The sequence below is a fragment of the Acuticoccus yangtzensis genome (genome assembly GCF_001927245.1).
GTDB lineage: Bacteria > Pseudomonadota > Alphaproteobacteria > Rhizobiales > Amorphaceae > Acuticoccus > Acuticoccus yangtzensis.
The window spans coordinates 1-114,007 of the sequence record NZ_MJUX01000009.1 but is presented as its reverse complement, the minus strand read 5'-3'; the positions used below and the strand labels follow the sequence as shown (position 1 = coordinate 114,007).

General features: G+C 69.8%; 105 protein-coding genes (1 of these 105 cut by a window edge). 54 read left to right on the top strand and 51 right to left on the bottom strand.

All coding sequences use genetic code 11. The annotated features are described in order from the left end of the window. From BIX52_RS19050 to BIX52_RS19035, 4 genes are all read right to left on the bottom strand, one after another. Positions 1-152: the 5' portion of a tripartite tricarboxylate transporter permease gene (locus BIX52_RS19050; RefSeq protein ID WP_075222694.1), read on the bottom strand. It extends 1,390 nt beyond the left edge of the window; the window shows 152 of its 1,542 coding nt (coding positions 1-152); it begins with the start codon at positions 150-152; its stop codon lies beyond the left edge, outside the window. After that, positions 149-598, bottom strand: a complete 450-nt coding sequence (locus BIX52_RS19045; protein ID WP_075222693.1) for a tripartite tricarboxylate transporter TctB family protein — start codon at positions 596-598, stop codon at positions 149-151. The genes BIX52_RS19050 and BIX52_RS19045 overlap by 4 nt, the downstream gene beginning before the upstream one ends. A 159-nt stretch (positions 599-757) precedes the next feature. Continuing rightward, positions 758-1,447, bottom strand: coding sequence for a cyclase family protein (locus BIX52_RS19040; protein ID WP_075222692.1), 690 nt, complete (start codon positions 1,445-1,447; stop codon positions 758-760). A gap of 6 nt (positions 1,448-1,453) precedes the next feature. After that, a complete protein-coding gene (locus BIX52_RS19035; protein ID WP_157956231.1) occupies positions 1,454-2,380 on the bottom strand; it encodes a Bug family tripartite tricarboxylate transporter substrate binding protein in 927 nt (308 codons plus the stop codon). Between the two features lie 316 nt (positions 2,381-2,696). Here BIX52_RS19035 and BIX52_RS19030 point away from each other — a divergent pair, with 316 nt between their 5' ends. Continuing rightward, a complete protein-coding gene (locus tag BIX52_RS19030; RefSeq protein ID WP_075222690.1) occupies positions 2,697-3,548 on the top strand; it encodes an IclR family transcriptional regulator in 852 nt (283 codons plus the stop codon). A 19-nt stretch (positions 3,549-3,567) separates the two neighbouring features. Here the strand turns inward: BIX52_RS19030 and BIX52_RS19025 are convergent, their stop codons facing one another. Beyond that, on the bottom strand, positions 3,568-4,032 hold the full coding sequence (locus BIX52_RS19025; protein WP_075222689.1) for a nuclear transport factor 2 family protein: 465 nt from the start codon (positions 4,030-4,032) through the stop codon (positions 3,568-3,570). A 13-nt stretch (positions 4,033-4,045) separates the two neighbouring features. After that, positions 4,046-5,929, bottom strand: a complete 1,884-nt coding sequence (locus BIX52_RS19020; RefSeq protein WP_083660518.1) for a sigma 54-interacting transcriptional regulator — start codon at positions 5,927-5,929, stop codon at positions 4,046-4,048. A 179-nt stretch (positions 5,930-6,108) separates the two neighbouring features. Between BIX52_RS19020 and BIX52_RS19015 the strand changes: the two genes are divergently transcribed. The 5 genes from BIX52_RS19015 (at position 6,109) to BIX52_RS18995 (ending at position 10,553) form a co-directional block, all read left to right on the top strand. Further along, a complete protein-coding gene (locus BIX52_RS19015; protein WP_075222688.1) occupies positions 6,109-7,485 on the top strand; it encodes a CmpA/NrtA family ABC transporter substrate-binding protein in 1,377 nt (458 codons plus the stop codon). A 4-nt stretch (positions 7,486-7,489) separates the two neighbouring features. Continuing rightward, a complete protein-coding gene (gene ntrB, locus BIX52_RS19010; RefSeq protein WP_075222687.1) occupies positions 7,490-8,335 on the top strand; it encodes a nitrate ABC transporter permease in 846 nt (281 codons plus the stop codon). A gap of 44 nt (positions 8,336-8,379) precedes the next feature. Then, positions 8,380-9,270: an ABC transporter ATP-binding protein gene (locus BIX52_RS19005; protein WP_075222686.1), complete on the top strand. Its 891-nt coding sequence runs from the start codon at positions 8,380-8,382 to the stop codon at positions 9,268-9,270. A gap of 21 nt (positions 9,271-9,291) precedes the next feature. Next, the gene (gene cynS, locus BIX52_RS19000) at positions 9,292-9,750 is read left to right on the top strand and encodes a cyanase (protein ID WP_075222685.1); all 459 of its coding nucleotides are present in this window, start codon (positions 9,292-9,294) and stop codon (positions 9,748-9,750) included. A 416-nt stretch (positions 9,751-10,166) separates the two neighbouring features. After that, on the top strand, positions 10,167-10,553 hold the full coding sequence (locus BIX52_RS18995) for a response regulator transcription factor (protein ID WP_075222684.1): 387 nt from the start codon (positions 10,167-10,169) through the stop codon (positions 10,551-10,553). A gap of 16 nt (positions 10,554-10,569) precedes the next feature. Here the strand turns inward: BIX52_RS18995 and BIX52_RS18990 are convergent, their stop codons facing one another. From BIX52_RS18990 to BIX52_RS18955, 8 genes are all read right to left on the bottom strand, one after another. Continuing rightward, positions 10,570-11,256, bottom strand: a complete 687-nt coding sequence (locus BIX52_RS18990; RefSeq protein WP_083660514.1) for a response regulator transcription factor — start codon at positions 11,254-11,256, stop codon at positions 10,570-10,572. 200 nt (positions 11,257-11,456) lie between these two features. Then, a complete protein-coding gene (locus tag BIX52_RS18985) occupies positions 11,457-12,317 on the bottom strand; it encodes an efflux RND transporter periplasmic adaptor subunit (protein ID WP_075222683.1) in 861 nt (286 codons plus the stop codon). Then, complete coding sequence (locus tag BIX52_RS18980; RefSeq protein ID WP_083660512.1) at positions 12,314-14,053, bottom strand: MFS transporter; 1,740 nt, start codon at positions 14,051-14,053, stop codon at positions 12,314-12,316. The genes BIX52_RS18985 and BIX52_RS18980 overlap by 4 nt, the downstream gene beginning before the upstream one ends. After that, entirely contained in the window at positions 14,050-14,484 is a 435-nt protein-coding gene (locus BIX52_RS18975; RefSeq protein ID WP_075222681.1) for a DoxX family protein, read from the bottom strand. The genes BIX52_RS18980 and BIX52_RS18975 overlap by 4 nt, the downstream gene beginning before the upstream one ends. Before the next feature lies 1 nt (position 14,485). After that, positions 14,486-16,450, bottom strand: coding sequence for an amidohydrolase family protein (locus BIX52_RS18970; protein WP_075222680.1), 1,965 nt, complete (start codon positions 16,448-16,450; stop codon positions 14,486-14,488). Beyond that, positions 16,447-16,719: a XapX domain-containing protein gene (locus BIX52_RS18965; protein WP_075222679.1), complete on the bottom strand. Its 273-nt coding sequence runs from the start codon at positions 16,717-16,719 to the stop codon at positions 16,447-16,449. The genes BIX52_RS18970 and BIX52_RS18965 overlap by 4 nt, the downstream gene beginning before the upstream one ends. A gap of 16 nt (positions 16,720-16,735) precedes the next feature. Beyond that, positions 16,736-17,401, bottom strand: a complete 666-nt coding sequence (locus BIX52_RS18960) for a hydrolase (protein ID WP_245803242.1) — start codon at positions 17,399-17,401, stop codon at positions 16,736-16,738. Positions 17,402-17,620: 219 nt separating this feature from the next. Beyond that, positions 17,621-19,228 (bottom strand): ATP-binding protein, encoded by a 1,608-nt coding sequence (locus BIX52_RS18955; protein ID WP_075222677.1) that lies wholly within the window; start codon positions 19,226-19,228, stop codon positions 17,621-17,623. A 378-nt stretch (positions 19,229-19,606) separates the two neighbouring features. On the opposite strand from BIX52_RS18955, the gene BIX52_RS23740 reads away from it, so the two are divergent. The 8 genes from BIX52_RS23740 (at position 19,607) to BIX52_RS18915 (ending at position 28,026) form a co-directional block, all read left to right on the top strand. After that, positions 19,607-20,416: a helix-turn-helix domain-containing protein gene (locus tag BIX52_RS23740; protein ID WP_075222676.1), complete on the top strand. Its 810-nt coding sequence runs from the start codon at positions 19,607-19,609 to the stop codon at positions 20,414-20,416. Between the two features lie 315 nt (positions 20,417-20,731). After that, positions 20,732-21,112 (top strand): response regulator transcription factor, encoded by a 381-nt coding sequence (locus BIX52_RS18945; protein ID WP_075222675.1) that lies wholly within the window; start codon positions 20,732-20,734, stop codon positions 21,110-21,112. A gap of 472 nt (positions 21,113-21,584) precedes the next feature. Beyond that, the gene (locus tag BIX52_RS18940) at positions 21,585-22,514 is read left to right on the top strand and encodes a hydroxymethylglutaryl-CoA lyase (protein WP_075222674.1); all 930 of its coding nucleotides are present in this window, start codon (positions 21,585-21,587) and stop codon (positions 22,512-22,514) included. A gap of 21 nt (positions 22,515-22,535) precedes the next feature. Continuing rightward, a complete protein-coding gene (locus BIX52_RS18935; RefSeq protein WP_075222763.1) occupies positions 22,536-23,720 on the top strand; it encodes an acyl-CoA dehydrogenase family protein in 1,185 nt (394 codons plus the stop codon). Between the two features lie 11 nt (positions 23,721-23,731). After that, a complete protein-coding gene (locus tag BIX52_RS18930; RefSeq protein WP_075222673.1) occupies positions 23,732-25,090 on the top strand; it encodes an MmgE/PrpD family protein in 1,359 nt (452 codons plus the stop codon). 53 nt (positions 25,091-25,143) lie between these two features. Further along, positions 25,144-26,166, top strand: coding sequence for a TRAP transporter substrate-binding protein DctP (gene dctP / locus BIX52_RS18925; RefSeq protein ID WP_075222672.1), 1,023 nt, complete (start codon positions 25,144-25,146; stop codon positions 26,164-26,166). After that, positions 26,150-26,749: a TRAP transporter small permease gene (locus BIX52_RS18920; RefSeq protein ID WP_139312816.1), complete on the top strand. Its 600-nt coding sequence runs from the start codon at positions 26,150-26,152 to the stop codon at positions 26,747-26,749. The genes dctP and BIX52_RS18920 overlap by 17 nt, the downstream gene beginning before the upstream one ends. After that, positions 26,746-28,026 carry a TRAP transporter large permease gene (locus tag BIX52_RS18915; protein ID WP_075222670.1) on the top strand — a complete coding sequence of 427 codons (1,281 nt, stop codon included), beginning with the start codon at positions 26,746-26,748 and terminating at the stop codon, positions 28,024-28,026. Before BIX52_RS18920 ends, BIX52_RS18915 begins: the two co-directional genes overlap by 4 nt. Before the next feature lie 204 nt (positions 28,027-28,230). On the opposite strand, the gene BIX52_RS18910 is transcribed toward BIX52_RS18915, so the two are convergent. After that, entirely contained in the window at positions 28,231-29,259 is a 1,029-nt protein-coding gene (locus tag BIX52_RS18910; protein WP_075222669.1) for a LacI family DNA-binding transcriptional regulator, read from the bottom strand. Between the two features lie 238 nt (positions 29,260-29,497). After that, entirely contained in the window at positions 29,498-31,054 is a 1,557-nt protein-coding gene (locus BIX52_RS18905; protein ID WP_139312815.1) for a class I adenylate-forming enzyme family protein, read from the bottom strand. 152 nt (positions 31,055-31,206) lie between these two features. Here BIX52_RS18905 and BIX52_RS18900 point away from each other — a divergent pair, with 152 nt between their 5' ends. From BIX52_RS18900 to BIX52_RS18890, 3 genes are read left to right on the top strand one after another with little or no spacing between them, the layout of a single operon-like run. Beyond that, positions 31,207-32,331 (top strand): CaiB/BaiF CoA transferase family protein, encoded by a 1,125-nt coding sequence (locus BIX52_RS18900; protein WP_075222667.1) that lies wholly within the window; start codon positions 31,207-31,209, stop codon positions 32,329-32,331. After that, complete coding sequence (locus BIX52_RS18895) at positions 32,328-33,143, top strand: enoyl-CoA hydratase/isomerase family protein (RefSeq protein WP_245803235.1); 816 nt, start codon at positions 32,328-32,330, stop codon at positions 33,141-33,143. The genes BIX52_RS18900 and BIX52_RS18895 overlap by 4 nt, the downstream gene beginning before the upstream one ends. After that, entirely contained in the window at positions 33,143-34,012 is an 870-nt protein-coding gene (locus tag BIX52_RS18890; RefSeq protein ID WP_075222666.1) for an MBL fold metallo-hydrolase, read from the top strand. The genes BIX52_RS18895 and BIX52_RS18890 overlap by 1 nt, the downstream gene beginning before the upstream one ends. A 12-nt stretch (positions 34,013-34,024) precedes the next feature. Here BIX52_RS18890 and BIX52_RS18885 read toward each other — a convergent pair whose 3' ends face one another. Next, positions 34,025-34,810 (bottom strand): SDR family NAD(P)-dependent oxidoreductase, encoded by a 786-nt coding sequence (locus BIX52_RS18885; protein WP_075222665.1) that lies wholly within the window; start codon positions 34,808-34,810, stop codon positions 34,025-34,027. A gap of 183 nt (positions 34,811-34,993) precedes the next feature. Here BIX52_RS18885 and BIX52_RS18880 point away from each other — a divergent pair, with 183 nt between their 5' ends. From BIX52_RS18880 to BIX52_RS18865, 4 genes are all read left to right on the top strand, one after another. After that, positions 34,994-36,019, top strand: coding sequence for an ABC transporter substrate-binding protein (locus tag BIX52_RS18880; protein WP_075222664.1), 1,026 nt, complete (start codon positions 34,994-34,996; stop codon positions 36,017-36,019). Between the two features lie 364 nt (positions 36,020-36,383). Then, positions 36,384-37,427, top strand: coding sequence for an ABC transporter substrate-binding protein (locus tag BIX52_RS18875; protein WP_245803234.1), 1,044 nt, complete (start codon positions 36,384-36,386; stop codon positions 37,425-37,427). Positions 37,428-38,048: 621 nt separating this feature from the next. After that, on the top strand, positions 38,049-39,080 hold the full coding sequence (locus tag BIX52_RS18870) for an ABC transporter permease (protein ID WP_342743854.1): 1,032 nt from the start codon (positions 38,049-38,051) through the stop codon (positions 39,078-39,080). A gap of 66 nt (positions 39,081-39,146) precedes the next feature. Then, entirely contained in the window at positions 39,147-40,463 is a 1,317-nt protein-coding gene (locus BIX52_RS18865) for a quaternary amine ABC transporter ATP-binding protein (RefSeq protein WP_075222662.1), read from the top strand. Between the two features lie 45 nt (positions 40,464-40,508). Here the strand turns inward: BIX52_RS18865 and BIX52_RS18860 are convergent, their stop codons facing one another. Beyond that, positions 40,509-40,940, bottom strand: a complete 432-nt coding sequence (locus BIX52_RS18860; protein WP_139312814.1) for a hypothetical protein — start codon at positions 40,938-40,940, stop codon at positions 40,509-40,511. A gap of 245 nt (positions 40,941-41,185) precedes the next feature. Here BIX52_RS18860 and BIX52_RS18855 point away from each other — a divergent pair, with 245 nt between their 5' ends. Continuing rightward, a complete protein-coding gene (locus tag BIX52_RS18855; protein WP_075222660.1) occupies positions 41,186-42,787 on the top strand; it encodes an AMP-binding protein in 1,602 nt (533 codons plus the stop codon). 47 nt (positions 42,788-42,834) lie between these two features. Here the strand turns inward: BIX52_RS18855 and phaZ are convergent, their stop codons facing one another. Further along, positions 42,835-45,540, bottom strand: coding sequence for a polyhydroxyalkanoate depolymerase (gene phaZ / locus BIX52_RS24090; protein ID WP_075222659.1), 2,706 nt, complete (start codon positions 45,538-45,540; stop codon positions 42,835-42,837). A 184-nt stretch (positions 45,541-45,724) separates the two neighbouring features. Here phaZ and BIX52_RS18845 point away from each other — a divergent pair, with 184 nt between their 5' ends. The 4 genes from BIX52_RS18845 to BIX52_RS18830 all read left to right on the top strand — a co-directional run bounded on the left by BIX52_RS18845 (position 45,725) and on the right by BIX52_RS18830 (position 49,802). Then, positions 45,725-46,987 carry an ActS/PrrB/RegB family redox-sensitive histidine kinase gene (locus BIX52_RS18845; RefSeq protein ID WP_245803233.1) on the top strand — a complete coding sequence of 421 codons (1,263 nt, stop codon included), beginning with the start codon at positions 45,725-45,727 and terminating at the stop codon, positions 46,985-46,987. Positions 46,988-47,076: 89 nt separating this feature from the next. After that, entirely contained in the window at positions 47,077-47,631 is a 555-nt protein-coding gene (locus BIX52_RS18840) for an ActR/PrrA/RegA family redox response regulator transcription factor (protein ID WP_083551428.1), read from the top strand. 443 nt (positions 47,632-48,074) lie between these two features. Continuing rightward, positions 48,075-49,238 (top strand): chromate efflux transporter, encoded by a 1,164-nt coding sequence (gene chrA / locus BIX52_RS18835; protein ID WP_075222656.1) that lies wholly within the window; start codon positions 48,075-48,077, stop codon positions 49,236-49,238. A 78-nt stretch (positions 49,239-49,316) separates the two neighbouring features. After that, positions 49,317-49,802 carry an MmcB family DNA repair protein gene (locus BIX52_RS18830; RefSeq protein ID WP_075222655.1) on the top strand — a complete coding sequence of 162 codons (486 nt, stop codon included), beginning with the start codon at positions 49,317-49,319 and terminating at the stop codon, positions 49,800-49,802. A gap of 54 nt (positions 49,803-49,856) precedes the next feature. Here BIX52_RS18830 and BIX52_RS18825 read toward each other — a convergent pair whose 3' ends face one another. Continuing rightward, positions 49,857-50,225: a DUF2934 domain-containing protein gene (locus BIX52_RS18825; RefSeq protein ID WP_075222654.1), complete on the bottom strand. Its 369-nt coding sequence runs from the start codon at positions 50,223-50,225 to the stop codon at positions 49,857-49,859. Between the two features lie 331 nt (positions 50,226-50,556). Between BIX52_RS18825 and BIX52_RS18820 the strand changes: the two genes are divergently transcribed. Together BIX52_RS18820 and BIX52_RS18815 are read left to right on the top strand one after the other, a co-directional pair. Continuing rightward, a complete protein-coding gene (locus BIX52_RS18820) occupies positions 50,557-50,940 on the top strand; it encodes a DUF2946 family protein (protein WP_075222653.1) in 384 nt (127 codons plus the stop codon). A 57-nt stretch (positions 50,941-50,997) separates the two neighbouring features. Next, positions 50,998-52,077, top strand: coding sequence for a copper chaperone PCu(A)C domain-containing protein (locus BIX52_RS18815; protein WP_108676495.1), 1,080 nt, complete (start codon positions 50,998-51,000; stop codon positions 52,075-52,077). Between the two features lie 53 nt (positions 52,078-52,130). Here BIX52_RS18815 and BIX52_RS18810 read toward each other — a convergent pair whose 3' ends face one another. The 5 genes from BIX52_RS18810 to BIX52_RS18790 are packed head-to-tail and all read right to left on the bottom strand — an operon-like array spanning position 52,131 to position 55,651. Further along, positions 52,131-52,925: an energy-coupling factor ABC transporter ATP-binding protein gene (locus BIX52_RS18810; RefSeq protein WP_075222651.1), complete on the bottom strand. Its 795-nt coding sequence runs from the start codon at positions 52,923-52,925 to the stop codon at positions 52,131-52,133. Beyond that, on the bottom strand, positions 52,922-53,665 hold the full coding sequence (gene cbiQ / locus BIX52_RS18805) for a cobalt ECF transporter T component CbiQ (protein WP_083660505.1): 744 nt from the start codon (positions 53,663-53,665) through the stop codon (positions 52,922-52,924). Before cbiQ ends, BIX52_RS18810 begins: the two co-directional genes overlap by 4 nt. Then, positions 53,641-54,276 carry a hypothetical protein gene (locus BIX52_RS18800; RefSeq protein WP_075222650.1) on the bottom strand — a complete coding sequence of 212 codons (636 nt, stop codon included), beginning with the start codon at positions 54,274-54,276 and terminating at the stop codon, positions 53,641-53,643. Before BIX52_RS18800 ends, cbiQ begins: the two co-directional genes overlap by 25 nt. Beyond that, the gene (gene cbiM, locus BIX52_RS18795; protein WP_075222759.1) at positions 54,273-54,884 is read right to left on the bottom strand and encodes a cobalt transporter CbiM; all 612 of its coding nucleotides are present in this window, start codon (positions 54,882-54,884) and stop codon (positions 54,273-54,275) included. The genes BIX52_RS18800 and cbiM overlap by 4 nt, the downstream gene beginning before the upstream one ends. After that, entirely contained in the window at positions 54,884-55,651 is a 768-nt protein-coding gene (locus BIX52_RS18790; RefSeq protein WP_075222649.1) for a DUF4198 domain-containing protein, read from the bottom strand. The genes cbiM and BIX52_RS18790 overlap by 1 nt, the downstream gene beginning before the upstream one ends. Before the next feature lie 657 nt (positions 55,652-56,308). Here BIX52_RS18790 and nikR point away from each other — a divergent pair. Beyond that, a complete protein-coding gene (nikR, locus tag BIX52_RS18780) occupies positions 56,309-56,797 on the top strand; it encodes a nickel-responsive transcriptional regulator NikR (protein WP_245803232.1) in 489 nt (162 codons plus the stop codon). Between the two features lie 590 nt (positions 56,798-57,387). Here nikR and BIX52_RS18770 read toward each other — a convergent pair. Then, positions 57,388-58,146: an SDR family NAD(P)-dependent oxidoreductase gene (locus BIX52_RS18770; RefSeq protein ID WP_075222646.1), complete on the bottom strand. Its 759-nt coding sequence runs from the start codon at positions 58,144-58,146 to the stop codon at positions 57,388-57,390. Between the two features lie 306 nt (positions 58,147-58,452). On the opposite strand from BIX52_RS18770, the gene BIX52_RS18765 reads away from it, so the two are divergent. The 6 genes from BIX52_RS18765 (at position 58,453) to BIX52_RS18740 (ending at position 66,299) form a co-directional block, all read left to right on the top strand. After that, positions 58,453-59,268 (top strand): FadR/GntR family transcriptional regulator, encoded by an 816-nt coding sequence (locus BIX52_RS18765; RefSeq protein ID WP_083660503.1) that lies wholly within the window; start codon positions 58,453-58,455, stop codon positions 59,266-59,268. Then, complete coding sequence (locus BIX52_RS18760) at positions 59,265-60,782, top strand: ABC transporter substrate-binding protein (RefSeq protein ID WP_075222645.1); 1,518 nt, start codon at positions 59,265-59,267, stop codon at positions 60,780-60,782. The genes BIX52_RS18765 and BIX52_RS18760 overlap by 4 nt, the downstream gene beginning before the upstream one ends. A gap of 62 nt (positions 60,783-60,844) precedes the next feature. After that, positions 60,845-61,792, top strand: a complete 948-nt coding sequence (locus BIX52_RS18755) for an ABC transporter permease (protein ID WP_075222644.1) — start codon at positions 60,845-60,847, stop codon at positions 61,790-61,792. Next, the gene (locus tag BIX52_RS18750) at positions 61,789-62,652 is read left to right on the top strand and encodes an ABC transporter permease (protein WP_075222643.1); all 864 of its coding nucleotides are present in this window, start codon (positions 61,789-61,791) and stop codon (positions 62,650-62,652) included. The genes BIX52_RS18755 and BIX52_RS18750 overlap by 4 nt, the downstream gene beginning before the upstream one ends. A 25-nt stretch (positions 62,653-62,677) precedes the next feature. After that, entirely contained in the window at positions 62,678-64,486 is a 1,809-nt protein-coding gene (locus tag BIX52_RS18745; RefSeq protein WP_075222642.1) for a gamma-glutamyltransferase family protein, read from the top strand. Between the two features lies 1 nt (position 64,487). Next, the gene (locus BIX52_RS18740; RefSeq protein ID WP_205647762.1) at positions 64,488-66,299 is read left to right on the top strand and encodes an ABC transporter ATP-binding protein; all 1,812 of its coding nucleotides are present in this window, start codon (positions 64,488-64,490) and stop codon (positions 66,297-66,299) included. A 129-nt stretch (positions 66,300-66,428) separates the two neighbouring features. Here the strand turns inward: BIX52_RS18740 and BIX52_RS18735 are convergent, their stop codons facing one another. Next, positions 66,429-67,319 (bottom strand): LysR family transcriptional regulator, encoded by an 891-nt coding sequence (locus tag BIX52_RS18735; protein WP_170126413.1) that lies wholly within the window; start codon positions 67,317-67,319, stop codon positions 66,429-66,431. Between the two features lie 134 nt (positions 67,320-67,453). Then, positions 67,454-68,719: a metal-dependent hydrolase family protein gene (locus BIX52_RS18730; RefSeq protein WP_083660538.1), complete on the bottom strand. Its 1,266-nt coding sequence runs from the start codon at positions 68,717-68,719 to the stop codon at positions 67,454-67,456. A 375-nt stretch (positions 68,720-69,094) separates the two neighbouring features. Between BIX52_RS18730 and BIX52_RS18720 the strand changes: the two genes are divergently transcribed. Further along, entirely contained in the window at positions 69,095-70,246 is a 1,152-nt protein-coding gene (locus tag BIX52_RS18720; protein WP_075222637.1) for a M20 aminoacylase family protein, read from the top strand. Between the two features lie 281 nt (positions 70,247-70,527). Here the strand turns inward: BIX52_RS18720 and BIX52_RS18715 are convergent, their stop codons facing one another. Both BIX52_RS18715 and BIX52_RS18710 read right to left on the bottom strand, forming a co-directional pair. Then, positions 70,528-71,418, bottom strand: a complete 891-nt coding sequence (locus tag BIX52_RS18715; protein WP_211098199.1) for a molybdate ABC transporter substrate-binding protein — start codon at positions 71,416-71,418, stop codon at positions 70,528-70,530. 225 nt (positions 71,419-71,643) lie between these two features. Then, positions 71,644-72,324: an RraA family protein gene (locus tag BIX52_RS18710; RefSeq protein WP_075222636.1), complete on the bottom strand. Its 681-nt coding sequence runs from the start codon at positions 72,322-72,324 to the stop codon at positions 71,644-71,646. A 375-nt stretch (positions 72,325-72,699) separates the two neighbouring features. Between BIX52_RS18710 and BIX52_RS18705 the strand changes: the two genes are divergently transcribed. From BIX52_RS18705 to BIX52_RS18695, 3 genes are all read left to right on the top strand, one after another. After that, a complete protein-coding gene (locus tag BIX52_RS18705; RefSeq protein ID WP_075222635.1) occupies positions 72,700-73,332 on the top strand; it encodes a YitT family protein in 633 nt (210 codons plus the stop codon). Positions 73,333-73,532: 200 nt separating this feature from the next. Then, positions 73,533-74,348 carry a COG4280 domain-containing protein gene (locus BIX52_RS18700; RefSeq protein WP_075222634.1) on the top strand — a complete coding sequence of 272 codons (816 nt, stop codon included), beginning with the start codon at positions 73,533-73,535 and terminating at the stop codon, positions 74,346-74,348. Beyond that, positions 74,345-74,575 (top strand): hypothetical protein, encoded by a 231-nt coding sequence (locus BIX52_RS18695; protein WP_075222633.1) that lies wholly within the window; start codon positions 74,345-74,347, stop codon positions 74,573-74,575. Before BIX52_RS18700 ends, BIX52_RS18695 begins: the two co-directional genes overlap by 4 nt. Here the strand turns inward: BIX52_RS18695 and BIX52_RS18690 are convergent. The 7 genes from BIX52_RS18690 to cyoA are packed head-to-tail and all read right to left on the bottom strand — an operon-like array spanning position 74,568 to position 81,546. After that, positions 74,568-75,101, bottom strand: a complete 534-nt coding sequence (locus BIX52_RS18690) for a response regulator transcription factor (RefSeq protein ID WP_075222632.1) — start codon at positions 75,099-75,101, stop codon at positions 74,568-74,570. The two genes, BIX52_RS18695 and BIX52_RS18690, sit on opposite strands and share 8 nt — an antisense overlap. Next, a complete protein-coding gene (locus tag BIX52_RS18685; protein ID WP_083660500.1) occupies positions 75,091-76,449 on the bottom strand; it encodes an ATP-binding protein in 1,359 nt (452 codons plus the stop codon). The genes BIX52_RS18690 and BIX52_RS18685 overlap by 11 nt, the downstream gene beginning before the upstream one ends. Then, positions 76,446-77,261: an SURF1 family protein gene (locus BIX52_RS18680; RefSeq protein WP_075222631.1), complete on the bottom strand. Its 816-nt coding sequence runs from the start codon at positions 77,259-77,261 to the stop codon at positions 76,446-76,448. The genes BIX52_RS18685 and BIX52_RS18680 overlap by 4 nt, the downstream gene beginning before the upstream one ends. 4 nt (positions 77,262-77,265) lie before the next feature. Continuing rightward, positions 77,266-77,685: a cytochrome o ubiquinol oxidase subunit IV gene (gene cyoD / locus BIX52_RS18675; RefSeq protein WP_075222630.1), complete on the bottom strand. Its 420-nt coding sequence runs from the start codon at positions 77,683-77,685 to the stop codon at positions 77,266-77,268. Continuing rightward, positions 77,682-78,314 carry a cytochrome o ubiquinol oxidase subunit III gene (cyoC, locus tag BIX52_RS18670; protein WP_075222629.1) on the bottom strand — a complete coding sequence of 211 codons (633 nt, stop codon included), beginning with the start codon at positions 78,312-78,314 and terminating at the stop codon, positions 77,682-77,684. The genes cyoD and cyoC overlap by 4 nt, the downstream gene beginning before the upstream one ends. Continuing rightward, on the bottom strand, positions 78,311-80,335 hold the full coding sequence (gene cyoB / locus BIX52_RS18665; RefSeq protein ID WP_075222628.1) for a cytochrome o ubiquinol oxidase subunit I: 2,025 nt from the start codon (positions 80,333-80,335) through the stop codon (positions 78,311-78,313). The genes cyoC and cyoB overlap by 4 nt, the downstream gene beginning before the upstream one ends. A 14-nt stretch (positions 80,336-80,349) precedes the next feature. Next, positions 80,350-81,546 (bottom strand): ubiquinol oxidase subunit II, encoded by a 1,197-nt coding sequence (gene cyoA, locus BIX52_RS18660; protein WP_075222627.1) that lies wholly within the window; start codon positions 81,544-81,546, stop codon positions 80,350-80,352. Positions 81,547-81,743: 197 nt separating this feature from the next. Between cyoA and BIX52_RS18655 the strand changes: the two genes are divergently transcribed. After that, the gene (locus BIX52_RS18655) at positions 81,744-83,126 is read left to right on the top strand and encodes an MFS transporter (protein WP_075222626.1); all 1,383 of its coding nucleotides are present in this window, start codon (positions 81,744-81,746) and stop codon (positions 83,124-83,126) included. A 28-nt stretch (positions 83,127-83,154) separates the two neighbouring features. Further along, positions 83,155-83,760 (top strand): SCO family protein, encoded by a 606-nt coding sequence (locus BIX52_RS18650; RefSeq protein WP_083660534.1) that lies wholly within the window; start codon positions 83,155-83,157, stop codon positions 83,758-83,760. A 106-nt stretch (positions 83,761-83,866) separates the two neighbouring features. Here the strand turns inward: BIX52_RS18650 and BIX52_RS18645 are convergent, their stop codons facing one another. Then, entirely contained in the window at positions 83,867-85,282 is a 1,416-nt protein-coding gene (locus BIX52_RS18645; RefSeq protein WP_075222624.1) for an alkaline phosphatase family protein, read from the bottom strand. Between the two features lie 4 nt (positions 85,283-85,286). Next, entirely contained in the window at positions 85,287-86,105 is an 819-nt protein-coding gene (locus tag BIX52_RS18640; RefSeq protein ID WP_075222623.1) for a sugar phosphate isomerase/epimerase family protein, read from the bottom strand. 258 nt (positions 86,106-86,363) lie between these two features. Between BIX52_RS18640 and BIX52_RS18635 the strand changes: the two genes are divergently transcribed. The 7 genes from BIX52_RS18635 to BIX52_RS18605 all read left to right on the top strand — a co-directional run bounded on the left by BIX52_RS18635 (position 86,364) and on the right by BIX52_RS18605 (position 93,589). Further along, positions 86,364-87,998 carry an ABC transporter substrate-binding protein gene (locus tag BIX52_RS18635; protein WP_075222622.1) on the top strand — a complete coding sequence of 545 codons (1,635 nt, stop codon included), beginning with the start codon at positions 86,364-86,366 and terminating at the stop codon, positions 87,996-87,998. Between the two features lie 95 nt (positions 87,999-88,093). Continuing rightward, positions 88,094-89,212 carry an ABC transporter ATP-binding protein gene (locus BIX52_RS18630; protein ID WP_083660498.1) on the top strand — a complete coding sequence of 373 codons (1,119 nt, stop codon included), beginning with the start codon at positions 88,094-88,096 and terminating at the stop codon, positions 89,210-89,212. 11 nt (positions 89,213-89,223) lie between these two features. After that, entirely contained in the window at positions 89,224-90,237 is a 1,014-nt protein-coding gene (locus BIX52_RS18625; protein ID WP_075222754.1) for an ABC transporter ATP-binding protein, read from the top strand. A 32-nt stretch (positions 90,238-90,269) separates the two neighbouring features. Further along, positions 90,270-91,196 (top strand): ABC transporter permease, encoded by a 927-nt coding sequence (locus BIX52_RS18620; protein ID WP_075222621.1) that lies wholly within the window; start codon positions 90,270-90,272, stop codon positions 91,194-91,196. 12 nt (positions 91,197-91,208) lie between these two features. Continuing rightward, the gene (locus BIX52_RS18615; protein ID WP_075222620.1) at positions 91,209-92,084 is read left to right on the top strand and encodes an ABC transporter permease; all 876 of its coding nucleotides are present in this window, start codon (positions 91,209-91,211) and stop codon (positions 92,082-92,084) included. A gap of 12 nt (positions 92,085-92,096) precedes the next feature. After that, on the top strand, positions 92,097-92,864 hold the full coding sequence (locus BIX52_RS18610; RefSeq protein ID WP_075222619.1) for a glycerophosphodiester phosphodiesterase family protein: 768 nt from the start codon (positions 92,097-92,099) through the stop codon (positions 92,862-92,864). Beyond that, positions 92,861-93,589 (top strand): HAD family hydrolase, encoded by a 729-nt coding sequence (locus BIX52_RS18605; protein WP_075222618.1) that lies wholly within the window; start codon positions 92,861-92,863, stop codon positions 93,587-93,589. Before BIX52_RS18610 ends, BIX52_RS18605 begins: the two co-directional genes overlap by 4 nt. Positions 93,590-93,674: 85 nt before the next feature. Here BIX52_RS18605 and BIX52_RS18600 read toward each other — a convergent pair whose 3' ends face one another. From BIX52_RS18600 to BIX52_RS18590, 3 genes are read right to left on the bottom strand one after another with little or no spacing between them, the layout of a single operon-like run. Further along, the gene (locus tag BIX52_RS18600) at positions 93,675-95,261 is read right to left on the bottom strand and encodes a xanthine/uracil/vitamin C permease (RefSeq protein WP_075222617.1); all 1,587 of its coding nucleotides are present in this window, start codon (positions 95,259-95,261) and stop codon (positions 93,675-93,677) included. After that, entirely contained in the window at positions 95,242-98,007 is a 2,766-nt protein-coding gene (locus BIX52_RS18595) for a molybdopterin-dependent oxidoreductase (protein ID WP_075222616.1), read from the bottom strand. The genes BIX52_RS18600 and BIX52_RS18595 overlap by 20 nt, the downstream gene beginning before the upstream one ends. Further along, complete coding sequence (locus BIX52_RS18590; protein WP_075222615.1) at positions 98,004-98,849, bottom strand: FAD binding domain-containing protein; 846 nt, start codon at positions 98,847-98,849, stop codon at positions 98,004-98,006. The genes BIX52_RS18595 and BIX52_RS18590 overlap by 4 nt, the downstream gene beginning before the upstream one ends. 206 nt (positions 98,850-99,055) lie before the next feature. On the opposite strand from BIX52_RS18590, the gene BIX52_RS18585 reads away from it, so the two are divergent. Continuing rightward, on the top strand, positions 99,056-100,078 hold the full coding sequence (locus tag BIX52_RS18585; protein ID WP_083551227.1) for a LysR family transcriptional regulator: 1,023 nt from the start codon (positions 99,056-99,058) through the stop codon (positions 100,076-100,078). 42 nt (positions 100,079-100,120) lie between these two features. On the opposite strand, the gene BIX52_RS18580 is transcribed toward BIX52_RS18585, so the two are convergent. The 7 genes from BIX52_RS18580 to BIX52_RS18550 all read right to left on the bottom strand — a co-directional run bounded on the left by BIX52_RS18580 (position 100,121) and on the right by BIX52_RS18550 (position 108,465). Further along, entirely contained in the window at positions 100,121-101,092 is a 972-nt protein-coding gene (locus BIX52_RS18580) for an ABC transporter permease (protein ID WP_075222614.1), read from the bottom strand. An 11-nt stretch (positions 101,093-101,103) separates the two neighbouring features. Then, on the bottom strand, positions 101,104-102,150 hold the full coding sequence (locus tag BIX52_RS18575; RefSeq protein WP_075222613.1) for an ABC transporter permease: 1,047 nt from the start codon (positions 102,148-102,150) through the stop codon (positions 101,104-101,106). Next, positions 102,147-103,646 (bottom strand): sugar ABC transporter ATP-binding protein, encoded by a 1,500-nt coding sequence (locus BIX52_RS18570; protein WP_075222612.1) that lies wholly within the window; start codon positions 103,644-103,646, stop codon positions 102,147-102,149. Before BIX52_RS18570 ends, BIX52_RS18575 begins: the two co-directional genes overlap by 4 nt. A 34-nt stretch (positions 103,647-103,680) precedes the next feature. Then, positions 103,681-104,811 carry a sugar ABC transporter substrate-binding protein gene (locus BIX52_RS18565; protein WP_083551223.1) on the bottom strand — a complete coding sequence of 377 codons (1,131 nt, stop codon included), beginning with the start codon at positions 104,809-104,811 and terminating at the stop codon, positions 103,681-103,683. Positions 104,812-105,074: 263 nt separating this feature from the next. Next, the gene (locus tag BIX52_RS18560; protein WP_075222611.1) at positions 105,075-106,691 is read right to left on the bottom strand and encodes a TRAP transporter large permease; all 1,617 of its coding nucleotides are present in this window, start codon (positions 106,689-106,691) and stop codon (positions 105,075-105,077) included. A gap of 3 nt (positions 106,692-106,694) precedes the next feature. Beyond that, on the bottom strand, positions 106,695-107,237 hold the full coding sequence (locus BIX52_RS18555) for a TRAP transporter small permease subunit (protein WP_075222610.1): 543 nt from the start codon (positions 107,235-107,237) through the stop codon (positions 106,695-106,697). Between the two features lie 142 nt (positions 107,238-107,379). After that, entirely contained in the window at positions 107,380-108,465 is a 1,086-nt protein-coding gene (locus BIX52_RS18550; protein WP_075222609.1) for a TRAP transporter substrate-binding protein, read from the bottom strand. Between the two features lie 175 nt (positions 108,466-108,640). Between BIX52_RS18550 and BIX52_RS18545 the strand changes: the two genes are divergently transcribed. The 4 genes from BIX52_RS18545 to BIX52_RS18530 are packed head-to-tail and all read left to right on the top strand — an operon-like array spanning position 108,641 to position 111,049. Then, on the top strand, positions 108,641-109,402 hold the full coding sequence (locus tag BIX52_RS18545) for a gamma-glutamyl-gamma-aminobutyrate hydrolase family protein (RefSeq protein WP_075222608.1): 762 nt from the start codon (positions 108,641-108,643) through the stop codon (positions 109,400-109,402). 2 nt (positions 109,403-109,404) lie between these two features. Further along, positions 109,405-110,064 carry a nitrile hydratase subunit alpha gene (nthA, locus tag BIX52_RS18540; RefSeq protein WP_075222607.1) on the top strand — a complete coding sequence of 220 codons (660 nt, stop codon included), beginning with the start codon at positions 109,405-109,407 and terminating at the stop codon, positions 110,062-110,064. Beyond that, on the top strand, positions 110,061-110,687 hold the full coding sequence (locus BIX52_RS18535) for a nitrile hydratase subunit beta (protein WP_075222606.1): 627 nt from the start codon (positions 110,061-110,063) through the stop codon (positions 110,685-110,687). The genes nthA and BIX52_RS18535 overlap by 4 nt, the downstream gene beginning before the upstream one ends. After that, positions 110,684-111,049 (top strand): nitrile hydratase accessory protein, encoded by a 366-nt coding sequence (locus BIX52_RS18530; protein WP_139312812.1) that lies wholly within the window; start codon positions 110,684-110,686, stop codon positions 111,047-111,049. The genes BIX52_RS18535 and BIX52_RS18530 overlap by 4 nt, the downstream gene beginning before the upstream one ends. Before the next feature lie 563 nt (positions 111,050-111,612). Here BIX52_RS18530 and rsmD read toward each other — a convergent pair. Continuing rightward, positions 111,613-112,194, bottom strand: coding sequence for a 16S rRNA (guanine(966)-N(2))-methyltransferase RsmD (gene rsmD, locus BIX52_RS18525; protein WP_075222604.1), 582 nt, complete (start codon positions 112,192-112,194; stop codon positions 111,613-111,615). A 759-nt stretch (positions 112,195-112,953) separates the two neighbouring features. Continuing rightward, on the bottom strand, positions 112,954-113,361 hold the full coding sequence (locus BIX52_RS23000) for a hypothetical protein (protein WP_139312811.1): 408 nt from the start codon (positions 113,359-113,361) through the stop codon (positions 112,954-112,956). 331 nt (positions 113,362-113,692) lie between these two features. Here BIX52_RS23000 and BIX52_RS18515 point away from each other — a divergent pair. Next, a partial coding sequence (locus BIX52_RS18515) for a hypothetical protein (protein WP_211098198.1) occupies positions 113,693-114,007 on the top strand: 315 nt, incomplete at its 3' end.

Here is a 114,007-nt window from a genome sequence, read left to right as displayed (position 1 = left end):
GAGATCGCGGCGAGGGCGCCGATGCCGGGGATCACGCCGACCACGGTGCCGAGGAGCACGCCGAGGAAGCAGTAGGCGAGATTGGAGAAGGACAGGGCGACGCCCAGTCCGAGGGCGAGGTTGCCGCCGAGGCCGTCGAACACGCCGCTCATGCCGGCCAGCGCAGCATGGGGACCGGCAGGCCGAGGCCGACGCCGAAGATGAGGTAGGCCGCCAGCGGGAAGGTCAGCGCCATGACGAGAAGCGCCAGCGGCCGGAACTCGCGTTCCGCCCCGGCGGTGACGACGAGCTGGGCGATGATGGCCGGGGCGAGCCCCACCGTGCGGATGGCGATGGCGAACGCGGCGATGCCGGCGAGGACGGCCGCCGCGGTGCGCCATTCCACGGCCGGGAAGTCGCTCCGCCGGAACAGCGCGGGCACGGCGATGAGGAGGCCGAACATGGCCAGGAGCCCGCCGACGCCCATCGGGAACATGCCCGGCCCCATCCGCCTGATCGTCCCCAGCGAGAGGGACGAGGCGGCGTACCAGATCATGAAGAGGCCGAGGAGAAGAAGGAGCCCTCCCCCCAAGATGTCGCGATAGTCAGGCTGTTGCATGTGGGATGCTCCGTTCTCGCCGCGCGGTGCTGGCGGAGGGCGGCCGCGCCGCACCGCGGTGGGCGCGCGAAGAGGGGCGCAATGGGCGGGGTGGCCGCCGCGGTGGTCGCCGCGGTGGTCGCCATGACGGCGGACCGCACGGCGGCCACCGGTCGGCGTCTACTCGAAGAGGGCGACGGCGCGGATGGGGCTCGCCGTCCCGCCGCGCAGCTTCAGCGGAAGGCCGATGAAGCGGAAGCGCCCGCGGCCGGCCACCGCCTCCAGGTTGGCGAGGCACTCCATGTGGGTGATGCCCCGCTCGGCGCAGGCCATATGCGCCTTGAAGTTCAACTCACCCTCCGGCGACGGGCTCACCGCCTCCACGCCGAACATGCCGATGCCCTGGTCCGCCAGCCAATGGATCGCTTCGATCGAGAGGCCGGCGAAGTCGTGCTGATAGGCCGGCTTGCCGAGGAGCTTCTCGTTCGTGCCGAGCAGGATCAGCACCGTGTCGCGGGGCTTGATGGTCTCGCCCGTGGCCTCCACGGCCGCCTTCAGCTCCTCCACCGTCACCGCGTGGCCGAGCGGCGTGTCGCGCAGGTCCACGCAGAAGGCCTCGGTGATGAAGTTCTCCAGCGGCACCTGGTCGATGGTCAGCGCATCGGGGCGCGGGTCGAAGTGGATGGGCGCATCCACGTGGGTTCCGGCGTGGTCGCTGAAGGCGATGGACATCGCTTTGCTGGAGAACACCGTGTCACCGGCGACCTTCTTCTCGGAATGGTCGTTCCACACGGTCATGATGACGGGCGGATGGGCCGGGTGCGTGGCCGTGCGATGGAAGAGCTCGCGGCTGAGATCGACGATTTCCATGGCGGGTCAGTTCACCGTGATCCCGGCACCGTCGATGACGGCGCCCCACACCGCGCGGTCCTTGGCGACGTAGTCGGCAAAGCCCTGCGCGTCGACGTCCACCGGAACCATGCCGAGTTCGCCGAGACGCGCGGCCACCTCCGGCTGGGCGATCACCTCACGCGCGGTCTCGCGCAGCGTGGTGAGCACGTCCTCGGGCACGTTCGCGGGGGCGAAGAGGCCGTAATAGCTGACCGCCTCATATCCCGGCACGCCGGCCTCGGCGACGGTGGGCAGGTCCGGAAGCTGCGGGTGCCGCTCGGGCGTGGTGACGGCGAGCGCCTTCACCGCGCCGGCCTCGATGTGCGGGCGGCCGGTGGTGATGACGTCGCACAGCATGTCCACCTCTCCGCCGAGAAGGGCGGTGGTGGCGGGTGCCGTGCCCTGGAACGGAATGTGGGTGAATTCCCCCTCGATCATCGACTGCAAGAGCTCGATGCAAAGGTGCGAGCCGCCGCCGTAGCCGGCCGAACCGTAGGCGATCCCGCCCGGATCGGACTTGGCGCTTTCCACGAGGTCGGCGATCGAGTCGACCGGCACGTCCTTGTTCACGTAGATGACGTAGCCGACGGCGCCGGCGATGGCGACAGGGGCCGTGTCGACCGCCGGGTCGTAGCCGAGATTGTCGTAGAGCTCGGGATTGATGGAGTGGGTGGCCTGGCTGCCCATCAGCAGCGTGTAGCCGTCCGGCTCGGCGCGCACCACCGCGTCGGTGCCGATGCGCCCACCGCCGCCGGCGCGGTTCTCGACGATCACCGTCTGGCCGAGCGCTTCGCCCAGCGGGTCCGACAGCATGCGCGAGATCACGTCCGCCGCGCCGCCGGGAGGAAAGGGGGCGACCAGGGTGATCGTGTGGTCCGGGAACGACGATTGCGCCGCGGCTGCGGAAGTCATTCCGGCCAGCACGACCGCAGATGCCGCTGCGCGCAGCAGGCTGTTGGGCGCTGAACCACGAGTGTTTGATGCGCCGCACCGAGCGGGAGTCCGTTTCATGATCGTACCTTGAGGTTTGTTGTTGCAGCGCCTCCCCGTTGCTGTGCGCGGTGGGTCGCGACTTTGTTTTTGTTATGCGGCGAGGGTACAAAAGCGTCGGCGCGATGGAAGCGCAAAATCGCCGGAATTCCGCTGAGTGGAACTTCTCGGGGGTGAGGGGCGCCGGTGTCCGGGGCGGCGCCATCCTTGCATTCCCGGCGCGGGAGGAAGGACGTTTATGGACATGCACACTCTGGCCGCCACGCCCGCCACCGCCACCGCCACCGCCACGCCCGCCAGCGCGCCGCCCGAGAAGAAGTCAGCGACCCGCGGGACGCGCCGGGCGATCTCGCTCCTGAAGGAACTTGCCTATTGCCGGGAGGGGACGGCGACGCTGACGCAGCTCGCCCATGCCACGCATCTGCCCAAACCCACTGTTCACCGGCTGCTCGATCTCTTGACCGAGGAAGGGTTGATCGAGCGGGTGCCGGGCGAGCGGGGCGTCCGCCTCGGCCGGCTCGTCTACGAGCTGGGAATTGCGGCGGCGCCCGAGGTGGACACGCGCGCCGTGTGCGCCCCGTTCCTGCAAAGGGTCGTCGACCAGATCGGCGACTGCACCTATCTGCACAGCCGCAGCGGCGACGACGGCCTGTGCCTCGACCGGCGGGAGGGGCGCGACGGCTTTCAGGCGATCCCGACCCAGGTGGGCCATCGCCGGCCGCTCGGGCTGGGCGCCAGCTCGTTGTCGATCATGGCCGCGCTTCCGCAGGAGACGGCCGAGGCCGTCGCGGCGCGCAACGCCGAGCGCTATGTGCGCCATCGCCTGACACCGCAGCGGGTGCTGGAGCTCATCGCCGCCGCGCGGGGGCGAGGCTATGCGATGAGCGTCGGCTGCGTAATCCCGGGGTTTCGCGGCATCTCGGTGGCCATCGCCGGCCACCCCATGTCGATGACCGTGATCGCCATTTCCGACAAGCTGCCGCCGTCTCGGATCGACAAGATCCTGCCGGTGCTCGAGGACGAGGCGCGCAGGATGGGCGAGGCCCTGCACCAGGCCGCACGCCCGGCGATGGCGGCACGGCCGCTCTGACGACGGGCCGCCGCCGCCGCTACAGGCCGAGGTCGGAGAGGCCCGGATGATCGTCGGGCCGCCGGCCGAGCGGCCAGTGGAAGAGGCGGTCGGCGGCGGCGATCGGCAGATCGTTGATGGAGGCGATGCGGCGGCGCATCAGCCCGGCGCCGTCGAACTCCCAGTTCTCGTTGCCGTAGGAGCGGAACCAGGACCCGGAATCGTCGTGCCACTCGTAGGCGAAGCGCACGGCGATGCGGTTCTCGTTAAAGGCCCACACCTCCTTGATCAGCCGGTAGTCCAGCTCTTTCGCCCACTTGCGGGTGAGGAAGGCGACGATGGCGTCGCGGCCGGCGAACATCTCCGCCCGGTTGCGCCATGCGCAGTCCTCGGTATAGGCGCCGGCCACGCGCTCCGGATCGCGCGAGTTCCAGGCGTCCTCGGCCATGCGGGCCTTCTGCGCGGCGGCGGCGGCGTCGAAGGGGGGCAGCGGCGGTCGGCTCATCGGGCGGTTCCTTTCATTTATAATCGCTCGCCTCGATGCCGAGGCGCTTCAGGCGCGAATAGAGGGTGGTGGGTTTCAGGCCGAGCAGCGTCGCCGCGCCCTTCGGGCCGGACACGCGGCCGCGGCAGCGGGCCAGCGCCGTGGTGATCGCCTCGCGTTCGATCTGCCGCAGCTCGTCGGCGGTGGGGACGCCGGCGACCGTGCGGCGCGGCTCCACCTCGCCGGCCGGCCCCTCGCCGAGGTCGAGATGCAGCCGCTCGTCCCGCGCGACGATCACCGCGCGTTCCACCACCGTTTCCAGCTCGCGCACATTACCGGGCCAGCCGTAGGCCTCCAGCGCGGCGAGGTTGGCGACGGACAGGCGCGGCGCGGGCTTGCCGAGCCGCGCGGCGACGGTGGTGATGACGTGCTGGGCGAGGGCGCGCACGTCCTCCCGCCGTTCGCGCAGGGCGGGGACGGCGATGGGGAAGGTCGCGAGGCGCCAATAGAGGCGGTCGTAGAAGTTGCCGTCTTCCACGCGCGCGGCGAGGTCACCCTCCGCCGAGGCGACGAGGCGGACGCTGGCGGCGATCGGCCGGTCGTCGCCCGTGCGCTCGAAGCGGCCTTCCTCGATGGCGCGGGCGAGGCGCACCTGCAGCGGGAAGGGAAGCGCGGCGACGTCCTGCAGGAACAACGTGCCGCCATCGGCCAGCTCGTAGCGGCCGACCCGCGCGTGGGCGCCCGCGGCGGCGGCGTGGCCGAACAGCTCGTCCTCGAGCCCCGTTTCGGCGGCGCAGTGGACGCGCACGAAGGGCCGCTGGCGCCGCGCACTGGCGTCGTGGATCGCGCGGGCCACGAGCTCGCGCCCCGAGCCCGGCTCGCCGGTGACGAGAACGGCGGCGTCGCTGGCGGCCACCGCGTCGATCTGCCGGGAGAGGTGCTCGACGGCGGCGCTGCTGCCGACCAGCCGGTGGTGATTGTGGCGGGCGCCGATCTCGTCGGTCAGGTAGGCGTTTTCCAGCTCCAGCCGGTGGCGCAGGCGCTCCACCTCGGCCAGCGCCGACGTGATGCGCCGCTCCTGCGCCAGCCGTTCCGACACGTCGCGGAACAGCACCACGGCGCCGACGAGGCGGGCGTCGTCGTAAATCGGCGTCGACGTGTAGTCGACCGGGAAGGACGTCCCGTCCCGGCGCCAGAACACCTCGCCCTCGACGCGGTGGACCGTGCCGTCACGGAAGGCGGCGTAGATCGGGCAGTCGTGCACCGCGTAGGACGAGCCGTCCTCGTGGCTGTGGTGGAAGACCGAGTGGGCGAGGGCGCCGATCAGGTCCTCCGCCTTCCAGCCCAGCATCGCCTCGGCGGCGGGGTTCACGAAGGTCGTCTCGCCGCGCGCGTTGACGCCGTAGATGCCGTCGCCCGCCGCGTCGAGGATCAGCCGGTTGCCGCGCTCGATCTCGCGGAAGATCGTGTCGAATCCGCCGCCGGTGAGCTGGTCCAGCCGGTAGAGCCGCTCGAACTCGCGCTTGGCGTGGCGGCGGCGCTGGCGGCGCGCGTCCAGCATCAGGAGCGTGACCGTGGTCCGCTCCATCCGCGCGGCGAGTGAGGCGAACACCTCCACCTCCACCTGCGGCTCGGCACGGGGCTGCACCATCAACGACGGGTGCCAGGCGTGGCCGAGCGCCATGCACTCCTCGGTGAGGGCCAAGAGGGCGGGGAGGACGGCGCGGAAGAGTTCGCTCGGCCGCTGCCCGCGGAGCTGCGCGCCCGGATGGCCGAGCATGGTGGCGGCGGTGGCGTTGGCGGCGGCGATGCGGTCGCCGATCGGGTCGAGGGCGAGGATGCCGGCTTCGGACCGTTCCAGGAGGTCGGCGACGGGGTCGAGCGCGACGGGGCGCCGGAGGAGGGAATCAGGGGTCATTCGGCCGCGTGCGTTCGATCACGCCCCCACCGTATTACGACTTTTCGTAATTATCCAGCGCCGCCCGCGCGCAATTTCGACGAGATTGGCGAATTTTCATTGCCGGGTTCGCGGGCGCCTCATTAGCGTCGCCGTCAGACAACGCTGCGACCCGCCGCACACATCATGGGGACCTGAGCATGGCTGCGACCTCTGATCCGTTCGATCCCGACGCCACACTGTGGACCGGCTGCCCTTGCGGCAAACACGCGTCCCAAGCCGAGCACGACGCGGCGCACACGAGCGTCATCGACGGCACCGACGAGGACGCGCTCCTGTCGCGCACCGTCGAGTCGGCGGTGCTGAAGGGCCTGTTCGGCTCCGACGCCAACCGGCGCGCCTTCCTGCGCGGCGTCGGCGGGGCCACCGCGCTGGCCGCCATCTCCCAGTTCATCCCGCTCGACAAGGTGAAAGCCGCCATCGCCGACGCCAACGGCCCGCTGGAGAAGACCAAGCTCAATGTCGGCTTCGTGCCGATCACCTGCGCGACGCCGATCATCATGGCCTCGCCGCTCGGCTTCTACGAAAAGTACGGGCTAGACGTCGACGTCATCAAGACCGCGGGCTGGGCCGTCAGCCGCGACAAGTCCCTCGCCGGCGAATACGACGCGGCGCACATGCTGACGCCGATGCCGCTCGCCATCACCGTCGGCGCCGGGTCCACCGCCACGCCATGGACCATGCCCGCCGTCGAAAACATCAACGGCCAGGCGATCACGCTCGCCATGAAGCACCGCGACAAGGACGACCCGTCCATGTGGAAGGGCTTCACCTTCGGCGTGCCGTTCGAATATTCGATGCACAACTTCCTGCTACGCTACTACGTGGCGGAAGCGGGGCTGGACCCCGACCAGGACATTCAGATCCGCGTCGTGCCGCCGCCGGAGATGGTCGCCAACCTGTCCGCCGGCAACCTCGACGGCTACCTGTCGCCGGACCCGTTCAACCAGCGCGCGGTGTATGACGGTGTGGGCTACATCCACCTTCTGACGAAGGAGATCTGGGACGGCCACCCGTGCTGCGCCTTCGCCGCCAGCCAGGCTTTCATCGAGGAAAATCCGAACACCTTCCTGGCGCTCTACAAGTCCATCCTCGACGCGACGGCCTATTCCAACAACCCGGACAACCGTAAGGAAATCGCCGCCGCGATCTCCCCGCGCAACTACCTCAACCAGCCGGTGACGGTGGTGGAGCAGGTGCTGACCGGCACCTTCGCGGACGGCAAGGGCAACGTGCGCCAGGTGCCGGACCGCATCGGCTTCGACCCCTTCCCCTACCACTCCTTCGCGGTCTGGATCCTCACCCAGATGAAGCGCTGGGGCTATATCGAAGGCGACATCGACTACAAGGCCGTCGCCGAGCAGGTCTACCTCGCCACCGACGCCGCGGCGGTGATGAAGGAGATGGGCTTCACCCCGCCCGAGGTCACCTACAAGTCGCACACGATCATGGGCAAGACCTTCGACCCGGCCGAGCCCGAGGCCTACGCGACGTCCTTCGCGATCGGACGGGCCTGAGGCGATGAGCGTCCCCTTCGGACTGCGCGCCGGGATCCTGTCGATCGTCATCCTCGGCCTGTTCCTCGTGACCTGGCACCTTCTCGTGGTGGCGCAGCAGGGCGACGCGGCCGAAGGGCTCGACCCCGCCTATGCCGCGCTCCTCGGCAAACAGGCGACGGAGGGGGCCTCGGCCCTCCCCAAGCCGCTGGAGGTCGGCGCGGCGCTGTGGGAGCACATCCGCGACCCGTTCTATGATGCCGGACCCAACGACAAGGGCATCGGCATCCAGCTGGCCTATTCGCTGTTCCGCGTCCTGACCGGGTTCGGGCTGGCGGCGCTGGTGGCGATCCCTGTCGGCTTCCTCATCGGCATGTCGGAACTGGCGAGCCGGGCGTTCAACCCGTTCATCCAGCTCCTGAAACCGGTGTCGCCGCTCGCCTGGATGCCGCTCGCCCTCTACACCATCAAGGACTCGTCCCTGTCGGCGATCTTCGTGATCTTCATCTGCTCGATCTGGCCGATGCTGATCAACACCGCCTTCGGCGTCGCCGGCGTCCGGCGCGAGTGGCTGAACGTCGCGCGCACGCTGGAGGTGTCCCGCCTGCGCACCGCCTTCGCGGTCATCCTCCCCGCCGCGGCGCCGACGATCCTCACCGGCATGCGCATCTCCATCGGCATCGCCTGGCTCGTCATCGTCGCGGCGGAGATGCTCGTGGGCGGCACCGGCATCGGCTACTTCGTCTGGAACGAGTGGAACAACCTGTCGATCACCGGGGTGATCTCCGCGATCGTCTTCATCGGCGTCGTCGGGATGCTCCTGGACCTTGCCCTCGCCCGCGCGGCGCGCCTCGTCGCCTACACGGAGTGAGCGCCATGCAGCAACGCGTACCCGTGCCCACCCAAGGAGTCCCGATGGCCGAACCCGCGACCGCCCCGGCGCGCAAGGCGATCCGCGTCGAGGGCCTCAAGAAGTGCTTCCCCACGCCGGACGGCAAAGGCACCACCGAGGTGTTCGGCGATGTCTGGTTCGATGTCGCGGAGGGTGAATTCGTCTGCCTCATCGGCCACTCGGGCTGCGGCAAGACCACCCTCCTCAACATCCTCGCCGGGCTGGACAAGCCGACCGAAGGCCACGTCATCGTCGCCGACAAGGAGATCGACGGGCCGTCCCTGGACCGCGCGGTGGTCTTCCAGGGCCACGCCTTGATGCCGTGGATGAGCGCGCTCGCCAACATCGCCTTCGCGGTCAAATCGCGCTGGCCGTCATGGGACAAGGCGAAGATCCGCGCCCACTGCCAGAAATATATCGACATGGTCCACCTGACCGGATCGGAGGACAAGCGCCCCTCGATGCTGTCGGGCGGCATGAAGCAGCGCGTCGGCATCGCCCGCGCCTTCTCCATCGAGCCCAAGATCCTCCTGATGGACGAGCCCTTCTCCGCTCTCGACGCCCTCACCCGCGGGGCGCTGCAGGACGAACTCGTGTCGATCTGCCGGCAGACCAACCAGACCTCGTTCATGATCACCCACGACATCGACGAGGCGATCCTGCTCGCCGACCGCATCGTGCTGATGACCAACGGGCCTGAGGCGCGGGTGTGCGAGATCGTCAAGAACACGCTGCCGAAGTCCCGCACCCGGCAGAACATGCACACCGACCCGAACTACTACCCGATGCGCAACCACCTCATCGAGTTCCTGGTCAACCGCTCGAAGACCTTCCGCGCCGAGGTCACGGCGTCGACCTACGATCCCCGCCATCCCCCCGTCGTGGAGCCCGCCGCGAAAGGGCGGGCCGCCTGACAATCAAGAAGCGATAGAACCATGCTGAACGCAAAACGTGCCGAACTGACCGAGAAGATCGTCGCCCACAAGACCTTCACGGGGAAGAAGTGGAGCGAGATCGCTGATGCGGTGGGCATGTCGAAGGAGTGGACCACGGCGGCGCTGATGGGCCAGATCTCGCTCACCAAGGAGCAGGCGGAGAAGGCCGGCAACTCGCTCGGCCTCAACTTCTCCGACGAGGAGATCGCGCTCCTGATGATGGTGCCCTACCGCGGCTCGCTGCCGACCGCGGTGCCGACCGACCCTCTGATCTACCGCCTCTACGAGATCGTGTCGGTCTACGGCACGACGATGAAGGCGCTGATCGAGGAGGAATTCGGCGACGGCATCATGTCGGCGATCGACTTCGACATGGACATCACCCGCGTGCCGCACGAGAAGGGCGACCGCGTGAAGGTCACGATGTCCGGCAAGTTCCTGCCCTACAAGAGTTACTGACCGCACACCGGCGGGCAGGAGGTCGGCGCCCGCCCCGCACCGGGGGCGGACGGCGGCCGCCGCGCGGCGCTCCCATGACCCTACGCCCCGGCCGGGACAACGCGGTCGGGGGCTATATCCCAATGTATATGCTGGGGGAGCGCCGCGCGGGAGTACCGTACGACCGAGGATATTCGAGCGAGGTCGGGCGGAGGTGCACTCTTTCGAGCAGTATAGTCTTCGCAAATCGGCGCGGGACGACGGGACCTGCCTTCATCGCGCTGCGCGCCGCAACGGTGACGGCGCGTCGATCGAAACGCCCGCCGCGCGGGCGGCGCTCGGCAACGGCGCGGCCCGTGGCGGACCGCGCGACCTAGCGCCGCGCGTAACCGCCGTACGGGGTGCGCTGTTCATCGTCACCATGCCCGCGTGCGTCCATGGCGGATGAGGACGGCCCGGCCGTCTTCCTGGTCGACGATGACGACGATGTGCGGATCGCGCTCGATGCGCTGCTGCGGTCCTGCGGTTTTCGCGTCGAGGCCTTCGCCTCGGTCGCGGCGTTCAAAGCCAGCGGCAGCTTTCCCGCGCCCGGCTGCCTCCTGTTGGACGTGCGGCTTCCCGGCCAGAGCGGGATCAGCTTTCAGGCCGAACTGGCCGAGCAGGGGATCGAGCTTCCGGTCATCCTCATGAGCGGCCATGCCGATGCGGCCTCGGCGAGCCGGGCGCTGGAGCTGGGCGCCATCGCCTTCCTGATCAAGCCGGTCCCGCCGGAGGAGCTGATCGACGCCGTGCGCACGGGGTTGGCGCGGTTCGGCCGCGAATGAGGCACGCGCGTCCGGCTCAGTTGAGCGGCGCGGCGGGATTGAGGAGCTCGGCGATCCGCACCAGTTCGGGCAGCGACCGGGCGTTCATCTTGCGCATCACGTGGCCGCGATGGACCTTCACGGTGATCTCGCTGAGCCCGAGCTCGTAGGCGATCTGCTTGTTCATCAGCCCGGCGACGACGTGGGCCATCACCTCCTGCTCGCGCGGTGTCAGCGCCTGGTGCAGCGCGCGGACCTTGGCGAGCGCCCGGCCGGCCTCGAACCGCGCCTGGTCGCGGTGCAGCGCGATGTGCACCGCGTCGAGCAATTCCTGGTCGCGGAAGGGCTTCGTCAGAAAATCGACGGCGCCGGCCTTCATGGCGTGGACGGACATCGGCACGTCCGCAAAGCCGCTCATAAAGATCACGGGGATCTCGAGCCCCGACCGGTTGATCTTGGCTTGCAGCTCTAGGCCGCTGAGGCCGGGCATCCGGACATCGAGCACGAGGCAGCGTATACCGTCGGCGAAGACGCCGTCGTCGAGCGCGGCGGCCGAGGCGAAGGGCAGGCAGGTCAGGCCGACGGAGCGGAACAGGCTGGACAGGCCGTCGCGCAGTGCCTCGTCATCGTCGACCACGATCACGGTGGGGGCCGAGTCGCCGGGTCGCCACGGTCGGTCCGTGCCATGCGCGGCGACGGGGTCGATCAGCGTCAGGCTCTCCATGCGGCGTCCTCAAGTTGCGCCGGTTCAGGGCATCGCGGCCATGAACCGGCCTTCCGGTGCGAGGGCGACGGCGTGCCGTCTTGGTCGGCATGCCTCACGGTGAGACTAGCGGATCGCGCCCTCGTTGACGTGAAGAAAATGCGAGGGGCGTTGCACAATATGTCCTGCACCTCCGGCCCAGGCCGCGTCTGCCTCCCACGCTAATCGGAGACGTCGGGGGCCGGCACGACCCACGACTGTACCGTCACGCGAAGTCCCGGCACCAGCGTGCCGTCCGGGTTCGGCACCTCGCCCCACGAGGTGAGGAGGCCGGTCGCGGGGTCCATGGCGCCGCTCTCGAACCGGGGCCGGCCGTCATGGGGATAGGTCGAACCGTCCGGCAGGACGAGGCGGATGCGCAACCGCTCGAACATCGAATGGCTGCCGGTCGCGCCGGTGGCGGCCATCGCCCGCTGGCGCACGGTATAGGGAACGCCATAGGCCACGCGCACCGGGTCCAGCGTCATGATCTCGCCGATCGCGGCACCGGCCTCGGCCTCCACGAACGCGCCCGGCGCCACCTGCGGCGGGCCGATCGTCCCGGCGATGGGGGCGGTGATCGTCATATGGGAGAGGGCGAGTTCGGCGCCGGCGAGCGCGGCACGGGCCCCGACGAGGGCGGCGGCGGCGATCTGCCTTGCGCCCTCCGTGCTGTCGGCGTCGACCCGGGATCCCGTTCCGCGGGCGGCGAGTGCGGCGGCGCGGGACGCCGCCCCCTCGGCGAGGTTCAGGCGCGCGGCCGCCTCCTCCACCGCGGCACGTGCGGCGTCGACGGCGATCCTGGCGGCGGCGGCGTCCATGGTGGCGAGCACGCTGCCAGCCTCCACCCGCTCGCCGCCCTGAAAGGCGATGCTCTCGATCACCCCCGTTTCCCGGTTGGCGACGGTGACGGAGGCGAAGGGCTGGATGACGCCCTGGAACTCGAAGTCGATCCCCGCCGGCGGCGCATCCTGGGCCGAGACGGGGGCCGCGAAGCAGGCGCAAACCACTGCGGCGCGGGCGAGTGTGGTGCGGTCGGTCATCGCCCGCCCCGGCGGTGGTGCCGCGCCGCGTTGGCACGGCGGCGGCTACCCGTGCTCAGCGCCAGAAGGTGGACGACGGTTGGCGGTTCGGCGCCGCGGTGGAAGGCCTGAAGGCGCGCCTGGATCTCCGCGTCCGCCTGCGACACGCGCTTGTGCTGGCGCAGATGCTCGGCCCAGGACGGCACGACGAAGGTCTCGACCAGAACGCTCGGATCGGCGGTGTCCTCGGCGATGCTCCAGGACGATGCGCCGCCCGCCCGGCGCGTTTCGGCGAGCGCCGCCGCTGCGTCCAGAAAGGCATCCCGGTCTCCCGGGTCGACGCGGTAGGTGACCATGATCGAGACCGGGCCGCGGTCGTGCTCGACCCGGTCGCTGATGGCAGGCTCCGGCCAGTGGCCGGACGGCGTGAGGTCCGCCTCGCCCTGCGGCAGCTTGGCGCGGAAGGTGAGCGGACCCAGCGCGACGAGGCACAGCGCGGCGGCGAGCAGCGTCATGTCGATGCCGAAAACCTCGGCGACGACGCCCCACGTGAGCGCGCCCGCCGCCATCGCCCCGTTGAACACGGTGAGGTAGACGGCGAGGCCGCGCCCGCGCACCCAATTGGGCAGGATTGCCTGTGTGGCCGCGTTTAGGGTGACGACGACGGCGATCCACGCCCCGCCGAGGAGGAAGGTGGCGGCGAGCGCCAGCGCCTCTACGCGGGCGAGCCCGAGCACGGCGGCGGCGAGGCCGGCGAGCACGGTGGCGGCGAGCACGAGCCCGTCCTGGCCGAGCCTGGCGCGTAGGCGCGGCATCACCACCGCACCGGCGATGGCACCGGCGCCGAGGCTCCCCAGCATGACGCCGTAAAAGCCCGGCCCGCCGCCGAGCTGCACCCGCGCGACCAGCGGCAGCAGTGCCCACACCGCGCTGCCGAACGCGAAGAACAGTGCCGCGCGCCACAGGACGCGGTGCATCGCGCGGCTGGCGAGGGCGTAGCGCAGGCCCGCCCGCATCGCCCCGCCGAAGTGCTCGCCGAGATCGTCCGCCTCCTTCGCCGGACGCCGCCACCACAAGAGCGCGGCGATGACGATGAGGTAGGTGACGACGTCCGCCCCGTAGGTCGCGGCGGCGCCTGCAACGGAGAGGATGAGCCCGCCCATCGCCGGGCCGATGGCGCGCGAGATGTTGAAGCCGAGCGAGTTCAGCGCCACCGCGCTCTTCAGCTCCGCGCGCGGGACGAGCTCGGGCACGATCGCCTGCCACGTCGGCATGACGAGCGCGGCGCCGATGCCGCCGAGGAAGGTGAGGAGGACGAGGTTGGAGACGGTCATCGCGCCGAGCCCCGCCAGCGTCGCCAAGGACAGGCTGACGAGGGCGAGGCCGGCCTGCACGGCGATGAGGAAGCGGCGCCGGTCGAGGATGTCGGAGAGGACGCCCGCGGGGATGGCGAGGAGGAAGATGGGCAGCGTTCCTGCGGCCTGGATCATCGCCACCGCGGCCGGCGACGGGGTGAGCCCGGAGACGATCCACTGGCTCGCCACGTCGCGCATGAAGGTGCCGACGGTGCCGAACACGGTCGCCGCCCACAGGACGGCGAACACGGTGTGGCGGAACGGAGCGAGCGCGCCCGCCGGAGCTGGCGGAACGGGGCCGGACGGCGCCGTGCCAGACCGGGCCGGGCCAGTCGGCGCCAAGTCAGATGACCCCGGGCCGGTCGATGCGGGCTCGGATGGGCCGCGGGTGGTGGCGGTCATGTGGCGGCTCCGGTGTGATGCGGCCGGGCCGGTGCCCCGATGCCGCGCGTTCCGGCGACGCGCGCCCCGCCAAGGGCGACGAGGCCGAAGCCGCCGACGATGGCGACGTGTTCCAGAAAGGTCATCGCCTGCGGCACACGCACGGTCGCGTCCATCGCCCAGAAGGGGTGCGCGAGCAGCGTCGCCGCCACGGTGAAGCCCGCGAGGACGACGGCACCGGCCCGCTGGAAGCGGCCCGACAGAAGCAGCGCCGAACCGCCGAGCTGGGCGACGACGACCGCGGCGGCGAACAGCTCCGGCGGGGAAAGGCCGAGGGCCGCGACCTCGGCCCGCGCCGCGCCGAAATCGGTGAGCTTCAGCAGTCCGCTGACGAGGAAGGGTGCGGCGAGGGCGAGCCGCAGGACGACGCTGGCCGCGGTATGGAGCGCCACCTCAGAAGGCCCAGCAGGAGCAGCCGAGCGCGCCCCAGAAGGAGCCGCGATCCCCCGCCGGGACCGGCGCGCCCCAGGCCTCCGCATGGGCATGGCCGTGAACGCCGCACGCGCTGGCGCAGCCGCACGCGGTGGCCGCCACAGTGGCCGGCAGCGTGGCCGCCGCGGCCCGCTGGTGATAGCCGCCGAACGTCTTCACCGGGGACCAGTCCGGCATCGCGGGCGGCAGGTCCGGCGCTTCGCCCGCAAAGTCGCCGCTGCCGTGGACGATCCGCCCGCCGAGCATGGTGAGGACCGCGGTGATCCCGGCGATGTCACCCTCGGGCACGGTGAAATAGTCGTCCGACAGCACCACCAGATCGGCGAGCATGCCGGGCGCGAGGCGGCCCTTCTTGCCCGTCTCGGCGGAGAACCATGTATTCGCGTCGGTCCACAGGCGCAGCGCCTCGTGCCGGTCCAGCCGGTTGGCGGCGGGGTAGAGCGCGGTGCCGCCCACCGTGCGCCCCGTCACCAGCCACGACAGCGACACCCACGGATTGTACGAAGCGACCCGCGTCGCGTCCGTACCCGCGCCGACGGGGACGCCCGCGGCCAGCATGCGGCCGATCGGCGGGGTGCGCTCGGCCGCCCGCTCGCCATAACGGGCGATGAAATCCTCGCCCTGATAGGCCATGCGGTGCTGCACGGCGATGCCGCCGCCCAGCGCCGCGATCCGGTCGATGTTGCGGTCGGAGACGGTCTCGGCATGGTCGAAGAACCAGTTGAGGCCGGTCAGCGGCACGTCGGCGTTGACCTTCTCGAACACGTCGAGCGCGCGGCCGATGGTCTCGTCGTAGGTCGCATGGAGCCGCCAGGGCCAGCGGTTTTCCGCCAGCAGGCGCACGACGGGTTCAAGGTCGGCCTCCATGGAGGGCGGCATATCCGGCCGCTCCACGCGGAAATCCTCGAAGTCGGCGGCGGTGTAGACCAGCATCTCGCCCGCGCCGTTGTGGCGGTAGAGGTCGTCGCCCCGGCCGGGGCTCACCGTTTTCACCCATCCGGCGAAGTCGGCCAGCTCCTCCTTCGGCTTCTGGGTGAAGAGGTTGTAGGCGATGCGGACCGTCAATTCGCCGTCCCGGTGCAGCTCCTCGATGATCTCGTAATCGTCGGGATAGTTCTGGAAACCGCCCCCCGCGTCGATCACGCTGGTGATGCCGAGCCGGTTCAATTCGCGCATGAAATGGCGGGTCGAGTTCTTCTGGTAATCCGGCGGCAGCTTCGGCCCCTTGGCCAGCGTCGCATAGAGGATCGTGGCGTTGGGGCTGGCGATCAAAAGGCCGGTCGGGTTGCCCGCCGCATCACGGGCGATGATGCCGCCGGGCGGATCGGGCGTGTCCTTCGTGTAGCCGACGGCCCTGAGCGCGGCGGCGTTGAGGAGGGCGCGGTCGTAGAGGTGGAGGATGAAGACCGGCGTATCGGGTGCGGCGGCGTTGATCTCGTCAAGCGTCGGCAGCCGCTTCTCGGCGAACTGGTGCGCGGTGAAGCCGCCGACGACGCGCACCCATTGGGGCGGCGGGGTCGATGCGGCCTGGCGCTTCAGCATGGCCATGGCGTCGGCCAGCGTCGGCACGCCGTCCCACCGCAGCTCCATGTTGTAGTTCAGCCCGCCGCGGATGAGGTGCAGGTGGCTGTCGATGAGGCCCGGGATGACCCGCCGCCCGCCGAGGTCGACGACGCGCACACCCGGCGCGGCTGCGGCACGAACCGCCCCTTCGGCACCCACGGCGGCGATGCGCCCGTCCCGCACCAGCACGGCGTCGGCGGCGGGAGTGGCGCGGTCCAGCGTCGTCACCTTGGCGTTGACGAGTAGAAGCTCGGTTGGCTGGTTGGGAGTCATCGTCATAGGATCGGTACTCCGTGCGAACGCGGGCGCTGCGGCGAGCGAGGCGGACCCCGCCAGCACCGCGCGCCGGGTGAGGGCGGTCATGCGCGGCGGTCCTCGTGGTGCGGGTGCGGGGCCGGTTCGTGATGCGTCGGAAGGCGCCCGAAGATGTGCCGGGCGGAGCCGCTGAGGCCCTGCGCGGCGGGCCGGTCGCCCAACAGATGCCGCGCGACGGGCAGCATTTGCTCGCCCACCAAAATGCCGAGCAGGCCGACGAGGGCGATCACCGGTGGCGCAGGCGAGCGCACGCCGAACAGGCTGTAGACGACGCCGACGACGAGCCCGGCGCCGAGGGACAGGAGATAGGGCTTCATCGCCGCCGCTCCGGGTCTATTCGGCGGCGGCGCTGTGGCCTTCGCTCGCCCCGAACATCGTCTTGGCGTAGATGATGCCGAGGCCATAGGCGCCCGCGCTCTCCTTGGCGATGCCGGTGGTCATGTCGTAGGTCGCGGTGCGGGCCCAGTCGCGCTGCAGCTCCAGCAGATATTGCACCGACGTCATCGGCCGCGCCCCGGCCTGAACCATGCGCTCCATCGCCCGCTCGTGCGCCTCGGTGCTCACGTCGCCGCAAGCGTCGGCGATCACGTAGACCTCGAACCCCTGGTCGAGCGCCGACAAGGCCGGGCCGACGATGCAGACCGACGTCCACAGGCCGGCCAGCACGATCCGCGTCTTGCCGATGGCGTTGACGGCGTCGATGACGGCGGCATCCTCCCACGTGTTCATCGACGTTCTGTCGAGGAGGCTGAGGCCGGGGAAGGGCGCGGTGACCTCGGCGAACATCGGCCCGGAGAAGCTCTTCTCGGCCACCGTGGTGAGGACGGTCGACACGCCGAAGCCCGCCGCGGCCTTGGCGACGAGGCCGGCATTGTTGCGCAGAATCGTGGCGTCGATCGAATGCGTCGCGAACGCCATCTGCGACTGGAAGTCGATCATGATGAGGGTGTGGTCGGCCGGGGTCAGGAGACCTTTGCCGGGGGTCGCGGTTGCCGTGATGCTCATGAGCGTGTCCACCGTGTTGACTGCGTGACGCAAAAGGATGGCCGTCCCGCGCGGCGGGGGGCCACGCGGATGCGCCGGTGTCAGGCGAAGGGCGAAAGAACCGTTTCAGCGGGCCGTTGCTGCGCGGCCGTGAGCGGCGTTGGCCTTAGTTGACCCGCCGCAAGGGTTGGCAGCAACTATACCTCGGTATCGCGCCCGGACGGGTGCGGCGGCTCAGCCCGCGTCGGCCCCGTCGTGCGTGGCGGCCCCGTCGTGCGCCGTGGCGGGCGCCGGCGGCAGCGTGAAGCGGATCGACGTGCCGCGCGGGGTGACGTCCTCGGCGGCGATCTGCCCGCCGCTCGTCTCGACGATCGACCGGCAGATCATGAGTCCCATCCCCATGCCGCCCGGCTTCGTGGTCACGAATGGGTCGAAGATCCGCGCGCGTACGGCGGCGTCGATCCCAGGGCCGGAGTCGGTGACCGACACGTCCGCATCGCCCGCCTTGTTGCGCCGCGTGGTGACGGTGACGGACTGCTGCGGCCCGCCCTGCGCGGCCGCGGCATCGAGCCCGTTGGTCAGGAGATTGTCGATGACGATCTCCATCTGCAGGCGCCCGGCGCCGACCATCGGCGCGTCGCCGAGGTAAAGGCCGAGCGTGACGCCGCGGCGGCGGGCCTCATCGCGGCGCGCGGCGGCAACGGCGAGAATGACGTCATTGAGGTCGAGCGGCGCGTGCTCGGCCATGTCGCTGCGGATGAGGGCGCGGATGTCGTGCACCAGCCGGCTGGTGCGGTGGCCGTCCCTGGCGATGCGCTGAAGGGCGGCCTCCGCCTCGCCGAGATCGGGTGCGCCGCGCCGCAGCCAGCGCAGCGCCGCATCGGCGTTGGTGACGATGCCGGCGAGCGGCTGGTTCACCTCGTGAGCGATGGCGGCGGTGAGGGCACGCATCTCGATGAGGCGGTTGGCACGGGTCTGCCGCTCGTCGAGGAGGGTGCGGGCGAGGCGGGCATAAAGCGCGGTGGTGGAGGAGATGAGGACGAAAAGGACGATACTGGCGGAGATCAATCCGCAGATGCGCCCTGTCCACCATCCGCCGCTGAGCCGCACGCCGCCGCTGACATAGGACAGGATCACGAGTTCGGCGGCGAGCGTGGCCACCACCACCATCAGCCAACAGTCGAGGATGCTGCGCGGCCCGCGCCACAGGGCGGCGATGGCCGCGCCATAGAGGGCGAGCGCCATGGGCGGCACCACATGCCAGAGCACCGTGACGTTGCGCGTGTCGCGCATCAGCGAGGGCAGCTCGGTCTTGGCGTCGACGATGAGTGCGGTGAGGAAGGCCACCAAGACGGCGACGAGGACGACCGCGATGACGACGGCCCGCTCCACGCCGTGCGGTGCAGGAGGGCGGCGGCGCAGCAATGCGTAGGCGAGGACGAAGCAGGGGAAGCCGATGCGCGTCGTCGCGGCGATGACGGCGGTGCCCTGAAGCCCCGCGTCCAGGCCGATGAGCGGGAAGGCGCCGGGGAAGGACAGCACCCAAGGGATGGTGGCGAGGCTGCCGAAGAGATAGCCGGTCGCCAAAATGACCACGGCGCGGGACCGCTCGACCAGCGCGATCGCCGACAGCAGCGTGAAGGTGATGAGCTCGTTGATGAAGAGGGCCGCGGCGTAGGCCGGCAGCAGCGCCTCGCTTCCCTCCAGAGCGGCAGGGGGCATTGCGAGCGAGACGGCGAGGGCGACGGCGAGGCCGGTGCCGACGACGGCGGCAAGGCGCCGGTCTGCCGGGCGTGACGGCACGCTGATGAGTGAGATGGATCCCCGGCCCGCGTCGTCCAAGCGCGTCCCCCTCCGGCAATCGTCTTGTGCCTCGCCTCAAGGGATAGGGGGTGGAGGCCCGCCGCAGCAAGTGGGGCGGGTGAGGCGGCGGCCCGCGTCGCCGTCCGCTCGCGGTGCTGCGGTGGCGCCGTCCGGGTCCGGGGGGCGGGGGAGGAGGCCGCGCGTCCCTGCGCTGCTTGTCCTGCGCCGCCTGCCAAGCGCCCTGTCCGTGCGCGTTAGTCCTTGCGCGGTGGATCCGGGCGGCGGTGGGGCCTCCAGCGGGCTGTATAGGTCGGGCGCGCCCATCAGATGCCGGACGAAAACCTTCGTATAAGTGCCCATCGGCGAGGCGATCCGTAGACTTTTCCGCGGTCCGAAACATTGATCAGGAACGTCACGATGTCCGACACCGCCGGGTTCGATCTCACCCATGACCAGATGGCATCGATCATGGGGCGTGCGGTGGCCGCGAGCCGGTCCGCAGCGGGCCCCGCGGCCTTGACGCTGGTGCTGCGCGCCCTCGACCTCACGGCCTCCGTGGCGATGGCCGAGGACACCGAGGCCGACGAGATGCAATCCACCATGCTGACGGTCGCGAAGGGGCGCACCTCACCGGCGCAGGCGAGCGTTCTGGTGACCTCTGCGGACGGGGCGCCGGCGGCCGACACGGCGGTCGGCCGTGAGCGCTCAGCCGGGCCTAAGGCGTCGTCCGCGGTCGACCCGGTGATCGCGGAGCTGGCCGGTGCGCTCGATGCCATCGCGGTGATGGACGGGGCGCATGTGCCAGTGTGTCGCGACGCCCTCTGCCTGGCGATGGTGTCGCGGTTGGCGGCGCTGAAGCTGCCCGCCCCTGAGGCCAGTGAGCCGCGTGGAGGGCTGCTGAAGTGGCGGCTCGAGAAAGTGCGGCGATATGTCGACGCCAACCTCGGCGAAACCATCGGCCTGGCCGACATGGCGGCCGCGGCGGGGCTCAGCCGCATGCACTTCGCGGCGCAGTTCCGGGCCGCGACGGGGGTGCGTCCGCACGAATACCTGGTCGACAGGCGGATCGACCGCGCGTGCGAGCTCTTGTCGGCGACCGACATGCCGATCGCCGAAGTGGCGTTCAGCGTGGGATTTCAGACTCAGTCTCACTTCACCACGGTCTTCAAGCGCCGCGTGCGGGAGACGCCCTTTCGCTGGCGCCGGTCGCGGATGCAACGTCACTGACCCGGCCGCCATCCGGGCGGGTATGGCGCCGAGTGACGGGCGGCGGCGGCCGTCGGCGCCGTCGCTCACCCGTCGGCCCACCGCGCGATTGCCTTTGAGCTAGACGGGACCGCGATCACCCGAGCCCCGCGCGGCCGCCAGTCGATGGGCAAGGTGGGGCCAGCCTGCCTACCTCATTGATCCGAAAGGCGGCTGCGGCGAAGGGCTGTCCCATGTTTGCGCCTCCGCCGACCTATACATGAATATCAATTGGGCTGGAGGGGACCGGCTGGCACATCCTGAGCGGTGTTCCTTCTGCCGAAAAGGCCTCGATTGATGTCAGCTCCCCCGCTTGTCGCCATCGTCGACGACGACGCATCCATGCGCGAGGCGTTGCGGGATCTCGTCGGCTCGCTGGGCTACCGCGCCGCGGTCTTCGCGACGGCGGACGACTATCTCGGCGCGTCCGACCTCGGCGGTCTCGCCTGCCTCATCCTGGATGTTCAGATGCCCGGCATGAACGGGCTCGATCTGCAACGCCGCCTCGCTTGTGAGAAGAGTGCACCGCCGATCATCTTCGTCACCTCGTACGGGGACGAGCAGGTGCGTCGCCGGGCATTGCGAGGCGGGGCTTTGTGCGTGTTGGAGAAGCCGGTGCAGGACCGGGCTATCATCGCCTGTCTCGAGACCGCCTTGGGCCGCGCACCGACGCATTGAGATCGGCGCCGTCCTGCCCTCCTCGCCCCGCGCGCATTCAGCGCCGTCAAAGGCCGCGCCGGGCGGCCCGGAGCGGCCGCAGGAGGCCGAAGTCCTCTGGGGCAACGCGACGCACGGAGGCGAGTGGCTGAGCGGATCGCACCCTTTGTCCAGGTGTCTCGGCACCTATTTGCGCTTTCCCCGTCCTTTCAATCACTTAAATCTACGCGATGCCTGCAGCGTGTTCGAATCGTGCCATAGGAGCGCGATATGAAACGTTTTATTGACACGGCGCGGCCCGGGACCTACCGTCGAGGAAAGAAGATCAAGACGCTGCACGTTCGCGAGTGCGCCCCGGCCAACTCCCCGCTGTGACCAACAACAGCGGAGTTCGCCGGAATTTCCCGTTCGGGGAACATCACCGAAAGGCCACGGCGGCCTGTCGACGGTGGGGCGCTTCCAAATCCCGTGTCGTGCAGCGATAGGAGAGGGCATGGAAAACGTTATCTTGCGCGATGTCGGCCTGCGCGATGGTTTGCAGCTGGTCAAATCCATCGTGCCGACCGAGCAGAAGATCGAGTGGTGCCGCCGCGTCGTCGCCGCGGGCGTGCCGGAGGTGGAGATCACCTCCCTCGTCCCCGCCAAGATCGCGCCCCAGTTCGCCGACGCCGAGGCGGTCACCGCAGGAACCCTGTCGATCCCCGGCTATCTTCCGTCGGCGCTGATCCCCAACGGCCGCGGCGCCGAGCGCGGATTCGACCTCGGCATCCCGAAGATGAACTACGTCCTCTCGGCGAGCGAGGAGCACAACCTCGCCAACATCCGCCGCTCCACTCAGGCCTCGATCGACGATTTCGGCCGCATCGTGGAGCTGCGCAACGAGAAGGCGCCCAAGACGATCCTCGCCGCCGGCATCGCCACGGCCTTCGGCTGCACCATCCAGGGTGAGGTTCCCGAAGCGCGCGTGTTCGAGATCGCCGGCGAGCTCGTCGGCCTCGGCGCGGACGAGATCATCGTGGCCGACACCGTGGGCTACGCCAATCCGGCTCAGATGAAGCGCATCTTGACCGGCGTCATGAAGGAAGTGGGGGACATCCCGGTGCTGCTGCACCTGCATGACACCCGCGGGCTCGGCCTTGCCAACATGGCGGCCGCGCTGGAGGTGGGCGTGCGCAGGTTCGATGCGTCCATCGGCGGCCTCGGCGGCTGCCCCTTCGCGCCCGGCGCATCGGGCAACATCAACCTGGAAGACGCCGCATTCCTCGCCGAGGCGATGGGATTTGCCACCGGCATCGACATCGAGGCGCTGGTCGAGCTGCAGCACACCGTCGCGGGGTGGTTGCCGGACGAGCGGGTGACGGGTCAGATCGCCCAGTCGGGCCTGCCGAAGACCTTCGCCACCCACCACCGCCAGGCCGCCTGAGGAGAGCCCGCCATGAACATGATGCCCACCGACCTGTCGGAAGTGACGGTCGCCCTCGGCGAGGACTTCGGCGATCTGCGCGAAGCCGTCCGCCGCATCTGCGAGGACTTCCCGCCCGCCTACTGGCGCAAGCTCGAAGAGACCTCGTCCTACCCGTCCGAGTTCGTGAAGGCGCTGACCGAGGGCGGCTTCCTTGGCGCGCTGATCCCGGAAGAATACGGCGGCTCGGGCCTGCCGCTGCGCGCCGCCGCGGTGATCCTCGAAGAGATCAACGCCTCCGGCTGCACCGCGAGCCCGGCGCACGCGCAGATGTACATCATGGGCACCCTGCTGCGTCACGGCAGCGAGGAGCAGAAGCAGCGCTATCTTCCCGGCATCGCCTCGGGCGAGCTGCGGTTGCAGGCCTTCGGCGTGACCGAGCCGACCACCGGCTCCGACACCACGCAGCTCAAGACCCGCGCCGAGCGCAAGGGCGATAAATACATCGTCAACGGCCAGAAGGTCTGGACCTCGCGCGCTCTGTATTCCGACCTGATGCTGCTGCTGGCCCGCACGACGCCCGCCGCCGAGTGCCAGAAGCGCACGGACGGGCTGTCCGTCTTCCTCGTCGACCTGCGCGAGGCGAAGGGCAACGGCTGCGAGATCAAGCCGATCGACGCGCTGATCAACCACAACACCACCGAGGTGTTCTTCGACAATCTCGAGGTGCCCGCCGAAAACCTCATCGGCGAAGAGGGCAAGGGCTTCAAGTACATCCTCGACGGGATGAACGCGGAGCGCATCCTCGTGGCGCAGGAGTGCATCGGCGACGGCAAGTGGCTCCTCAACAAGGGTGTCTCCTACGCCAACGAGCGCAACGTGTTCGGCCGTGCCATCGGCCAGAACCAGGGCGTGCAGTTCCCGCTCGCCCGCGCCTACGCCTCGCTCGAGGCGGCCGAGATGATGTCCCGCCGCGCCGCCGCTCTGTTCGAGGCCGGCCAGCCCTGCGGTGCGGACGCCAACATGGCGAAGCTCCTCGCCTCCGAGGCCACCTGGCAGGCGGCCGAAGCGGCGCTGATGGTCCACGGCGGCTTCGGCTTCGCCAAGGAATACGACGTCGAGCGCAAATGGCGTGAGGCCCGGCTCTACCAGACCGCGCCCATTTCCTCGAACATGATCCTCGCGTTCCTGAGCACCAAAGTGCTCGGCCTGCCGCGCTCCTACTGAGAGGTTTCGCCATGGACGGATTGACCCGCCAAACGGCCGCCTTCGCGGCCAACTATCCGCTGACCGACGTGCCGGACGCCGCGCTCGATGCGGCGATCATCGGCATCGCCGATTGCGTCGGCGTCATGATCGCAGGCTCCAACGAGCCGTGCGCGCAGATCGCCGCGCGTCTCGTCGAGACGTCGACCGCCAACACCGGCGCGCCGCAGATCCCGTCGGGCCGCAATCTCAGCGCGCAGGACGCCGCCTTCGTCAACGGCGTCGCCGGCCACGCGCTCGACTATGACGACGTGGCGATGGACGGCCACACGTCCGTGGTGCTCGCCCCGGCGATCCTCGCCGAAGGCTGGGCGCTCGGCTCGTCCGGCCGCGATGCGCTGAACGCCTACGTGATCGGTTACGAGATCTGGGCGCTTCTGAAGGAGCTCGAGCCCGGCCAGTTGCACGAGCGCGGCTTCCACCCGACCGCGGCCTGGGGCGCCATCGCCACCGCCGCCGCCTGCGCCCACCTCAACAAGCTCAGCGCCGAGCAGACGGCCAACGCCATCGCCATCGGCGCATCGCTGGCGTCCGGCCTCGTCGCCAACTTCGGCACGATGACGAAGCCGCTGCACGCCGGCCGCGCGGCGCAGGCGGGCGTGATCGCCGCCCGTCTCGCCAAGGACGGCTTCACCGGCTCGCCCGACGCGCTGGAGCACCAGACCGGCTTCATGCGCGCGCACTCCCCCTCCGGCACGCCCGACCTTGCCGAGAAGGACCACGCCCTCGGCGAAAAGTGGCGGCTGCCGGACCTCGGCGTCAACGTGAAGCGCTACCCGGTGTGCTACTTCGCCCACCGCGCGATCGACGCCATGCTCGAAATCGTCGAGACGAACGGCCTGACGCCGGACGATATCGACGAGGTGCAGGTGAAGGCGGGCAACACCGCGCTCGTCACCCTGCGCAATCACCAGCCCAAGACCGGGCTGGAGGCGAAATTCTCGATGGAATTCGCCATGGCGTCCGCGCTGGTCGCCCGCCGCGTCGGCCTGTCGGAACTGACGGACGAGTTCGTCAACCGGCCCGAGGTGATGGCGGCGATGGAGAAGGTCGTCTGCTCCGTCGGCGACAAGGAAGCCCCCGGCACCGCCTTCGCCCCCACCGATTCGGTCACCGTGATGGCCGGCGGCAAGCGGTTCGAGGTCGACCCGGTGGCCCACGCGAAGGGAAGCTGGGAGCGCCGCCTGACCGAGACGGAGCTGCGCGCGAAGTTCATGGACTGCGCCACGCGCCGCATGTCGGCCGCCGAAGCGGAGACGCTGTGCACGACGCTCCTCAACATCGCCGACCTTGCGTCCCTGCGCGACCTGCCGCTGGCGACGCCCCACTGACACCGAGATACCTGCCCACAGAGGCAGGGGAACGATAAACCGGAGGAAATTCCATGACGTTACCGATTGTCCGCATCACCGCGGCCTTTGCCCTCGGGCTTGGCCTCGCCGGACCCGCCGCCGCGCAGCAGACGATGCGGATCTCGCTCGACACGAACCCCAGCCACGTGCGCAACAAGGCGGTGGAGATCTTCGCCGAGAAGCTGCGCGAGAAGGCCGGCGACAAGCTCACCGTCGAGGTCTACCCGTCGGCTCAGCTCTACCGCGACCGTGACGTGGCGCGCGCGCTGCGCCAGGGCGCTGTCGAGATGGCCATTCCCGGCACCTGGGTGCTCGACGGCACCGTTCCGAGCTTCGGCCTCTCCTCCCTGCCGATGTTCTACGGCCTTCCCGAAGAGGTCACTCTGGAGCTGATGGACGGCGAGGTCGGCGCGAAGATCAACGCCACCGCCGAAGAGCGTCTGCGGGTCCACATCCCCGGTCCGTGGTTCAACCTCGGCTTCTCGAACTACTACTCCACTGGTGCGCCGATCGAGACGCACGCCGACATGCAGAACCTCAAGGTCCGCATCTCCGGCGGCACGGCCAATGCCACGCGCGTCGAAGGCTTCGGCGGCGTTCCGAACATGATCGCATGGCCGGACGTGCCGCTGGCGCTGTCGTCCAACGTGGTCGACGCGGTGTCCTCCACGCACGAAAGCATCGTCAGCGCGCAGCTGTGGGATTCCGGCCTGACCCACGCCTTCGAAGACAAGCAGTGGTTCAGCCAATATGTGCCGATGATCTCCTCGCGCTTCTGGGACGATCTCGACCCCGAGGTGCAGGCGGCGATCACCGAGGCGTGGGCCGAGACGGTGCCGGAAGAGCGCAAGATGGCCGCCGACGCGCAGCTTCGCGCGCGTGAGAAGCTGGTGTCCGAAGGCATGGGCATGACGACGCCGACCGACGAGGCGCTCGCCGAGGCACGGCGCAAGCTGATGCCGCTGCAGGACGGCCTGGTCAGCGAGATGGAGATTGATCCCGAGCTGGTCGCCTTCACCATGGAAGAGCTGAAAGAGCGTGGCCTCATCGACTGAGGCGGCCTCAGGGCCTGGCGCTGCCGCCGCGCGTGAACGCGGCGGCAGCGCATCACCGCTCGTGCGCGCCGCGCGGGCCTTTGCCACCTTCTGGACCGGACTTGAAGTCTGGGTCACGGGGCTGATGGTCGGCGGCGCGCTGGCCTTGGTGCTCTACACCGTCGTCCTGCGCTGGTTCGCGCCCGAATATGCACCGCACATCACCGAAGAATTGACGGTCTATATCGTCATGTGGGCGGTGCTGTTGGCGGTCGGCCGCGTGACGCGCGAGCGGCGCCATATCCGTGCCGACCTCGTCGTCACGCTTCTGCCGCGCGTGGTGCAGACGGGCCTTGAGATTCTCGCCAACGTCATCGGCGTGGCCTTCGCCGTCTTCCTGGCGCGCTACGGCTATGCCGTCGCCTTCGAGGCGTGGGACTTCGGGGACGTGTCGGCCACGGCACTGCGCTTCCCCTTGTGGATCTATTATGCGGCGCTCCCCGTATCGGCGGCGCTGATCGCCATCGGCCACGTGGCGGCGGTCGTCGGCATCCTGGCCGGCTGGAAAGCCCCCAACGACATGGCCGAGGAGGACCCGGTATGAATGCCGCACTCGTAGCCGGAGGCGGCGGCCTCCTCATCTTGGGCCTGCCCATCTACCTCGTCCTCGGCGTCACGGCCGCGGTGCTGCTGTTCGTCGCCGACACGCCGATGATCGCGGTCACGCAAAAGATCGTCGACGAGCTGAACTCGCAGACCTTGATCGCGGTGCCCTTCTTCGTCGTCGCGGCGACGTTCATGGAACGCGGCGGCGTCGCGAAGGCGCTGATCGACGCGGCGCTGTCCTGGGTCGGCCAGGTGCGCGGCGGGCTCGGCATCGTCTGCGTCATCGCCTGCACCATCTTCGCGGCGATGTGCGGCTCCAGCGTCGCCACGGCGCTCGCCATGGGCACCATCCTCGTGCCGGCGATGCTGCGTGAGGGTTATGAGCGCAAGTTCGCGGCCGGCATCGTCGGATCCTCGGGCACGCTCGGCATCCTCATCCCGCCCAGCCTCGCCATGGTGGTCTACGGGGTGCTGGCGGACGAATCGGTGCCGCGCCTGTTCCTCGCCGGTGTCATCCCCGGCATCCTGCAGGCACTGCTGATCTCGGGCTGGATCATCTTCTACGCCCGCCGCAAGGGGTATCGCTTCAACGCCGGGCAGTCCGTGTCGCGCGGGGACTTCGTCGCGACCAACCTGCGGGCCCTTCCGGCGCTGTCCATTCCGGTGATCGTGCTCGGCGGCATCTATGGCGGCATCGCCACGGTGACCGAGGCGGCGGCGCTATCGGCGGTCGCGGCCATCCTCGTCAGCATCATCTGCTACCGGACGGTGTCGATCGCCGGGGTGGTGCCGTTGATCGCGCTCGCCACGCGCAACGCGGCGACGATCATGATCATCATCGTCACGGCGCTGATCTTCGGCCACTGGGTGACGGAGAGCGGGGCCACCGCGGCCATCGTCGACTTCGCCCGCGCGCAGGAGCTGAACGCGGCGACCTTCCTGGTCTTCGTGACGCTGCTCTTCTTCGTCCTCGGCATGTTCCTGGAGGTCTTCTCGGTCCTCCTCATCGCGCTGCCGGTCTTGATCCCGCTGCTGCCGGAATTCGGGATCAACCCGATCCAGTTCGGCGTGATCGTGACGATCAACATGGAGCTGGCGCTGTTGACGCCGCCGGTGGGACTGAACCTGTTCGTCCTGTCCTCCATCACCAAAGCCCCGCTGGCCGAGGTGATCGCCGGGATCTGGCCCTTCGTCGTGCTGATCGCCCTGCTCTTGCTGGCGGTGATGGTCATGCCGGGCCTGTCCCTGTGGCTCCCGACGCTGGTTCTGGGCTGAGCTTCCCCCTGCCGGGCCGGTGCGCCGGCCCGGCTCACTTCGTCCCCTGCGCCGTCATGGCGCCGGGGACGCTTTATGTTGTGCGTCAGCGGTGCGCTCGGCTCTCCGCAAAAGCAGGACCGCGATGGACTGGGCGCGACGCCGTCCGCTCCGGTGTCAGCGGCGCAAAGTTCCGGATTTTGGTGGACGGGTTGTCCCGTCTCCTCAGCCTGCCGAGGGCGGGCCGATGGACCCGCGTTCGACGAACTCGGCCGGCAGGAGCACGTGTTCCGGCGGGCTGGTGCGGTCGCCGGATATGCGCCGCAGCAGCAGATGAGCGGCGGTCTGGCCGATTTCCGCCTGATCCCAGCGCTGAATGCTGACCGGCGGGCTGTGCAGCTCCGCCAGCTCCGATTCGCCTGACCCGATGACGGAGACGTCGTGCGGGATCCGCAGGCCTCGCACCCGGACCGCGCGCAGGACACCGGCCAGCATGTCGATGCCGCCGGCGATGATCGCCGTCGGGGGAACGGCCGAGCCGAGCATGGACGAGGTGTGCCGGAACCCCTCGTTGGCGAGGAAGCCGGTGGTGCGCACGTAGGTCTCGTCCACCGGCAGCCCCGCCCGCTCGAAGGCGCGGCGATAGCCCCGAACGCGCTCGCGCGCCGGGTAGAGCCCGGTTTGACCCGTGAGGATGCAGATGCGGCGGTGGCCGAGGTTCAACAGCCGGGTGGTGGCGGCCTCGATCGAGCCGGCGTGGTCGGCCATCACGGCATCGCACCAGGCCGGCGTGTCGCGGTCGACGAGAACGATCGGGCTGCCGAAGTCGCGCAGCACCTTCTCGAACTCACCGTCGACCGCGCTGTAGGGGCCGAGGATCACCCCGTCCGTCTGTTGGCGCCCCAGCCGGTCGATCAGCTCGATCTCGCGCTCGCGGATCCCCTCCGAATTGGAGATGACGAGGGAGTAGCCGGCCTGATCTAGCACGTCGTGGGTGGCGCGCACGAAGGCGGCCAGCGACGGAATGTTGATCTCGCGGATGATGCAGCCGATGAGCTGCGTGGAATTGCGGCGCATCGACTGGGCGACGGCGTTCGGGCGATAGTTCAACTTGTCGATGGCCGACAGAACGGCGGTGCGGATCTCGGGCCGCACCGTCGCCTTCTTGTTGATGACGCGCGAGGCGGTGCCGATGGAGACGCCTGCCGCTTCGGCGACGTCCTTGATGGTGGGTCCACCGCGCCGTTTATTCATCCGGTCCTGCTCTCCCGCCTGCAGCCTTTACCCCGCCTGTGCGCCCCCTGCTGATGGACGGCCGGACAGGGCCGCACCCGGACGTGCAGGTTTCATGCAGGCTCGGTCGACAGAGGGGGTGACATAGCAGGGCGGAACGCCGCACGCTTCCTCCCGTTCCGCCGGGCCTTGCGTTGGTCCCGAGGGAGACGCTGGCCCGAACTTGTATAACGTTTCATTAGAAAGAGTGCCGACGTGCTCAAGCACTGTCAACATCCGCCGGCTCGCTTGCAAGGGTCAGCGCCGGGTAGCGCCCGTCGACGAAAGTATAGTGTTCCAGCACCGCATCGCGCGTGCGGCGGCGGACGATCTTGCCGAGCCCGTTGCGCGGGATCGCGTCGAGTTCGGCGAAGAGGCGCGGGCGCTTGTGCTTCGTCATCGCCTCCAGCGCGGGGCTGAGCGCGTCCTGCCAGCCGGCAGGTGCACCGGCCGCCACCGCGGTGATCACCTCGCCCCAATCGCGCGAAGGCAATGAAATGATGACGAGTTCGCCGCCCGGCATGGCGGGACGCAGAAGCGCCTCGATCTCGTCCGGGGTCACGCGGTACCCGCCGGTCTTGATCACGTCCGCCTCGCGCCCCGAGAGGTGCAGACGGCCCGCCTCGTCCATGAAGCCGAGGTCGCCGGTGCGGTGGAATTCGCCGGGCGCGAGATATTTCGTGCCGCCCGGCCCGATTTCGGCGGCGAGCATGTGTTGTGCGCGCAACAGGATCGGGCGCGGTGCGTCCGGTCCGGCGCTCGCCGCGGCGTCGCCCTCGTCGGCCTCGCCGAACGCCACCTCGACCCCGCTCGCCGGCCAGCCGACGCAGTTGGACGGCGCCGCCGCGGGCGAGGTGTAGAAGGCGTCGGTTTCCTCCGGCGTCAGCACGGTGATCGGATTGACTACCTCGGTCTTGCCGTAGGTGAGGCGCACGACCGGCCCGAAGATCGCCTTGACCTCATGATAAAGCTCGGACGACAGCGGCGCGGTCCCCGTGTAGATCGCGCGGATGTGATCGAACCTGCGGCCGGCGAACTCATCCACGAAGCGCGTCAGCACGGTGGGCGAGGCGAAGATCTGGTCGAGCGTGCGTTGCTCCAACGCTTCGGTGATTCGCGGCAGGTCGATGCCGGGAAGCAGTGTCACCGTCGCCCCGCCGTCGAGGAAGGCCTGGGTGACGAGGCTGGCGCCATGCGAATAGGGCGTCATCAGCAGCACGTTGCGGCCCGGAACCGGCGCGACCTGCAGCGAGGCGCGCTGCAGGATGTTGGCGAGCCAGCGCCCGCCATGGGTATGAACGATGCCCTTCGGCATCCCCGTGGTGCCGGAGGTGAAGATGATCCGCCCCGGCGCATCCGCCGCGACAGGGACGGGGGCGAGGGCCGAGAGCGGCATCGAGGCCAGCCCCCGCGGGTCGACCACCGGCACGGCGCCGCGGACCTTGGCGGCCACCTCGGGGACGGTCAAAACCCGCGCTGCTCCGGCCAGATTGATGCAGTGAATGATCTCGTCGGACGACAGTGCGGGATTGATCGCCGCTTCCGTCAGCCCTGCGAGGGCGACGCCGTAGCCTGCGGCGACCGCGTGCCGGCTGTTCGGCATCAAGGTGGCGACGACGCTGCCTGCGGGCAGATCACCGAGGGCGTTTGCGATCCCGGCGGCGGCGGCGAAGATGTCACGATAGGTGGTCGCGCCTTCCATATCGACGACGGCCGCATGGTCGGCGAACCGCGCGGCGGCGGGCGCCCATTCGTTTTGCCATGCAATCGGGTTCACGAGGCGATCTCCCTTGTTCGGGCGCAGCGTCAAGCGCTGCCCCGGTGTTATTTCACCGAACAGGTCGGGACGGCGATTTTCTCATGAAACGTTATATTGACCCGGCGCCGGACGCCACCCTAGTGTGCGGCCAACCAGAAACGAGGTTTGGGATGGACGCCACAAAGCCGCTCGACGGCGTGACAGTTATCGAGCTCGGTCACAGCGTCGCAGCGCCGTACGCGGGAATGATTCTCGCCGATCTCGGCGCGCGCGTTATCAAAGTCGAAAACCCCGGCAAGGGGGACTATGCACGCGGCTGGGGGCCGCCGTTCTGGCACGATACGGCGTCCGCCTTCGCCGCTCTCAACCGCGGCAAGGAAGGGATCACCATCGACCTGGGCGACCCGGCCGACGCGGCACACCTGCGCCGCCTCATGACCGAGGAAGCCGACGCCGTCATCCAGAACCTGCGTCCGGGCATCCTCGACAAGTTCGGTTTCGATCCCGACGAGATCCGCCGCCAGCGGCCGCGCCTCATCTGGTGCGACCTCGGCGCGTTCGGTGCCGCCGGCCCGCTCGCCGCCAAGCCGGGCTACGACCCGCTGGCGCAGGCGACGTCCGGCATCATGAGCGTGACCGGCGAAGGCAACCGCCCGCCGGTGCGCGTCGGCGTGTCGCTGGTCGACATGGGCTCCGGCATGTGGAGCGTCATCGGCATGCTGGCGGCGCTGTTCGCGCGGGAGAAGTCGGGCGAGGGCGCGCGCATCACCACCTCGCTGTTCGAGACCGGCCTCGCCTGGATGACCGTGCCCCTCGCCGGGTACGAGGCCGACGGCCAGGTGCGTAAGCCCTACGGTTCGGGCGTCGCCGAGATCTGCCCCTACCAGGCCTTCCAGACCAAAGACGGCTGGATGATGATCGCCGCCGGCAACGACAATCTCTTCGCCAAGCTCTGCCGCGTGCTCGGGCTCGGCCTGGCCGATGACCCGGACTACGCGACCAATGCCGGCCGTGTGACCCATCGCGAACGGCTCATTCCCATCATCGCCGATGCCGTCGCCGCGCGCGGGTTCGACGAACTCGCCGCCGCGCTCGACGAGGTGGGCGTGCCGAACTCGCCGCTCCTGTCGGTGGACGCCGTGTCGCGCCATCCGCAGACCGAGGCGCTGAAAATGAGCGTCGAAGCGGACGGCCTCACCTTGATGGGCGTGCCGCTGACGATGGATGGTCAACGGCCGCGCGCCACGATTCCCGCACCCGCACTCGGCCAACACGATCAAAGGATCAAGGCATGACGCTCCCGATGCCCCCGGCGCTGCCGGACTTCACGACCCTGACGCTGGAGCACCCGGCCGAGCATGTCCTCATGGTCGTGCTCGACCGGCCGGACGCCCGCAACGCCATGAACACGCAGATGGGCCTCGACCTGATGGCCCTGTTCGAGCGCTTCCAGGTGACGACCGACGGCGCGCGCGCCATCGTCATCACCGGCCGCGGCGACAAGGCCTTCTGTGCGGGCGGCGACCTCAAAGAGCGCCGCGGCATGTCTGACGAGACGTGGCAGACCCAGCACGCGATCTTCGAGCGGACCGTGCGCGCGCTGGTTGGCTGCCCGATCCCGGTGATCGGCGCGGTCAACGGCGCGGCCTATGGCGGCGGCTGCGAGATCGCCGCGGCCTGCGACTTCATCTACGCCGCCGACACCGCCAAGTTCGCGTTGACCGAAGTGACGCTCGGCATCATGCCCGGCGCAGGCGGAACGCAGAACCTCGCCCGCGCGGTCGGTTCGCGCCGCGCCAAGGAGATCACGCTCACGGGCCTGCCCTTCACCGCGGCCGAGGGCGAGGCGTGGGGCTTCGTCAACAAGGTCTGCACGCTGGACGAGCTGGTGCCGGCGGCCATCGCCACGGCCACGCGCATTGCCGAGAACGCGCCGATCTCGGTGCGGCAGATCAAGCAGTCGATCGGGCGCGGCCTCGACATGAGCCTGTCGGACGGGCTCGCCTTCGAGATCGAGGCCTATAACCGCATGGTGCCGACCGAAGACCGGCACGAGGGTGTGAACGCCTTCAACGAGAAGCGCAAAGCCAACTTCAAGGGTCGGTGATGCTGCCGTCGGAGCAGGTGCCGGGTGTCTATCATCACCGGGTGGGTGACGCCCTCGTCACCACGTTGTCGGATGGATATCTCGACTCCGGCCTCGACATCTTCCACGCCGTGTCGGCGGACGAGGCGGCAGCACTTCTTACGAAGGGCTGTCAGCCGGTCCCGCCGCGCCTGGCGGTGAACGTCTTCATGGTGCGCAGCGGCGGGCGGACGGCGTTGATCGACGCCGGCTCGTCCGACCGGATGGGGCCGACATGCGGATGGCTGCCCGCCTCGCTCGCTGCGGCCGGGGTGGCGCCCGAGGAGGTCGACACCGTCCTCCTCACCCACATGCATCCGGACCATTCGGCGGGGCTTCTGACGCCGTCCGGCGCGGCGCAGTTCCCCAACGCCGAGGTGGTGGTGGGCGAGGCGGACTACCGTCTGTGGCACGACGACGTGGCGATGGCGGCGACCGACGCGCGCCGCCGCCTGCGCTATTTCGAATGGGGCCGGGCTCAGGTGGCGCCCTACAAGGACCGCCTGCGCTGGGCCGCGGGCGAGGTCTTTCCGGGCGTGACCGCGGTGCCGATCCCCGGCCACACGCCCGGCCACACCGGCTACCTCGTCGACGGAGGTGCGGACAGCCTGCTCGTCTGGGGCGACACGGTGCACATTCCGGGTGTTCAGGTGCCGCGGCCGGACGCGGCGATGGTCTTCGACTGGGAGCCGGAGCGCGGCGTCGAAAGCCGCCGCCGCACGTTCGACATGGTCATCGCCGATCGGCTGTTGGTCGGCGGCATGCATGTCCACTTCCCCGGCTTCGCCCGCATGACGCGGGGCGGCGAGGGCTACCGGCTGATCCAGGAGCCCTGGGCCTTCACGCTCTAGGGGCGGGCGGGCTCAGCGCACCGCGAGCCCCGCGGTCAGCGCGCCGTCGATCCTGTGGTCCGACCCGCTGATGAAGGCGGCCTTGTCGGAGGCGAGGAAGGCGACGAGGTCGGCCACCTCCTCCGGCTCGCCGATGCGCCCCAGCGGGTGGGCCGCACCGAAGCGCTGGAACACGGCGTCGATGTCGGCGTCCTCGCCGTCGAAGGTGCGGGCGGCGAGCTCCAGGATCGGCGTGCGGATGGAGCCGGGGCTGACCGAGACGACCCGGATGCCGTCCGCCGCATGGTCGATGGCGAGCGCGCGCGTGAGGGCGTGGATGGCGCCCTTCGAGGCGACATAAGCCGCCACGCCCGCCTGGCAGTTGTGGCCCTGCACGCTTGCGAGGTTGACGATCACCCCGCCGCCGCGCCGCTGCATGTGCGGCACCGCATGCTTGGCCGTCAGCAGGATGGAGCCGACATTGACCTGCATTGCGGTTGTGAAGGTGTCGAACTCGGTCGTCACCGCGTCACCGTAGGGATGCACGGCGGCCGCGTTGACGACGATGTCGACCCCGCCGTGCTCCTCGGCGACCTCGGCGACGCCGGCGGCCACCGCGTCGGGCGCGGCGACATCGACGGTCGCGGCCGACAGGGTGAGACCTTCGGCCGCGGCGAGCGCGTTGAGCGCGTCGATGCTGGGCGCGTCGATGCCGAAGGCGGCGACGGCGGCCCCGGCGCGGGCGAAACGCAGGGCGCAGCTTCGGCCGATCCCCGTGGTTCCGGTGACGATGACGACGCGCCCGCTGAATTCGGCCATGGCGACCTCCCTAATCTCGTTGTTCGCTGCGTCGCCCTTGGCACGAGATCGGCGCCAGTGGAATCCCGGCATGGGGCTCGCCTCACCGGACCCGTGCCCGCGATCGACCCTTTCGGAGGGTTGTCAGGGCGCCCTCACCTCTTGTTAGGGTGAACGGGATCGTTTCAGAAGGGCGACCCTCATATGACACTGCGTGCCACCTTGACCCTGACGGGCGCCGCCGTGGCGCTGGCCGTCGTCGCAGCGGCGCCCGCATCCGCTCAGGACGAAACCTGCGGCGGGCTCGACCGCCCCGTCGTCTTCGGCGGCCTCGACTACGACTCCGCCGCCTTCCACACGGCTGTCGCCAAGACCATCCTCGAAGCCGGTTATGGCTGCGAAACCGAGGTCGTGCCCGGCACCACGCTGGTGCTCAACACCGGCATGGGCCGCGGCGACGTCGATGTCCTGATGGAGGTTTGGACCGCGAACACGGCGCAGGCCTTCCTCGACGCGGAGGCCGAAGGCGCCGTCGAGCGGCTCGGCGCCACCTTCCCCGACGCGACCGAGGGCTGGTTCGTGCCGCGCTATCTCGTCGAAGGGGAGGGGGCCGCCGCGCCGGACCTCAAGTCCGTTGCCGACCTCGCCGCCCATGCGGACCTGTTCGCCGATCCGGAAGAGCCGGGGAAGGGGCGCTTTCTCAACTGCGTCATCGGCTGGCAGTGCGAGGTGGTGAACACCAAGAAGCTGACCGCCTACGGGCTCGACGAGATCTACAACAACGTGCGTCCGGGCGCCGGGGCGGCGCTGGCGGCGACGGTGGAGTCGGCCGTTCTGCGTGAGGATCCGGTCCTCTTCTACCATTGGGCGCCCACCTGGCTCCTCGGCAAGTACGACTTCGTGAAGCTGGAGGAGCCGCCCTTCGATCAAGCAGTGTGGGATGAGATGATGGAAGCGGAGACGCCGACGCAGGCGACCGCCTATCCCGAGACGCGCGTCGTCATCGGCGCCAATACGGAGTTCACCGCGGCGGCTCCGGCTCTGCGCGAGTTTTTCATGGCCTACGGCACCACGGCCGCCGAGACGAGCGCGGCCCTCGCCTACATGCGCAACGAGGATGCCACGCCCGACGAGGCCGCGGCGGTGTTCTTGAAAAACCATGGCGACATCTGGAAGAGCTGGGTTTCCGCGGACGTTGCTGAAAAGGTCTCCAAATCCATCACCGAGTAACTGAAGTATTTCTCGCTGCTGTGCTGGTGAAGCCGGGGCGCGAACCAATAACAACGGGGGCGGTTTTGCCGTCCTCCTGCATGTGCTGCGAGATAATTCCGGGGCGCCCGGCATTTTAGCCAGCGTGGCCAGGGCAGGACGGCCGCATGGCAAATGTTATGGCCGTACACGACTTTACATAGGGCCTCAGCGCTCTATAGTCTTCCTCAAATGAACTTTGGCGCGCCCTTCGGCATCCCTGCCGCGGGGCCATGGTTCGTGATGACAGTCCGTGGTCCGGATGGTTTGGGCGCTGGTATGATTGCCGGTGGGTTCGCGTGAGCCGGCCTCTCCGGGTGATGGGCCCCTAATGAGGAGACACGGTTTGAAAAAGATCCTGCTCGCCGCCGGCCTGATGGCCGCGCCGGCCATGACGATGGCAACCTCCAGCGCTGCACTCGCCCAGGACGATTGCGATGGTCTTGGCCGGCCGGTCGTCTTCGCCGGACTCGACTGGGACTCCAACTCCTTCAACAACGGCATCGCCGCCTTCATCCTCGAGAACGGCTACGGTTGCGACACCGAGTCGATCCCCGGCTCCACCATCCCGCTGCTGAACGGCATGATCCGCGGTGACATCGACATCACCATGGAAATGTGGATCCCCAACGTGAAGGACGCTTGGGACGCGGCCGAGGCCGACGGCACGGTGCGCGAAGTCGGCACCTCCTATCCCGATGCGACGCAGGCCTGGTACGTCCCCAAATACCTCGTCGAGGGTGACGATGCGCCCGCCGCCGGTCTCACCTCCGTGTCCGAGCTGCCGGACTATGCCGGCGTGTTCGAAGACCCCGAGGAGCCCGGCAAAGGCCGCTTCTACAACTGCATCCTCGGCTGGGGCTGCGAGGTCATCAACACCAAGAAGCTCCGCGCCTACGGCCTGACCGAGAGCTACACGAACTTCCGCCCCGGTACGGGCGGCGCGCTCGCCTCGGCGATCGAGGCGGCCATTCTGCGCGAAGAGCCCATCCTCTTCTACTACTGGGGCCCGACCTGGGTGCTCGGCAAGATCGGCGATCAGGTGACCCCGCTGGAAGAGCCGGCCTATGACGAAACCGCCTGGACCGCGCTCGACTCCATGGCCGTCGAAGACGTGACCGCCGACACCGAGGCGACCGCCTATCCGACCATCTCGGTCTCGATCGCCGTCAACTCCGAGTTCGGCGACGCCGCGCCGACGATCACCGAGTTCCTCGGCAAGTACGCGCTCGACGCTCAAACCATCTCGACCGGTCTCGCCTACATGCAGGACGAGTCCGCCTCCGCCGACGAAGCGGCCGAGTGGTGGATGCAGAACAACGTCGAGACCTGGACGGGCTGGCTTCCGGCCGAGGTCGCCGAAAAGGTCAAGGCCGCGCTCCAGTCCTGAGCCGGCCCCGATGCACGGGCGCCCGGCACGCAAACCCACATGGCGTGACGGCGCGCCCGTCCGGCCGAACGGCCTTGGCTCATGGGTAGCGCCAAGGGCCGCCTCGCCGTCGGTTCAGGCGGCGGCTCTTGCGCCCGCCCGAACTGACGTGGCGCGCGGATACTCCTCGTCCATGCCCGGGACGCTGCGGCATCCCACCGGCGGGCGAGGAAGTGGACACAGCCGGCACGCGCAGCGAGCGCCATATGGGGCCGCCTCGCATGCGCTGCATGCGTTTGTGCGGCCCCGCGCCGCGCCGGACGGACGCAGAGGCCACGCTTCCGCACGACGGCGTGCCGAAGCGCCCCGCGCATATGCCGAGAGAGGGCGGCCCGGCCCGCCCTCTCGCACCGGCCTCGCCACGACGGGCGGGCCTGCCGCGAACGCCCGGTTCACGAGGGCGCCCACCATCGGCCCGCACGCCCACCGGCACGCGCACCCATTGTCGGAGTGTGCGGTTCGGCCCTCGCGCCCTATCTAACGGCGCACATCGATCACCGGCTCAACCCGACGACCGCGGGGCGGATCGCCCATCGACCCGCCCGCCCTTCACCCTGACCGACCACAACGCGACGAGAGCGCATGTCTGATCTCTGGCTTGGCTGGCCGACCCAACTCACCATTTTCGCCGTCGCCCTCGCCGTCGGCATCATGGTCGACCGCAGCACCTCCAACCGCGCCAGCGCCGTCGCCTCGGCCCTCGGCGTCCTCGTGCTCACCCAGGCCCTCGCCTTCGTCCCGCTCGACACGCTGTTCTTCGACGGTGACCTCGGCCGCACCATCCGCGGCGCCACCAACGACTTCGTCCGCTTCCTCGTCGTCAACTATGGCGACTTCTTCGACGCCATTTCCGAGCCGGTCCTGCGCACCCTGGTGACGCTGGAACGCACCCTGCGCGACGCGCCGGTCCCGCTGGTCCTCTTCGCGGTCGGCGCGCTCGCCTACCTCGCCTCGCGCCGCCTCGCCATGGCCGCCGGCATGGTCGTCGCGCTCTACTTCATCGGCACGCTCGGCCTCTGGGAACAGGCGATGCAGACTGTGTCGATCATGCTCGTCTCGGTCGGCATCTCCATCATCCTCGGCATTCCCGTCGGCGTCCTCAACGCCCGCTCCAACACCGCCCGCAAGATCATCAACCCGGTGCTGGACCTGATGCAGACGATCCCCAGCTTCGTCTACCTCATCCCGGCCCTGATGCTGTTCGGCCTCGGCAACGTGTCGGCCGTCCTCGCCACCGTCATCTACGCCACCCCGCCGCTCATCCGCCTCACCGACCTCGGCATCCGCTATGTCGACGCCGAAGTGGTGGAAGCCTCCCGCGCCTTCGGGGCGACGCGGCGGCAGATGCTGACCGGCGTGCAGATCCCGCTGGCGCTCCCGTCCATCATGCAAGGCATCAACCAGACGGTCATGATGGCGCTGGCCATGGTCGTCATCGGCTCCATGATCGGCGCGCGCGGCGTCGGCCAGACCGTCCTCATCGGCCTGCAGCGCAACGATGCGGGGCAGGGCCTCATCGGCGGCATCGCCATCGTCATGCTCGCCATCGTCTTCGACCGGATCAGCCAGGCCGCGGGCGCCCGCGCGCAGAAGCACAGGCAGGTGGCGCATTGATCCCGCGCGCCGCCGCCCCCCGCTGTTTCGCGCCGCCCGTCCGCCCCGCCAGGAGCCGCTGAGTCTATGTCCCTCATCGAAGTCAAGAACGTCACCAAGATCTTCGGCCCCAACCCGAAGGCCGCCCTGCAGCGCTATCGCGACGGTCTGTCGAAAGAGGAGCTGCTGGCCGAGACCGGCCACACGCTCGGCCTCGCGGACGTGTCCTTGTCCATCGGCAAGGGGCAGATCTTCGTTATCATGGGGCTGTCGGGCTCCGGCAAGTCGACCCTCATCCGCCACTTCAACCGGCTGATCGACCCGACCGACGGGCAGATCCTCGTCGACGGCGACGACGTCATCAAAATGTCGATCCGCCAGCTCGAACGGTTCCGGCGCACCAAGATGTCGATGGTGTTCCAGCGCTTTGGCCTGATGCCCCACCGCACCGTGCTGCAGAACGTCGCCTACGGGCTCAAAGTGCGCGGCGTCGGCCGGGCCGAGCGCGAGGCGAAGGCGATGGAGTGGATCGAGCGCGTCGGCCTGTCGGGCTATGACGGGCAATATCCGACGCAGCTTTCCGGCGGTATGCAGCAGCGCGTCGGCCTCGCCCGCGCCCTGGCGACGGACGCCGAGATCCTGCTCATGGACGAAGCCTTCTCGGCACTCGACCCGCTGATCCGCAGCCAGATGCAGGACCAGCTCATCGAGCTCCAGTCCGAGCTCGGCAAGACGATCGTCTTCATCACCCACGATCTGGACGAGGCGCTCAGGATCGGCGACCAGATCGCCATCCTGAAGGACGGGCGCCTGTCGCAGGTCGGCACCCCGCCCGAAATCCTGCTGAACCCGGCCGACGACTACGTCACCGAGTTCGTGCGCGACGTGAACCGCGCGCGTGTGCTGACGGTCGAGACGGTGATGCGTCCGCCCAAGACACGCCTCACCGGGGCGGACATCGACAAGGCGCTGGGCGAGATGCGCCGCACCAACGCCGACTGGGGCTATGTGGTGGAGGACGGCCGCTACCTCGGCGTCGCCACGCAGGAGAGCCTTGCCGCCGCCGTGTCCGCCAACGACGGGCGCAACCTCTACGAGGTCGCCGAGGACGGGCCGACCGTGTCCGCCGCCGATGCGCTGGAAGCCGCGCTGCCCGCCGCCCTCGAAACCGACTACCCGCTCCCGGTGGTGGACAAGGAAGGCCTCTTGATGGGCGTCGTCTCCGGGCGCGAGATGTCGTCCGCGCTCACGCCGCCCAAGGTGGCGTCGGCCGCCGCCGCGGAGCCGGGCGGCAGCGCCGGCCGGGCAGGCGGCGCCGCTCCGGCGTCCACGGCCGGCAAGACTGCGGCAACGGCCGAAAGCCCCGCGGCCGCCCACCGCGAAACGGCCAAGCTCGACGGCTGAGGCTGCGCCACCCGCCGCCGGTGTGCCCTGTCGACCCGGCGGCGTTCAGTCGAAGATCAGCTCGTCGCTTCGATAGCCGGTCACGCGGCAATCGGCGCCGCGAACCGGAGCGTCGCCGTGCAGCTCGATCCGTGCGTGCATGGCGCCGCTGACGGCATAGCCCGCGGGCGCGCACCCGGCCTTGAACACGTAGGCCGTGCCCGCCAGCGGCGAGACCTCGTCCGCTGCCGTGTCGCCCGTGACATCCTGCGGCACGAAGCGCCCGGCGAACAGGACCGTCCCCGGCACGACGCCATGCCGGGCCAGCCCCCGCCGCGGCACGCGATAGCGGATCGTGACATCGGCGCGGCACACGGTGACGTCCATCGCGGAACCGTTGTGGTCATAGGTTTCGGTTTGGCAGTCATCCTGGGCCGACGCCGTCGCGATGGTCCAGGGCCAAATCAATATCGCTGCAATTATAGCTAAGCGGAACATTGCGCCTCTCGCAGAACTCGGCGCATCTCCAGCCGATCGCACCCAGCCTACGGGCATTTCTCCGCGCTGGCGACCAAGCCCCGTCACACGATCTGATGAGATCCTGCGAAATCCTACGTTGCCTCACAATTCGAGCATGTTATCCAGGCAGCTAAGAGATTTGTGTAACTGCGTATCATGGCCCGCGACGACCCCGCGGGCCGGCCGCCGCCGATGCCTGCCGCGCGGCCATTGAGGAGAGTGCCGTGACGGCCGATCTTTCCCGGTTCGACACCTATGCCGCCGCCAGAGCCGGATTCGTCTGGCCGCAGCCGGCCCGCTACAACATCGCCACCGCCGCGTGCGACGCCTGGGCCGACACCGCGCCGGACCGCACCGCGCTGGTGTTCGCCGATGCGAATGGCGCGCCCTACGAGGTCAGTTACGGCGCGCTGCAGAAGCTGGTGAACCGCACCGCCAACGCCTTCGCCGCGCTCGGCGTCGGGCGCGGCGACCGCATCGCCATCAAGCTCGGCCAGCGGCTGGAAACGGTGGCGGTGCATCTCGCCGCCTACAAGCTCGGCGCCATCGCCGTGCCGATGGCGATGCTCTTCGGCACCGAGGCGATGGCCTACCGCCTCACCGCCTCCGGGGCGCGCCTTCTCGTCACCACCGCCGAAGGGGCGGCCACCGCGCCGGACTGCGAGGCGACGCTCGTCACCGTGGACGGCGGGCCCGGCGTCGACCTGACCGCCCTCACCGCCGCCGCCAGCGACCGGCGCGATGTGGCGGACACGGGGCCAGACGATCCGGCGCTCATCATCTTCACCTCGGGCACCACCGGGCCGCCGAAGGGCGCCGTCCACGGCCACCGTGTGCTCTATGGCCACATGCCGGGCGTGCAGATGTATCAGGACCGTCTGCCCGCGCCGGGCGACCGCTTTTGGACGCCGGCCGACTGGGCGTGGGCGGGCGGGCTCCTCAACGTGCTCCTGCCGTCGCTGGCCATGGGCGTGCCCGTCGTCGCCCAGCGCGCCGCCCGCTTCGACCCCGACGAGGCGCTCGACTGGGCGGCCGCGGCGGGCGTGCGCAACGCCTTCATTCCGCCGACCGCGCTGCGCATGATGCGCGACACGCGGCCCCGCCTGGCGCTGCGCTCGGCCGGCTCCGCGGGCGAGCCTCTCGGCGCCGAAACCTTCGAGTGGGCGCGCCGCCATCTCGGCGTCACCATCAACGAGGCCTACGGGCAGACCGAGGTGAACCTCGTTCTGGCGAGCTGCTCCGGCTGGGGTGTGGCCGCGCCCGGCATCATCGGCCGCGCCGTTCCGGGGCACGAGGTCGCGATCGTCGACGACGCCGGCAGGCCGCTGCCGGACGGCACGCAAGGGACAATCGCGGTGGCCGCGCCGGACCCGGTGATGTTCCTCGGCTACTGGAACGATCCCGCGGCGACGGCGGCGAAGTTCCGCGGGCGCTGGATGCTGACCGGCGACCAGGGCATCGCGGGGCCGGGCGGCGTCCGCTTCGTCGGGCGCGACGACGATCTCATCAACTCGGCCGGCTACCGCATCGGCCCCGGCGAGATCGAGGATTGTCTCGCCGGTCACCCCGACGTGGAGCTGGCGGCGGTGGTCGGCCGTCCCGATGCGCTGCGCGGCGAGGTGGTCGTGGCGTTCGTGAAGCAGCGGCCCGGCGCGCCTGCGGGCGACGAGCAGCGCAAGGCGTTGAAGACCTTCGTGCGCGGGCGGCTGTCGGCGCACTTCTACCCGCGCGAGATCGTCTTCGTGTCGGAGATCCCGCTGACGACCTCGGGCAAGGTCATCCGCCGCGCGTTCCGCGAAGTGGCGCTGGAAGACACCGCCGCCTGAGACCGCGGCGGCGGGCCGGGCTTAAGGCGTCCCGGCCCTCCGCCCCGTCAGGCTTTCGGCTTGCGCGGAGAGCGGGAGAGGCGCGGCGTGCCGGGCTTGCGCCGGGCGCGCGGCTTGCGGGGGGCGGGCGTCTTCGCGGCTGCCGTCTCCTCCACCGCCGTCTCCTCCACGGTCTGCACGTCCGCCGCCGGTGCGGTCGGCGCATCCGCCGCCGTCTCCGCAGGGAGAGCGTCCGGTTCTGCCCCATCCATCTCGGTCGGCGCCGCGGCGAACGGGGCCGCCTCCTCGGCAGCGTGTTCCACCGGCGTGCTGACCGCATCCGGATCGTCGATCACCGACGCCAATGTTTCCTCGGCGACGGGCTCCGCGGTTTCCATCACGGGTTCCGTCGCGGCGACGGGCTCCGCCGCCTCGACGAAGGTTTCCGTCTCCTCGGCCACGGCATCCGCCTCGTCGGCGGCGGTCTCCGCTGCCTCGGCGACCAATTCGGAGGGCGCCACATCGGCCCCGCGGCTTTCGGCCGCCGCCCGGTCCAGCATGAACTCGGCTTGGGCCGGCGCGCTCGAGGCGACCTCGATCGCTGCATCGGCCGATTCCGGCAGGGCCTCCGCGGCCTCTTCCACAGTGTCGGACACGTCGCTCGTGACGTCCTCGGCCACGTCGGCTTCGGCCTCGGTGACGACCGCTGCGGCCTTCGCGGTGTCTTCGGTCACGGAGATCGCCGCATCGGTGATGGCCTCGGCGCTCTGCGTGACCGCCTCGGCCGCCGCGACCGAGGCATCGGCCGCCGCGTCCGTTGCGGCGCCCGCCACCGCGGCGGTCTCATCGATCACGGTGCCGGCCGTCTCCGTGGCCGCCGCGCCGATGTCATCGCCGGCGGTGAGCGCGGTGTCGGCCAACGCGGCCCCCGCCTCCACCGGCGCCTCGGCCGCTTCAACCTCGGCCGCTTCAACCTCGGGAGCGTCGCCCACTGGCGCCTCGGCGATCGCGTCCGGCGCGGGCTCTACCTCGGATTCGGCGACCGCCGCGGCCTCGACCGCGATCTTGGTCGGGATGGTCAGGTCCATCCGCGCCAAGCGGCCGAGCTCGTAGGTGGAATCGGCCAATCTCTCCGCCGTCTTCGTCAGCGCGCCGGCCAGACTGTCGGACATTCCACTGGTGATGCCGGCCGCCTGGCCGCCCGCATCCACCGCCGATCCCAGCACCGCGGACAGGCTGGAGATCGACGCCGACACGGCGGCCGCCATCGCCTCCGCGGTCTCGGCCGCCGCACCCGCCGTCACCGTGAAAGGACGGTGCAGCATCCGCGCCGCGCTCTCCACCGTCGCCGGAATGTGCGTGAGGTCGGGCTGCAACTCCATCCGGTCCGACGCGGCTCCGAAGGTCTGCGCGATCGCCTCCGCGCCGACGTGGGTCAGCGGGAGCCAGCCGCGCATACCGTGCGACGCGGGAGGCGTGTCGACCGCCGCTTCGGCCACCATCGCATCCACCTGGGCGCTGCTGATCGGCGTGTCCGCCGACGTGCTGCCGCCGTCGTACCGGTACGCGAATTCGACGATGCGCGGCGCGATCTCCTTGCGGAAGCGCGACCCGTTGAACACCCCGTAGTGCCCCACGGAGGGCTGCTCGTAGTGCTGGTGCATCTCGGCGGCGAGGTTCGGCGTCATCCGGTGTGCGGCCTTCGTCTGGCCGATGCCGGAGATGTCGTCCTTCTCGCCCTCCACGGTGAAGATCGGCGTCTTCGTGATGGCCGCCGGGTCGACCGCCTCGCCCTTGTGCATCATCTCCCCCTTCGGCAGGAGCTGGCGCAAGAAGACGTAGTCCACCGTCTCCAGATAGAACTCGGCGGTGAGATCCATCACGGACAGATATTCGTCGTAGAAGTCGCGGTGTTTCTCGGCGCTGTCGCCGTCACCTTCCACCAGATGGTCGAAGTAGTCGTAGTGGGCGGCCATGTGCCGGTCCAGGTTCATCGTCATGAACCCGGTGAGCTGCAGGAAGCCGGGGTAGACCGGCCGCATGAACCCCGGATGCGGCAGCGGCACGGACATGACGACGTTGCGGCGGAACCAGTCGAGATCGTGCTTGGCGGCGTAGTCGTTCACCTCGGTCGGATTCTCGCGCGTGTCGAGCGGGCCGCCCATCATGGTGACCGACTTCGGCGTCACGTCGCCGTTCTGCTCCAGCACCGCCATCGCGACGAACACCGGCACCGTCGGCTGGCACACCGCGACGATATGGCAATCGCCGCCGAAATGGCGCGTGATGTCGGCGACATATTCGACATAATCGCCGAAATCGAAGCTCCCTTTGGAGAGCGGCACCATGCGCGCGTCCACCCAGTCGGTGATATGCACGTTGAAGTGCGGCAGCATGGTCTCCACCGTCCCGCGCAGCAGCGTGGCATAGTGGCCGGACATCGGCGCGACGATGACGAGGTTGGGCTGCGGTGCGGCCCCGGCGGGGAATGCGCGGTTGAAGCGCAGGAGCTTGCAGAAGGGCCGCTCCCATACGACCTCTTCGGTCACCGGGACGGTCACGCCGTTCACCGTCGTCTCGGTCAGGCCGAAGCTCGGCTTGCCGTAGCGGCGGGTCACGCGCTCGAACACATCGGTCGCCGCGGCGACCTGACGGCCGAACTGAGTATAGGTTAAGGGATTGAGCGGGTTCTTATAATACAGTCTGACGGCATCATTGAGAGCGCGTGCCGGGCTCAAGAATGCGTGGTTCAGCTCATAAAGATGATAGTACATAGAACCTCGGACCGTGGTTGTGGGGGCCGCTCCCGGCCGCCGCGCTCATGCTCATGCTGCACCGCAACATATCACCCCGGCAGCGCGTTTTGGCAAGTTTGCCTAGAAACACCGACTCGATGATCAGGATGTGTGTGGAAGAGTGACGGACGAAACACGCAGTTTCACCCTCCGGGATCGCGTTGTGCGGGTGCGCACGCTGCTGCTTCTGAGGTGGCTCGCCATATTGGGCCAGTTGACCGCCATCCTCTTCGTCGGCGTCGTCCTCGAATTCGACATGCCGTTGGCCGCCTGCCTCGGTCTCGTCGCCCTCGCCGCGTGGACCAACGTCTTCCTGCGGATCAAGTTCGCGGACAACCGACGCATGCCGGAGGGCTGGACCACCGCGGTCATGGCCTTCGACATCGCTCAACTGACACTACAGCTCGGCTTGACCGGCGGGCTCACCAACCCTTTCGCGCTGTTGTTGATCGCGCCCGTCATGGTGTCGGCCACCACCTTGTCGGCGGGGCGCACGTTGACGCTCGGCGTGCTGGTGCTGCTGGCGGCGACCGTCCTCGTCATCGCCCACGCGCCGCTGCCCTGGTATTCGGGCGAGCATTATAGCCCGCCTTTCCTGTTCATCGGCGGAATATGGCTCTCTCTGGTGTGCAGCCTCATCTTCATGGGAAGCTATGCCTTCCGCGTGTCGGAGGAAAATCGCCTTCTCGCGGATGCGCTCGGCGCCACCGAGATCGTTCTCAGCCGCGAGCAGAACCTCCACGCGCTGGACGGGCTCGCCGCCGCCGCTGCGCATGAACTCGGCACGCCGCTCGGCACGATCCTCATGGTCGCGCGCGAGATGGAGCGCGAGCTCGACCCCGGAAGCGCGCTCTACGACGACGTCACCCTGCTGCGCTCGCAGGCCGAGCGGTGCCGGGAGATCCTGGGACAGTTGAAGAGCCTGGGTGAAGACGGCGACAGCCCCCTGGTGCGCCTCAACGTTCATACGCTGCTGGAGGAGGTGGCCGGCCCGCACCGCGGCGTCGGCATCGAGATCGACATCCTGTTGGCGGGCGACACCGGCGAGCAGCCGATCGTCCCGCGCAATCCAGCCATCCTCTATGGCCTCGGCAACCTCGTTGAGAACGCAGTCGATTTCGCATCCACTCTGGTGCGCGTTTCGGCGGAATGGACGGAGGAGGACCTCACCATCGTCATCGCCGACGACGGCCCGGGCTTCACCGACGACGTGCTCGACCGGCTCGGCGATCCGTATATTTCCCGTCGTGCCTCGGACAAATCGTCCGACCAGCGCGGCGGCGGGCTGGGTCTCGGCATCTTCATCGCCAAAACGCTGCTGGAGCGGACCGGCGCGACCGTCACCTTCGAGAAGCGCGCCGGTGCGACGGTGACTGTCGCATGGCCGCGACGGATCCTGCGATCGATGCTTCCCGAGCGGAATTAAATTCTCGTCATGAAGGGGCAGGGCGCGGCAGTCGGACCTAAATAGTCACACAAGACCGAAAAAATCGAAGGGACCTTTGCATGGATGCCATGCCGCAAGTTGCCCCCGCGCGCACCGTAGATGGAAGCCGGCTTCTGATCGTCGACGACGATGCCGCGTTCGGCCAGCGCTTGGCCCGTGCGATGGAGAAGCGCGGTTTCGTGACCGAGGTTGCCGAGAGCGCGCAGGACGCCAGCGCGATGAGCGAGCGCAACCCGCCCGATTTCGCCGTGGTCGACATGCGGCTGGGCGACGGCAACGGTCTGGAAGTCGTCGAACGGATCCGCCGCCGCAAGCCCGACGCTCGTGCGGTGATCCTCACCGGCTACGGCAATATCGCCACCGCGGTCACGGCGGTGAAGCTCGGCGCGGTGGATTATCTCGCCAAGCCTGCCGATGCGGACGAAGTGTTCAGCGCGCTGACCCGCGAAGGCGCCGAGCGGCCGGAGCTTCCCGAAAATCCGATGTCGGCCGACCGGGTGCGCTGGGAACACATCCAGCGCGTTTACGAGATGTGCGACCGCAACGTGTCGGAGACCGCGCGCCGCCTCAACATGCACCGCCGCACGCTGCAGCGCATCCTCGCCAAACGCGCCCCGCGCTGAGCGCGGGAAGCGCGCCGCGTGCTGAGTGCGCGGCCTCGGCGCTGGGACGCACCACACCCAGGCCGGGTGACGCGCTCCCGCGCCGCGGAGGCGCGACGCGCGGCCGCTGAGTTCAAGACGGCGCAGAGCCCGCTCTCGCGCCGTTTTCGTTTGGTGCCCCGCCACGCGGCCGTCATCCTGCTGTCATGAAGAGCCGCGATGCGGGGCGGGCCGATGTGTCCGCCGAGGCGGCGTGCGGCACCGATCGACCGGGCGAGGACCAGGCCGCCGTGACACAGACCGACCCCCGCACCCCTTCAACGCCGGACGTCGCCGCCACATCGCCCGGCCGGCGAGCCGCCGCAACATCGCCCGGCCCGCAGGGCAGCGCCTCACCTGCAGCGCCCGGCACAGGGGAGAGCGGGGCACCGGATGCGCCCGCCCCGCGGGGCAGCGCCGCAGAAGTGTTCGCCGCCTTTCTGCCGCTCGGGCTCACCTCCTTCGGCGGGCCGGTCGCCCATCTCGGCTTCTTCCGCACCGCCTTCGTCGAGCGGCGCTCTTGGATGAGCGACGCCGCCTACGCCGACCTCGTCGCACTGTGCCAGTTCCTCCCCGGCCCCGCCTCCAGCCAGGTTGGGATGGCGATCGGCCTGCAGCGGGCCGGGTTCCTCGGCCTCGCCGCGGCATGGACCGCATTCACCTTGCCCTCGGCCGTCGCGCTGGCGCTGTTCGGCCTCGTCGTCGCATCGGTCGACATCGGCCCGCACGCGGGCTGGTTGCTGGGGCTGAAAGCCGCCGCCGCAGCGGTCGTCGCCAACGCGCTCATGGGCATGGCCGCCAGCCTCGCCGCAACGCGCGGGCGCGCCGCCATCGCTGCCGCGGCCGCCGTCGCCATGCTGCTCGCCCCGGTCCCGGCTCTGGTGCAGATCGGCGTCATCCTGGCGGGGGGACTGTGCGGCTTCCTCCTCGGCGCCCCGCCCGCGCCCGGCGCGCAGGCGTCTGATCGAAGCGCCGCGCCCGCTGCGGCCGTGCACAACCGCACGCTCGGCGCCGTCGCCCTCGTCCTCTTCGCGGCGGGGCTCGTCCTGCTGCCGCTGGCCGCACAATGGGGTCCGGCGGCGGACCTGTTCGACCGCACCTATCGCGCCGGGGCGCTCGTGTTCGGCGGCGGTCACGTGGTGTTGCCGCTGCTGGAGGGCGAGCTCGCCGGCCTCGTCGCACCGGACGCCTTCCTGGCCGGCTATGGCGCCGCGCAGGCCGTACCGGGGCCGCTCTTCACCTTCGCCGCCTTCCTCGGTGCGGTGGCGACCCCCTTCGGCGGGATCGCAGGCGCGGCCGTGGCGCTCGCGGGGATCTTCCTGCCGTCGGTGCTTCTCGTCGTCGGCGTCATGCCCTTCTGGGACGCGCTGCGGCGCCGCGCGTGGGCCCGCCGCGCTCTCGCAGGGGTCAACGCCGCCGTCGTCGGTCTCCTCGGCGCCGCCTTTTGGGACCCCGTCATCACCGGCGGCATCACCTCGAACGCGGCCCTCGCGGTCGCCGTTGCCGCCTTCGTGGCGCTGCGGCACTTCGGCGCGCCGCCATGGGCCGTGGTGGTGGCGGCAGGTCTCGCCGGGGCCGCGCTGCTCTGAGCCGGCCCTATGCTGCAGGAGGCTTGCACCCGCCCCGCCGCTGAGTCTTGATGGACCGGCAGCATAAAGGTCAGTGCTATGCCGCTCCTCTCCGTGTTCGACGTCGCCCCGATGGTCGACGGCCGCCAATCCGCGAACGCCATCAAGATCCGCCGCGGCGCCGCCCGCCTGCTGCGCGACCTCGGCTATGCGGTCGTGCCGGAGCTGGTGCTGGCCGACGGGCGCCGGGCGGATCTCCTCGCCGTCGGGACCGGCGGCGACATCGTCATCGTCGAAATCAAATCCTCGCTGGCGGACTTTCGTGCCGACCTGAAGTGGCCCGCCTACAAGCGCGCCTGCGACCGCTTTTATTTCGCCTCGGTGCCGGAGGTGGGCGACATCTTCCCGGCCGAGGAAGGGCTCATCTTCACCGACGGTTACGACGCCGCCTTCATCCGCGAGGCGGTGACGCAGCGCCTTTCCGCCCCCGCGCGCCGGGCCATTCACCTCAGGGTGGCGCAGACCGCCGCGCGCCGCCTGCACGAGCTGGAGGACCCCCAGCCTCAGGTATCCGCCGCCCTGTGAGCGGACATGAAAAAGGGCCGCGACGGCGGCCCTTTGCGTTTCTGCGGCCCGGCCTCAGTTGAGCGTGGCGGGCGCTTGATCGGCGGCGGGCCGGGGCCGGCGTTTGCGCTTCGGCGCGGTGTCGGCGGCGGCCGCTTTCGGTGCCTTGGCCGCCTTGGCGGGCGCCGCCTTTTGCTTCGCGGCGGCGGCAGGCTTCGCGGCGGCAGACTTGGCCGCTTTCGGGGCCGCTTTCGGGGCCGCGCGCGTGCGGGCGGGCGCCGCTTCGGCGGCCGGGGCGGCGGCCAGCGTGATCAGATACTCGGTCCGAAGCTCGCTCTCGGCCCGGTACCAATGCTCCAGTGCATCCCCGCCGGGGCAGCCGGATTGTTCCCAAATCGCGTAGGCGCGCTCGCTGATGCGCGCATGGTCAATGCTCTCGATCATCGTCGATCATCCCTGAATAGCGCGCCCACTGCAGGCCCGTCACGCCGTGCCCGGATCCGTGGGCCGATGGAACACGTTGACGCTGAAAAGGAAAACAAAAGTTTACCTTGGGGGGACCCCACGGCGATCGCCCATCCACACGAAATGCGTGATGCGACGCGGCCACACCCTGCGCCGTTGCACCGGCATCACGCAGGCGGCAGGCGGGTGGACAGGGCGCCTCCCAGCCGCAATAAGACGAACACATCCAGCAGCGCGCGTCGCCGAGGCGGGCGGTGCAGGCGCGGGCCTTGTCAGCCGATCGAGGGTCATCATCGGAACGCAGCCACCCTTGCCGCGTGAGGTCACGGTCCGCCGCCCCGAAGGGCGAGGCGGGCTCGCCGTCCTGCGCGCGTTGAGGGGGCCGCTGGCGGCGCTGGGGATCGTCCTCGCGCTGTTCAACCTCTTCGTCCCCTCCATGGCGATGGCCGAGGCCGATCAAGGCGTCATCTGCTGGGGCGCCGCACCCGCTCCCGCGCCGGACGACAAGGCCCGCACCGCGATCGACGCGGCCTCCTGCTGCCTCTGTTATGCGGTGGCCATCGCGCCGGAGCTGCCCGATGTCGCCCCTCCGGACGAGCAGCCTCTGGCCGCGCGTCTGCCGGGGCTCACCGTCCGCATCGCCGGCCATGACTGGGCCGGGCGCCCGCGCATCAGAGCCCCGCCGCTGTCCTGAAACGGAACCGCATCCGCCTTTACCGGGCGGCCCTCAACCGACATTCAGGACAGATCGATGCCTCATATGACCCGCGCGTTGCGCGGCGCGACGGCGCTCGCGCTCACCCTTCCTCTATTCGTCGCCGGCACGGCGCTCGTCGGCGCAACGGGCGCCAGCGCGCACGTCTCTTTCGTGGTCGCGCAGGCGCCCGCCGGTGCCACCTTCAAGGCCGTCCTGCGCGTGCCCCATGGCTGCGACGGCCAGCCCACCACCGCCGTCGCCGTGACGGTGCCGGAGGGCTTCGCCGCCGTGAAGCCGATGCCCAAGCCAGGCTGGACGCTGGACGTCTCGACTGCGGACGACGCCGCGCCTGATGCGTCGCGCGGCGAGAGCGTCGCCTCCGGCGTGACCGAAATCCGCTGGAGCGGCGGCAATCTGCCGGACGCTTCGTCCGACGAGTTCGCCTTTCAGGGACACGTGACCGGGGTGGAACCGGGCACCGTGCTGCCGTTCAAGGTGGTGCAGACCTGTGCGGACGGCGCCATCTCGTGGTCCGATGTCGCCGCGCCCGGGCAGGATCCGCATGACCTTGCCCACCCTGCACCGGTGCTGACCGTCGTCGATGCGTCGCAGGTGGCGCAGGCGGCCGACGCTGCGCACCACGGCACGTCGCACGAACCGGCCCCGCAAGCGGCCGCCTCGACCATGGCGGTCGACACGGCTTGGATGCGCCAGCCGCCCCCCGGCGCGTCGGTCGGCGGCGGCTACATGACGCTGACGAACACCGGTTCCGAGCCCGACAGGCTCGTCGCCGTCAGCGCCGACTTCGCCGGCCGGGCCGAGGTGCATCAGATGGCCGTCACCAACGGGATGATGATGATGCAGCCGATCGAAGGCGGGCTGGAAATCCCCGCCGGCGGCTCGGTCACCCTGGCGCCGGGCGGCTATCACATCATGTTCATGGATCTCGCCCGTTCACCCGCGGCCGGTGACACCTTGGACGTGACGTTGACGTTCGAGCACGCCGGCACGCTGACGGTGCCGCTGGCGGTGGCGCCGATCGGCGCCGGTGCGGCGCCCGCCCACGCGCATGGGCACGGCGCCGGAGGGGCGGGCTCACATGGCGGTGGCCACGGCCACGGCGCCGCGCAGTAGACGGCGCCATGCGTCAGGGGAGGGCGCCGCCCTCTCCTGACGGTGCGGCAACCTCAGGCGCGGCGATCGGTCGGCGACCCGCCCGCGTTCCTTGCGGCTTCGGAGGCGGTTTGTCCGTCCGCCGCGCCTGCCGCCTGGTGGGCGTGGCTCGCATCGCCCGGATGCACGTGCGCATGCGGGTGGGCGTGGGTGTGGATCGTCGCCGGCCGCAACCGGCCGTGCTCCAGCGCCAGGGCGCGTGTCGCAAGGCCCGCCACGAACGCCGCGTCGTGCGAAACGATCAGCATCGCCCCCGGAAAGGCGGCCAGCGCCGCCCGCAGCCGGGCGCCGTTGGCGGTGTCGACACCGTTGGTCGGCTCGTCGAGAAGCAGGACGTCGGGCGTCATCGCCAGAAGTCCGGCGAGGCAAACGAGGCGCTTCTCGCCGCCGGACAGGCGGTGCGTCAGCCGCTCACCGAGATGGGCGATGCCGAGATGGCCGAGAGTTGCGCGCGCGGCGGCTTCGGCAGCGGCCGGACTGGCGCCTGCGTTCAGCGGACCGAAGGCGACGTCCTCCACCACGCTGGGGCAGAAGAGCTGGTCGTCGCTGTCCTGGAACAGGACGCCGATGCGCGGGCGAAGCGGCCGGAAGTCGCGCTCCTCGCGGCACACCGTGCCGAACAGCGTCACCCGCCCGGACGTGGCGGGGGTGAGCCCGACGATGGTGCGCATCAGCGTCGTCTTGCCCGCGCCGTTGGGGCCGACGATGGCGACCCGCTCACCCGGGTCCAGGACGAGGCTCGCCCCTTCCAGCACGGTGCGCCCGTCACGCGCGACCGTCACCTCGTCGAGCCGCAGGAGCGCGCTCACAGCCGGTCGACCATCAGCAGCGCCGCCGCGGAGGCGACGATGAGCCCGGCGGCGGCGATCTCGCGCGCGGCCGGGCGCGGCGCGGCGAGGCGCGGGATGCGGCCGGTATAGCCGCGGCAGCGCATCGCCTCTTCCACGCGCTCGGCCCGTTCCAGCGCGCGCACCAGCAGCATGCCGATCAGCCAGCCGTAGGTGCGCAGGGTGTGCCGATCGGTGCGCGGGGTGAAGCCGCGGGCGTGCATCGCCTCGCCCAGGCGCCGCGCCTCGTCGCCGATGAGGACGCGGTAGCGCGCAGTGGCGACGAACAGGCGCACCAGCGTTTCGGGCACGCGCAGCGCGGCGAGGGCGGCGCCGAGCCGGGCCGGTTCCAGCCCGCCCAGAAGCAGCGTGAGGACGAGCACCGAGGCCGACACCTTGGCGCCGAGCGTGGCCGCCAGCAGCAGCCCCTCGGCGGACACGGTGAGGGGGCCCAGCGAGGCGACCGGCGCGCCCGGCACGGTGAAGGGCAGCGACACGAAGAGGAGGATGAGGAAGCCTTCCAGATGGACGAGGCGGCGCCAGCCCGGCCGCTGCGGCTGGGCGAGCGTCAAAGCGGCGGCGGCGGCGAGCGCCGACAGCGCCGTCACGAGCCCGCCGATCTGCGACACGAGCAGCACCGCGCCGAAGGCGGTGAGGAGGCGCAGGCGCGGATCCTGCGGCAGCATCATCGACGGCGTCATCGGCGGCGGCCGAGCGCCCACAGCCCCATTCCGGCGAGGCCGAGGATGAGAAAGAGGCCGGACAGGATGTCGGTGAACTTCAGCCGCGCGTCGAGCGCCACGATGCGCTCTTCCAGCGGGGCGACGGCATGCGCCACGGCCCGCTCCACCATGCCCGCGAGAGCCTCCGGCGACGGGCCGGCCTCCGGTGAGAGGCCGGCGGGTGCTGGCGATGGCTCCATGGGCGCTTCGTCCGACGCTGCGTCCGTTGTCGGCGCTGCCGCCGGTGAGGACGCCGCACCCGCCCCGTCGCCCCGTGCCGCGGCGGGTGCGGCGGCGGCGAAGCGCTGCGGCGCCAGGGTGGAGGTGGCGCGGTGCCCCTCGCGGGTGTCGATCGTCACCGCCACGGCACCCGTGACCTCGGCCGGTGCGGCGAAGGCGAAGCGGCCGTCCGCATCGGTCTCGCCGCTCGCCAGGGGCGTGCCCTCCATCGTCGCCGTCCACGCCGCGCCATGCGGGCGCCCGCCGCCGATGAAGAAGCCGTATCCCGACACCGTCGCCCCCTCGACCCTGGCGAAGACGCGCAGCGCATGCGCCTCGGCGGCGGCGGTCCCGGCGAGGAGGCCCGCGAGGAGAACGAGCGCGCGGATCATGTCAGTTGCGGGCTCAGCGCGTCCGGCTTCACCCGCGCCAGAAACCCGGCGGCGAAGGCGGTGATCGCGCCCTCGACCAGCACGAGCGGCAGATAGGTGGCGACGACGACGCTGGCGACCGGCGCATAGTCGGGCGAGGAGAGCCGCAGCGTCAGCGCCACGAGGACGCCGTTGCCGACGACGGATCCCGCCCCGGCGACGGCCGCGAGGGCGGCGGCGCCGGGCGGGGAGGCGCGCCTGATCATCGGCCCCAGCAGGCCGCCCAGCAGCGCGCCGGGCAGCGCGATGTTGAACGTGTTCACGCCCAGCGTCGTCAGCCCGCCGAAGCCGAAGAGCACCGCCTGCAGCACCAGTGCCACCAGCACCGCCGGGAAGATGCCGAGCCCCAGCATCACCCCCATCAGCCCGCCGAAGACGAGATGCACGCTGGACGGCCCCACCGGCACGGCGATCAACGATCCGGCGAAGAATACCGCGGCGAGGATGGCGACGCGCGGAATGGCGCGCTCGTCGATCCGCCTCAGCGCCAGGCCGACCCCGGCCGCCGCGGCCACTGCGCCGCCCACAAGCACCGGGGCCGAAAGGATACCGTCCGGGATGTGCATGATTATCCGCCGGCCGCCGTCGCCTTCACCCAGATGAGGCCGCCCTCTTCCACCGGGACGCTGTCGCCCTCCGGCGAAGTCATCGGCGCGTCGGCCTCCACAAGTGCGGCGAAGCCCCACCAGGCGGGGAAGGGCATGGCGTAGGTGAATGTGCCGTTCGCGTCGGCCTTGATGACCTGGGTGATGAAGGCGTCGTTGGGCGGGGTGACGGCGCCGTCGTTGACGAATTCCACCTCCACCTCGGCGAAGGGCACCGGCGCGCCGTTCTTCGTCACAATTCCGGTGAAGACGTTGCCCGCCCACACGCCGGTCGGCCGGGTCAGCGGCATGATCTCGACCGGCAGGCCCACGAGTTCGTCCCACCCCTCGCCGGACGCGTAGGCATCGACGATTACCTTGGCGTAGTGGACGATGAACTTGCCCTCGGCCGGCTCCCAATAAGGCTGCGGGGTGACGTGGAAGACGGCCGCGCCTGGCTCCTCCAGCGTGTGGGTGATGCGCCAGGCGGCGGCGCCGTCCCGCGGGGCCTCCTCCAGCGCACCGGAGAGGTCGGTGTCGACCCCGCCCGCGAGGACGCCGACCGCCGCGGGCCGCTCCATCGTCATCACCGGCCCACCTTCGACCGGGTGCGTGAAGACGAGGTCGAGCGTTACCTCGCCGCCTTCGGTGAGGACGTCCGCGCTGGGGATGATCTCCTGGAAATGCGCTGCGGCGGGGAGCGCGGCGAACGGGCTCGCAAGAAGGAGGGCGAGGCAGCGGGGGGCGATCATCGGGCCGTCCAGGAAGGTATGATATTTTGTTTGAATTATCATACTGACCCCGTTGCGCAATGCCCCGCGCCGGGTTTTCTGCCGCCGACCGCCGACCGCCGACCGCCGACCGCCGACCGCCGACCGCCGACCGCCGACCGCCGACCGCCGACCGCCGACCGCCGACCGCCGACCGCCGACCGCCGACCGCCGACCGCCGACCGCCGACCGCCGACCGCCGACCGCCGACCGCCGACCGCCGACCGCCGACCGCCGACCGCCGACCGCCGACCGCCGACCGCCGACCGCCGACCGCCGACCGCCGACCGCCGACCGCCGACCGCCGACCGCCGACCGCCGACCGCCGACCGCCGACCGCCGACCGCCGACCGCCGACCGCCGACCGCCGACCGCCGACCGCCGACCGCCTGCCGCCGACCGCACCCTCGAACGGTCATGGCGTGGCCGGCCCGCCCCGCGGTCGGTCCCCGTCGCGACTATTCTGCGCCCGCCCACCACAGTCCGTGGCCGCCGCGCCCGTGGCCGGCCGCCCCCACGGCCAGCTCACCGAAGGCCGGTGCAGTCGCCGGCCGTGCACCCTCTCAACCGGCGGAGCGGGAGGCCGATGGGCCGTGCCAAGCTGATGCCTCACGCGCCGGGCCGGGTTAGGATGGCGGCATGAAAGCGGAGGCCTCCATGCAGCGCGTGACGATCACCCTCGACCCCGACCTCGCTGCGATGGTGGACGCATTTCGCGGCGCCCAAGGCGGGCAGAACCGCTCGGAGGCGGTGCGCGACCTGCTCCGTAGGGGGCTGGCCGCAAGCGCGGTGGCGCCCGCGGAGGCCGCGTGCCTCGGCGTCGTCAGTTGCGCGGTGGATCTGTCGGTGCGCGGTCTCGCCGCGCGTGTGCCGCAGAGCCGGCTCGACAGGCACGACCAGACCGTGGCGGCCCTGTCCGTGCCGATCGACCACTCCACCTCGCTGGAGGTGGCCGTTCTGCGCGGGCCGGTCGGCGATGTGTCGGGCTATGCCGAGGCGCTCTTCGTGGAGCGGGGAACCACCCATGGCGCGCTCGCCCTGGTGCCTGTGGCCGAGGGAGACGCCCCGCACGTGCACGCCGACGAGAGCCGCCCGCACACCCACATGAAGGTCCGCTCCGGCTTCTGACGATCCGCCCGGCCGGGGACCTGGCGACACCGCAACCGTTAAACCTCCCCAACCCTGCCCCGCCGTACGCAGACCCGGCCAAGCTTCTCGCAGACACGCTGAATGCCACCGATGGGGCCGGTCAAGCCGCCGCCGCGCCGGACGAGCTGCCCGCCGCGCCGGACGAGCTGCCTGCCGCGCCGGACAAGCCGCGAGCTGAGCTGGACAAGCCGCCAGCCGAGTCGGACGATCCGCCCGCCGTGCCGGCCAAGCCGCCGCCGTCCCGGCCGAGCCGCCCACCGCGCCGGGCAAGCCGCCGCCGTCCCGGCCGAGCCGCCCACCGCGCCGGGCAAGCCGCCCGCCGCACCGGGCAAGCCGCCCGCCGTGCCGGCCAAGCCATCCGCCGTGCCGGCCACGCCGCCTGCCGCGCCGGCCAAGCCGCGGACCGGGCCGGTCAGGCCGAGCGTCGAGCGCAAGCTAAGGGGCCAGCCCCGCAACACTATGCTAAGGACCGGCGCCGAGGCGTCCGACGGGGCCGGGCGTCGGCGCGGCCGGGCGTCGGCGCGGCCGGCGTCTGTGCTCGCGCGGCGCCAGCGGCGCGGGAGCGCCCGTCAGCCCGGCGGGGAGGCGGCGGCGCGCAGGGACAGGCCGCCGTCGAGCTGGAGATCCTGGCCGGTGATCCAGCCGCCGTTCGGACCGGCCAGATAGGCCACCATCGCACCCACGTCCTCGGCCGTGCCCAGCCGCCCGATCGGATGACGCCCTTCGCGCTCGGTGAGCGTGCGCTCAGGATCGGCGCTCGCTGCGATCGCCCCGCGTGACATGTCCGTCAGCACCAGGCTCGGACTCACCGCGTTGACCCGGATGCGCCGCGGCGCAAGGTCCAGCGCCATCTGCTTGGCCATGCCGATCACCGCCGCCTTGGACGAGCCATAGGCGACCCGCTCCGCATGCGGCACCGTCCCGGCGATCGACGCCACCAGAATGACCGCCCCGCCGTCCGTCATGTGCGGCACCACCGCGCGCGTGAACAGGAACGACGGCAGGATGTTCGTGTCCAGCACGCGGCGCACATCGGCCAGCTTGGCGTCCACCACCGAGCCGACCGCCGTGATGCCGGACGACACCACCAGCGTGTCGATCCCGCCCAAGGCCGCCGCCGCCGCGTCCACCACCTTGGCGACGTCCTCCTCGTTGGTGGCGTCGCCCGTCATCGTGCCGGCGCAGGCGGAGCCCAAGGTCGCCGCGGCCTCGTCCAGCGGGCCGGCGCGCCGCCCGGTGAGGAATACCCGGCCCCCGGCCGCCGCGAGGGCCACCGCGCTGCCGAGGCCCAGCCCCGTGCCGCCGCCGACGATCAGCGCCCGCGTCATGGCCGGCCTCGCTTGCCCGCGATCGTCTCCTGAGAGTGTCGTCCGTTCACGTCATCCATCCGCGTCATTGGTCGAAAGTGTCGCCGGGAGCATGGGCGATCCCGCTGCCGCCAGCAACTCGGCCAAGGCCCCTCTCGGGCAGACACCGGGGAAATCTGCCCGAAACCACGACATCTCTTGCCCAAGGATTGGATTTGCGCGCCAAATATTCGACAATCAGACGGAAATCTTTACGGCCCGTCCAGCGGACCATTTGCGAACCAATCAGGCAATGCTAAGTAATTCGCAGTCTTGCTGGGTTGTCCTATGTCCGAAAGCGATGCAGCTTGCACGCTCTCCTTGCCCGACGATCAGCCCGCCCTCCCAGGCGGCAACTCCGCCTTTACGCTCGACCGTATTCGCCAGTACATCACCCGCGAGGCGTTGAAAGAAGGCAGCCGCCTGCCGACGGAGCGCCAATTCTCCGCCATGTTCGGCGTCGGGCGCCGCGCCGTGCGCCGCGCGCTGGAGGCGCTGGAGGCCGAAGGCGTCGTCTGGCGCAAGCAGGGCGCCGGAACCTTCCTCACCACGCCCGAAGGTCCGGCCGACCCCCACGCCGCCATCATCGAGCGGACCGATTTCGCCGAGATCATGGAGGTCCGCCTCAGGATCGAACCACCGCTCGCCCACCTCGCCGCCCAGCGCGCCCGCCCCGCGGACATCGAGCGCATGCGCCTCCTCAGCGAACGCATCCGCACCTCTCGCGATGCCGACGCGCGCGAATTGTGGGACGGCATGCTCCACCGGCTCATCGCCATGGCCGCCGGCAACTCGCTCTTCCTCACCCTGTTCGACACCGTCAACCGCATCCGCCAGGACGGGTGCTGGCAGGACATCCGCGAGCGCGCCCGCGCCAACACCGACGCGCAGATGCAGTCCTGCCGCCATCACGACGAAATCATCGACTGCATCGCCCGCAAGGACGCCGCGGCCGCGGGCGCTGCGATGCGCCGCCATCTCCTCATGCTGCAGGATCTCCTGCTGCGCCAGACGTCCCACGCCATGGGCCAAAACCCCCCGCTCGCGCCTATGGCACCGTCGATCAACCGCGATCCCGACCCACATGGAGACAACCAACGATGAAGCGCTTCCCTTCGTCCCGCGTGGCGCTCACCGCGCTGCTTCTGGTCGCAACGGGCCTTCCGGCCATGGCCAACGAATTGAGGATCGGCCTTCAAGACGACCCCGACGTGCTGGACCCCGACCAGTCGCGCACCTTCGCGGGGCGCATCGTCTACACCGCCGTCTGCGACAAGCTGGTCGACCTCTCCCCCGACGTCGAGATCATCCCGCAGCTCGCCACCGATTGGGAATATTCCGACGACGCCACGTCGCTCGTCCTCAACCTGCGCGATGACGTCGTCTTCCACGACGGCACCCCCTTCAACGCCGAGGCGGTGATCTACAACATCAACCGCTCGCTGACGCTGCCGGAGTCGCGCCGCAAGTCCGAGCTCGCCTCCGTCGACACCGTGACGGCGACCGGCCCCTATCAGGTCACCATCGCGCTGAAATCGCCCGATGCCTCGCTGCTCGCCCAGTTCGCCGACCGCGCGGGCATGATGGTCTCCCCCGCCGCCGCGGAAGAAGCGGGCGCCGATCTCGGCAACAACCTCGTCTGCTCCGGCCCCTTCACCTTCGTGGAACGCATCCAGCAGGACCGCATCGTCGTCGAGAAGTTCGCCGACTACTGGAACGCCGACGCCATCAAGATCGACCGCGTCGTCTACCTGCCGATCCCCGACTCCACCGTGCGCCTCGCCAACCTGCAGTCGGGCGAGTTGGACCTCGCCTCGCGCCTCGCCCCGACCGACATTCCGGCGATCCGCGCGGACGCCGACCTCACAGAGCACGTCGTTACCGGCCTCGGCTACGGCGCGCTCTACATGAACGTCGCGAACGGGCCGCGCTCGGAGACGCCGATCGGCCAGGACAAGCGCGTGCGCCAGGCCTTCTCGAAGGCGATCGACCGTGCCGCGCTGAGCCAGATCATCTACGAAGGCACGGCGAGCCCCGGCAACCAGGCCTTCCCGCCCAACAGCCCCTGGTACAACAAGAACTTCCCCGTCGAGGAGCGCGACGTCGAGGGCGCCAAGGCGCTGCTCGCCGAAGCCGGCATCGACCGCCTGGAGGTGCAGCTTCAGCACCCCAACACACCCATCATGTCGCAGATGATGCAGGTGGTTCAGGCGATGGTCGCCGAAGCCGGGTTCGACGTCCGCCTCCAGGCGCTGGAGTTCGCCACCCAGCTCGCCGAGCAGTCCGCCGGCAACTACGAGGTCAGCCGCACCAACTGGTCCGGCCGCGCCGATCCCGACGGCTCCATCCATCAGTTCGTCACCTGCGAAGGCGGCATCAACGACACCGGCTATTGCAACGAGGAGGTGGATAATCTCCTCAACGCCGCGCGCACCCTCGGCAACCCCGCCAAGCGCAAGGAGCTCTACGACCAGGCGACGGCCATCCTGATCGACGAGCTGCCGGTCATCTACCTCGTCCACGAGTCCTACATCACCGCCCACGACGCGGGCGTCACCGGCTTCGTGCCCTATCCGGACGGCATGATCCGCCTGGAAAACGTCACCGACGCCGACTGACGTAACCGATCCGGGCGGCGGCCACGGTGCCGCCGCCCCCTTCCGTCCTTGTCGGAGAGCCCATGCTCCGTTTCGTGCTGAAACGCATCCTCATCGCCCTGCCGACGCTGCTGATCGTCTCGATCCTCGTCTTCGGGCTGCAAAAGCTGCTTCCGGGCGACCCGGTGCTGGCGCTCGCCGGCGAGGAGCGCGATCCCGAAACGCTGGCCCGCCTGCGCGAGCTCTACCGCCTCAACGACCCGATCTGGATGCAATATCTCCACTGGCTGGGCGACGTCCTGAAAGGCGACCTCGGCATGTCGCTGCGCACCAACCAGCCGGTTCTGGTGCTGATCGCGGAAAAGCTCCCGGTCACACTGCAACTCGCCACCATGTCGATGATCTTCGCCATGGTGATCGGCATCCCCGCCGGCATCCTCGCCGCCACGCGCAAGAACTCGTGGATCGACTGGATCTGCAACGTCGTCGCCCTCTCCGGCCTGTCGATCCCGAACTTCTGGCTCGGCATCATGCTCATCCTGCTCGTCTCGGTGAACCTCGGCTGGCTCCCTGCGTCGGGCTACGAATCCTTCTTCGTCGACCCCGTGCGCTCGTTGCAGACGATGCTGATGCCGTCCTTCGTCCTCGGCACCGCACTCGCCGCCACGCTGATGCGCCACACCCGGTCCGCCATGCTTGGCGTTCTGTCGTCCGACTATATCCGCACCGCGCGGGCGAAGGGGCTGCCCGGCCGCGTCGTCGTCCTCGGCCACGCCTTCCGCAACGCCGTGCTGCCGGTCATCACGCTGAGTGCGCTCCTGTTCGGCGAACTCATCGGCGGGGCGGTGCTGACGGAGCAGATCTTCACCATTCCGGGCTTCGGCAAGCTCACCGTCGACGCCGTGTTCAACCGCGACTATGCCGTGGTGCAAGGCATCGTCCTGTGCATCGCCGCGGGCTTTCTCGTCATGAACCTCATCGCCGACATCCTCTACGCCGTCTTCAACCCGCGCCTGAGGACCGAGCTTTGAGCGTCGCCGCAGAGGGTCTCGCCCCGCGCGCCAGGAGCCGCGCCTGGGGCAAATTCCGCCGCTCGCCCGCCGCGTTGGTGGGCCTCGCCATCGTCGGCTTCTTCGGCCTCCTCGCGCTCGCGGCGCCCCTCCTTCCCATCGCCGACCCGCTGGCGACGAGCTGGACCGCCATCCGCCAGGCGCCCTCGGCGGCCCACTGGCTCGGCACCGACGAGCTCGGCCGCGACATCCTCTCGCGCATGGTGTGGGGCGCGCGCGCCTCGCTGGCGGCGGGCGTCGTCTCCGTCGCCATCGCTCTCGCCACGGGCGTTCCCATCGGCCTCCTCGCCGGCTACTTCGGCGGCTTCACCGACATGGCCATCTCGCGCTTCACCGACGCGCTTCTCGCCATGCCCTTCCTCATCACCGCCATCGCGCTCGCCGCCTTCCTCGGCCCCAGCCTGATGAACGCGATGATCGCCATCGGCCTCTCCGCCATGCCGATCTTCATCCGCCTCACCCGCGGCCAGGTGATGGCGGTGAAGAAGGAAGACTATATCGAAGGCGCCCGCGCGATCGGCCTCGGCCACGTCGCCATCATGACGCGCTATGTGCTGCCCAACATCGTCCCGCCGCTCATCGTCCAGGCGACGCTGACGGTGGCGACCTCCATCATCGCCGAGGCGAGCCTGTCCTTCCTCGGCCTCGGCCAGCAGGCGCCCGCGCCGAGCTGGGGCTCCATGCTCAACGTGGCGAAAAACTTCCTGTCGCAGGCGCCTTGGATGGCATTGTGGCCGGGCCTTGCCATCTTCTTCGTGGTGATGGGCTTCAACATCCTCGGCGACGGCCTGCGCGACGCGCTCGACCCCCGCGAACACTGACCCGACCTTCTTCCGGACACCGACCATGACACCATTCACCACCCGCCCCGAACTCCTCGGCACCTTCGGCGTCGTCACCTCCACCCACTGGATCGCCACCGCGGCTGGCATGAAGATGCTGGAGGCCGGCGGCAACGCGTTCGATGCGGCGGTGGCGACGGGCCTCGTGCTGCAGGTGGTGGAGCCGCATCTGAACGGGCCGGGCGGCGACATGCCGGCGATCCTCTACTGTGCCGCCAAGGATGAGGTCGAGGTCCTCTGCGCCCAGGGGACGGTTCCGGCGGGCGCCACCATCCCCCATTACCGGGCCGAAGGGCTCGACCTCATCCCCGGCAACGGCCTGCTCGCCACCGTCATCCCCGGCTCCTTCGGCGGCTGGATGACGATGCTGCGCGACTACGGCTCCCTGCCGGTCGGGACCGTGATGGAGCCGGCGATCTACTATGCCGAGCACGGCCACCCGATGCTGGCCCGCGTCGCCGACGCCATCGCCGGGATGGACGACTTCTTCGCCGCCGAGTGGCCGGACTCGCACGCCACGTGGCTACCGGGCGGGCAGCGCCCCAAGGCGGGCGCCCTCTTCCGCAACCCGGTGCTTGCCGAAACGTGGAAGCGGATCGTCAAGGAATCGGAGGCCGTCCCGGGCCGTGAGGCGGGCGTGGAGGCCGCGCGGCGCGCCTTCTACCAAGGCTTCGTCGCCGAGGAGATCGACGCCTACATGCGCACCGCCGAGCTGATGGACGGCTCGGGCAACCGCCACAAGGGCGTCCTCACGGGCGAGGACATGGCCGGCTGGACCGCCACCATCGAGGCCCCGACCACCGCCGATTATCATGGCTGGACCGTCGCCAAGACCGGCCCATGGGGACAGGGCCCCGTGCTCCTCCAATCGCTGAAGATCCTGGAGGGCCTGCCGGTCGCCGAGATGGACCCCGGCGGGGCCGACTTCGTGCACACGGTCGTGGAGGCGATGAAGCTCGCTTACGCCGACCGCGAGGCCTACTACGGCGACCCGGCCTTCGTGGACGTCCCGCTCGGCCACCTCCTGTCCGAGCCCTACAACGCCGCCCGCCGCGCCCTCGTCGGCCCCACCGCCTCGCGCGAGCTGACGCCCGGCATCGTGCCCGGCTTCGAGGACCAGGTGGCGCGCGGGATGGCGCTTCTCGCCGGCCTCGGCAAGGGCGCGGTCTATGAGCCGACCATGGCCCACCTTGCCACGCCGCCCGCCGGTCTCGCCCAGAAGGCGGAGGGCGACACCTGCCACATCGACGTGATCGACCGCTGGGGCAACATCGTGTCCATCACCCCCTCCGGCGGCTGGCTGCAGGATTCGCCGATCATCCCGTCGCTGGGCTTCGGCCTCAACACGCGCGCGCAGATGTTCTGGCTCACCGAAGGGCTGCCGTCCTCGCTCGCCCCCGGCAAGCGCCCGCGCACCACCTTGACCCCCTCGCTGGCGCTCTACGAAGGACGGCCGACGCTCGCCTTCGGCACCCCCGGCGGCGACCAGCAGGACCAGTGGCAGCTTTCCTTCTTCCTGCGCTACGTCCACCAGGCTGGGCTGAACCTCCAGGCGGCGATCGACATGCCGCTGTTCCACACCACCCATTTCCCCGGCTCCTTCTACCCGCGCACCAGCCAGCCGGGGGCGATGACGATCGAGGCGCGCATCGGCGCGGACGTCGTGAAGGAGCTCCGCCGCCGCGGCCACGACGTCACCGTCGCGGGTGATTGGGACATCGGCCGCCTCACCGCGGCGCGGCGCGATGCGGACGGCCTGTTGCGCGCCGCCGCCACGCCGCGGCTGATGCAGGCCTATGCGGCCGGACGGTGACATGACGGCGCCGCTCCTCTCGGTGCGCGATCTCACCACCGCTTTCCGCACCCCGGAAGGCTGGCGCGAGGTCGTGAAGGGCGTCTCGTTTAACGTCGCGCCCGGCGAAACCGTCGCCATCGTCGGCGAGAGCGGCTCCGGCAAGAGCGTCACGTCGATGTCCATCATGCGCCTGCTGGACCCGGTGAACGCGCGCATTGGCGGCGCGGTCACCCTGGAAGGCCGCGACCTCCTTTCGCTGCCCGAGGAGGACATGCGCCATATCCGCGGCAAGGATATCGCGATGATCTTCCAGGAGCCGATGACCTCGCTGAACCCGGCCTACACGGTCGGCCGGCAGATCGGCGAGGTGCTGCGCCACCACGACGGCGCCGGCCGGGCCGAGGCGCGCGCCGCCACCGCCGCCCTGATGGAGCGCGTGCGCATCCCCAACGCGGCCGCGCGGCTGGACGATTATCCGCACCAGTTCTCCGGCGGCATGCGCCAGCGGGTGATGATCGCCATGGCGCTGGCGGCGCGGCCCAAGCTCCTCATCGCCGACGAACCGACCACCGCGCTCGACGTCACCATCCAGGGCGAGATCCTGGAGCTTCTGAAGGAGCTTCAGGAGGAGAGCGGCATGGGCATGCTCTTCATCACCCACGACATGGGCGTCGTCGCCGAGATCGCCGACCGCACGGTGGTGATGTACCGCGGCGACTGCGTGGAGACCGGCACCACCCGGAAGATCTTCTCCCGCGGCGACCATCCCTACACGCGCGCGCTCCTGGCGGCGATGCCGCGCATCGGCTCCATGGCGGGCGAGGCCTGGCCGCTGCGGTTCGACCGGGTGGACACCGCCACCGGCAGCATCGAGCCGCAGGGGCCGGTGGCGGACACCGTCGACCGTAGCGCAACGCCGGTGCTGTCGGTGAAGAACCTCGTCACCCGCTTCAACGTCGGGTCCGATCTCTTCGGCCGCTCCACCGGCGCGGTGCACGCGGTGGAGAACGTCTCGTTCGACCTCCACCAGGGCGAGACTCTCAGCCTCGTCGGCGAATCGGGCTGCGGCAAGTCCACCACCGGCCGGTCCATCCTGCGGCTGATCGAGGCGACGAGCGGCGACATCCAGCTCGACGGGTTCGACGTGCGCGCTCTCGGCCCCGGCGACCTGATGCGCATGCGGCGCACGGCGCAGATGATCTTCCAGGACCCCTATTCGAGCCTCAACCCGCGCATGACGGTGGGCCAGACGGTGGCCGAGCCGATGATCCGCCACCGCCTGGCCGGGCGGGGCGAGGCGCGGCGGCGGGCGGCGGCGCTGCTGGAGCGCGTCGGCCTCAGCCCGGCGATGCTGGACCGCTACCCGCACGAGTTCTCCGGCGGGCAGCGCCAGCGCGTCGCCATCGCGCGGGTGCTGGGGCTGAACCCGAAGGTGATCGTCGCCGACGAGTCGGTCTCCGCGCTCGACGTGTCGATCAAGGCGCAGGTGGTGAACCTTCTGATGGACCTGCAGGAGGAGCGGAAGATCGCCTTCCTGTTCATCAGCCACGACATGGCCGTGGTGGAGCGCATCAGCCACCGCGTCGCCGTCATGTATCTTGGCGAAATCGTCGAGATCGGCCCGCGCGCCGCCGTCTTCGGTGCGCCGCAGCACCCTTACACGAAGCGCCTTCTGGAGGCGGTGCCGGTGCCCGACCCCGCGCGCCGCCACCACCGCCTCACCGTCGCCCCGGAGGAGCTGAAGAGCCCCGTGCGCCCGCGCGGCTTCACCCCGCCGCCCCGCCACTACCGCGAGGCCGCCGCCGGCCATCTCGTGATGGAGACGCACTGACGCAGCCTCGCTGCTCCGCCACCACCCGCAAGGCACTCACGCACTTCGGGTCCGCGCTGCCTGATCGCTGGTGAGGTCCGAGCCCGCGGGAGGCCTCGGCCTCGCACCCACGCGATGGTGCCTCCGGTTCTACGACCCGGTGCGGGCCGCCGCAAACTCGTAGGCGCACGCCAGAAAGCGCGAGGTCAGCGGGTTGTCCCCGGCCAGCGGCACCGCGAAGGCGCTGGTGAAGGTCAGCCCTTCGTCGCCCTCGCGCAGAGGGCGATAGACGACGTTCTTCATCGGCACTGCGGTGAACGATTCGGGAACCAGCGCCACGCCCGCACCCATCGCCGCGAGCATGATCTTCGTCATCATCTGCGAGACTTCGTGGGTGATGCGGGGCGAGAAGCCGGCCCGGCCGCAGGCGGCGCGGAAGACGCTTTCGAACCCCGGCCCCGCGGCGAAGGGGAAGGTGATGAAGTCCTCGTCGGCCAGCTCCTCGATCTGCACCACCGTGCGCTTGGCGAGGGGGTGAGAGGCGGGGAGCACCAGGTGCATCGTCTCGGTCAGGAAGGGTTGCAGATCCAGCCCGCTGCGGTCTGAGAGGGGCGGGACCACCAGTGCAAGGTCCGAGCGGCCTTGGCGCAGCGCCTCGAGCTGGCGCCCGGTGCTGTCGCTGTCATAGTGCATGACCACATGGGGATGGCGCTGGCGGAAGAGCCGCATGAGCGCCGGAAGCTCGCCCAGCGCGGCGCTGGCGACGAAGGAGAGGCGCAGGCTGCCGAGCAACGCGCCGTCGCTCTGCCCGGCGAGGCGCACCGCGTGTTCGGCCTGGGCGATGGTGCGGCGGGCCTCGCGCAGGAAAACCTCGCCCGCCGACGTCAGACGCACGTGCCGGCTCGTGCGATCCAGAAGGCGGGCGCCCAGCTGGTCCTCGAGGCGTTTGATGGCGGTGCTCAGCGGCGGCTGCGACATGTGAAGGTGCTGCGCCGCCTTGCGGAAGCTCGCCGCCTCGGCCACGGCCACGAATTGACGCATCTGCCGCAGCTCGACCATGTTCGTCTGGCCCTCGGGGTTGTTGCCATCTCAGGCACACGGGTCACGCAAAAGCGGGGTCACTCAAAGACTGGTTCACGCAAATTCCGGCCGCCGCCGGTCAGAGGAACGGACGGTCAGCCCACCGGCAGCATGTTCTTCACGACCGCGCCCGCCTTCACGATCACGCCGATGCGGCCCGGATCGGCCAGAAGCGCCACGTCCTCGGCCGGATTGCCGTCGACGACGAGGAGGTTCGCCCGCGCGCCCTCGAACACGTTGCCGATCTCGTGGGCGCGCTTCACCAGCTTCGCGCCGACGATGGTGGCCGAGCGCAGCACGTCGGCCGAGCTTTCACCGCGCAGGCGGTAGAGGAACTCGCGCGACTGATGGGCGTGGACGCTGGCGTGGGTGAGGTCGGTGCCGTAGGCCATGGCGACCCCCGCCGCCTTCAGCACGGCGAGGCCCCTGTCGATCTCGTCCAGCAGGCGCGCCGCCTTGTCCGCCTCCTCGGGCGTGGCGCCGGGCCGGTTGCGCCGCAGCTCCACGACGGCGAGCGTCGGCACAGCGGTCACGCCCTTCTCCGCCATCATGTCCGCCGTCCTCGGCGAAACGAAGAAGCAATGCTCGATCGATTTGACGCCGAGGCGCACGCAGCGCTCCACCGCCTTGTCGGTATAGGCGTGGGCGGCGACATAGGTGTCCGCGTCGCCCGCCTCTTCGACGATGGCGGCGATCTCCTCCTCCGAGAAGGCGAGGTGGGAGAGCGGCGTTCCGTGCGCGGCAAGCCCGCCATTGGCGATGATCTTGATGAATTGGGCACCCGCGCGCAGCTCCTCGCGGGCGGCGTGGCGCACTTCCGGTACGCCGTCGCACAGGCGGGCCTTGGCGCCCAGGCGGCCGCGCAGGAACGCGGGGTCCTGCCAGTCCCACTTCAGGCGAACGTCCTGGTGGCCGCCGGTCTGGCACAGCATCTTGCCGCAGATCATCAGGTCCGGGCCGACGATGGTGCCCTCGTCGACGGCGCGGATATAGCCGGTGTCGGCGCCGCCCATGTCGCGCACGGTGGTGAAGCCGCGCATCAGCATGGCGTTCATGGTGCCGACGGCGCGGGCGGCCACCAGCGAGTTGGGCAGCACCACATTTTCCAGCGTCGTATATTCGGTCGTGTTGATGTGGACGTGGGCATCGATCAGGCCCGGCATCAGCGTGCGGCCGCCGCAATCGATCACCGCCGCTTCGCCGTCACCGTCCGAAGGGGCGCCGCCGGGACCGTCATCGTCCGGCCCGTCACTGCCGATGCGCGCGATGCGGCCGCCGCGCACGACCACCGTCTGCCCGCGGGTCAGGCGGCACGTCTCGGTGTCGAGCACGGCCGCATTCTTGAAGATGGTCGTGCTCACACCGGCAGTCCTGTCGTCCACGTGCGGGGGAAGCCGCGGCATGACGATGGGCCCGCCGCAGCATTCGGTCCAATATCATTAACGGAAGCGTCGATATCTGAAAGCTATCGCTGCGCCGATGCTTCTTCGGCGGATGCGCTGAACGGCGGCCCCGCGCCGTCCCAAACGCCGCCGCCTCGCCCGGCCTTGCGCGTGGCCTTCCGCGCGGTCTTCCGCTCCCCGGCCGGTGCATCCGGCACCGACCCGGCATCCGGCGGGGTCACCTCCCGTCGCCGCGCGCCGAGCGGGCGCGGCTGGACCAACCGGCGCCGCACCGGCACAAGGGGCAGTGCGCCGGACCGCCGGCGCGCCCGCCACGCCAGCGCCAGAGGACCCATGTCCATCATCGACACCATCCGCACCTATCACGACGACCTCATTGCGATCCGGCGCGACCTGCACGCCCACCCCGAACTCGGCCTTCAGGAGCACCGCACCGCCGAGATCGTCGCCAAAACGCTGGAATCGTGGGGCATCGAAGTGCACCGCGGCGTCGGCAAGACGGGCGTCGTCGGCGTGCTGCGCGGGCGGGACGGCAACCGCGCCATCGGCCTGCGCGCCGACATGGACGCGCTCCCCATCCACGAGATCGGCGACGCGCCCTACCGCAGCACCGTCCCCGGCACCATGCACGCCTGCGGCCACGACGGGCACACCACCATGCTCCTCGGCGCCGCCCGCTACCTCGCCGCCACCAGGAATTTCGACGGCACGGTGCACTTCATCTTCCAGCCCGGCGAGGAGGGCTGCGGCGGCGCCCTCGCCATGCTGGAGGACGACCTGTTCGGCCGCTTCCCGTGCGACGCCATCTACGGCATGCACAACCGCCCCGGCATGCCGATCGGCGATTACGCCATCTCCGACGGTCCCGCCATGGCCGGCGGCGCCTTCTTCGATGTGACGGTGACCGGCCGCGGGGCGCACGGCGCGCAGCCCCAGTCCGGTATCGACCCCGTGGCCGCCGCGTGCCAGATCGTCACCGCGCTGCAGACGGTGGTGGCGCGCAACGTCCACCCGGCCGACCCCTCGGTGCTGTCGATCACCCGCCTTTCCGGGGGCGACGCCTACAACGTCATCCCCGAGACGGCGACCTTCGGCGGCACCGCCCGCTTCTTCCGGCGCGAGGTGGGCGACCTCATCGAGGACGCGGTGCGGCGCGTGATCGGCGGTGTGGCGGCCGGTCTCGGCTGCACGGCTGCGATCGACTGGCGGCTGATCTTCGCCCCCACGGTGAACGACAAGGACGCCACCGACGCGGCCTTCGCGGCGATGAACGACCTCGCCGCCACCGCCAACATCGTGCGCGGCCACCCCGCCTCGATGGGCTCGGAGGACTTTTCGTTCATGATGGAGAAGGTGCCCGGCGCCTACATGCTTGTCGGCAACGGCGACAGCGCCGCCCTGCACAACCCGAACTACATGTTCAACGACGACGCCATTCCTTACGGCTCCGCCCTCTACGCCCGCCTTGCCGAACGGGGCGCCTGAGGCCACGGCCCCGCACGGCCTAAGCGCTGCGAGACGTGGCTGGGCCTGCGTGAAACCGGCACGCCTTCCCCTCGACCTTTCCGGTCCGACCCTGCCTCGGCGCATCCGGCGAGCGTCGCCTGCGCTGTTGCGCAGTCGCGCATCATGGATGCTGGACGTCGGCAACACCGGCGTCCAGAGGAGAGCGACGAGGGAACCACGCGGCCGCACCGCGCGCGGCCAGCGTGAGGGATGTGACCGATGGGGCGAGGCGGCACCAGGCGCCGGTGGACGTGGCCGCGCTAGTCCGTCGCCGGAAGGCCGGGCGCGGCGAACCCGTAGGAGGCGAGGCGCGCCTGCCCCTCCGGCGACAGGATGAAGGCGGCGAGATGCCAGGCCGCCTCGGGCGCACCGTTCATCACCGTCAACCCATAGTCGGCGCCGACGGCGAGCGGCTCCGGCAGCGCCACGATCTTCAGCCCCGGCGTGTCGCGCGCGGCGAGCACGGCGTTGGTGCAGTAGGTGAGGAAGACGTCGGCGCGGTCCTTGCTCATCACCCAGCCATAGGGGTTGCGGCCCTCGGGCGGCGCGGCGCTGTCCGGCCCGCCGGTCAATTGCAGCGCCTTGGTGCGGAGGGTTTCCGCGGCGCCGGCCTGGAGCGCCTCGGCCTTGGCGAAGACCTCGAAGGCGTAGTCGCCGGACGGATCGGCGCCTGGCGTGGAGGTGCCGACGCGCACGTCCTCGTCCAAGAGCACGGCGAGCAGCGAGGCGCTGTCGACGGCAACGCGCGGCTGAGCGAGGGCGCAGAGACGGTTGCGGGCGAACAGCACCACGGGGGTGGATTTGTCGGCGGCGGCGAGGGCGGCGGGGTGGGTCATGTTGGCGGAGGCGAACACCTCGGCGGCCTCTCCGCCCTCGATGCGCTCGCGCAGCAGGCCGGAGGGGCCGAAGGTCCGCGCGACGGTGAGGGGACGGGTGGCCTCGAAGGCGTCCGCGATCTCGGTCATCGCGGCCTTGAGGCTCCCGGCGGCGTGGAGGCGCACGAGGTCCGCCGGCTCCAGCGCGGTGGGCGCCGCGCTCGACGTCTGGGCCGCGGCGGTTCCGGTCGCCAGCGTCCCGGCTGTCAGCGTCACCGCGGCCAGCGTCACCACGGCGCGCGCGCCTGCCGTGAGTGTCGCGGCGGCTCGGCGCAACGCTTGGCCTCCATCGGTCTCAGCACCCGTCCATCCGCTGCATCTCCATCCCATCTCGGTCCGTCCCCCAAAGCCTGCGGAGCGTGGCGCTCGCTGATTATTTCGGGGAAATAACAAGAAACGACAGAAAATGCACTCGAGATGGCGCGGACTGCGGAAGCGGCCGGTCCGCCGTTCGCGGAGAGGGTGTGGGCGCGCAGCAGGACGCAGCGTCTGCCGCCGGTGTCAGGCCTCCATCACGCAGCCGCGGGCCTTCAGCGCATCGTCCACCCACGCGCGGTCGGCACGGCCGGAGCGGATCCGCACCATTTCGGCGTCCTCCGTGGCCTTCTTCGCGCGGGTCGCCTCCAGCACCTCCGCGGCGACGTCGAACGGAACGCACAGGAACCCGTCTCCGTCGCCGATGACGAGGTCGCCCGGCTCGATCACCATGCCGTCGATGGCGACGGGGACGTTGATCTCGCCCGGCCCGTCCTTGTAGGGGCCGCGATGGGACACCCCCGCAGCGTAGACCGCCATACCGCTGTCGTGGATCTCGTCCGCGTCGCGGATCGCGCCGTTGATGACGAAGCCGTTGATGGACCGGGTGAGGGCGAGCGTCGTCATCAGGTCGCCGATGAGGGCGTTGGTGAGGTCGCCCCCCGCGTCCACGACGATGACGTCGCCCGGCACCGCCATCTCGATCGCCTTGTGGACGAGGAGGTTGTCGCCGGGCCGCGTCTTCACGGTCAGCGCGGGGCCGGCCATGCGCACGCCTTTGCGGTGGCGCGCGGTGAGGCGGGCGCCCCCCGCCGTCATGCGCCACATCGAGTCGCTGGCGTTGGCGACCGGCAGGTCGGCGAATGCGGCGACGATGTCGGAGGAGACCGCGCGCTGGCGTTGCAGCACTCTGAATCCGATACCCATGCGAGTCCTCTTGCTTTTTGTTGAGCGCGCGGCCGCCGGTTTGGGTCCGGCGGCGGTGTGCCGTGTCTTTCGGTCCGTCGCCCCCCGCGCGACCTGCGGCACTGCGGCGAGCGGTTCGGTCTGCCGGACCCATGCGGCCGGCGCTGAATTTATGGCCGCCCGCCGGCCGACGCGGAAGGCATGCGCAACAGCAGCGCACAGGCGAGTGTTTCGCGTGCGAAACGCTAGGTTGAGATCGGGCGCGGGCGGTTTTCCGTCCCTTCCTAGTGTGCGCAGGCCGCCCCCGGCTCGCGGCGGCCTCGCGTCACCGCGCGTTTCACCTGTGGCGGGAAGCCTGCATGATGCGGTGAGGATCGACGGTGCGCAGGAGGCCCCATGACGAAGTCCCCCATCTCCTTCTACGACGTGCAGGGGATCGTGTTCGGCATTCTGATGACCAGCCTCGGCGTCACCTTCTTGAAGGCGGCCGGGCTCTTCACCGGGCAGACGGCGGGGGCGGCGCTGCTGCTGTCCTACATGGTCGGGCTCGACTTCGGCGTCGTCTTCCTCCTGGTGAGCTTGCCCTTTTTCTGGCTCTCGTGGGTGAAGCGGGGGCGAGCCTTCACCCTTCGCACGGTGGTGGCGGTGGTCGGCATCTCGGTCCTGGTGCCGCTGCTGAGCGCGTGGATGAGGTTCGAGGCGCTGCCGCCCTTCCTCGCGGCGCTTCTTGCCGGCGCGTCGTCGGGGATCGGGCTCATCGCGCTCTTTCGGCACAATGCGTCTGCGGGCGGGCTGGGCATCCTGGCCCTGATCGTCGAGCAGAAGACCGGCTTCAAGACCGGCTGGTTCCAGATGGCGTTCGACGCTCTGGTGTTCTTCGCGGCGGTGTTCGTTCTGCCGTTGGAGGCGATCGTCGCGTCGTTCTTCGGCGCGGTCGTGCTGAATGCGGTGATCGCGTGGAACTTCCGCATCCACCAGAGCGGCGCAGACCCGCGGCAGCCGCCCGTTCCGCCCACGCCGCCGGCATAGCGGCGCCTCGCGGGTCCCTTCCGCATGGTTGCCGGTCGCAACGCCGGGCCTGCGGAGGCCGGTGGATGGCCAATTGGCACGGCGGGCGCACGGGTTAACGATTTGTAGGCCGACAACGGTGCGGGGCGGCGCTAGATTTGTCGGGCGGCGTAGAGCGGCGGGACGGCGATAGGCGCGCGTTCGGCAAAGGCAGGTGGCGAATGATCGAGTGGAGCACGGCGACGCCGGCCATCGGCTCGGCTTTTCTCGCCTCGCTGGTGGAGGTGGTGGAGGCGTTCACCATCATCCTGGCGGTGGCGACCTTGCGCGGCTGGCGCCCGGCCCTTGCCGGCACGTTCGCCGCACTGGCGGTGCTGGGCGCCCTGGTGCTGACGTTGGGGCCGCTGATGGGGCGGGTGCCGCTTCATGTGCTGCAGCTCGTCATCGGCGTCCTGTTGCTGCTGTTCGGCATGGGCTGGCTGCGCAAGGCGGCGCTGCGGGCGGCCGGGCTGATCCCGCTGCACGACGAGGTGGCGATTTTCGCACGCGAATCGGCGGCCCTGTCGGCCGAGGGGCACACCGCAGCGGGGGCGGACCCATCGGCGACGGGCGCGCGTTCCGACGCGGCGGCGCGGAGCACGGCGTCGCAGGATTGGATCGCCGGGATCGCCGCCTTCAAGGCCGTGCTGCTCGAGGGGCTGGAGGTGGTGTTCATCGTCATCGCCGTGGGGGCGGGACGGGGGCTTTTGCTGCCGGCGAGCCTGGGTGCGCTCGGCGCCTGCGCGGCGGTTCTGGCGGTGGGAGCGGCCGTGCGCAAGCCGCTGGCGCGGGTGCCGGAGAATACGCTGAAGTTCGGCGTCGGCGTCATGCTGTGCGCGTTCGGCGTGTTCTGGACCGGCGAGGGGATCGGCCTCGAATGGCCGGGGGGCGACCTCGTCCTCTTCCTTCTGGCCGGCTTGTTCCTCGCGGCGGGGCTGCTGGCGGCGGGGCTCGCGCGGCAGGTCGCCTCGGGCGCCCCCGCGGAGGTGGCGCGGTGAGCCTGTTGCGCACGGTGTTGGCCGAACTCGTCGGCATGTTCGTGGCCGATGCGGCGATGGCGGTGGCCATCCTTGCGCTGGTGGCCGTCGCCGGTGCGCTCGCGGCGATGACGGCGCCGCCCCACATCGCGGCGATGGCGGTGCTCACGGCGGGGGCTCTTGCGGTGCCGGTGGTGTTCGCCGTGGCCTATGCGCAGCGAACGAAGCGGGCGCGGCGGCTCAGGTGACGCGGCTCTTGCCGAGCTTGCGGGCCAGGGTTCGGCGGTGCATGCCGAGCCGCCGCGCGGCTTCGGAGATGTTGAAGTCCACCTCGGCCAGCACCTCGTGGATGCGCTCCCACTCCAGCGTCTTGATGGAGGTGGACCGGGAGGTGAGGGGGATCGCCGTGTCGCCCTCCGCGCGGGCGAATGCGGCCTCGATATCGTCGGTGTTGGACGGCTTGGTGAGGTAGTGGCAGGCGCCGAGCTTGATCGCCTCCACGGCGGTGGCGATGCTGGCATAGCCGGTGAGGACGACGATCTTCATGTCGCGGTCGTGCTGGTGCAGCGCCTTGATGCATTCGAGGCCGGAGCCGTCGGCCAGCTTCAGGTCCACCACCGCGTAGTCCGGCGTTTCGGTCTGCAGCGCCCCTTGCATCTCGGCGACACCCGAGGCGACGGAGACGTTGTAGTGCCGGCGCTCGAACGACTTGCGCAGGGTGCGGGAGAATACGGCGTCATCCTCGATGATGAGGAGGGTCGGGTTAGCGTCCATCCGTTGCGGGCTCCGGTGCGGACAGCCGATCGAGCGGCAGGGAGAGGGACACCGACGCGCCCCCTTCCTTCAAATTGTGCGCCGACACGCGTCCGCCAAGCTTCCGCACGACGTTCACGACGAGATAAAGGCCGAGGCCGCCGCCGGGGCGCCCCTTGCTGGAGCGGTAGGGGGTGCCGAAGTCGGCGAGGATCGCGGGGTCGAAACCGGGCCCGCGGTCGGTGACGGTGACGACGAGGGCCCCGTCCTTGCGGGCCGAGGCGATGCCGATCCAGCCCGGCGATGCTTCCAGCGCGTTGTCGAACAGGCTGGCGATGACCTGCTTCAAGGCGGGATCGGAGAGGATCGGCTCGTCGGGGACGAAATCGTTGTCGAACTGCACGTGGGACGGGGAGCGCACGGCCTGCCATTCCTCCACCACTTCGCGCAGGAATTGGACGACGGTGGTGGCGACGACCCTTTCCCCGCGCGCCTCGCCGGACGACATGAGGATCCCCGAGACGATGGCTTTGCAGCGGTCGAGCTGGGTCTGCATGTCGTCCATGTCCTGCATCATGGCGGGATTCGCGGCGAGTTCGGGCATGTGGCGCCAGTCCCCCAGGATGACGGAGACGGTGGCGAGCGGGGTGCCGAGTTCGTGGGCGGCGCCGGAGGCGAGGAGGCCCATGCGCACGATGTGCTCTTCCTCCACGGCCTGGCGCTTGAGGTCGGCCAGGCGCTGATCGCGCAGGCGCAGGTTCGTGTTGATCTTTTCGATGAAGAAGACGAGCAGCCCCGCGGTGAGTACGAAGCAGACGAGGCCGCCGAGCAGCTTGAGCGAATCGAGCTGGTGCAGCGACCCGTGCGGCAGCTCAAGCGGCATGGAGACGCCGATGAGCACCATGAAGCAGGCGCTGGCGATCCCCGCGAGGGCCCAGGCGGACCACGCTTCCAAGAGCACCGCGGAGAGGATGATCTGCAGCAGGTAGAGCATGATGAACGGGTTCTGCGCGCCGCCGCTGAGATAGAGCTGAGCGGTGAGCAGGCCGACATCGAGGAAGAGCTGGTAGAAGAGTTCGCGGTTGGTGACCGGGCGCGGGCGGCCGAGGCGCCACAAGGTGGCGAGGTTGAGGCCGAGGAGGAGCGCGATCACCACCGCGAGCGGCACCAGAGGCAAGGCGATGCCCAGCAGCGAGGTGACGAGGAAGATCGTCATGACCTGGCCGATGGCGGCCACCCATCTCAGTTGCGTGAGGAGGGTGAGGTTCTGCCGGTTGGCCGATTCGCCGATGGGGGTGCCGGCCGTGTCGGCGCCGCGGCGCGTGCTGCCGGCGGCCGTGCTTCCGGCCGCGAGGGTCGGGCGGATCATGGGCGCGGCGAGGGGGCCGGGCGGCGCGCGGTGCTGCGGCCGCGTCGGAGGACGAGGACGAGGGCGACGAGCGACAGCGCGGCGAGCGTGAACCACGTCAGCGCGTAGACGAGGTGGCTGTTGCGAAAGGTGAGGACGGTGAGCCCGCCGACGGGAGCGCCGTCCGGAGCGTCCGGAGTTGCGGCGGCGTCGACGAAGTAGGGTGCGGCGTCGGCGAGGTCGAGGGTTTCGGAGATCGCCGCCACATCGCGCGAGAACCAGCGCCCGGCGCCCGGCTGGTTGGAGCGCAGGAAGCCGCCGCCGGGCTCGCTGAGGCGCAGGAGACCGACCACGGTCTCGCCCACCGGCACCGGCGCGGCGTCGTCCCCGCCGGTTGCACCGGGCGCGGGCGCATCGGGCGCGGGCGCCGCATTCGGGGTGGCGGGATCGGTGACGAAGCCGCGATTGACGAGGACGGTGAAGCCGCGCGTGTCGGTGAACGGCGCGACGAGCCAGAAGCCGGAGCCGAGCGCGGTGACGGCCTTGACCGGCACGCCCGGCCCGTCGAACCGGCCGGTGAGGGTGACCGGGCGATATTCGTAGGCGCGGTCCCATCCGGGGGTGCCGGCGCCGGCCCATTCGGCGGGACCGGGCGCGGGGGTGGGGGCAGCGGCGAGGCGGGCTTCCACCCGGTCGATCAGGTCGAGCTTCCAGGCCCGGCGCTCGACCTGCCACACGCCGAGGGCGGTGAAACCCGCCCCCGCGATCAGGATGAGGACGATGGCGGCGATGCGCGCCCGTCGCGACGGGCCTCGTCCGGTGGTGGCGGTCACGGTCTTATAGAACGCCCATGTCGTGGGCGGGCATCATGTTGGCGTTGAGGTGGTACATGACCCACAGCGTGCCGCTGATGGCGATGACCACGAGGATCAGCGTGAACACCAGCGCGGTCATGATCCACCCGCCCTCGGACCGCGGGTCCATGTGCAGGAAGAAGACCATGTGGACGACGATCTGCACCACCGCCAGGCCGACGACGATGAAGCCGGTGGTCTGCGCGTCCGGCAGAGGCATGTCCATGACGAGCCAGAAGGGGATCGCCGTGAGGATCACCGACAGGATGAACCCGGTCAGGTAGCCGGCGAGGGTGCCGTGGGCGGCACCGCCGTGGCCGTGCCCGTCGTGGTGGCCGTGCTCCTCGCCCTCGTGTTCGACGACGTGGGGGCGGCCGTAGCGGTCGTGGTGGGCAATGCTCATTGCAGCATCCCGAGCAGGTAGACGAAGGTGAAGACGCCGATCCAGATGACGTCGAGGAAGTGCCAGAACAGCGAGAGGCACATCAGCCGCCGCTGGTTGGCTTCGATGAGGCCGAAGCGGTGCACCTGCACCATCAGCGTGACGAGCCAGACGAGGCCGAAGGTGACGTGCAGGCCGTGCGTGCCGACGAGCGTGAAGAAGGCCGACAGGAAGGCCGAGCGCTGCGGTCCGGCACCGATGTGGATGAGGTGCTGGAACTCGTAGATCTCGATGCAGAGGAAGGCGAGGCCGAAGAGGCCGGTGACGCCGAGCCAGACGAGCGTCGTCGTCTTGCGGCCCTTCACCATCTCCAGCATGGCGAAGCCGTAGGTGATGGAGGAGAGGAGCAGCATCGCCGTGTTGACGGCAACGAGCTCCAGCTCGAACAGGTCCTTAGGGCCGGGCCCGGCGGCGTAGTTGCCGCCCAGAACGCCGAACGAGGCGAACAGGATCGCGAAGATGAGACAATCGCTCATCAGGTAGATCCAGAAGCCCAGCATCGTGGAGGAGCCCTCCGGGTGATGCGGCTCCGTCTCCGGATGGAAGCGGACCTCGCCGGCGGCTGCGGCGGGTGTCGATGCGGCGCTCATTCGGCGGCTCCGGGTGCGAGGCGCGCGGAGATCTGGGCCGTGCGCGCGTCCTCGGTGCGCGTCACCACATCAGCGGGGATGTGATAGTCGCGGTGATAGTCGAAGGTGTGGAAGATCGCGTAGCCGATCAGGCCGACGAAGCCGACGATCGCGAGCCACCAGATGTACCAGATGAGCGCCAGGGCGATCACCGTGGAGAGGCCGGCGAGGATCACGCCCGCCCCGGTGCTGGACGGCATGTGGATCGCCGCGAAGCCCTTCAGCGGGCGCTGATAATTACGCGCCTTCATGTCGGCCCACGCATCGGTGGCGTGGACCAGCGGGGTGAAGGCGAAGTTGTAGGCCGGCGGCGGCGAGGACGTGGCCCATTCGAGGGTCCGCCCGTTCCACGGGTCGCCGGTGGTCTCCGCATACTCCTTCCGCTTCCAGATCGACACGCCGATCTGAATGAGGAAGGTGGCGATGCCGGTGGCGATCAGCGCCGCGCCGAAGCCGGCGATGATGAACCAGATCTGCAGGTCCGGATCGTCGAACACGCGCATGCGGCGGGTGACGCCCATGAGGCCGAGAATATAGACCGGCGCGAACGCGACCCAGAAGCCGACCACCCAGCACCAGAAGGAGACGAGACCCCAGGAGTGGTTCAGCTTGAAGCCGAACGCTTTGGGCCACCAATAATTGATCGCCGCGAACATGCCGAACAGCACGCCGCCGATGATGACGTTGTGGAAGTGCGCCACCAGGAAGAGCGAGTTGTGGAGCACGAAGTCGGCCGGCGGAACGGCGAGGAGCACGCCCGTCATACCGCCGATGACGAAGGTCAGCATGAAGGCGACGGTCCACATCATCGGCAGCTCGAAGTGGATCCGGCCGCGGTACATCGTGAACAGCCAGTTGAAGATCTTCGCCCCGGTCGGGATCGAGATGATCATCGTCGTGATGCCGAAGAAGGAGTTCACGCTGGCGCCCGACCCCATCGTGAAGAAGTGGTGCAGCCACACGAGGTAGGACAGGATGGTGATGCAGACGGTGGCGTAGACCATCGACGTGTAGCCGAAGAGGCGCTTGCCGGAGAAGGTGGACACGACCTCGGAGAACACACCGAACATCGGCAGGATGAGGATGTAGACCTCGGGGTGGCCCCAGATCCAGATGAGGTTCACGTACATCATGGCGTTGCCGCCGAAGTCGTTCGTGAAGAAGTTCATGCCGACGTACCGGTCGAGCGACAGGAGCACGAGCACCGCCGTCAGCACCGGGAAGGAGGCGACGATGAGCACGTTGGTGCACAGCGCCGTCCAGGTGAAGACGGGCATCTTCATCAGCGACATGCCGGGCGCACGCATCTTGATGATCGTCACCAGGAGGTTGATGCCCGACAGCGTGGTGCCGACACCGGCGACCTGAAGGCCCCAGATATAATAGTCGACGCCGACATAGGGACTGGCATCGAGCCCCGAGAGCGGCGGGAAGGCGAGCCAGCCGGTCTGCGCGAACTCGCCGACGAAGAGCGAGGCCATGACGATGACCGCGCCGCCCGTCGTCATCCAGAACGAGAAGTTGTTCAGGAAGGGGAAGGAGACGTCCCGCGCGCCGATCTGCAGCGGCACCAGGTAGTTCATCAGGCCCGTGACAACCGGCATCGCCACGAAGAAGATCATGATGACGCCGTGGGCGGTGAAGATCTGGTCGTAGTGGTGCGCGGGCAGGTAGCCCTCGGACCCGCCGAAGGCGATGGCCTGCTGCAAGCGCATCATCACCGCATCGGCAAAGCCGCGCAGCAGCATGACGATGCCGAGCACCATGTACATGATGCCGATCTTCTTGTGGTCGACGCTGGTGAACCATTCCCGCCAGAGGTAGCCCCAGAGGCGGAAATAGGTGAGGGCGCCGAGGAGCGCGGCCGCGCCGAGCGCCACGACCGCGAAGGTCACGACGAGGATCGGCTCATGGATCGGCAGCGCCTCGAGCGTCAGGCGCCCGAAGATCGGGCTGACGGGAACAGGGGTTGTTACGGCCATCGGTTCAATGCGGTTCAGAGGTTGTCATGCGGAGCGGCGGCGGCGCGGCTCGGCAGGGGTGTCATGTTGGGCGCCGTCGCGGGCGTGATCTCCGGCGGCTGGGCGGCGGCGAGAAGACCGAAGCCGGAGAGCGAGGCGAAGCGGTCGCGCAGCTCGGCATCGTTCGCCGCGTCGTAGCCGGCGATCGCCTCGTCCTCGGTGCAGATGGCGGCGACATAGCTGGGCGCCGCGCCGAACACCGGCTGCGCCTTGCGGTCCGAGAGCGCGGCGGTCAGCGGCAGCGTGTTGTGGATGCCGGCGAGGCCCAGCCCGCCCTGGCGGTCGATCGCGGCCATCTCGCTCATGCACATCATCCCCGGTTGGACGCACATGTTGACGATGAGCGGGAAGAGGTCGGCGTCGGCCTGGCTGTAGAGCTGCACCGGGTTGCCCTCGCTGGGACGCTCCAAAGCGAGGTAGGTCTCGCGGTCGAGAACGGCCTCGCTGGAGCGGGCCTTCTCGATCCATGCGTCGAAGCCCGCCTCGTCGGTGCCGTGGAAGGCGAAACGCATCTTGGAGAAGCCGGCGCCCGAATAGTTGGCGGAGAATCCCTCGTATTCGCCGGGCTTGTTGATCACCCCGTGCAGCGTCGTCTCCATACCGGGCATGGTGTAGATCATGCCCGCCATCGCCGGGATGTAGAAGGCGTTCATCACCGAGGTGGAGGTGAGCTTGAAGGTGATCGGCCGGTCCACCGGGGCGGCGAGCTCGTTGACCGAGGCGACGCCGTATTCAGGCAGAATGAACAGCCACTTCCAGTCGAGCGCGACGACCTGGACCTCGAGCGGCTCGTGCTCTTCGGCGATCGGCGTTTGGTGGTCGATGCGGCCGAGCGGGCGGTAGGGGTCGAGGAGGTGAGTGCCGGCCCAGGTGAAGGCGCCTAGCGCGATGATGATGAGGAGAGGCACCGCCCAGACGGCAAGCTCGATCTGAGTCGAATGGTCCCACTCGGGGTCGTAGGGCGCCTCGGTGTTGCTGGCGCGGTAGCGGAAGGCGAAGAGCACCGTCATCACCATCACCGGGATGATGACGACGAGCATGAGGCCGGTGGCGATGAGGATGAGGTCGCGCTGCTGCGCGGCCACGTCGCCGGAGGGGTTCATCACGACCATGTTGCAGCCGCCGAGCAGGCCGGTGACCAGGAGAAGGGGGAGCAAGCGTAACTTCGGCATGGGCCTACTGGGGCAGGGAGGGTCTGAGAATGATGCTGACTTGCCCGATCGCCGCCGCGGCAGCGATTGGACAATTTGCCCAATCCCTCCTTTGCCGCAGATCAAGGCAAAAGGCGCGATGAGGCTGGCGCGTGTGCCGGTCTCACCCCGCGCTTTGCCGCGCAGCCCTTCGACGCCCACCCGCAGGACGACCATTGATGACTGCCGAAACCACGGCTGAACGCGACGCCCGCATCGTCAACACCCGCCACGCCGACGTGAATCCCAACGACATCGCCGTGGGGGTGATCATCGGCCGCGCGTCGGAGTTCTTCGACTTCTTCGTGTTCGCGATCGCCTGCGTGATCGTGTTTCCGACGCGGGTCTTCTCCTACGCGGATCCGCTGACGGCGACGCTCTACTGTTTCGCGATCTTCAGCCTGGCCTTCGTCGCCAGGCCGCTCGGCACCGTGCTCTTCACCGCGATCGACCGCGCCTACGGCAAGGCGATGAAGCTGACGATCGCGCTGTTCATGCTGGGCACGGCGACGGTGGCGCTCGGATTCCTGCCGACCTACGATTCGATCGGCCATTGGGCGGCGGTGGTGCTGATCATCCTGCGCATCATGCAGGGGCTGGCGCTGGGCGGCTCGTGGGACGGTCTCGCCTCGCTTCTGGCGCTGAACGCTCCGGCCCACAAGCGCGGCTTCTACGCGATGATCCCGCAGTTCGGCGCCGCCGTCGGGCTGCTGGTCGCCACGGTGCTCTTCGCCTATTTCGTCGCCATCCTGGCGCCGACGGACTTCTACGATTGGGGTTGGCGCTACCCGTTCTTCGTCGCCTTCGCGATCAACGTGGTGGCGCTGTTCGCGCGGCTGCGCATCGTGGTGACGCCGGAATATACCCGCCTGTTCGACGCGCGCGAGCTGCGCCCCGAGCCCATCCTGCGCACGCTGCGCCACGAGGGGCGCACGATCGTTCTGGGCGCCTTCGCACCGCTCGCGACCTTCGCCCTCTTCCACATGGTGACGGTGTTCCCGCTGTCGTGGATCTTCCTCTACACGGACGAGGCGACGTGGCGCTTCCTCACCATCGAGGCGATCGGCGCGGTGGTGTTCATGATCGCCATCGTCGTGTCGGGTCTGTTGTCCGACCGCTATGGACGGCGCCGCGTGTTGTGGACCTGCGCGCTTTTGACCGCGGCGTTCAGCGGTTTCGCGCCGCACCTTCTGAGCGCCGGCATCATCGGTGAGGTGTGGTTCATGGTGTCGGGCTTCGCGCTGCTCGGCGTCTCCTTCGGCCAGTCTTCGGGCGTGGTGGCGGAGGGGTTCACGCAGCGCTTCCGCTATACCGGCTCGGCGATCACGTCGGACCTCGCGTGGCTGTTCGGGGCGGGGTTCGCGCCGCTGGTGGCGCTGTTCCTGTCGGCGGAGATCGGCCTCATCGCAGCGGGCGCCTATCTGCTGTCGGGCGCGCTGTGCACGCTGCTGGCGCTGCGGCTGACCTACCGGTGGGAGATCATCCCGTCCTCCGCCGACACGGATGCGGCCGAAGCCGATCCTGCGGCCACCGTCGCGGACAAGAGCGCGACGAAGGCATGACCGGCGGGGCTGCTTGCGGGTGGCGGGCATGATCCGCCGCATCCTCGTCCTCGCCGCCGCGGTGGCCGTGGTGCTGGCCGTGGCCGGGTCGCTGCTGATCGGCTTCGTCGCGCAGCAGGCCGACGGCGCGCCCGCCGCGTCGACGGTGAAAGGCGGGGTCGGCGGGCCCTTCACGCTCGCCACGCACACCGGCGGAACGTTGTCCGACACGGATCTGAAGGGGACGCCCTTCGCGGTCTTCTTCGGCTTCACCCATTGTCCGGAGATCTGCCCGACCACGCTGTGGGAGATGTCGACGGCGCTCGGCGAACTCGGCGCGGACGGGGACCGGCTGAAGGTGCTGTTCGTCACCGTGGACCCGGAGCGGGATACGGCGGCGTTTCTGTCAGACTATCTCGGTGTGTTCGATCCGCGCATCGTCGGCCTGATCGGCGATGACGAGGACCTCGAGGCCCTGCGGCGCGACTACCGCGTGTTTTGGGAAAAGGTGCCGCTGGAGGGCGGCGGCTACACGATGAACCACTCCGCCGCCGTCTATCTGATGGATGCGCAGGGCGATTTCGCAGGGACGATCGCCTACGGGGAAACGGCCGAGGCGCGCCTCACCAAGCTGAGGGCGCTCATCGACGGGTGAGCGTCCGCCGCGATGCGCCCGGCCCGCCGCGGTGACGTGCGCGCGGCCGGGGCATGTGGCGGCGGTTCTTCGTACGGGGTCGCCGCCGGGGCTGTTGCGCTGCGGATCAGCCCCAGGCGCCGGTGCCCTCGGTCCATCCCTCGTCGACGATGCCGCGGCCGCCGACCTCCCACCGCGCCAGATGCTGCACGAAGCCGCGATGCTCCACCGTGTGCACAGTGTGTGTGACGGTGGGGGGCGCTTCGCCGAACGCCTCGGTCAGCGCCCGGCCGCGCATGCCGTGGGCGGGAAGGCCGAGAAGGTGCAGGATCGTGGGGGCGATGTCGGGCAGCCAGCAGGGCGTGTCGCTGACGGTGGCGGCCTGGAAGCGCGGTCCGGCCCCGGCGAGCACGGTGGAGAGCTCGCCCCGGTTCAGCCCGCCGTGGATGCCGCCGCCGACCGCGATGTAGTCGGCGAAGTAGCGGCTCTGCTCGGCCGCGTCGCGCCCGTGGTCGGGCCCGGTGGAGCGCAGCGTGAAGGCGATGTCCGGCGCCAGGGCGTGGCCTTGCGCGGTGAGGCCCATGGGCAGCGTACCCACGGCGGCATCGGCCCCGCGCCCGGTGAAGACGAGGCCGCACCAGGGCATTTCGGTCAGCCGGTCCACCATGCGTGCGACGGCGGCGGGGGAAGGATCGTCCAGCCACAGGCCGTTGAAGACGCCGGGCGACAGGCGGCCTTCCCATCCGCCGGCGAGGTCGGCCGCGGGCGAGGCGAGAGCGGACCCGGTGATCTGGCCGTGGTCCGACATCACGATGAGATTTTCCGGCCCCTTCCCGCGGCGCCACCAGGCGAGGATGTCGCCGAACACGGCGTCGGTGTGCCGCTGCGCCGCCTCGGTCTCGGGCGCCGTCACCCCGAAGGCGTGCTCGGTCAGGTCCGGGTCGTTCAGCCACAGGACGCACAGGTCGGGGTCGCGGCTCGGCCAGACGATCTCGGTGACGACGCGCCCGGCGTGGGTGATGCGCGCGTCGTTCGGCGTCGTCATCGGCGGGACGGGGCCGAGGAGGGCGCGTGCGTCGCGGTCGATGGCGGCGTCACGGTCGTTGGTCTGGTGGCAGGAGAAGACCTCGTGGCCGTTGGCGGCGGCGTGGGGGTTCATCAGATGCGTGGACCCGGTCGACGCGGTGCTGACCACCACCATCGACTTGCCCGCCGCCGCCAGCCGGTCACCGAGCGGCACGGCGTGCAGCAGCGGCCCCGCGGCGGTGACGTGCATCAGGTCGTCCACCTGACCGGTGTTGACCGGGCGCCCCGCCAGCGCCGGGTGGTGGAAGGTGTTGGCGACGAGGCCGTGGTCGGCCGGCGCGCAGCCGGTGAAGGTGCTCGTCACGCACACCCGCGTTTCGCTGGGGAACATGCTGCGCGCGTTGATGAAGTCCGTCCCCGCGGCCATGAAGGCGGCGAGGTTCGGCATCAGATCGGCGGTCGCCCGGTCGCGGCGCAGGCCGTCGAAGGTGACGAGGAGGGTGCTGCCCGGTTTCATCGCTTCAGCGTGCCAGACCGGCGGCGTTCAGCCACGCCGCGGAGGGCAGGATGCCGGACTTGTCGCGCAGCTCCATGATGAGGCGCGGGCGCGACGACAACGTTCCGAGCGCGGCGAAGACGGCCGGCCAGTTCACCGTGCCGTTGCCGATGCGCCAATGGCGGTCGGCATAACCGTCGGCGTCCTGCAGGTGGATGTGCTGCAGCCGGTCGCCGGCCGCGCGCACATAGTAGTCGACCGGCGGCGCGCCAGTGGAACCGTGCGCATAGTGGGCGTGGCCGGTGTCGATGGAGACGGCGACGGCGGGGCTGGCGAAGCTGTCCGCCAGAACGCAGCGCGCGGCGGGGTCTTTGTCTTCGATATTTTCCAGCACCATCGTCACCCCTGCGGCCTCGGCCTGGGAAATCACCGGGTCCAGCGTCAGGTGGACGCGTTCGGCGAGCGCCTCGCGCTGGCCGGGCAGATTGTCGAGGTTGTTGGCGTCCCAGGTGGTGACGGGGCTGTGGATCACCATCTGCGTCGCGCCGAGCGCCTCGCAGACGGCGAGGCCTTGGCGCATGCGCTTCGTCACCACCGCGCGGATCTCGGGATCGTGGCTCGCGATCGTCAGCCCCCAGAAGGGCCCGTGGATACCGAGCCGCCCGGCATAACCGTCCAGCAGCTTTCGCGCGCGGTCCACCTTGGGCTGCCAATCACCGTCCAGCACCTCGGCGAAGATGAAGTCCTGAAGCTCCAGGTCGCGCCCCTCGTCGACGATGAAGTCGCGCAGGGTTTCGAGCACATCGAGCGGCATTGCCGCGCCGAGGAGGGGCAGGTCGGTCATGGGGAGGCATCCAATCGGGGGAGAGGTCACGCCCCCGGCTAGGCCCGGCCGATGACGCTGCGACGACGCTGGCGTGACGGTCCGATGACGAAGCCCCTTGCGCGCGGCGGCGCGGCAATCCGCCATGCGGCTGTAACAAAAGCGTTTTGAAAGTGTCGTCAGAGCGTCAAGCGCGCTCGGTAGGCGGCGGGGATCGGGCCGCATCGTCGCGGCCGCCCTTGTCCCCGGCGCCGCTGCGCCAGACGACTGGAGTGACACATGCTCATCCTCAATCGCCGCCATGCGCTCGGCCTCATGGGCGCGGCCGCCGGCACGCTGGCGCTGCCGGGTTATCTGCGCGCCCAGGGTGCGCGCCCGTCGCTCACCATCGCGGTGCAGAAGATCTCCAACAACAACACGTTGGACCCGTATCACGAGCAGTCGAACGTCGGTGAGCGCGTCTTCTTCCCGAACCTGTGGGAAGGCCTCATCCTGCGTGACTGGATGGGCAACCAGGGTCCGGTCCCCGGCCTCGCCACCGAGTGGACGCGGCTCGACGATCAGACCATCGAGCTGAAGCTGCGCGAGGGCGTGCGCTTCCACAACGGCGACGAGATGACGGCCGAGGACGTGGCCTTCTCCTTCTCGCCCGAGCGCGTGTTCGCCGACACCGAGCCCGCGGGCGGCAAGACGATCTACGCCGAGGACTACCGCCCGCAGACCGGTAAGGATCTGCCGGCCGCGGTGCCGGGCATCGGCCGCCGCCTGTGGCCTGCGCTGGCCGGCATCGAGGTCGTCGACAAGTACACGGTGCGCCTGCACAACGCGACGCCGGACGTGACGCTGGAGGGCCGCCTTTACGCCTATGGCAGCCAGATCCTGAGCCGCCGCGGCTGGGACGAGGCGGCAACCTACGCCGACTGGGCCAAGAAGCCCGTCACCACCGGCCCCTACATGGTCGAAGAGTACCGCCCGGACGTGTCGCTGACCTTGGTCGCGTTCGACGATTATTGGGGCGGCCGTCCGCCGCTGGAGCGCATCACCTTCGTCGAGGTGCCGGAGGTTGCGAGCCGCGTGAACGGGCTTTTGTCGGGCGAATACGACTTCGCCTGCGACCTGCCGCCGGACCAGATCGCCAGCGTGCAGAACGCGGCCGGGTTCGAGGTGCAGTCCTCCACCATCTGGAACCACCGCATCTCGACCTTCAACACCGAGAACGAGATCCTGGCCGATCCGCTGGTGCGCCGCGCGATGACGCACTCGATCGACCGCCGCGCCATCGTCGACTCCCTGTGGGGCGGCATGACGGTGATACCGGCCGGCCTGCAGTTCGAGAGCTTCCGCGCGTCGGACATGTTCATCGAAGGTTGGACGGTGCCGGAATATAACCCGGAGCTCGCCCGCGACCTCTTGCGCCAGGCGAACTACAAGGGCGACGCGATCCCCTATCGCCTCCTCAACAACTACTACATCAACCAGACGCCCAATGGGCAGATCATGGTGGAGATGTGGCGCCAGGTCGGTCTCAACGTCGAGATCCAGATGGTGGAGAACTGGGGCCAGATCCACGCCCACGAAGGCGTGAAGGGTGTGCGCGACTGGTCGGCGTCGAACAACATCAACGACCCGATCACGCCGATCGTCGTCCAGTTCGGCCCGAACAGCCAGATCCAGCAGATGCGCGACTGGTCGAACGACGAGATGAACCAGCTTTGCGTGCTGATGGAGACCTCCACGGATCACGACAAGCGCAAGGCCGCGGCCAAGCGGATGCTGGAAATCTGCGAGCGTGAGGACCCGGCCTACCAGGTGCTGCACCAGAACGCGGTGTTCACCGGCATGCGCTCCGACCTCAACTGGCGTGCGGCTCCGGCCTTCGCCATGGACTTCCGCGCCGGCAACTGGGCCGACTGAGCGCCTTCACCGCGTCGTTTCACCCCGGCGGCCTCGTGCCGCCGGGGTTTTGCGTTTGCCGGATTGCCGGCACGAAACCCAACGGGGGGCCGCTGATGTCTCGTTCCCATCTGGTTCAAATCCGCGATCTTTCGGTCGCCTTCGACGGCGTGCCGGTGCTGCACGGGATCGACCTCGACGTGGCGCCGGGCGAGGCGGTGGGCCTCGTCGGCGAATCCGGCTGCGGAAAGTCGGTGACGTGGCTGGCGGCGCTGGGCCTCTTGCCGGCGAAGGCGCGCGTGTCGGGTCAGGTGCGGCTCGGCGCGGTGGATCTCGTCGGCGCGCAGCGCGCGACGCTGGAGGGGGTGCGCGGCGCCAAGGTGGCGATGATCTTCCAGGACCCGTCGAGCGCGCTGAACCCTGTGATCCGCGCCGGGCGGCAGATCACCGAGGCGCTGGGGATCCACCGCGGCCTGAAGGGCAAGGCGGCGCGGCGCGAGGCGGTGCGGCTGATGGAGCTCGTCGGCATCCCCGATCCGGCGCGCCGTTTCGACCTCTACCCGCACGAATTCTCCGGCGGGCAGTGTCAGCGGCTGATGATCGCCATGGCGCTGGCGGGCGAGCCGGACCTTTTGGTGGCCGACGAGCCGACCACGGCGCTGGACGCGACGATCCAGGCGCAGATCCTCGATCTACTCGCGACGTTGCGCGAGGAGATGGGCATGGCGGTGGTGTTCATCAGCCACGACCTCGGCGCGGTGGCGCAGGTGTGCGAGCGCATCTGCGTGATGTATGCGGGGCGCATCGTGGAATCCGGGCCGGTGGGGCGGGTGTTCGACGCGCCGCGCCATCCCTATACGCGCGGCCTGTTCGATGCGTTGCCGTCGCTGACCGGGCCGCGGACGCGCCTTTCGCCGATCCCCGGCACGGTGCCGGACCCGCGTGCGCTGCCGCAGGGCTGTGCCTTCGCGCCGCGGTGCGCGCGTGCGGTGGCCGTTTGCAGCCTGCAGCGCCCGCGGCTCGAGCCGGATGCGGACGGGCGTGCGCTCGCCTGTTTCGACCCCGTTCCGGCCGACGCGCGCACCCCTGCGGAGGCGCAGCACCCGGCGGCGCGAGCCTCGGCGGCGGTGCGTGCGGTGGATGAGGCGGCGCCGCCCTTCATGCCGGGGCCGCACGGGGCGGGGCCGGCCGGTTCCGGGCCGGACCGCGGCCGCTGGCAGGAGGCCGCGCAGTGACGCTGGATGTGATGCCGGACGTAACCCGAGACACGCCACGAAAGGCGGCGCCGCTGCTGGAGGCGGACGGCCTCGTTCGCATTTACGAGACGCGCAAGGGCTTGTTCGGGCAGCCGGTTCCGGTGCGTGCGGTCAACGGCGTCAGCCTGAAGGTGGCGCAGGGGGAGACGCTCGGCATCGTCGGCGAGAGCGGGTCCGGCAAGTCCACGTTGGGGCGGATGCTGCTCGGCGTCGACCCGTCGCAGGAGGGTGTGGTTCGCTTCGCGGGCGCGCCGCTGCCCGCCGCCGGCACACCGGCATGGCGCGCGCTGAGGGCGCACATGCAGATGGTGCATCAGGACCCGCTCGCCGCGCTCGACAAGCGCCTGACCATCGCCGACCAGATCCGCGAGCCGCTGGACATCCACGCCCGCGGCAACCGGGCCGAGCGGCGCGCCCGCGTCGCCGAGCTGATGCAGGCGGTGGGGCTGCGGCCGGACCAGGCGGGGCGCTATCCGCACGAACTGTCCGGCGGGCAGCGTCAGCGTGTCGTCATCGCCCGCGCGCTCGCCTGCGGCCCGTCGCTTCTGGTGTGCGACGAGCCGGTGTCCGCGCTCGACGTCTCCATTCAGGCGCAGGTGGTGAACCTTCTGGCCGACATGCAGGCGGCGAACGGCCTCGCCATGGTGTTCATCAGCCACGACCTGAAGGTGGTGCGCAATCTCGCCGACAGGGTGGCGGTGATGTACCTCGGCGAGATCGTCGAGGAGGGGCCGGTGGAGGCCGTCTTCGCCGCGCCGCAGCACCCTTATACGCAGGCGCTGGTGTCGTCCGTTCCGGCGCCCGGAAAGCGGCTGGACGGGCGGATGATCCTGAAGGGCGAGCCGCCCAACCCCGCGGCGCGCCCGGCCGGATGCGCCTTCCACCCGCGCTGCCCGCACGCCGTCGCCTCCTGCCGCGCCGAGGCGCCGGCGCTCGTTCCCACCGCCGCCGGTCGCCGCGCCGCGTGTCACCTCGTCGGCGGCGCAGATCGCCTCGCCGCCTGACGCCCGTCCGCCCGCCCGCCTGAGAGTCCGTCATGTTCCGTTTCGTCCTGATCCGTTTCGGCCGCGCCTTCGTCACCATCATCGCGGTGATGACCTTCGCCTTCGTTGTGCTGCGCCTGTCCGGCGACCCGGCCGCCGTCATCATGGGGCCGGATGCGCCGATCGAGGCGGTCAACGCCTTCCGCGCCGCATGGGGCCTCGATCAGCCGGTGTGGGTGCAATATGTCGCCTACATCCAGGCGATCTTCACCGGCGATTTCGGGGTCTCCATGCGCGGCCAGTCGCCTGCGCTGGACCTCGTCGTCGAGCGCATCCCGGCGACGTTGGAGCTGACGCTTCCGGCGCTGCTGCTGCAACTCGCCATCGGCATTCCGGCCGGGATCTATGCCGCGCTGCACCGCGATAGCGCCATCGACCGCGGGGTGATCCTCGGCGCGGTGATGGGCTTCACCATCCCGTCCTTCGTCATGGGGCTGGTGCTGGTGCTGGTCTTCGCGGTCACGCTGGGATGGTTGCCGTCGGGCGGCGATGCGACTTGGCAGCACGCCATCCTCCCCGTCATCGCGATGAGCGTCGGCGGCATCGGCATCCTCGCCCGCTTTTCGCGCTCGGCGATGATCGAGGTGATGGGGCAGCCTTATATCCGCACCGCGTCGGCCAAGGGGGTGACCTGGGGCAGCGTGGTGCGCGGCCATGCGCTGCCCAACGCGGCGGTGCCGATCGTGACCATCGTCGGTTTCATGGTGGGCTCGCTGCTGGCGGGCGCGGTGGTGGTGGAGACGATCTTCAGCTGGCCCGGCATCGGCCGCCTGCTCATCGTCTCGGTCACCAACCGCGACCTGGCGGTGGTGCAGTGCATCCTTCTCCTCGTGGCGGCGGTGATGGTGGTGTCGAACCTCGTCGTCGACCTTTTGTACGGCTGGCTGGACCCGCGTTTGCGCGGCCACGCGGCCCACTGAGCGGAGGCAACCATGGCCCTCACCGACATCGCCGCCGCCCCCGCCGTGCGCCGCCCCGGACTGACGACGCGCCTGCGCCGTCTGGTTCCGTGGAGCGTCGCCTTCGGCATGGTCTGGCTGGGCGCGACGCTTTTCGTCGCCGTCTTCGCCGATTGGCTGCGGCCCTATTCGATCACGCAGATGGACCTGATGGCGCGCCTCGTTCCGCCGCTGACGCCGGGGCACCTCCTCGGCACCGACGAGTTGGGGCGCGACGTGCTTTCGCGGCTCATCCAGTCGGTGCAGGTGTCGTTCGTCATCGCCTTCGGGGCGACGATCCTGTCGGCCGTGTTCGGCACGACGCTCGGCTTTTTGGCGGCGCGGTTCCGGGGGCTGGCGGAACACATCGTCATCATGCTGGCGGACTTTCAGGCGGCGCTGCCCTTCCTCATCATGTCATTGGCGGTGCTGGCCTTCTTCGGCTCCTCCATGGTGCTGCTGGTGGCGCTGATGGGGTTTTACGGGTGGGAGCGCTATGCGCGCATCGCCCGCGGCCTCGCCATCTCGGCCGGGGCGCAGGGCTATGCCGCGGCGGTGGTGCAGCTCGGCGGCACACCGGCGCGGGTGTACCTGAAGCACATCCTGCCCAACGTGGCGTCGACGCTGATCGTGTCGATGACGCTGACCTTTCCCGAAATCATCCTGATGGAATCGGGGCTCTCGTTTCTCGGCCTCGGCGTGCAGCCGCCGGAGACGTCGCTGGGCAACATGATCGGCTTCGGGCGCGAGTATCTCACCACGGCGCCGTGGATCATGCTGGCGCCCGCTGTGGTCATCTCGTTGACCACGCTGTCCATTTCGCTGGTCGGCGACTGGCTGCGCGACAAGCTCGACCCCACCATCCGCTGACGGAGACGTTTCATGACCGCCATCATCGGCCATCGCGGTGCCCGCAATCTGTGGGCCGAGAATTCCGCCACCGGCTTCCGCAACGCCGTGGCGCTGGCGTGCGACGCGATCGAGTTCGACGTTCACCTGACGGACGCGGGTGAGGTCGTGGTGATCCACGATGCCACTCTGGACCGCACCACCGACGCCGCCGGACCGGTCGCGGCGCTGACGCCGGACGCGCGGCGTGCGGTGCGGTTGACCGATAGCGAGGACGGGTTGCCGGCCTTGGGTGACGTCTTGGACATCCTCGCCCCCGCCGAGGGGCTGGGGCTGCATGTTGAGCTGAAGCTCGGCGTGGATGGGCGGCCTTATGAGGGCCTGGCCGCGAAGGTGGCCGAGGCGGTTACGGCGCGCGGGCTGGGGCCGCGCTGCCATCTAACGTCCTTCTCGGTCGACGTGCTGGAGGCGTGCCGTGACGCTGCGCCAGGGATCCGCCGCCTGGTGTCGGCGGACGAGGCGTGGATCACGCGGCAGGGCGGGCTGGCCGCGTTCATCGGCCGCGTTCACGGCCTTGCCGACGTGATGGCGCTGCGCCACGATTTCCTCGAACCCGAGTGGGATGCCGTGGCGGCGTCCTGGGACGTGGAGCGAGTGTGCGTGTGGACCGTGAACGACGAGGCGACGATGCGTGAATTTCTGGCGCGCGGCGTCGGCAACATGACGACAGACCGGCCGGACCTGGCGCTGACCTGCCGGGACGGCGCGTTCGGCGAGAGCCGCTACCGGGATTATGCATGACCGGCGCGGCGTCCTTGCCGCAGGGCGCGGTGATCTTCGACTGTGACGGGGTTCTGATCGACAGCGAGATGATGTCGGCGCGGATCCTGGCCGAGGCGCTGACCGAGGCGGGCCATCCGATGACCGGCGAGACGGTGCACTTGCGCTTCACCGGCCTCGCCAAGACGACGATGGTGGAGCTGATGCGCGCTGAGGACGGCATCGCCGATCCGCTGGCGATTCTGGACGGGACGCGGCCGCGCATTCTGGAGGCTTTCGCGCGGGAGCTGACGGCGATCGAGGGGATCGAGGCGCTGGTTCGGGCGGTGGGCGCGTCGGGCAGGCCGATGTGCGTCGCCTCCAACAGCGAGGTGGACCGGCTGAACAATTCGCTCGGGCGGCTTCCGGTGCGCGAGCCGTTCGGGGCGCACGTCTATTCGGCGCAGATGGTGGCGCGGCCGAAGCCTGCGCCGGACCTCGTGGCGCTGTGCCTGGAGCGGCTCGGCGCGGACGCGGCGGACGCGGTGATGATCGACGACAACCCGCCCGGCATCGCAGCGGCCTTGGGGGCGGGGGTGACGCCGATCGGCTTCGTGACGCCGGGCGATCCGCGCCCGAACCGCGTCGCCATCCTGCGCGAGGCGGGGGCGGTGGCGGTCGCGACCTCGGCGGATGAACTGGCGGCGCTGCTGGGCGTGACGGTTGCCGCAGTGGCGGCCCCCGCGATGGAGATGCCCGCCGCCTGAAACGACGACGCCGCGGACACCCCGCGCGACGAGGGCGTCCGCGGCGCCGAGGCGGCCCGCCGGACGGGTCCGGCGGGTGCGCTTCTTATTCCGCCGGGGCGGGCGGGGCGATGCCGTCCGGCCCCGCCTCGACACGGTCGGCGGCCTTGTCGCCCAGGACGAGCGGGTAGATGAGGAAGAAGGCGGCGGCGAGGAGATAGCCGCCGGTCGGCCCGGCCAGCGTCGGCATGTGCAGGCTGGCGCCGTGGATGATGCCGACCGAGGCCATCGCCGCGCCCGCCAGGGTGAAGCCGCCCGCGACCTTGAACTCACCGTCGATCAGCGAGGCGACGATGGCGCCCCAGATGAGGCCGGTGAGGATCGCGCCCTGGGACAGCGCCAGGTGGCCGGTATAGTGCGCGCCCTGCTGCAGCATGGCGGCGGTGAGGGCCGGGTCGCCGAGCTGCGGCAGACCCTCGACACCGGCGGCGCTGAGCGCCCCCATCAGCGAGCCCCATTTGACGATGAGGAAGTCCGACACGTGGGGCAGGATGGCGAAGGCGACGGCGGCCATGTGCTCCGGCCGCACCGAGCCCGCCGTGTTGGTGACCAGCGACAGGGCGACGAAGACGAGGACGGGCGCGGCGGCGGCCACCGGCATCAGGTCGCCGAGGAAGGCGAGCAGGCCGAAGAAGGCCGCCAGCGGGATGACCGTGCCGACGGCGATCACGTAGCCCGCGTGGGCGCCCATCTTCTTGTAGGCCGGGTGGCCGATATAGGCGGTGGTCGGGAAGGGCGAGCCGAACAGCGCGCCGACCATGGTGCCCGCACCGTCCGTCACCTGGCAGACGGCGACGGGATAGTGATCGCCCGCGGCCTCGGCGCTCTCCACGTTGTTCATCGTTTCGATGAAGTTGTAGATCTGCACCGGGATGAGCACGAGGAAGAGCTCGGGATTGGCCCACAGGTGCTGAATGCCGAGCACCAGGTCGCCGAAATAGGGGAGCGGCGGGTAGAAGCCGAGCCCGTCGACGCTGAGGGTGGATTCGCCCAGGATGATGGCGATGACGACGCCGACCACCAGCGCGGCGAGGCCCGCGGGCGCGTTGAACGGCAGCTTGAAGCGGCCGACCAGACCCCACAGGATGATGGCGAGCGAGGCGAAGCCGATCAGCGGCTTCTCGAAGATCTCGGCCAGCGGCACGGAGCCGATGAAGACGAGCGCGATGCCGCACAGGGTGCCGAGCATGCCCGCGCGCGGGGTGACGGCCTTCAGCATCGGGCCGACGATGGCACCGAGGGCGGCCACGATGCCGCCGATGAAGCCGGCGCCGATGCCCACCTGCCAGGCCAGCATCGGGTCGTTGGTGGCCCAATAGATCGGCCCGATGACACCGAACAGGTAGACGAACATCACCGGCGTCGAGATGCCGTAGGGGAGCGCGGTGACGTCGCGCCCGGCCTTGGCGGCGGCGCGCTTGGCGAGATAAGCGTAGACGGCGACGCCGAACATGATGGCGATGGCCGCGCCCGGCAGGATGCGCCCGAAGACGATCTCCGTGGGCATGCCGAAGACGAAGCGGCAGATGCCCGACAGCACCAGGAGATTGATCAAATTGTCCGTAAAGAGTGCCCAGAAGGCGCTGTAGTCGCTTTTGTTGAAGAGCTTGTATTCATACGGCGATGACGTCACGGAAAGTCTCCTCGGTCGGGGAAATGGCGGCGGCGCTCCGGGCGGCACCGAGCCGTCCGTGGAGCTGGTCGGCAAGGAAGGGGGTCGCGGTGAGGTGGACGCCGGTCGCGTCGTGGATGGCGGCGGCGAGGGCCGCGGCGACCGGGTTGTAGGGGCTTTCCGACATCGACTTGGCGCCGAGCGGGCCGATGCTGTCATAGGTGTCGGCGAAGTGCACCTCGGTGACCGGGAGGTCACCCATGGCGGGGATGTGGTAGCCGCGGAAGGCGGCGTTGGTCACGCGGCCTTCGCCGTCGATCATCACCCGTTCCCAGAGCGCGGCGCCGAGCGCCTGGGCCACGCCGCCCTCGATCTGACCGCGGCACTGGCGTGGGTTGATCACGGTTCCGGCGTCCGCGGCGTGGACGCTGCGCAGGATGCGGATGGTGCCGTAGCGCCGGTGCACCGCGACCTCGAAGGCCTGGACGTTGAAGGCGACCGATCGGGGTGTGCCGCGGGTTCGCCCGTCCGCCGACAGCCCTGCGAAGGTGCTGAGCGGAAGGGTGCGTCCTGCTCCCGTGGCGCCGTCCGGGCCGAGGGTGACGGCGTCCACCGCGATGCCGAGGCGGTCGGCGGCGGCCTGGCGGATGAGGCCGGCGAGCTTCTCGGCGGCGATCAAGGTGGCGGCCCCGGCGACGACGGTGCCCGTGGACCCGAAGGCGCCCGAATCGTGGCCGCTGACGTCCGTGTCGGACTGCTTCAGGCGGATGCGGGAGGGGGTGGTGCCGAGGGCGTCCGCCGCCATCTGGGCGTGCACGGTGCTGGTGCCGTTGCCGAACTCGGCGGTGCCCGTGCCGAGCTCGTAGCCCCTCTCGGACACGCGGATCCAGCATTCGGCGATATGGCCGCGGGGCGGGATCGTGTCGATCATGCCGGCCGCCATGCCGCGGCCGATCAGCCAGTCGGCCGGGTCGCCCATCTCGTCACGCGCGCCGGTGCCGGTGGCCGCAGCGCTCGTCTCCGCATAGGCGGGTGGTGTCTCGCTCATCGCCCGTTCCACGAGGTCGAGGCACTGGTCGAGCCCGTAGCTGCCATATTCGACGTCGTGCGGACCTGCGTCCAGCGACACCATCGGGTCGCCGGGCATCACCATGTTCTTGCGGCGGAACGCATAAGGGTCGATGCCGAGGCGGGCGGCGAGCGCGTTCATGGCGCTTTCGACGGCGAAGTTGGTCTGGCTGAGGCCGTAGCCGCGGAAGGCGCCGGACGGCATCTGATTGGTGTAGACCGCGACCCCGTCCACCTTCTTGTTGGGGCAGCGATAGAGTGCGATCGACTCGCCCGAGCCGTGGAACAGCACGCCCGGCCCGTGGTTGCCGTAGGCGCCGGTGTTGGACAGCATGTGCATCTGCATGGCGGTCAGCGTGCCGTCCTTGCGCGCGCCGACCTTCACGGTGATGCGCATCGGGTGGCGCGTGGTCGTCATGGTGAACTGCTCGGCGCGGGTGAGTTCCAGCTTCACCGGGCGGCGCGTCTTCAACACGGCGAGGGCGACGATGTCCTCGGTCAACATCTCCTGCTTGCCGCCGAAGCCGCCGCCGATCCGTTCGCAGAACACGCGCACCTTGCCGCGCGGCAGGCCGTAGAGGGTGGCGAGGGCGTCGCGCGTCAGGAACGGCGTCTGGCTGGAGGTGCGGACGGTGAGGCGGTCTTCCGCGTCGAGCCAGCCGATGGCGCCGTGGGTTTCGAGCTGGGCGTGGTGGACGCGCTGCGTCTCGTAGGTCGCCTCGTGCACCGCGTCGGCGGCGGCGAAACCGGCCTCGACGTCACCCGTGCCGCCGGAGAGCTCGGCGACGATGTTGCGCGCCGGGTTCGCGATGCGGGACGAGAGCGGCTTGTCGTGGACGATGTGCGCCCCCGGCAAGAGCGCCTCGACGGGATCGAGCACGGCGGGCAGAAGCTCGTAGTCCACGGCGATGAGATCGCGTGCCTTCTCCGCCGCGGCTTCCGTTTCGGCGACGACGGCGGCGACGCGCTGCCCGGCAAAGCGCACGACGTCGTCGAGCACGCGGGTGTCGTCGACATCGTCGAGCGGGTTCTCGTGACGGGCGGTGGAGAAGCAGCGGGCCGGCGCATCGGCATGGGTGAGGACGGCGACGACACCGGGGACGGCCATGGCGGCGGTGGTGTCGATCGCGAGGATGCGGGCCGAGGCGTGGGGGCTTTGCAGGATCTTGAGATGCAGGATGCCGGCGGGGGCGACATCCATCGTGAAGCGGGCGCGGCCGGTGACGACGGCGAGGCCGGCGGGGGCGGGAGCATCGCGAGGGCCGGGCGGGACGGGCTGGCCGCGGACCGCTTCACGGATGGGGCGGTAGCCGGTGCAGCGGCAGAGGTTGCCTTTGAAGAGGCGGTCCGGGTCGGTGCGCTGGCCTTGGTCGAGTGCGGCGGTGGTCATCACCATGCCGGCGGTGCAGAAGCCGCACTGGAAGCCCTGGGCGTCGAGGAAGTGCTGCTGGGCGGGGTGGAGGACGTGGCCCTCGGCGAGGCCTTCGATGGTGGTGACCGCGCGGCCCTCGGCGCGGACGGCGGGCATCAGACAGGAGTGGACGGGTTTACCGTCGACGTGGACGGTGCAGGCGCCGCAGTCGCCGGTATCGCACCCCTTTTTGACCCCGAACCACCCTTGATCGCGCAGAAATGTGCGCAGGCATTGGCCGGGGCGGGGTTCTGCGTCCGTCTCTTGGCCGTTGACGGTGAAAGTCATTGCCGCATCCTGGCCGCAGCGCCCAGCTCCTCGCTGATTTCCCCGGCGAACTCCTTCACCATGGCGCGCCGCCACTCGGGGCTGCCGTGGACGTCGTCGTACCATCCGCCCACCGGGATGGCCGCGTCCACGGCACGGGCGGCGGATGTGGCGTCGGGCACCGTGTGGAAGGCGATCCGCACCGGGCGCGGCGTGGCGCCGGTGATCGTGATGTCGATGCCGCCCGAGGGGGCGAGTGTGCCGATGACGAGCGCCCCGGTGCGGCCCATCGGCGACAGGGCGATACGCCGGAAGGCCGCCGGCCGGCGCAGCCTGTCGACCGGGATGCGGATCGACCGCAACAGCTCACCCGGCCGCAAAACGGTTTGCTGCGGGCCGACCACGAAGTCGAGGGCGGGGACCTCCCACTCGGACCCGTCGCGGCCGAAGATCCGGCAGGCGCCGTCGAGCGAGGCGGTGAGGGAGATCATTGGCCCCGCCGGAAGGCCCATGCACAGGTTGCCGCCGACTGTGGCGACGTTCCAGATTTTGAAGGAGGCGAGGAAGGCGCGGCTGCAGGCGCCGATGAGGTGAGCGGCGCGCCAATCCTCGGGGGTGCGCAGCGCGTCGAGTTCGGCGACGGTGCAGGTGGCGGCGATTTCGAGGCCGCACGTGTTGATGGTCAGCGGCGCCCAGCCCGCGCCGGTGATGTCGACCAGTTTGGACACCCTGGGCTGCGGTTCGGAAAAGAGCCAGGTTCCGCCTGCCAGCCACGCTTCACTGTCGTTCAACCGGCCTGCGCGGGCTGCCACCGCCGCGCCGCCTTTTGGCCGGTCCAGTTCCTCCACAGTGTTCAGATCCATCCGCCTACGCCTTTATTGGGCCGGCGCAGTGGCGAAAGGGCCGCTGCGCCGGCTCATCCATCGTTGGGATAATCGGCTGCGGCGCCGCCGGCACGCTTTGAGACGTGCCGGCAGTCCGCAAACACAGCCTACGCGATTGGCATGATGTTGAAATAATCAATAAGAGAGCGCTATGCTGCCAATACGGCAACACATGGAGCGGCAGTATGCCCCGATCCGACGCCCTCAGCGAAGGGGGCCCGGCGCAGGCTCACGATTCTGACGATACGCGGCCGCGGAAGTCGGCTCTGTCACCGGCCCTTCTTGCCCGGGTCTTTCACCAGCCTTCATTAATCTATTTCAACGCGGTCGCTGAATGTTTGTCCATCCGCGAAGCATCGCGGCGACTGAATGTCTCATCCTCGGCCGTATCCCGTCAAATCGGGCAAATGGAGGACGCACTCGGCCTTTCCCTGTTCGAAAGGGAGGTTCGGCGCCTGAAATTGTCGCCGGCGGGGGAAATTCTCTTCCGCCACACGCGGCGGATCACCACGCCGCTGGAATCGGCGATGGCCGAGCTCGACATGCTGCGCGGCCTGCGGACCGGCCAGGTGCGGATCGCCACGATCGAGAGTGTGGGCCTCTCCTTCCTGCCCGACCTGATCGCCGAGTTCGGGAGCCGCCACCCGCGCATTCACATGGATGTCGCGGTGCTGCCCGCGGCGGACGTTCTCTCGCGCCTCGTGGCGGGCGAGGTGGATGTGGGGTTCAGCTTCATCGCCGCCGCGCCGCCGCCGCGGATCGAGGTCGCGCTGCGGCGGGACGTGCGCATAGGCGTTCTGATGGTGCCGGATCATCCGCTGGCGGCCGTGCCGAACCTGACGATCGCGGACTGCCTGTCCCACCCGCTGGCGGTGGCCAAGCCGGAGATTTCGATCCGTTCGGTGATCGAGCCTTTCATGGCGCGGGCGATGATGGTGCAGCCGCCGATGGTGGAGGCCGATTCGATCCGCATGCTGGTGGAGCTGGCGCGGTCAGGGCGTTATGCCTCGGTGATGACGCCCATCGGTGCCCAAGGGGAGATCGCCTCGGGGTCGCTGACCTTCCGGCGACTGGAGGATCCCGGCCTCCCGGCGAACCGCTTCGCTCTGGTGGTGAGTTCCGGCGGCGAGCTGCGCTACGCCCCGGCCGCATTCTACGAGCACGCCAAGCACTTCATGTCGACGATCGAGCTTCCCGGCGCATTGTAGCGCCGGAAGGGAGGCGTCCGTGCCTCCCCGGTGCGCGGTGCCTCAGCGGTGGGCGGTGCGTTGCCGGCCGTAGATCAAGAGCATCGCGATGATGACGACGCCGTAGATGATCTGCCGGTAGGCCTCCTCCATCTGCATCACGTTGAGGACGCTCTGCAGAAGGACGATGAGGATGACGCCGATCACCGTGCCCGAATAGCGCCCCTGGCCGCCCAGGATGGTGGTGCCGCCCAGCACCACGGCGGCGATGGAGGGGAGAAGGTACTGGTCGCCCATCGCCTGGAAGGCGCGGGCCGAGTAGCCGGCCAGCGACATCCCCGCGATGACCGCGCAGAGCGAGCACATGAGGAACGCCGCCATGATGACGAGGCGGGTCTTGACGCCCGACAGGTAGGCCGCAGCCTCCTGGTTGCCGATGGCGTACATGTACCGCCCCAGCGCTGTGCGGGTGAGGACGAAGACCAGCGCCGCCGAGACGAGCACCCACAGGACGACCGAGTGGGGGACGCCCAAGGTGCGCTCGGCGCCGAGGAAGGTCATCATGTCCGTCGCCGCGCTTTGCGGGGCGTGTCCGCCGGTCAGCATCACCATGAGGCCGAGGAGGACGGTGTTCATGCCGAGCGTGAAGATCATCGACGGAACGCGCAGGAAGGCGACGCCGAAGCCGTTGACGAGGCCGACGGCAAGACCGAGGCCAAGCCCCGCGAGGTCGCCCGTCGTGCCGCCGATGGCGGTGGCGATCATCGCTCCCGAGGTCATCGTCCACGGCACCGACAGGTCGATGTGGCCGAGCAGGATGACCATCATCATCCCCGCCGCTGTGATGCCGAGGAAGGCGCCCGAATGGAGCTGAAGGACGAGGTAGTTGGGCGACAGGAAGGTGGCCGTGCCTTGCGTCTTCAACGTGTAGAGCGTGCCGACCGCGAGGATCAGCGCGATGAACACCACGCCGATGACGATGGGCAAATCGACGGTGAAGCGCGGCTTGCGGGCGGCGGTGGCGGAGGACGTCATTCTACGGTCCGTCATGTGAACAGCGACAGGCGGTTTTTGACGCGCAGCACCCGCGCGGCGCCGAGGCTGACCGCGAGGAGGAGGATGAGCCCCTCGAACAGCGGCTGCAGCAGCGGGTCGGCGACGAAGCTGAGCGCCGCCCCCGCCGGGATGACGCGGAAGATGAACGTGATCGACCGCAGCACCAGCGCGCCGAAGATTGTGCCGACGACACCGCCCGTGCCGCCGAACAGCGACGTTCCGCCGATGACGACGGCCGCGATGGAGCGCAGCGTGTATTCGGCGGCCTGCGGCGCGTCCGCGTTGCCGGAGCCCATCTGCAGGGTGAGATAGACGCCCGCGCAACCGGCGAAGAAGCCGCCGAGGGTGAAGGCGGCGATCTTCGAGCGGTTGACGTTGAGGCCGGACATGTAGGCCGCCTGCTCGTTGGAGCCGACCGCGTAGCAGCCGCGGCCGAGCACCGTGGCGCGGAAGGGGAACCAGACGAGGCCGATGACCGCGGCGAGGAACAGCGCCTGCATGGGGAGGAGGCCGATGGGGCCGAGATCCTCCCACCAGCCGAAGGTGAGGCCGAGCTCGTTGAGGTCGTTGGTGAAGGCCCAGGCGATGTCGCCGTTGACTGCGCCGCCGGGCGTCGGCCGCAGGATCAGCGCGCAGCCGAGATAGATCGCGCCGGTGGCGAGCGTCGCGATGATCGGCTGGATGCGCCCGTAGACGATGACGCAGCCGTTCATGAACCCCGCCGCGGCGCCCAGCGCCAGCGCGCCGACGACCCCGGCCAGCACCGAGCCGCCGCTGCCCGCCATGACGATGGAGCCGAAGCAGTTGGTCAGCGTCATCAACGGGCCGACCGAGAGGTCGAGGCCGCCGACGAGAACGGCCATCGTCTGCGCCATGCCGACGAAGATCAGCGCCAGCGACTCGTTGGCGTTCTGCAGGACCACGTTCAGCCCCCAGTTGGGGTGCAGGACCGCGTAGGTGCCGTAGATGACGGCGAAGAGGGCGATGGCGAGGATCAGCCCGGCATTGTAGCGCACGAAGCGCGCGGCGGCGCTCATGCGGCGGTCTCGGCGGCGAGGTTGAGGGCGGCGGACACGATGTTCGTCTCGGTGATGGCCTCGCCCGTCAGCTCCGCGGTCACGCGGCCTTCGTACATGACGAGGACGCGGTCGCAGCAGCCGATCAGCTCGGCATAGTCGGTGGTGTAGAGGACGACGGCGGCGCCCTCGTCGGCAAGGCGGCGCAGGAGGGCGTAGATCTCCTCTTTGGTGCCGACGTCGATGCCGCGGGTGGGGTCGTTGAGGAGGATGATCTTCGGCTTCGTCAAGAGCCACTTGGCGATGACGACCTTCTGCTGGTTGCCGCCCGACAGGGTGGCGACGGGGGCGGCGAGATCGCCCACCTTGATCTGCATCTCCTTCACCATGCGGCCGACGTTGTCCGCCTCCCCGGCGCGGTCGATGACGACGCCCTTGGTGACGGCGCCGAGCGAGGCGGCGGTGATGTTCTCGGCGACGCTCATGGGCAGCATCAGCCCCTCGGTCTTGCGGTCCTCGGGGATGAGGGCCATGCCGATTTCCGGCCGCTTGGCGTCGGCCGGGGAGCCGATCCGGCGCGCGGTGCCGTCGATCTTCACCGTGCCGCCGACACCGGCTAGGACGCCGAAGAGCGCCAGCAGAAGCTCGCGCTGGCCCTGCCCGTCGAGCCCGCCGATGCCGACGATCTCGCCCTTGCCGACCGTCAGCGACACGCCGTTGAGGCCGGGGGAGAAGGTCAGCCGGTCGGCCTGAAGGACCGGCGGCGGCGGGGCGGCGCGCTTGGGTTTGGCGGGATAGACGTTGGCGAACTCGCGGCCGATCATCATCTGCACGATCGCGTCGTCCGAATGGGCGCCCTTGGCGAAGGTGTCGACCCGGCGGCCGTTGCGGAACACCGAGAGGGTGTCGGCCAGCGCCTCGATCTCGTGCATGCGGTGGGAGATGTAGAGGAGGGCGAGGCCGTCCGCGCGCAGCTTGTGGAGGATCGTGTAGACCTTCTCCACGTCGGCGGCGGTGAGCGCTGAGGTCGCCTCGTCGAGGATGAGGAGGGCGGGATCGCGCCCCACGGCCTTGGCGATCTCCACCATCTGCCGGCGCGACAAGGGAAGGTCGCGGATGCGGGTGGCGGGGTCGATGTCCTCGCAGCCGACGCGGGCGAGAAGCTCCTCGGCGCGGCGGCGCTGGGCGCGCCGGTCGATCAGGCCGAGCCGGGTGCGCGGCGGCGAGGTGATGAAGATGTTGTCGGCCACCGAAAGGTCCGGCAGCAGCGACAGCTCCTGGAACATGCACACGATGCCGGCCCCCGTCGCCTCCTGCGGCGAGGCGAAGGCGCGGGGCGCGCCGTCGACGGCAAGGGTGCCGGTGTCGGGTGTGACGACCCCGGCGGCGATCTTGATGAGGGTGGACTTGCCGGCGCCGTTCTCGCCCAACACGGCGTGGATCTCGCCGCGCCGGGCGACGAAATCCACGTCCGTGAGGGCTTTGACGCCGCCGTAGGACTTGGAGATGCCGCGCATCTCCAAGAGCGGTGCGGGGGTGAGGCTCACGCTGTTACTGCGTGTCGGCTTCGGACTCGGCCATGATCTCCGGCGCGGTGATGTTCACGTTGCACGGCGGGAACTCGTTCGGCGTGAAGAAGTCGTCCGGCAGGTTGGACCAGAAGTTCTCGCCGTCCTTCACCGTCTCGAAGTCCACCGCGGGGATCGGCACCGAGATGAGCTGCGGCATGACGTTGCCCTGCAGCGCCTCGAGCGCGGCCTTGATGGAGATGGCGACGAGGCCGGGCGACTGGCCGTAGGAGAGGCCCTTCAGGCCCTCGTCGGCGTGCTCGGCGATCTGCTTGCGGAAGCCGTTCTCCGCCTCGCCGGCGATCGGCACGAAGGGGTGGCCGGCGGCCATCATCGCCTGCACGGTGCCGTTGGTGCCGCCCTGGCTGAACACACCGTCGAACTGGCCGTGGACGGCGATGGCGTCGGCGGTCACGCGCTGCGAGTCGCCCGGCGCCCAGTTGCCGACCACCTCGACGATCTCGAAGTCGTTGCCGTCCGCCTCCATGACGGAGCGGAAGCCCTCGTGCCGGTCGCGGTCGACGGTGTTGCCGGGAACACCGCGCACTTCCAGGATCTTGCCCGAGTTTCCGACATGCTCGATCAGCCAGTTGGCGGACATGACGCCCATCGCATACTGGTCCTCGTTCACCTGCATGACGTCCTTGGAGTCGAGCAGCCCGTCGAACGGCACGAGCACGACGTCGTTGCGGTTGGCGAGGCGAATGACGCGCTCGAACCCGGTCGGCGAGTTGGCGATGGTGATGATCGCGTCGTAGCCCTGGTTGATGAAGTCCTCGATGGCGCCCATCTGCGCCGCCGCGTCGGTGCCGACGGAGACGACCTTCAGCTCTTCGACCAGCGGGGCGATCTCCTCCTGCTCGACGAAGGCTTTCGCGGTCTTGATCATCTGGATGCGCCAGATGTTGCCGACGAAGCCGTTGACCACGGCGACCTTGTAGGGCCCGTCCTTGGCGGCCCATTGGAAGTGCGCGGTATCGTCGTCCCAGGCGGCGAAGCATTCGGGCATGTAGCCCGGCCCGTCGACGGTCTTGGGGGCGGCCTGTGCGGCGGCCGCGGCCAGGATCAGCGCGCTCGCCATGGTCGCGCACGCGGTCAGTGTCTTGAACGCCATTGGTGTTTCCTCCGCTGTGGTGCCGGCCTTTGCGGCCGTCGTCTTTTGGGGCTGCTGCGGCGGCCCATCGCGGGGAAGTCTATGGCCGGGGGCGCGGAATGGGGAGGGCACCCGCCGGACGGGCCGGGCATCATCGGGCCAGTTCCATAACCCTCAGTCTGATTTTGGCGGGCGCCGACCGCGCCAAGAAAAAGGCCGCGCCGGAGGTTCGGCGCGGCCTTGATGGTCGGCGGTGGGACGGTCGGCGGTGGGGCGGGTGGCGGTCAGGGACCGTACATCACCTCGGGCAGCCATGTGGCGATGGTCGGCATGTACCAGAGCGCCACCAGCATCGCGATCTGGATGAGCACGAAGGGGATGATGCCCTTGTAGATCTGCACCGTCTTCACCTCCTTGGGGGCGACCCCGCGCAGGTAGAAGAGGGCGAAGCCGAAGGGCGGCGTGAGGAACGAGGTCTGCAGGTTCACCGCCATCATCACGCCGAGCCACACCGGGCTCATGGTGGAGCCGTCCGGCATCTCCAGCATCAGGAGGACCGGGGCCACCAGCGGCACGACGACGAAGACGATCTCCAGGAAGTCGAGGAAGAAGCCGAGCACGAACATGATGAGCATGACGGCGATCATCGCGCCCAGCGCGCCGCCGGGCATGTCGCGCAGCGCCTCTTCGACGAGATCGTCACCGCCGAGGCCGCGGAAGACCAGGCTGAACAGCGCCGCGCCGATGAGGATGACGAACACCATCGAGGTGATTTCGGCGGTGGAGCGCACGACGGACTTCAGGACGCCGACGCGGGCGATGCGCCACAGCGAGACGAGGAGGCCGAGGCAGACGATCGCGACCAGCACCGCCGCGGCGTAGATCCCCATCATGTCGTTCTCGGAGATTTCCGAGCGGGAGACGCGCAGGTCCATCGTCGCGACGAGGACGAGGAGGGCGATGAGCGCGAAGGTGGCGGCGTAGATGAAGAAGGGCTTGTCTTCGTTCTGGCGGTAGCCGGCCATCAGGATGGCGCCGACGCCGCCCATGGCCGCCGCCTCGGTGGGGGTGGCGATGCCCGCGAGGATGGAGCCCAGCACCGCGATGATGAGGGCGATGGGCGGGATGAGGGCGTGGGCGATCTTCTTCAGCGTGACCGGGTTTTCCGGGTCGCGCGGCACCGGCGGGGCCGACTTCGGCGACACGATGGCGACGACCACCATGTAGATCATGTAGCAGCCGACGAGGATGAGGCCCGGCAGCAGCGCGCCCGCGAAGAGGTCGCCGACCGAGACGGGGGGACCGGGCACGAAGGACCAGTCGTTGTTGGCCCACGCCTGCTCTTGGAGCATGCGCTGGCTTTCCTGGTAGGCGTTGGAGATCTGATCGCCCAGGATGACGAGGACGATGGAAGGCGGGATGATCTGCCCCAGCGTGCCGGACGCGGCGATGGTGCCGGACGCCAGCGCCGGCGAATAGCCGTAGCGCAGCATGGTGGGGAGCGACAGGAGGCCCATGGTGACGACGGTGGCGCCGACGATGCCGGTGGACGCCGCCAGCAGCGCGCCGACGATGCACACCGCGATGCCGACGCCGCCGCGCATGGGGCCGAAGAGCTGGCCCATGGACTCCAGCAGCTCCTCGGCGACGCGGCTGCGCTCCAGAAGAACGCCCATGAAGACGAAGAGAGGCACCGCGATCAGCACCTCGTTCGTCATGGTGCCGTAGATGCGCTGGGCGAGGGCCTGGACGAAGGCGAAGTCGAAGACGCCGTAGAGGACGCCGAGGCCGGCGAAGATGAGGCCGGTGCCGGCGAGGGTGAAGGCGACGGGGAAGCCGGTCAGCAGAAGGACGACCGCCACGCCGAACATGGCGATGTCGAGGTAGTTACCGAAATCCATGGGTCAGGCGCTCATGTGGGTTTCGACGTCGTGCTTGGGCGTGGTCGGCATGCGGCCCGACAGCAGCAAGGCGGAGCGGATGACCATCGTGACGCCTTGGGCGGCGAGCAGCATGCCCATCACCGGGATCGCGGTCTTGAGGGCGAAGACGGCGGGGATGCCCGACGCTTCCTGCGAGCTTTCGAACACGCGCCAGGAGGTGGAGACATAGCCCCAGCTCGTGGTGACGATGATGATCGAGACCGGGATGAGGAGGAAGAGCGCGCCGAGGAGGTCCACCCAGGCGCGGTAGCGCAGCGAGGCTTCACGGTAGAAGATGTCGACGCGCACGTGGCCTTCTTCGGACAGGGTGTAGGCGGCGGCGAGGGTGAACAGGAACCCGTGCATGTAGATGATGGATTCCTGCGCCCACAGGTTTCCGACGCCGAAGACGTAGCGCGCCACGACGACGCCGAACTGAACCAGGACCATCAAGAGCACGAACCAGCTGACGACCTTGCCGATCGCGCGGTTGGTGTTGTCGATGGCGGTCGCGAGGAGTTCCATCTCTTCACCCTGCCCAATAGAGATGCGGCGCAGGGCGAAGGCCGCTGCGCCGCGTTGACGAAAGGGGCCGCGGCTTCAGGCCGGGGCCGGTGTGGGGCCGTGGCCGCGCCGCCCGATGCGGCCGCCGCGGCGAAGGGGCCGCCTACTTGGAGGCGTCGGCCCGTGCGCGGGCGTTGGTGTAGGCCTGGATCGAGATGGCGGTCCACTCGCCGTAGTCCTTGCGAGCCTTCTTGTAGCTCTCGAGGATGCGCTTGCCGAGGTCGTCGTGGTCGCCCACGGACTCGATGACTTCTTCCGACGCGGTGGCGAAGGCGTCGAACACCTCGGGCGGGAACTCCTTCAGCTGCACGCCGTGCTGGGTGGTGAGGGTGTTCAGCGCCGAGCCGTTCTTGGCCACGAACTCCGAATACATCAGGCTGTTTTCCATCTGGCAGGCGGCCTCGACGGCGGCCTTGTCGGAATCGGACAGCTCGTTGAAGGCGGTCATGTTGACGCCGCAGGCGACGGTCGGGGCCGGCTCGTGGAAGCCCGGATAGTAGTAGTTCTGCGCCACGCGGTAGAAACCGAAGGCGAGGTCGTTCCAGGGGCCGACCCACTCGGTGCCGTCGATGGCGCCGGTCTGCAGGGCCTGGAAGATCTCACCGCCCGGCAGAGCGATGACGTTGACGCCGAGCTTGCGCATCGCCTCGCCGCCGAGGCCGGGCATGCGGAACTTGAGGCCCTGCAGATCGTCGAGCGAGTTGATGTCCTTGCGGAACCAGCCGCCCATCTGCACGCCGGTGTTGCCGCAGGGGAAGGGCTTGATGTTGAACTGGTTGGACAGCTCGTTCCACAGCTCCATGCCGCCGCCGTGCATCAGCCAGGCGTTCTGCTCGGAGTAGATGAGGCCCATCGGCACGCAGGCGAAGAACGGGAAGGCCGGGTGCTTGCCCTGGAAGTAATAATCAGGGGCGTGGTAGAGTTCGGCGGTTCCGCTGGAGACGGCGTCGAAGGACTCGAAAGCGGGGACCAGTTCACCGGCGGCGAACAGCTTGACGGTGACGCGGCCATCGGTCAGCTTGGTGATGCGGTCGGCGCAGCGTTGCGCGCCGGTACCGAGACCGGGGAAGTTCTTCGGCCAGGTGGTGACCATCTTCCACTCTTTCCGGCCCTGCGAAATCGCGGGTGCGGCAAGGGTGGTGCCGGCAGCAAGGGCGCCGGTGCCCATCAGAAACGAACGACGATCCATCTTTTTCCTCCCTCTTCTCGCGCGCGACCACGATACGCCGGTGCGAATTTTGAGCGCTGGGTGTAGTCTGACTCTTGCGCGTGAGACAAGACCATATCCTCATCGCGAAGTTGCGAAGTCCGTTGGATGACGAGACTTTAACATTTCCCTCGGAGCTTTCGGTCGGAGTATCCGCATGTCGCCGCCCCTTGTTCTCGTCACGTCCGACGCCATCGACCACCGCGACATGGTGTGGTCCGGCACTCCGGCGAGCTATCTGACCGCGGTGGCGGTGTCGGGGGCTGTGCCCGTGCAACTCCCGACGGTCGACGAAGCCTTTGACGTCGCACCGCTCTTGGACGTGGTCTCGGGCGTCCTCTTCACCGGGTCGCGGTCCAACGTCCACCCGCCGCTCTACGGTGCCGAGGCCAGCGCGATCGCCGAGCCCTACGACCAGGTGCGCGACAGGACCACGCTGCCCTTGATCCGCGAAACCTTGTCACGCGGGCTGCCACTGCTTGCGATTTGCCGGGGGCTGCAAGAATTGAACGTGACGCTGGGCGGCACCTTGCACACCGCGGTCCATGCGCTGCCGGGGCGGAACGATCACCGCTCCCCCGCCGGGCCGGATGTCGACGTGCGCTTCGCCCTGGCGCACGACGTGACGGTGACGCGGGGCGGGCGCCTGGCCGCCATCGTGGGCGAGGGGCCGGTGAAGGTGAACTCGCTGCATCACCAGGGGATCGATCGTCTGGCACCCGGTCTCACCGTCGAAGCGCGCGCGGGCGACGGGACAGTCGAGGCCATCAGCGTCGACCGGGCGAGCGCGTTCGCGCTGGGCGTTCAGTGGCACCCGGAACATTGGGTGCGGACCGATCCGCCGTCCCGCGCCATCTTCAAAGCCTTCGTCGATGCGTGCTGCGGCCGCACGGCGGACCGTTCACAGAAAGCCGCCTGACCATGGCCGACCATCCGCACACCCACGATCACGATCACGATCACGATCACGACCATGATCACGACCACAGCCACCTGTCCGAGATGGAGGTGCGCGTGCGCGCGCTCCAATCGTTGCTGGAGGAGAAGGGGCATGTGGACCCCGACGCGGTGAACGAGCTGATCTCCGTTTACGAGAACGAGGTGGGGCCGAAGAACGGGGCCAAGGTGGTCGCCCGCGCGTGGACCGATCCGGACTATGCGCAGCGCCTCTTTGCGGACGCCACGGCGGCGATCGCCGAGCTCGGCTTTTCCGGCCGGCAAGGCGAGCACATGGTGGCCGTCCCCAACACGGCCGAGACGCACAACATGGTCGTCTGCACGCTGTGCTCCTGCTACCCGTGGCCTGTGCTGGGCGCGCCTCCGGTGTGGTACAAGTCCGCCCCCTACCGCGCCAAGGCGGTGGCAGATCCGGCCGGAGTGCTGGCCGATTTCGGTGTGAGCCTGCCGGAGGGGACGAAGATCCGCGTCTGGGATTCCACCGCCGAGCTTCGCTACATGGTGGTGCCGCTGCGCCCCGCGGGAACGGAGGGCCTCACCGAGGATCAGCTCGCCGCTCTGGTGACGCGCGACTCGATGATCGGCACCGGCCTGGCCCTTCCCGGCGACGGGGCCGCGGCGTGAACGGCCCCGCTGACCTCGGCGGCAAGCACGGGTTCGGTCCCGTGGTGCCGGATGCGCCGGGCGAGCCGATGTTTCATGCCCCGTGGGAGAGGACCGTGTTCGGCCTCACCTTGGCGATGGGGACGACGGGCCAGTGGACGCTCGACCATTCGCGGTTCATGCGAGAGACGCTGCCCCACGTGACCTACTACACCGCCGGCTATTACGGCATCTGGTTCGGCGCGCTGGAACGGCTGGTGGCGGAGATCGACCTCGACCAGCCGCCGCCCCGGCTGCTGACTGTGGACCAGGTGCGCCCCGTTCTGGCGCGCGGCGGGCCGGTGGATCGCCCCGGCCCCGCGCCGCGCTTCACCGCAGGTGACCGGGTGCGCGTGAAGCCGATGAACCCGGCGACCCACACCCGCGCCCCGGCCTATGTGCGCGGCCATGTCGGCACCATCGAGGCCTTTCGCGGCACCCATGTGTTTCCCGATACGAACGCGCACGGCCTCGGCGAGAACCCGCAGCCGCTTTATACGGTGGTCTTCGAAGGGGCCGAGCTCTGGGGCGCCGACACCACCGCGAGCGCGGTGAGCGCCGACCTTTGGGAGCCTTATCTGGAGCCCGCCGGGGGCACCGCGTGATGGCCGCGTCAGAGGGGCCTTCGGCGGCGGAGGGGGCGGAGGATCTCGCCGCGCTCGTGCGGCGGGACGGTCCGGCATTCGCGGCGCCCTGGGAGGCGTCGGCCTTTGCGCTGAAAGCGCATCTCGTCGCCCGCGGGTTGATCGACGCCGGGCGCTTCGCGGCACTTTATGGCGAGGAGCTGCGGGCCGGGCACGCGGCGCCGGAGGACGGAACGGCTGATTTCGTCGCCTTCGTGCGGGCCCTGGAGCGGGCCCTCGCCCCGGTGGCGTCCGACGACGATTTCGCCGCCGAGCGCGAACGCTGGCGTCAGGCCGCCGCCGCCACACCTCACGGCAAGCCGATCCACCTGCCGCCACGCTGACGCGGGGCTGCGCCGCCGCGCGGCGGCGATGACGCTGCGGCGCGTCCCGCTCGTGGCGCCGCCGCGCCGCTGTGTGGCGCGCCGCCGTGATGACGCTGTGGCAGTTGTCGACACCGGCGCCATGGCGCTTGCTCGGCGCTGCCGCCCCTCCAGACGCGCCTCGCGTAAGACGCGGCGGTGCCATCGCCGTGCGCAGCGCGGTGACATCACTCGGCGAGCGCGTTCGCCTTGGCGGATGACAGTGCGTCACGTTCCTAACCCCGCCCCGTCGCTCGGCTCGTCTTGCGGGAGACGATCAGCGCGCGCCGTTGGAGGGGCGCGTCGTTCGGACCCTGTGCGCGGGACCCTGGGCGCGGGACGCTGGGCGTGAGGCGCTTGCCTGTCGATTCGATCGGGCGGCGTCGTTTTCGGCTTGGCCGCACGGTTCTTCTCGTGGCCAACCGGTGAGAACGAGCGGGACGGGCAACGTGCACAGATGGGGCGGAAAACGCGCGAGGGACCATGGGTGCGCCGATGGTGGTGGTCCGACTGGCCCATCCGGCAATGCCTGGGCCCCGAGGGCGTCAGTCGGGCGAGGCGGGCGGCGGCGCGGCGTCGCTGATGCGCTCGAAAAAGGCGACGGCGCTTTCGCCCGCCTCGCGGACGAAGGGGGCGGCGAAGCCGGGGAGCGTCGCCGGCATCGCATCGGCGCGTTCTTCCACAACCAGGAGTGCGCCGGGCTTCAGCCATCCCTCGGCGAGCGCCGCGGCGGCTGCCTCGCCGAGGCCTTGCCCATAAGGCGGATCGGCGAACACCACGTCGAACGGGGCCACAGGGCACGGGCCGAGCCTGGTGGCGTCGCGCCGCCAGATGCGTGTGATGCCGGTGGCGCCGACCGCCTCCACGTTGCGCCGGATGGCGCCGCGTGCCTCGGCGCCCGTCTCGACGAAGAGGACGAAGCTTGCGCCGCGCGACAGGGCCTCCACCCCGAGCGCACCGCTTCCGGCGAAGAGGTCGAGGACGCGGGCACCGTCGAGTGCACCGCCGAACCGATGGGCGAGGATGTTGAAGACCGTTTCGCGCAGGCGGTCCGTGGTCGGGCGCGTAGCCTGCCCTTTGGGCGCTGCCAGTCCGGTGCCCTTATGTTTGCCGCCCACAACGCGCATCGTACTTCCTTCGCTGCCCTGCGGGCCGGCCGGCTTCGGCCCTCCCCCAGCGGTCTCGTCGGCGTGGCCGGGCGCATGGAGGCCCGACCCCGCGCGGGTTCGTCGGAGGTGCTTTGCCGAGGGCTGGCGTCCCGTCAAGCCTCGCCCGCCGCCCGCCGCCCGCCGCCCGCCGCCCGGTGCTGGGTGCCCGCCGCCCGCCACGCGTCACGCGCCGCCCGCTGCTCGGCGCCGGCCGCCCGCTAACGCGTGCGGGTGTCCGTGGTCCGCTACCGGTCCGCTGTCGCGGTTCAGGTTCCATCGTTCCGCTGCCGGGTGGCACCGGTCCGCTGTCGCGCGTCAGGTGCCAACGTGCCGCTGCCGGGTGCCGCGGGTCCGCTGTCGCGCGCCAGGTGCCGGCGTTCCGTTGCCGGTCCGCTGGTCCACTGCCGCGTGCCAGATGTCATCTCTCCGCTACCGGTGCCCCGGTCCGCTGTCGCGCCAGGTGCCAGCGTTCGGCTGCCGGTCCCTCGGTCCGTTGGCGCGTGCCAGGGGCCAGCGTTCCGCTGCCGGTCCCCTTGGTCCGCTGTCGCGCGCCGGGTGCCAGCGTTCCGCTGCCGGTCCGCTGGTCCGCTGTCGTGTGCCAGGTGTCAGCGTTCCGCTGCCGGATGCCGGGGCCGGATGCGGGTTGTCGGATGCCGGGTCCGGACTGGGGTTGCAGCGTGTGAATGGAGCGCGCGGAACGCATTCTTGTGCCGCTGCGTCCGGGTGAGGCTGGAGCCGCTACGGCCGGCTGCGCGGGCGGTCCGGCACGGTAACGAAAAAGCCGGGCTCGTCGGAGCCCGGCTTTGGAAGAGAACGGGCCGGCGCTGGTGGCGCCGGCTCGCGATGGGGCAGATCAGCCGCGGCGCGGGCCTTTGGGGCCGCTGCCGGACGGGCGGTAGGAGGATCGGCCCGGACGGGCAGCACCGTCACGGCCACCGCCGTCGGACCGGTGACGCGGTGCGCCACCTTTGCCGCCGGGGCCGCGGGCTGCGCCACCTTTGCCGGCCCCGCCGCCGCGTGGGCCGAAACTCTTGGTGCGGTCGCCGCCAGGACGGTCGCCGCCAGGACGATCACCACGAGGGCGGTCACCGCGGGGGCGATCACCGCGGGGGCGATCGTTGCCCCGATCATGGCCTGGGCGATCACCGCCTAGACGATCGCCGCCAGCGCGGGCACCGCCGGGGCGTGCGCCGGCGCGGGCGGGCGGGCGTCCGCCGCGCGGGGCGTCACCGTCCCGCGTGCGGCCGCCGGGCTTGCCGAACCTCGCCGCGCCGTCACGGTCACCGCCTCTGAAGCCCTCGTTCTTGAACGAGCCGCCCCGGGGTCCGTCACCCTTGTAGCCGCCGCGCGCGCCCTGGGGCCGCCCGGACGAGTCGCCTCGCGATGCGCGCTCACCGAAGGCGCGGTCGCCCGACGGGCGTCCGGTTCCGCCGCGGTAGCTCCCGTCCCCGCCCGGACGCTCGCGGCGGTCCTCGCGGTGATGGCCGCGGTCGCCTCCGTCCTGGCGCGGACCACGCTCGGCCCGTGCGTCACCCTCACGCGATGCATAGTCGCGCTCGCCGTCGGGGCGGCCGCGGCGGGGGGCGCCGCGGTCGTCGGAGCGGGGCTTGAAGCCGCGGTCGGAGCGGGCACCTTCGTCGCGGTCGCCGTAGGGGCGGCGGGGGGCGCCGCGGTCGTCGGAGCGGGGCTTGAAGCCGCGGTCGGGGCGGCCGCCTTCGTCGCGGTCGCCGTAGGGGCGGCGGGGGGCGCCGCGGTCGTCGGAACGGGGCTTGAAGCCGCGGTCGGGGCGGGC

Bases quoted from the DNA above. Each gene is read 5' to 3' on its own strand.
- BIX52_RS19045 (WP_075222693.1), bottom strand. From the start codon at position 598: ATGCAACAGCCTGACTATCGCGACATCTTGGGGGGAGGGCTCCTTCTT.
- BIX52_RS19040 (WP_075222692.1), bottom strand. From the start codon at position 1,447: ATGGAAATCGTCGATCTCAGCCGCGAGCTCTTCCATCGCACGGCCACG.
- BIX52_RS19035 (WP_157956231.1), bottom strand. From the start codon at position 2,380: ATGACTTCCGCAGCCGCGGCGCAATCGTCGTTCCCGGACCACACGATC.
- BIX52_RS19030 (WP_075222690.1), top strand. From the start codon at position 2,697: ATGGACATGCACACTCTGGCCGCCACGCCCGCCACCGCCACCGCCACC.
- BIX52_RS19025 (WP_075222689.1), bottom strand. From the start codon at position 4,032: ATGAGCCGACCGCCGCTGCCCCCCTTCGACGCCGCCGCCGCCGCGCAG.
- BIX52_RS19020 (WP_083660518.1), bottom strand. From the start codon at position 5,929: ATGACCCCTGATTCCCTCCTCCGGCGCCCCGTCGCGCTCGACCCCGTC.
- BIX52_RS19015 (WP_075222688.1), top strand. From the start codon at position 6,109: ATGGCTGCGACCTCTGATCCGTTCGATCCCGACGCCACACTGTGGACC.
- ntrB (WP_075222687.1), top strand. From the start codon at position 7,490: ATGAGCGTCCCCTTCGGACTGCGCGCCGGGATCCTGTCGATCGTCATC.
- BIX52_RS19005 (WP_075222686.1), top strand. From the start codon at position 8,380: ATGGCCGAACCCGCGACCGCCCCGGCGCGCAAGGCGATCCGCGTCGAG.
- cynS (WP_075222685.1), top strand. From the start codon at position 9,292: ATGCTGAACGCAAAACGTGCCGAACTGACCGAGAAGATCGTCGCCCAC.
- BIX52_RS18995 (WP_075222684.1), top strand. From the start codon at position 10,167: ATGGCGGATGAGGACGGCCCGGCCGTCTTCCTGGTCGACGATGACGAC.
- BIX52_RS18990 (WP_083660514.1), bottom strand. From the start codon at position 11,256: ATGGAGAGCCTGACGCTGATCGACCCCGTCGCCGCGCATGGCACGGAC.
- BIX52_RS18985 (WP_075222683.1), bottom strand. From the start codon at position 12,317: ATGACCGACCGCACCACACTCGCCCGCGCCGCAGTGGTTTGCGCCTGC.
- BIX52_RS18980 (WP_083660512.1), bottom strand. From the start codon at position 14,053: ATGACCGCCACCACCCGCGGCCCATCCGAGCCCGCATCGACCGGCCCG.
- BIX52_RS18970 (WP_075222680.1), bottom strand. From the start codon at position 16,450: ATGACCGCCCTCACCCGGCGCGCGGTGCTGGCGGGGTCCGCCTCGCTC.
- BIX52_RS18965 (WP_075222679.1), bottom strand. From the start codon at position 16,719: ATGAAGCCCTATCTCCTGTCCCTCGGCGCCGGGCTCGTCGTCGGCGTC.
- BIX52_RS23740 (WP_075222676.1), top strand. From the start codon at position 19,607: ATGTCCGACACCGCCGGGTTCGATCTCACCCATGACCAGATGGCATCG.
- BIX52_RS18945 (WP_075222675.1), top strand. From the start codon at position 20,732: ATGTCAGCTCCCCCGCTTGTCGCCATCGTCGACGACGACGCATCCATG.
- BIX52_RS18940 (WP_075222674.1), top strand. From the start codon at position 21,585: ATGGAAAACGTTATCTTGCGCGATGTCGGCCTGCGCGATGGTTTGCAG.
- BIX52_RS18935 (WP_075222763.1), top strand. From the start codon at position 22,536: ATGCCCACCGACCTGTCGGAAGTGACGGTCGCCCTCGGCGAGGACTTC.
- BIX52_RS18930 (WP_075222673.1), top strand. From the start codon at position 23,732: ATGGACGGATTGACCCGCCAAACGGCCGCCTTCGCGGCCAACTATCCG.
- dctP (WP_075222672.1), top strand. From the start codon at position 25,144: ATGACGTTACCGATTGTCCGCATCACCGCGGCCTTTGCCCTCGGGCTT.
- BIX52_RS18915 (WP_075222670.1), top strand. From the start codon at position 26,746: ATGAATGCCGCACTCGTAGCCGGAGGCGGCGGCCTCCTCATCTTGGGC.
- BIX52_RS18910 (WP_075222669.1), bottom strand. From the start codon at position 29,259: ATGAATAAACGGCGCGGTGGACCCACCATCAAGGACGTCGCCGAAGCG.
- BIX52_RS18900 (WP_075222667.1), top strand. From the start codon at position 31,207: ATGGACGCCACAAAGCCGCTCGACGGCGTGACAGTTATCGAGCTCGGT.
- BIX52_RS18895 (WP_245803235.1), top strand. From the start codon at position 32,328: ATGACGCTCCCGATGCCCCCGGCGCTGCCGGACTTCACGACCCTGACG.
- BIX52_RS18890 (WP_075222666.1), top strand. From the start codon at position 33,143: ATGCTGCCGTCGGAGCAGGTGCCGGGTGTCTATCATCACCGGGTGGGT.
- BIX52_RS18885 (WP_075222665.1), bottom strand. From the start codon at position 34,810: ATGGCCGAATTCAGCGGGCGCGTCGTCATCGTCACCGGAACCACGGGG.
- BIX52_RS18880 (WP_075222664.1), top strand. From the start codon at position 34,994: ATGACACTGCGTGCCACCTTGACCCTGACGGGCGCCGCCGTGGCGCTG.
- BIX52_RS18870 (WP_342743854.1), top strand. From the start codon at position 38,049: ATGTCTGATCTCTGGCTTGGCTGGCCGACCCAACTCACCATTTTCGCC.
- BIX52_RS18865 (WP_075222662.1), top strand. From the start codon at position 39,147: ATGTCCCTCATCGAAGTCAAGAACGTCACCAAGATCTTCGGCCCCAAC.
- BIX52_RS18860 (WP_139312814.1), bottom strand. From the start codon at position 40,940: ATGTTCCGCTTAGCTATAATTGCAGCGATATTGATTTGGCCCTGGACC.
- phaZ (WP_075222659.1), bottom strand. From the start codon at position 45,540: ATGTACTATCATCTTTATGAGCTGAACCACGCATTCTTGAGCCCGGCA.
- BIX52_RS18840 (WP_083551428.1), top strand. From the start codon at position 47,077: ATGCCGCAAGTTGCCCCCGCGCGCACCGTAGATGGAAGCCGGCTTCTG.
- BIX52_RS18830 (WP_075222655.1), top strand. From the start codon at position 49,317: ATGCCGCTCCTCTCCGTGTTCGACGTCGCCCCGATGGTCGACGGCCGC.
- BIX52_RS18825 (WP_075222654.1), bottom strand. From the start codon at position 50,225: ATGATCGAGAGCATTGACCATGCGCGCATCAGCGAGCGCGCCTACGCG.
- BIX52_RS18815 (WP_108676495.1), top strand. From the start codon at position 50,998: ATGCCTCATATGACCCGCGCGTTGCGCGGCGCGACGGCGCTCGCGCTC.
- BIX52_RS18800 (WP_075222650.1), bottom strand. From the start codon at position 54,276: ATGATCCGCGCGCTCGTTCTCCTCGCGGGCCTCCTCGCCGGGACCGCC.
- BIX52_RS18790 (WP_075222649.1), bottom strand. From the start codon at position 55,651: ATGATCGCCCCCCGCTGCCTCGCCCTCCTTCTTGCGAGCCCGTTCGCC.
- nikR (WP_245803232.1), top strand. From the start codon at position 56,309: ATGAAAGCGGAGGCCTCCATGCAGCGCGTGACGATCACCCTCGACCCC.
- BIX52_RS18770 (WP_075222646.1), bottom strand. From the start codon at position 58,146: ATGACGCGGGCGCTGATCGTCGGCGGCGGCACGGGGCTGGGCCTCGGC.
- BIX52_RS18765 (WP_083660503.1), top strand. From the start codon at position 58,453: ATGTCCGAAAGCGATGCAGCTTGCACGCTCTCCTTGCCCGACGATCAG.
- BIX52_RS18760 (WP_075222645.1), top strand. From the start codon at position 59,265: ATGAAGCGCTTCCCTTCGTCCCGCGTGGCGCTCACCGCGCTGCTTCTG.
- BIX52_RS18755 (WP_075222644.1), top strand. From the start codon at position 60,845: ATGCTCCGTTTCGTGCTGAAACGCATCCTCATCGCCCTGCCGACGCTG.
- BIX52_RS18745 (WP_075222642.1), top strand. From the start codon at position 62,678: ATGACACCATTCACCACCCGCCCCGAACTCCTCGGCACCTTCGGCGTC.
- BIX52_RS18740 (WP_205647762.1), top strand. From the start codon at position 64,488: ATGACGGCGCCGCTCCTCTCGGTGCGCGATCTCACCACCGCTTTCCGC.
- BIX52_RS18735 (WP_170126413.1), bottom strand. From the start codon at position 67,319: ATGCGTCAATTCGTGGCCGTGGCCGAGGCGGCGAGCTTCCGCAAGGCG.
- BIX52_RS18720 (WP_075222637.1), top strand. From the start codon at position 69,095: ATGTCCATCATCGACACCATCCGCACCTATCACGACGACCTCATTGCG.
- BIX52_RS18710 (WP_075222636.1), bottom strand. From the start codon at position 72,324: ATGGGTATCGGATTCAGAGTGCTGCAACGCCAGCGCGCGGTCTCCTCC.
- BIX52_RS18705 (WP_075222635.1), top strand. From the start codon at position 72,700: ATGACGAAGTCCCCCATCTCCTTCTACGACGTGCAGGGGATCGTGTTC.
- BIX52_RS18700 (WP_075222634.1), top strand. From the start codon at position 73,533: ATGATCGAGTGGAGCACGGCGACGCCGGCCATCGGCTCGGCTTTTCTC.
- BIX52_RS18690 (WP_075222632.1), bottom strand. From the start codon at position 75,101: ATGGACGCTAACCCGACCCTCCTCATCATCGAGGATGACGCCGTATTC.
- BIX52_RS18685 (WP_083660500.1), bottom strand. From the start codon at position 76,449: ATGATCCGCCCGACCCTCGCGGCCGGAAGCACGGCCGCCGGCAGCACG.
- cyoD (WP_075222630.1), bottom strand. From the start codon at position 77,685: ATGAGCATTGCCCACCACGACCGCTACGGCCGCCCCCACGTCGTCGAA.
- cyoC (WP_075222629.1), bottom strand. From the start codon at position 78,314: ATGAGCGCCGCATCGACACCCGCCGCAGCCGCCGGCGAGGTCCGCTTC.
- cyoB (WP_075222628.1), bottom strand. From the start codon at position 80,335: ATGGCCGTAACAACCCCTGTTCCCGTCAGCCCGATCTTCGGGCGCCTG.
- cyoA (WP_075222627.1), bottom strand. From the start codon at position 81,546: ATGCCGAAGTTACGCTTGCTCCCCCTTCTCCTGGTCACCGGCCTGCTC.
- BIX52_RS18655 (WP_075222626.1), top strand. From the start codon at position 81,744: ATGACTGCCGAAACCACGGCTGAACGCGACGCCCGCATCGTCAACACC.
- BIX52_RS18650 (WP_083660534.1), top strand. From the start codon at position 83,155: ATGATCCGCCGCATCCTCGTCCTCGCCGCCGCGGTGGCCGTGGTGCTG.
- BIX52_RS18645 (WP_075222624.1), bottom strand. From the start codon at position 85,282: ATGAAACCGGGCAGCACCCTCCTCGTCACCTTCGACGGCCTGCGCCGC.
- BIX52_RS18640 (WP_075222623.1), bottom strand. From the start codon at position 86,105: ATGACCGACCTGCCCCTCCTCGGCGCGGCAATGCCGCTCGATGTGCTC.
- BIX52_RS18635 (WP_075222622.1), top strand. From the start codon at position 86,364: ATGCTCATCCTCAATCGCCGCCATGCGCTCGGCCTCATGGGCGCGGCC.
- BIX52_RS18630 (WP_083660498.1), top strand. From the start codon at position 88,094: ATGTCTCGTTCCCATCTGGTTCAAATCCGCGATCTTTCGGTCGCCTTC.
- BIX52_RS18625 (WP_075222754.1), top strand. From the start codon at position 89,224: ATGCCGGACGTAACCCGAGACACGCCACGAAAGGCGGCGCCGCTGCTG.
- BIX52_RS18620 (WP_075222621.1), top strand. From the start codon at position 90,270: ATGTTCCGTTTCGTCCTGATCCGTTTCGGCCGCGCCTTCGTCACCATC.
- BIX52_RS18615 (WP_075222620.1), top strand. From the start codon at position 91,209: ATGGCCCTCACCGACATCGCCGCCGCCCCCGCCGTGCGCCGCCCCGGA.
- BIX52_RS18610 (WP_075222619.1), top strand. From the start codon at position 92,097: ATGACCGCCATCATCGGCCATCGCGGTGCCCGCAATCTGTGGGCCGAG.
- BIX52_RS18605 (WP_075222618.1), top strand. From the start codon at position 92,861: ATGACCGGCGCGGCGTCCTTGCCGCAGGGCGCGGTGATCTTCGACTGT.
- BIX52_RS18595 (WP_075222616.1), bottom strand. From the start codon at position 98,007: ATGACTTTCACCGTCAACGGCCAAGAGACGGACGCAGAACCCCGCCCC.
- BIX52_RS18590 (WP_075222615.1), bottom strand. From the start codon at position 98,849: ATGGATCTGAACACTGTGGAGGAACTGGACCGGCCAAAAGGCGGCGCG.
- BIX52_RS18585 (WP_083551227.1), top strand. From the start codon at position 99,056: ATGCCCCGATCCGACGCCCTCAGCGAAGGGGGCCCGGCGCAGGCTCAC.
- BIX52_RS18580 (WP_075222614.1), bottom strand. From the start codon at position 101,092: ATGACGTCCTCCGCCACCGCCGCCCGCAAGCCGCGCTTCACCGTCGAT.
- BIX52_RS18575 (WP_075222613.1), bottom strand. From the start codon at position 102,150: ATGAGCGCCGCCGCGCGCTTCGTGCGCTACAATGCCGGGCTGATCCTC.
- BIX52_RS18570 (WP_075222612.1), bottom strand. From the start codon at position 103,646: ATGCGCGGCATCTCCAAGTCCTACGGCGGCGTCAAAGCCCTCACGGAC.
- BIX52_RS18565 (WP_083551223.1), bottom strand. From the start codon at position 104,811: ATGGCGTTCAAGACACTGACCGCGTGCGCGACCATGGCGAGCGCGCTG.
- BIX52_RS18560 (WP_075222611.1), bottom strand. From the start codon at position 106,691: ATGGATTTCGGTAACTACCTCGACATCGCCATGTTCGGCGTGGCGGTC.
- BIX52_RS18555 (WP_075222610.1), bottom strand. From the start codon at position 107,237: ATGGAACTCCTCGCGACCGCCATCGACAACACCAACCGCGCGATCGGC.
- BIX52_RS18550 (WP_075222609.1), bottom strand. From the start codon at position 108,465: ATGGATCGTCGTTCGTTTCTGATGGGCACCGGCGCCCTTGCTGCCGGC.
- BIX52_RS18545 (WP_075222608.1), top strand. From the start codon at position 108,641: ATGTCGCCGCCCCTTGTTCTCGTCACGTCCGACGCCATCGACCACCGC.
- nthA (WP_075222607.1), top strand. From the start codon at position 109,405: ATGGCCGACCATCCGCACACCCACGATCACGATCACGATCACGATCAC.
- rsmD (WP_075222604.1), bottom strand. From the start codon at position 112,194: ATGCGCGTTGTGGGCGGCAAACATAAGGGCACCGGACTGGCAGCGCCC.